Consider the following 115,343-nt stretch of genomic DNA (forward strand, 5'->3'; position numbering starts at 1 on the left):
AACTTGGCGTTGACTTTTGGCACGCTGTTGAGTTCTCAAGAAACGGACGCTACCTTCAAAAACCCTTCCAGGCTCTCTCCGGGCGTTTCCCTTTCCGCTGTCTCCGACTCTACCAGACCTTTTCCCCCGCCCGATCCCCCAACCCGGGAAACCAACAACAGGCAGAAAAACAAATCCAGCAACCACCGGAAACCGCCGCCGTAAACCCGGCGACACCCACCACCCTAAACACATCCCCCCGGCCCCACAAAACCGAGCCAACCCCCAGCACAACCGCATCCAGACACACCGAACACGGCCCCACCAGAAAGAGGGACAAGCAAGAACAGTAAACGCCGCCGAACAGCGACAAAAACGCCACCAGAACAGGCATAGCCCGTCGGCAGCTCGAAGGAGCTTACGGAGCGACCCCGTGGCTGTCAACTCGCCTAGTCAAGGTCGGTTAGACGGCCCAGGGCGTCGGGCTGGGCCGCCTCCACCCGGCGCAGGAGCCGGGTCAGCAGATCCCCGAGGGTGGCACGCTCGCCGGGGTCGAGGTCCTGGAGCAGTTCCTCCTCGAAGGTGGTGGCGAGGCGCATCACCTCCAGCCACTTGCCCCGGCCTTCCCGGGTGAGGCCGATGATCACGCGTACCCGGTTGTCGGGGTCGCGCTCACGGGTGACCAGGCCCTCGGCTTCCATGCGGTCCACGCGGTGGGTCATCGCCGCCGGGGTGAGGCCCAGGCGCTTGGCGATGGTGCTGGGCCAGAGCTGGTAGGGGTCGCCGACCATCACCAGCTCCTTGAGGACCTCCCACTCGGCGTTCCGCAGGCCGAGGGTGGCCAGCTGCCGTCCGTAGGCCACGTTCATGCGGCGATCGAGGCGGCTGAGGGCGTTGACGACCTTCTCCACCTGCGGGTCCAGGTCGTGGAACTCCCGCTGGTAGATGGCGATCTCGTCGTCGAGCGTGGGGGGCTGCTCAGACATGTGGGGAGTATCGCACGTAAAGCTGTTCGACTTGAAGACTTGCCGTATGTAGCCTTTAGCTTCGAACTTTAGCTCTGAACTCTTGGGACCAGGTGTCCCTCTCTACCGAGGAAGGTGAGTGTGACCAGCGAGATGGGCGCCGCGTTGCGCCGGATCCAAGTGGGCAACGCCCTGGGCGCGTTCGGGAGTGGGTTCACGGTCCCGTTCCTGTTCGTCTACGTGGCCAGGGTGCGGGAGTTGGGGTCGGGCACCGCCGGTGCGGTGCTGGCCGTGTTCGCGTTGTCCGCGCTCGTGGTGCTGCCGTTCATCGGCCGGGTGATCGACCGCCGCGGACCGATGCCGGTGGGCCTGGCCGGGGCGTTCGTGGCTTCGGCCGGGGCACTGGGATTCGGGCTGTCGTCCAGTGCGGGGGCGGTCATGGCCTCCTCCGCGCTGATGGGCGGGGGCATCGCGGTGATCCACCCGGCCCTGGCGACCATGATCGTGTGGTGCTCGACGCACACCAGCCGTTCGCGCGCCTTCGCCACCCAGTTCTTCCTCAACAACCTCGGCCTCGGGGTGGGGGGTCTGCTCGGCGGGCTGATGGTCGACGAACACCGGCCGGGCACCTTCACCCTGCTGTTCGTGGTCGAGGCGACCATGTTCCTGGTGCTCGCCGGCGTACTGGCCACCACCCGGCTGCCCCGGGTCTCGCGCGTGGTCCACTCCGGGGACAACCCAACGGCCTCCGCGCCGGAGCCGGCCGCCACGGGTGGTGGGGGCTGGCGGACCCTGGCGCGGGACCGCGCGATGGTCCTGCTGTGCGTGCTGGGCTTCGTGATGTTCTTCGCCTGCTACGGGCAGTTCGAGTCCGGGCTGTCGGCGTACGCGGTGGAGGTCACCCGCATCTCCACGTCCACGCTGGGGATCGCCCTGGCGGCGAACACCGCGACCATCGTGGTGGCGCAGTTCGTGGTGCTGAGGTGGGTGGAGGGGCGCCGGCGCAGCCGGGTGATCGCCCTGGTGGGGTTGGTCTGGACGGTGGCCTGGGTGGCCGCCGGGGTGTCCGGGCTGGTGGCCGGGAGCCATGTGGTCGCCACCGCCCTGCTGATCTCGACCTACGCGCTGTTCGGCCTGGGCGAGTCCATGCTCTCGCCCACCGTGGCTCCGCTGGTCGCCGACCTGGCGCCGCGACCGATGGTGGGGCGGTACAACTCGGCGTTGGCGCTGGTGAAGCAGTGCGCGCTCGCCCTCGGGCCGGCGGTGGGCGGACTGATGGCCGCAGCCGGGGTGTACGGGGCGTACATCGCGATGCTGGTGGGGTGCTCCCTCGGCATCACGGCGCTGGCCCTGTGGCTGGGCCGGAGGTTGACGCCCGTACAGGACAATCCGTTGGTCCGGCTGCCGGAACCGGCGGTCGCCGAGGGGCGGGAAGCGGAGGTCAGCCCGGTGTCGGGGGCCGAAGTGGCCGGCGCGCGCGGGGAGTTGACGTCGGTGGTCTGACCGGGGTCGGGACGGCCGGGCCCTGGACACAGGCGCGGAACACGGGAGCGGGGTCGGGGCGCGGGGCGCCTCGGCCCCGCTCCCCGTTCATGGAGGAGCGGGGAGCGGGGCACCGTACCGGTCAGCTCGGGGTGGACGGCTCCGTGTCGGGGAGGGCGAACTCGCACCACACCGACTTGCCACCGTCGGCCGTACGGCGGGCGCCCCAGGTGCTGGCGATGGTGGCGACGATGGACAGGCCACGGCCGGTCTCGTCCACGGTGCCGGCGGCGTGGCGGCGGGGCAGGTGCTCGTCCCCGTCGGTGACCTCCACGATCAGCCGGCGGTCCGTACGGCGCAGCCGCAGCCTCATCGGTGGGGTGCCGTGCTGGAGGGAGTTGGCGACCAGTTCGCTGGCGGCCAGCACTCCCAGGTCCCGTAGTTCCACCGGGAAGCGCCAGCTGGCCAGGACGCCGGAGGCGAAGGCCCGGGCCCGGGGTGCGGCCTCCACTCCGCCCAGCAGGTCGAGGGCGGCGTTGTGGAAGCGTTCGGCCTCCGGTCCGTCGCGGTCGGGGTGCTGGACCACCAGCACCGCGACGTCGTCGTCGTGTTCGGCGGTGATGCCCAGGTCGTGCAGCAGCCGGTCGCAGACCTCCTCCGGGGTGCCCTTGGCCTCGGCGAAGGCGGCGGAGACCGCGCGGACTCCCTCGTCGATGTCCTCGTCGCGGCGTTCGACCAGGCCGTCGGTGTAGAACGCGGCGGAGGCGCCGGGGCCGAGGGGGATGGTGCCGGAGGTGTGGATCCAGCCGCCGGTGCCCAGGGGCGGACCGGTGGGCTCGTACGCCCGCTCGACGGTGCCGTCGGCGTCCCGTACCAGCAGGGGGAGGTGGCCGGCGGAGGCGTAGGTGAGCTGGCCCTCGTTGGGGTCGTGGACCGCGTAGACGCAGGTGGCGATCTGGCTGGAGTCGATCTCGGCGGCGAGGCCGTCCAGCAGTTGCAGCACCTCGTGCGGGGGGAGGTCGAGGCGGGCGTAGGCGCGTACGGCGGTGCGGAGTTGGCCCATCACGGCGGCGGCACGCACGCCCCGGCCCATCACGTCCCCGATGACCAGGGCGGTACGGCCGGCGCCGAGGGTGATCACGTCGTACCAGTCGCCGCCGACCGCGGACTCCATGCCACCGGGTTGGTAGACGGCGGCCACCCGAAGGTCGTCCGGCTGCTCCAACTTCTGGGGCAGCAGGCTGCGTTGGAGGGTGACCGTGGCCTCGCGCAGCCGGGACTCGCTGGCGCGGAGGCGCTCGGCGGCCTCGGCCTGGTCGGTGACCTCGGTGGCGAACACCAGCACGCCCCGGCCGGAGGGCTCCTCGGCGGGGGACAGCTCCACGGGGGTGCAGGTGAAGGTGTAGTGCTGGTCGCGGGTGGTGCCGGGCACCCTCCGGGACTTGACGGCGCGGGACTTGCCGCTGCGGCGCACCTGGTCCAGCAGGGGCAGCACCCCGAGTTCGACCAGCTCGGGCAGGGCCTTGTCGGCCGGCTCGTCCAGGGGGTGGTCGCCGGGGAAGACGGTGGCGTACGCCGGGTTGAGGTACAGCGTCCGGTGGTCGGGGCCGTGCAGCACGGCGACCGGTCCGGGGATGCCGCCCAGCAGGGCGTCGAAGTCGGGTGAGGTGAGGGGGGTCGACCCGGTGCCGGTGCCCTCGCCGGTGCCGCCGGCCGGGCCCCGGGCGGCGGGGACGCCCGCGCGCATGGCGGCCCCGGCCCGCACCCGGGATGCGGCGCGGGCGGCCTGGGCGGCCGTGCGCCGCTGGGTGCCTGGCAGTCGGGCGCTCCAGCGCGTGAAGTTCACGTCCGGTTTCCTGTCTCGGTTGTCTGGGGTCGGCGGATGTGGGGGACCCACCCATGGTCACACGTACAGTGTGGCGCAGGGCACGGACAACCCCTCAGACGCCTTGTGGTGTAACGGAGTTCCACGCTCCGGCCAGGGTCACTCCTTGGCGGGATCCCGGACGGTGCGGGCGGCCAGCTCGAACTCGGCGCGGGGGTGTTCCAGGGAGCCGAGCGAGACGATCTCCCGTTTGAAGACGCCGGCGATGCTCCACTCGGCGAACACCCTGGCCTTGCGGTTCATGGTGGGTACCCGGCTGAGGTGGTAGGCCCGGTGCATCAGCCAGGCCGGGAGCCCCTTCACCTTGCGGCCGTAGACGTGGGCCACCCCCTTGTGCAGGCCGAGGGAGGCGACCGAACCGGCGTAGGAGTGGCGGTACTCGGTGAGGGGCCGGCCGCGCAGGTCGGCGACGAGGTTGTCGGCGAGGCGCCGGGCCTGGCGTACCGCGTGCTGGGCGTTGGGGGCGCAGGTGGGGGTGGGTGCCTCGGAGCCGTCGGTGGGGGCCGGGGTCTCGACGGTGAGGTCGGGGATCGCGGCGGCGTCGCCGGCCGCCCACACGTGGTCGACTCCGCTGACCCGCAGGGTGGGTTCGCAGTCCAGGCGTCCCCGGGAGTCGAGGGGGAGGCGGGTGGCCGCGAGGATGGGGTGGGGTTTGACGCCGGCGGTCCACACCAGGGTGCGGGTGGGGAAACGGGAGCCGTCGTCGAGGGTGGCGACCCGGTTCTCGCAGCTGAGGAGGCGGGTGCCCAGGCGTACGTCGATGTTGCGGGCGCGCAGCTCGCGTATCGCGTAGCCGCCCATCTCCTCGCCGACCTCGGGCAGGATGCGGTCGGTGGCCTCGACCAGCAGGAACCGCAGGTCGTGGGGTTCGATGTTGTGGTAGTAGCGGCAGGCGTAGCGGGCCATGTCCTCCAGTTCGGCCAGGGCCTCCACTCCGGCGTAGCCGCCTCCGACGAACACGAAGGTCAACGCGGCGTCGCGGACCTCGGGTTCGCGGCTGGAGGAGGCGATGTCGAGCTGTTCCAGTACGTGGTTGCGCAGCCCGATGGCTTCCTCCACGGTCTTGAAGCCGATGCCGTGTTCGGCCAGTCCGGGGACCGGGAGGGTGCGGGAGATGGAGCCGGGGGCGAGGACGAGTTCGTCGTAGTCCAGTCGCAGGTCGTCGGCGCCCTCCTCGACGGTGGCCAGGGTGCGTACCGAGGCGACGCGTTTCTCGTGGTCGATGTCGGTGGCCTCGCCGACGACGATCTGGCAGCGGGGCAGCACCCGGCGCAGCGGTACGACGACGTGGCGGGGTGAGATGGAGCCGGCCGCCGCCTCGGGGAGGAAGGGCTGGTAGGTCATGTACGGCTCGGGGTCGACGACGGTCACGCGTACGCCGCCCTCGCCGGCCGCCGAACGTCGCAGTTCGCCCCGCAGTCTGCGCTGTAGTCGCAGCGCGGTGTACATCCCGACGTAGCCGCCGCCGATCACGAGAATGCGCCTGGGTTCGCTCACCCGTCCATGACGCACCCGTGGGGTGCCGTTTGTCCACACGGAAGGGCGAGGAGCGTGACGGCGGCCGGGCGGACGGAAGCGTTGAGTCCGTTTGGCGGGGCTTTCCCACGGGGCGGGGTATTGGTGAGGTCAACTCGGATTTCCTGACCCCCCTCGGAATGAGGAAACCCCCTTTCACCTGCGCCTATGCAAATTCATGACAGGCGGATGGACAGTCGTCCCCCTTCTCACTTGACCTGGCCTCAACTATGTTCGTAGTCGCGTCGTGACCGACGGAGCCACCGCCGTGTCCTTCGCGCGTCAAAAAACGGGTGGGGGTCTCCCGGGGGGAGACATCAGTACCGGGGGAATGAGCTATGCAGATTCAGCGTGCCCAGGGTTCTCGCTGGTCCAGTGCCGCACGACCGGCACAGACGACCGCGCCCTCTCACGCACAGTCCACCGTCACCACGGACCGCGCCGGGCGGACCAACCCGGCTCCGGGGAGACATCTGAACGGCGCCGGCGGTGGCCGGCCCGCTCCGGGGGCGCCTGGCCGCCCCCGCGCCACCCCTCTGCGGGTGGACGCGCAACGCAACCTCGAACACGTGCTGCGGGCCGCCCGCGAGGTGTTCGGTGAACTGGGGTACGGCGCTCCCATGGAGGACGTCGCCCGACGGGCCCGGGTCGGGGTGGGCACCGTCTACCGCCGCTTCCCCAGCAAGGACGTGCTGGTGCAGCGGATCGCCCAGGAGGAGACCGCGCGGCTGACCGAACAGGCGCGCAGCGCGCTGGAGCAGGAGGGGGACGCCTGGGCGGCCCTGTCCCGGTTCCTGCGCACCTCGGTGGCCTCCGGCGCCGGACGGCTGCTGCCGCCCCGGGTGCTGCGGGTCGGCGAGGCGGAGGTCCCTGTGGAGGGGGCGGGGCGGCCTCAGCCGGTGTCCCGTACGGAGCCCTCGGCGGCCCCGGTCGCGCCGGCGGTCGGTGGGGTCGCGGTGCCGTCGGCCGTGGGCCAGCCGGACCAGGCCACCGGGGTGGTGGGGGTCGGGGAGCCGGACGGCAGCCCCGAGGAACTGCTGTCCGTGGTGGGCCAGTTGGTGGAGCGGGCCCGGGCCACCGGGGCGCTGCGCTCGGACGTCACGGTCTCCGACGTGCTGTTGGTGATCGCCACCGCCGCGCCCTCGTTGCCGGACGCCGCGCAGCAGACGGCCGTGGCCAACCGCCTGCTGGACATCCTGCTGGAGGGGCTGCGCCCGCACGGACCACAGGCCCGTTGAGCGCGGTCGCCGAAGGTGACGGGTGAACGCGGTGGCTGAACGCCCTCGCTGAACGCCAGTCGCTGAACGCGATCGCTGAACGCCGCGCTGAACGTGGCCATCGCCACACGACGCCCGTTCGGAAGGGGGCTTCCGCCCACCCCGGACGGGCGTCTCAAATGACATACGGGTGACGGGAGTTGACAGGTGTCGTGCCCTTGTGGGCATCGGGGAGCGCTTCCGGCCGTTTCCTGTGGGGGGTGGCCGGATCTGTGGCACTCTGGGTCGGTGGCTGACGAGGGTCAGCGCGCGGGAGGCCCCGCCCGCTCGGTTCGGGCCCTTCCGCCGGCGTGGCAAGGGGGCAGTCTCAGATGAGTGTGAACGGGCCGGGCTCCACGGCCGGGGGAGACTCCGGCGTTCCCCCCGAGGGGGAGGCCCCGGGTGGGGCCGCTCCGGTCGACGGTTCGTCCGAGGCCACGCCGGGTCCGGCCAAGGCCGCGACCTCGAAGGCCCAGGTGCCCGAGCAGGGGCGGCGGACCGTACCGCCGGACACCGGCCCCTCGGTTCCCCGGCAGCGGGAGGACAGCCCGGACCCGGCCGAACTCGGCCCCTCGGACACCGAGTTGGTCGAGCGGATGCGGGAGGGCGACAGCGGCGCCTACGACGAGCTGTACCGCAGGCACGCCGAGCAGGTGCGGCGGTACGCGCGTACCTGCTGTCGGGACGCGGACACCGCCGACGACCTCACCGGCGAGGTGTTCGCCAGCACCCTTCAGGCGGTGCGCGCGGGTGAGGGCCCCCGTACGTCGGTGCGGGCCTACCTGCTGACCTCGGTGCGCCATGTCGCCGCCCAGTGGACGCGTACCGCCAAGCGGGAGCAACTGGTCGAGGACTTCGCGGTGTTCGCCGCCACGGCCGCCGAGGCGCGGGCGGACGAGACCGCCGACGTGGGCGCCGACGTGCAGGCCATGCGGGAGGCGGACCGCACCCTGGCGGTGCGGGCGTTCCGCAGCCTGCCGGAGAAGTACCAGACGGTGCTGTGGCACACCACCATCGAGGAGAGCGCGCCCCGCGACGTGGCCCCGCTGTTGGGGATGACCGACAACGCCACGGCGGTGTTGGCCCACCGGGCGCGGGAGAAGCTCAAGCAGGCGTTCCTCCAGGCGCACGTCAGCCGGGCCCGTACCGAGGGCGGCGACTGCGCGCGGTACGCCGACCGGCTGGGCGCCTACGCCCGGGGCGGTCTGCGCAGCCGGGCCGAACGCGGACTGCGCCAGCACCTGGACCAGTGCGACGACTGCCGTACGGCGGCGTTGGAGGTCAAGGACCTCAACCAGCACATCAGGATTCTGGTTCCGGTGGCCTTCATCGGTTGGTTCGCGGCGGGCGGCGCCAAGTCGCTGGCCGGGATCCTGGCCGGTACGGGGGCGGCGGGTGCCGCGGGTACGGCCGCCGCCGCGACGGGGGCGACCAGTTCGGGTGGCGCCTCGGGCGGGGGTGCCGCCTCCGAGGGGTTGGGCACCCCGGCCAAGGCGGGGATCGTCGCCGGTGTGGTGCTGGCGGCGGCGCTGGCCCTGGCCATGGCGTTGACCGGCGGCGAGGCGCCTCCCAAGAAGAAGGAGGAGGCCAAGCCGAAGCCCCCGGCTTCCGCGCCGCCGAACGACTCCCAGCCCAAGCCGCCGAAGCCCGAGCCGAAGCCGCCGGTGCCGCCCGCGAAGCAGTCGCAGGCCAAGCCGCCCGCGGACAAGCCCAGCGCGTCGGCGGACAAGCCCTCGAAGCCGTCGGATCCCTCGAAGCCACCGAACAAGCCATCGCCGACGCCGCCTTCGTCCAGCCCGACGCCCACCAAGCCGCCGCCCGACACTCCCCCTCCGCCTCCACCACCGGCGGAGGACTACCAGATCAACGAGTTGCGCTGGGGTGGCCTCGGTGGTGACGAGGACGAGCCCACGCTGCGGGTGCTGGAGAGCAGTTGGGTGTGGAACCGCGACAGCCTGTCCGTCGACGACCAGCGGTTCGACCACGGGATCACCGTCAGCGGCCCGTCGACGGTACGGATCGACCTCAACCGGCAGTGCGACAGGTACCAGGCGAAGGTGGGCATCGACGACCTGGCGCTGACCCCCAACGCGGCCCGTTTCTCGGTGTACGGGGACGGCGGCCGGCTGTGGACCTCGCCGGTGATGAAGCGCGGTGACCCCGCGGTGCCGGTGAACGTCGCCCTCAACGGGAGCAAGACCGTACGGCTGGTGGTGGAGCCGGCCGGTGGCCTGCCCACCTACTACGCCAACTGGGCGTCCTCCGGCCTGAGTTGCAGCTGATCCCCGGGGACGGGGCGGCCGGGCCTCCCCCGGTGCGGCGGGCCGGCCCCTGGTGGGCGGGCCAGACCGGACCGGCCGGGGAACCCGCTGGGCGGGCCCGGCCCCTCAGGCTCCGGGGCGTTCCGGGAGGGTGCGACTGACCGGGACCACTCCGGCGGAGACGGCGCGTTGCCGTGGGGCGGAGCTGCCGGTCCAGCAGCTGCCCCGACGTGCCATCAGTCGCCGTAGCCACATCTCGGTGGCGACCAGGTCGGCCAGCCCGTCCAGGGGCAGGGGCCGGCCCTCGGCCGCGTCGGCGAGGGCGTCACGGACCACCCGGGCCTCCACCAGTCCGGCGTCGGCCAGCAGGGGGGCGTGGAAGAGGTCCAGCAGCGGGTCCAGGGCGGTGCGTAGTCCGATCCGCTGGGCCGGGTCCTGGGCGGGGAGGGGGGTGGCGCCCCAGCCGGGGGGCAGTTCGTGGATGCCGGCGAAGTCGAGTACCGAGCGCAGCACCTGCGCCCGGGCTCCGGGTCTGACCCGGAGCGCCTCGGGGAGTTGCCGGCAGGCGCGGACCACCTGGTTGTCGTAGAAGGGGGCGTGGAGGCGCTGTCCGCGCAGTTCCACGGCCTGTTCCAGTATCCGGTGGTCGGCGGCCTGGCGGGCCAGGGCGGCGCGGGCGCGGCGGTCGCCGGGGCGCTCCACGGAGGGGCGGGCGAGGGCTCCGGCCTCTAGTCGGAGGGCGACCTCGGCGAGGGCCTCGCCGGTCATCCAGCGGGCGGCCGGGCCGGGGCGGGTCCAGGTGAGGGCGGCCAGGGAGGCGTGCAGCGCGCCCTCCACGGTGTCGTCGAGGTCGTCGACGAAGGTACGGGACCGCAGTCGGGCGGCGGCCTCCTCCACTCCCTGGCGGTACGGGGTGCGGGCGAGGCGTCGGGCGGCCCGGTAGACGGTGAAGGGGACGCGTACCGGGCTGACGGCGGCCGGGCCCCGGGCGGCCTCGGCCTTGGCGAGGGCGGCGACCGGGCGCACCAGGTGGCGGCGTCTGCGGTCCAGCAGCAGGTCGGCGAGTCTCGCGGGGTGGGCGTCCAGGACCTGCCGGGCGCCGAGGCCCACCAGGTGGTCGGCGCTGCCGGCGGAGAGCCGGGCGCGGTGTCGGGCCACGGCGGTGAGGGAGGGGGCGGGTTCGTCGGTGAGGGTGACGTTCTCCAGGTCGGCGAAGGGCAGGGCCTCGGGTCCGGCGGCGACCACCACGTGGTGCAGTCGGGGGTTCTCGGCCAGCAGCCGGGCCCGTTCCAGTTCGGCCTGGCGGCCGGCCGGGTCCTCGGGTGAATCGCCGGTGCGGGTGCGGTCGTTGAAGGTGACGGCCAGGAGTCGTTGGCCGGCCGAGGTGCCGGGGGTGCCGGCCAGGGTGCCCGGGGTGCCGGGGAGTCCGGCGGCCAGCAGGGCGAGGGTGGCGGAGGCGCTGCCGCCGGACAGGTCGGCGCCGATGCCGGGTACCGGTCCGCGGCCCTGCTGGGCGGCGCGTGCCGCGCGTCGTTCGGCGGGGCCCATGCCCGGTACCGGACCGGGGTCGAGGTCGTCCAGGTCGATGCGGGGCGCGTGGCGGGGGGCGTCCAGTCGTACCCGTACCGCCTCGACCAGGGCGTCGCGTACCCCGGCGATGGCGTCGTCGGCGTTGCTGGGGGGCGCGGCGACCACCAGGGGGGTGGCCGGTTCGTAGCTGGCGATCTCCCGGGAGCCGCCCTCCCGGAGGATCAGCGCGTGTCCGGGGGCCACCCGGTGCACGTCGGAGTAGGGGGTGCTGTCGCCCAGGGCCTCCGGGGAGTCGGGGCAGGCGAGCAGGGCGGCCAGGTGGCTGATGTCGAACTGGGCCTCGATCAGGTCGGCCAGGGGCAGGGCGGCCGTGGCGTAGGCGGTGCCGCCGCGCCAGGGGGTGTGGAACACCGGCCGGACTCCGGCCAGGTCGGCGGTGATGGTGATACGGCGTCCGATGCGGGCCACGGCGGTGTAGTTGCCCGGCCAGGCGGTGAGGTGGCGCAGCGCTCCGCCCCGGGCGGCGACCAGTCCGACCTTGAGCTGCTCGTCGGTGGCCCCGCAGTTGCCGAGTACGGCCAGTCGGTTGCCGGGGTCGGCCTGGATGACCCGTACTTCGTCGGGGCGCCAGTCGCCCACCACCCACAGCGGGTCGGGGTCACCCCACAGCAGGTGGCCGCCGACGGGATGGAGGGTGCGGCGGGTGGCAGCGTTGGCGGTGGCACCGTTCCATCCGACCAGCCACCTCATCCCCGTGTCCTCCGCCCCGCACTGCTGTCGTCGACCTCGTCGACCATGCTGCCATGTGGGGCGGCTGGTGCGGAGTGGATAGGGAGGCAAGTCATGGTAAGTCGGCCGCTGGTTGGGGGAGTTGGGGTGGGCGGCGCCGACTGGGATACGGACAATTACGTACCGATGTGGACGTCAGGGGCAGGGGCATATGCCAAGGGGGTCGACCGGTGTCATTTCAGCCAAATCCCCGACCCGGCACCGCACTTCGCACCGCCCGACCCGACGACCGGAACCGGCGACCGGGAGAACCGCGGAACGTCGCGCTCCCCCTCGGAGGCACGGCACCCCGAAGCGCGCGGGGGGAGCACACCCCCGGGATGGAACGGAACCCCGCACGGACCCTCACGGCCCCACGCCGTCACGGCGGCACCACGGGTTGCGGAACCCCGGGCGCGATCAGCCCGACAGGGGACTCCCGGCGGCCTCCAGGACGGTTCGGGAGGGCGGTTACCTCCCGGAACCTCCCGAACCGTACCGCTGACCCGCGGGGAGCTGGCAGCGGAACCCCGGCCTCCAGGGCCGGGTTTGCGGGGACCGACCCTCGCGTATCCCAGCAAAGCGCCCACCCCGGGCGGAGGGGCAGAGCGCATGAGCGGCGCACCATCACACGGCGGGAGCACAGCCCGCCGGCACATGCGCCTCGAACCCGCGCCCGCCACCCCCACCGGCGCCCACCGGCGAAGATCCCCTCCGACCTCTGGCCACAGGCGCGATCCCGCCATCCCCCACCACACCCCTTAACGGTGAGCAGGCGGCGAACTACGCTGGGTTGGCGGAATGCCCCGCGTCCGACGGGGCGGCCGTCAGTGTGTGTCAGGGGTGCGCATGTCCAGGGAGCCACGCGGGCCGAACGAGAAGCTCGGAGCAGTCCTCGCCCTAGCGGGCATAAGCAACGCCGGACTGGCCCGCCGGGTCAACGACCTCGGCGCCCAACGCGGACTGACCCTCCGTTACGACAAGACCTCGGTGGCCCGCTGGGTGTCCAAGGGCATGGTCCCGCAGGGCGCCGCGCCCCATCTGATCGCCGCCGCCATCGCCGGCAAGCTCGGCCGGCCGGTGCCCCTGATGGAGATCGGGCTCGCCGACATCGACCCGGCCCCCGAGATCGGGCTGGCCTTCCCCCGCGACGTGGGCGCCGCCGTACGCTCGGCCACCGACCTGTACCGCCTGGACCTCGGCAGTCGGCGGGGCGGCGGCATCTGGCAGTCGCTGGCCGGCTCCTTCGCCGTCAGCGCCTACGCCACCCCCACCTCCCGCTGGCTGATCACCCCCGCGGACAGCTCGGTCGCCCGCGCGCCCGAGGTGGCCGCCGCCGCCCGCGCCGAGGGCACCGAGAACACCGTGGCCCGGGTCGGGCACAGCGACGTGGCGAAGCTGCGGCAGGCCGCCGAGGAGGCCCGGCGCTGGGACTCCAAGTACGGCGGCGGCGACTGGCGTTCCTCCATGGTCCCCGAGTGCCTGCGGGTGGACGCCACTCCCCTGCTGCTGGGCTCCTACACCGACGAGGTCGGCCGCTCCCTGTTCGGCGCCACCGCCGAACTCACCCGGCTCGCCGGCTGGATGGCCTTCGACACCGGCCAGCAGGAGGCCGCCCAGCGGTACTACATCCAGGCCCTCCGGCTGTCCCGGGCCGCCGCCGACGTGCCCCTGGGCGGCTACGTACTGGCCTCGATGTCCCTCCAGGCCACCTACCGGGGCTTCGCGGACGAGGGCGTGGACCTGGCCCAGGCCGCCCTGGAACGCAACCGGGGCCTGGCCACCGCCCGCACCATGAGCTTCTTCCACCTGGTCGAGGCCCGGGCCCAGGCCAAGGACGACGACGCCGCCTCCTGTGCCGCCGCCCTCACCGCCGCCGAGAACTGGCTGGAGCGGTCCCGGGACGGCGACCCGGACCCCGACTGGCTGGACTTCTACTCCTACGACCGCCTGGCCGCCGACGCCGCCGAGTGCTACCGCGACCTCAGGGCACCCCGCCAGGTGCGCCACTTCACCGAGCAGGCCCTGTCCCAGCCCACCGAGGAGTACGTGCGCTCCCACGGACTGCGGCTGGTGGTGTCCGCCGTCGCCGAGCTGGAGTCCGGCAACCTGGACGCCGCCTGCGCCGCCGGCACCCGGGCCGTGGAGGTCGCCGGCCGGATCTCCTCCGCCCGCACCAACGAGTACGTGCGGGACCTGCTGCACCGGCTGGAGCCGTACGACGACGAGCCCCGGGTACGGGAACTGCGGGAACGCGCCCGACCCCTGCTCGCCACCCCGGCCTGAGCCCGGGACGCGGCCGGGGCCGCGAGTCGGGTCGCGTGTCCGGGCGGGACTCGGGACCGGCGTCCGGGGACGGGTCCCGCCCGGCCGAGAAGACCGAAGGCCGGGCTGTCATAGCCGTGACCGATGATGGGGAGCCTCATCAACGGGTGCCCCGCGACGTCGGGCGGGGAGTCGGACCAAGGGAGTGACCGGGTGCGCTTTGACTGCGAGGTGCTGATCATCGGCGGAGGCATCATCGGGATGTCCACCGCCCACGCCCTCTCCCGCGCCGCTCCCGACACCCGTGTGCTGCTGCTGGAGAAGGAGGCCGCCCCGGCCCACCACCAGACCGGGCGGAACAGCGGGGTGATCCACAGCGGGGTGTACTACCGCCCCGGTTCCCTCAAGGCGCGGTACGCGGTGCGGGGCGCCAAGGAGATGGTGGAGTTCTGCCGCCGGCAGGAGCTGCCCCACCAGGTCACCGGCAAGCTGATCGTGGCCACCTCCCGCGAGGAGCTGCCCCGGCTGCACGCGCTGGCCCAGCGCGGCCGGGAGAACGGCATCCCGGTACGGGAGTTGGGCACCGCCGGCATCGCCGAACGGGAGCCGCACGTACGGGGGCTGGCCGCCATCGAGGTGGGCACCACCGGGGTGTGCGACTTCCGGGCGGTCACCGAGCGGCTGGCCCGGCTCGCCGAGGACGCCCGGGTGGAGACCCGGTACGGCACCGAGGTGGTCGCCGTGGACCGCCGCCCCGGCCGGGGCGTGGCGGTGCTGGTGCGGGACCGGAACGGCCGGGAGACCGTGGTCCGCTCCCGGGTGCTGGTCAACTGCGCGGGCCTGCACTGCGACCGGCTGGCCCGACTGGCCGGCGACCGGCCCCGGATGCGGATCGTGCCCTTCAGGGGTGAGTACTACTCCCTGCGCCCCGAGGCGGAGAAGCTGGTGCACGGGCTGGTCTACCCGGTGCCCGACCCGGCCTTCCCCTTCCTGGGCGTGCACCTCACCCGGGGCATCGACGGCGGCGTCCACCTGGGGCCGAACGCGGTGCCGGCCCTCGCCCGCGAGGGGTACTCCCGCCGTGACCTGCGCCTGGACGAGTTGGCCGACACCCTCCGCTTCCCCGGGAGTTGGGGCGTCGCGCGCCGCCACTGGCGGTACGGCGTGGGCGAGCTGCGGCGGTCGTTGTCCAAGGCGGCGTTCACCCGGCAGGTGCGGCGGCTGCTGCCGGAGGTCACCGAGGACGACCTGCTGCCGGCCCCGGCCGGGGTGCGGGCGCAGGCGGTGCTGAGGGACGGCACCCTGGTGGACGACTTCCTCATCAGCGAGGCCCCGCACACCGTGCACGTGCTCAACGCGCCCTCGCCGGCCGCCACCGCCTCCCTGCCCATCGGGCGCGAGGTCGCCGACCGCGCCCTGCGGGTGCTGCGGGACGGCCGGGACCGGTGGACCTGACGCCGCGCGCGCGATGACCGGCGCATAGACTCGCGGCACTGTGTCCATGAACCCTCAGCCCAGCGAATCCCGACCGGCGCCCGGTGAGGCGGACGACCGGGACCGGTCCCGGATGTTCCCCGGCGGCACCGGCCCGGCCGCCGACCCCGTCGGCTCCCACCACGAGCGCGTCATCCGCAGCTTCCAGCCCCGCCGTAGCCGGGTCACCGCCGCGCAGCGCGCCGCGCTGGAGCGGCTGTGGCCGCGCTGGGGCGTGGAGGTCGACGGACAGCGCCGGCTGGACCTGGGCGACCTGTTCGGTGACCCGGCGCTGCCGGTGGTGCTGGAGATCGGTTTCGGGATGGGCGAGGCCACCGCGCGGATGGCCGCCGACGACGCGAACACCGGCATCCTCGCCGTGGACGTGCACACCCCCGGCCAGGGCAACCTGTTGCGGCTGGCCGAGGAGTACGGGCTGGACAACGTACGGGTGGCCAACGGGGACGCCGTCATCCTGCTGCGAACCATGCTGGCCCCCGGGTCACTGGCCGGGATGCGGATCTACTTCCCCGACCCCTGGCCCAAGAAGCGGCACCACAAGCGGCGGCTCCTCCAGTCGGCGTTCCTGGACGTGGCGGCGCCGGCCCTGCGGGAGGGCGCGCTGCTGCACTGCGCCACCGACTGGGAGCCGTACGCGGAGTGGATGCTGGAGGTGCTCGAAGCGCATCCGGCGTTCGAGAACACCGTGCCGGGTGGCGGTTTCGCCCCCCGGCCCGCCTCCCGCCCCCTGACCCGCTTCGAGGGGCAGGGTCTGGACAAGGGGCACCGGGTCCGTGACCTGCTGTTCCGTCGGGTGACCGGGCCCACCGGCGAGGCCCCGTCGGCGTAACGGCCCACGGGGCGCGCGCCGTTCGGACCGTCGGGCGGCGCACCGCCCGCCCGGGACCGACCCCCCGGCCGGCCGCCCTGCCCGGGGTGGAGCCGTGACCGGTCCGGCTCCACCGCGCGGGGTCAGCCGGCCGCGTTGAGCTGGTAGATCGCCTCGGGCAGTCCGGGGGCCGCCGTACCCGCGAAGTCCAGGATCACCGCCCCGTACAGGGGGTGCTCGCCCGCGTCGTACTCGCCCCGCAGCCGCTCCTCGACCATCGGGTTGAGTTCCTCGGCGTACCGGCTCGGCAGGGGGATGGGTTCCCCGGTGGTGGTGCTCACGTAGTTCAGCCACAGCCGGGAGGCGCCCTCACCCTCCTCGGCCGCCCCGTCCAGGTGTTCCTGCACCCGGGCCCACTTCTCGGCGACCGGGAGCTGGTAGTCGTCCTGTACGGAGAGCAGTCCCGTGTCGCCCCAGTCCAGGCCGCCGATGTCCGGCTGCCTGGCGATCAGCACCACCTTGCCGCGTACGTCTCCCAGCGTGGGGATTCCGTCGGACTCCCGGTACACCAGGTCATCGAACCCCTCCTGGTCCATGTACAGGTCGTTGAAGATGCTCGCGAACTCCTCGTCGGAGGCGTCCGAGTGCTCCTTCTTCACCGACATCAGCACCGTCTCCCCGGGGTTGGCGGTGAGGAAGGTACGGCAGTCGGAGAGCACGTCGTGGAAGTTCTTCTTCTGGTAGACGGCGCCGTGGTGGATGGTGAAGGCCCCGTCGATGGGGCGGCACCGGATGTCCAGGTACCGCACGCCGAGGTCCAGCAGCTCCGGCAGGGACAGTTCCTGGCACTTGGCGGTGTCGAAGGGGCCGCCGACCGTGGCGCAGCTGTTGTGCGTGCCCGGGATCACCAGGTCGTCGATGCCCCGGGAGTCGGGCAGCGCGGCCATCCAGTCCTTGGGGCCCAGAGCCAGGGCCGGCTTCCGGGGTGCCGCGACGGCGCCGGAGGTGAGGGCGCCTCCGGCGAGGGTGAGGCCGAGCGCCGCGCCCACGGCCCCGCGCAGTACACCGCGTCTGGTCGTCCTCCGCTGGCCGAGGGGCACCGAGTCGTCTCGCACGGGGGTCTCCGTTCTTCGTGGGGGGTTCCTCCCGGGGCTCTCCGCCCAGGGGGTGGCGCCGCGACCGCCAACTGTCCGGCCCCGGCGCGCACTTCGCGCAGAAGGTACTCCACGGACGGGTGCGGTGGTATGGGTACATGCCCCGCGATGACGGTCCGGTCAGCGTTCGGGCGTGCTCGGTGCCCGGACGGTCACTGAGGATGCCGGGACGGTGGCCGCACGGCTACCGTCGAAGGGTGCGTTCCGAGGCGACGGGGGGCGGCCCCCACGGCGACCCCGCCCAGGCGGCGGCCCCGGACCCGTACGCCCCGAGCCCGTACGCCCCGGACCCCGACGGGCGGGCGCCGGGGTTGCCCGGCGAGCCCGGATACCCGCCGCCCCCGGGGCACTGGGGCCACCCCTCCCCGACACCCACCTGGTGGCACCGTCGGCGCGGGCCGGTACGGCTGGCCGCCCTGGTGGGGGTGCTGGCCCTGTGCGGGGTGGTGATCCTGGGGCAGGTACGGGAACAGACCGGCACCGAGGGCCTGGTGGTCGGGCTGCTGCTGTCCCTGCTGCCGGTGCCCCTGCTGGTCGCCGGCTTCCGCTGGGTCAGCGCCCTGGACCCGGTGCCCTGGCGGCAGCACGGTTTCGCCTTCGCCTGGGGGGCGTGTGGCGCGACCCTGGTGGCGATGGTCGCCAACACCTCGGCCAGCCTGTGGCTGGGGGAGCGCTACTCCCCCGCCGAGGTGGACTCCCTCGGCTCCACCCTGGTGGCCCCGGTGGTGGAGGAGCTGGTCAAGGCGGTACCGGTGGCGCTGCTGTACCTGGTGCGCCCACGGCAGTTCACCGGACCACTGGCCGGTCTGGCGGCGGCCGGCATCTGCGCCACCGGCTTCGCCTTCACCGAGAACATCCTCTACCTGGGCATGGCCTACGACGGCGACCAGACGATGGGCGGCGGCCAGGCGACGGCGGTCACCTTCTTCGTACGGATCTGCCTGTCCCCCTTCGCCCACCCGCTGTTCGCGGCGGCCACCGGCATCGGCCTCGGGCTGCTGGCCGCCGCCCCCGCCGACCGCCGGCAGGCCCGTACGGCCGCGCCCGTACTGGGGCTGCTCGTCGCCATGGCGCTGCACTCGCTGTGGAACGGCACCGCCAGCGGGCTGGGGTTCCTCGCGGTGTACGGGACCGTGATGACGCCCCTGCTGGCCCTGCTGGTCTGGTGGGCGCTGTGGACCCGGCGCCGGCAACTGCGCACCGTACGGGCGGTGTTGCCGCTCTACGCGGCGGCCGGCTGGCTGGGGCCGCTGGAGCCCTGGGGCCTGTCCGTGGCGGGCGCCCGCTCGCTGGCCCGGAGTCACGCCCGACAGACGCTGGGCCCGGCGGGGGCGCGGGAGGTCGCCGCGTACCAGCGGTACGCCACCGCGCTCGCCCTGCTACGGGACCGGATGGCCCGAGGGGTGCCGGAACCGGACTTCCCCGCGCGGGAGGGGGAGTTGCTCCACGACATGTGGCGCCGGCACGGGGTGGGCGGTCCGGCCACCGCTCACGCGGCCCGCCTGTTCCCCCCGCCGGGGATCGCCCTGGCTCCCTGGGGCCAGGCCACCCCCTACGCCCTCTCCCCCGCCACCCATCCCCCGCCGTACGGGGGCGGCTGGGCCGCCCCCGGTCCTCCGGCCACCCCGTACGCGGCACCCCCGTGGCCCCCCTCGGGCACCTGGGCGCTTCCGGGGGCGCTCCCCGGAGTGGGGGCGCCCACGGGTCCGGCGCCCGGTGGATGGCGCCCGACCTCCGGGTGGGTATGGCCGTCGGGGCCCGGTCACCGGCCAGGCCCCCACGGCCGGCGACCAGGGTGGCCACCGATGCCCGACCGTCCGCCACCGGGGTCCCCCGCCGGTCCGAACGGCTCCGCCCCGGGCGCCGACCGCCCGGAGCGGGAGGTCTGACCGTTCCCTCGAACCCCCGTTGCATTCCCTAGAGCAAACGCATACAGTGGCTCGCGCATTCGGAAGCAAAGCGTTCATCGAATGCGAACCAGTACGCCAATTCCCTTGATTCTGCGGCTGGTTGAGGTTTGCTCAGACAATTCACCGACCCCGGGGGTGCTGACGGAATGCCGCTTGTGCAACGTGTCATGGAAACAAACGACAGCTGGCTCGTCCCCGACCAGCTGCTCGTCGAGGACGCCTTCCACGGACGGAACGTGTGGGCCTCCCGGCTCGGCGGCGCGGTGCTGGTCCACGGCGAGGTGGAGGGCCTGCCGCCCCAGGAGGCGGACGCGGTACGCCAACGGCTGCGCGCGGCCTACCCCGGCCAACGGGTCACCGACGAGGGCGACCTGTGGGCGGTGTGGCCGCCCAGCCACTGACCCCGGACGGCGCCCCGACCGCTCCCCGGGCTCGTCGGCCCACCCGTGGCGTCGGCCACCCGCCGCTCGCCCCGCCCTGCCGTCCCTCACGGCCGGCCACCCCCGCCGGTACCCCGTAGGTGCGGTACCGCCTCCACACCCGGCCCCCGACCAGGTGGACGGGGCAGGCACCCCGCCCAGGCCTTGCCCAGGCCCCGCTCCGCCTCGCACGACGAGGGGCCGACGGCCTCTTCGGCCGTGCTCCCCACGGCACCTTCTCCGATCCGCGGCCGGTCAGGTCAGGATGAGTCGCCGAGAGCCTGCCGTGCTCTGGTCCACCACCGCTCGAACTCCTCCTCGGAGATCTCCGATGTACGGGGCAGGTCCCACCAGCCGTCCGTGGGGCCTTCGGCGAGAACGCCGTACCGCCGTTCATAGCGCCCCATCGCCGCGAGATCGGCATGGTCACGCAGGTCCACGACCTCCGCCAGGGAAGCCGCTGTCACCGGCCGTGAGTCCCGCTCCCTGACCTCGACCTGACGCGCCGCCCAGCCCTCGTCATCGGTCTCGAAGTACAGCCACAGACCCTCGTCCTGGTAGTAGGCGCGGAACCAGGTCCTCATGCCGCCGTCCTGACCCACCACCTTGACCACACGCATGGGGGCACCCCCAGCTCCCACCCGGCGTGCCCCAGGTCTACGGCGCCGTCCCCGGGGAAGGCCCGGCTCGGTGGGCACCCGTCCGGCATCCGACCCGCACACCCCGGGGGCCGTCCGGGAAAAGGACGGTGGCCCAGACGTCGGGGGGTACGTCTGGGCCACCGGGTTTCGCGGGGCCGCGCGGAAGCGGGCCCGGGTGGGCGCCCGGCCAGGGGGCGCCGTCGCACCTCGTACCCTCCTCGGCGTACCGGCACACCGGGTGCCGGTACGGTCGACCGACCCGAGGTGGGGCCGGTCAGGGCCGAGCGGGGTGGTGGTGCGGGGTCAGACCTGCTGGCCCTTGCCGCGCAGCCAGGCCAGCGGGTCGATGGCGTCGCCCCCGCCGGGCCGGACCTCGACGTGCAGGTGCGGGCCGGAGGAGTTCCCGGTGGAGCCCACCCGGCCGATCACGTCGCCGGTGGTGACCTTGCCGCTGGTGCGGCTCATCGAGGACAGGTGGCAGAACCAGATCTCGGTGCCGTCGTCCAGCTCCAGCACGATGCGGTAGCCGTAACTCCCGGCCCAGCCGGCCTCCTTGATGGTGCCGCTGTGCACCGCCTTCACCGGGGTGCCGGTGGGGGCGGCGAAGTCCTGGCCGGTGTGGTTGCTCTGCCACATGCCGCCGGAGTCGCCGAAACCGGAGGTGAGCTGGTACGAGGAGAGCGGCACGGTGTACTGCTTGGCCAGCTCGGCCCGACGCTTCTCCTCCGCCTTCCGCTTCTTCTCCTCGGCCGCCTTGCGCTTCTTCTCGGCCTCGGCCTTCCGCTCCTTCTCCGCGTCCTCGGCGGCCTTGGCGGCGGCCTGGCGGGCGGCCTCGCTGGCCGCCTCGTCGGCGGCGGCCTGTTCGGCCTGGCCGCGCTGCTGCTCGGCCTGGGCGAGGATGCGGTGCCGCAGCGCCTCACCCGCGTTGGTCTGTCCGTTGCGGGAGTCGTCCTGGGTGAGCCCGGCCTGGGTCAGCGGGGCGGCGTTGACCGTACGGTCGGCCCCGTCGTCGGCCAACAGCTCGCCCACACCGGGGAGTTCCTTGGCCGCCGGCAGTTCGGCGGACACCTTGTCGACCGTGGAGCCCAGGTCGGGCATGGTGACGGCGGTGGGTGACTTGTCCTGGGCGGTCGCCATGCCTCCGGCGCCCACGGCCGCGATCATGCCGACGCCGAGCACCGCGCCGCTGCGGGCCATGCCGCCGCGCTGCCGCACCACCCGGTGCCGGCCGCGTACCGGCCGCACCGACTCGGCGGTGGGGTTCCACTCGGGTTCGTCGGTCTCGATGCGGGGGCCGTACGCCTGGTAGGGCGCGGGGTCCGGGGAACCGTGGGGGTCGCTCTCCTCCATGCCGTACGGGTCGTACGGGAGGTGGGCGGAGGGGCCAGCGGGGCCGTAACCGGCCTCGGGGGCATACCTGTTGGACGCCACGAGTGGCGTTCTCCTTTCCTTCCCTCACGCCTACCGGGTTAGCTGACGGGTTCGGAGCAGGAAGGTCTCCTACGGGCCTCTCCTGGGCGGGAGTTGCCCGATTCACCCCAAGGTGATGTGGTTCCCCGGTTCCCCCATGGTGAGGTGACGCTGGTGGCGACGCCCCGAGGGGATTCGGCGTTGGCGCGCGGCGCCGTCTGGTGACGGCGGTGACGACCGCACTGCGTTATCGAACGTTAATAGACCCGCGGCTCAGATTCCAAGCGGGGTAGGGGAATTGGGCCCCGGGCCCCGGACGCTTATCGGTCAGCCGAGGGCAAAGCCGGGCAGGTTTCGGTGTTCTCAGAACCCCGTGGCACCGAGAGTGACTCCCACCCCGACCACCCCGGCAGCTCCCACTACCACAACCCTCACGGCCGCCCCGACCGTCACACCGGTCACGGCTCGGCCCCGTCCACCCGCGCGGAGTCCTCCGCGATCGCGGGGCTCTCCCGCGCGGTGACCTCCTCGGGAACCGTGGAGTCCTCCCGGGCGACCGCCAGCAGCGCGGCGTCGTCCGCCGCCTTGCCCCCGGTGTGCTCGGCCACCGCGCGGACCACCTCGTCCAGCAGCTCGTCCGGGTACCGGTAGTGGTGGCCCCGCAGCCGTACCGCGGGCTCGAAGAAGACCCCGTTGGCGTCCCGCGCCTCGGAGATGCCGTCGGTGTACAGCAGCAGGGTCGCGCCCTCGGGGAAGTCGAAGGTGTCGCACTGGTCGGGCCACTGCCCCAACTCGTCCATGCCCAGCGGCAGCGCGGCCTGGGAGGGACGGAGGAACCGGGTCTCGCCCTGGTACAGCATCAGCGGAGGCGGGTGACCCCGGTTCAGCAGCCGCAGCGTGAACGGCTGGGAGGGGCGCACCTCGGCGAGTACGGCGGTGGTGAACGTCTCCCCGTCGTCCCCCGGCCCACGTCGCGCGGCCTCCCTCCGCATGGCCCGCTCCAGCCGGGAGGCCACCTCCTCCAGGCTGTCCTCCTGCTCGGCCGCCTCCCGGAAGGCGCCCAGCACGATGGTCACCGACTCGACCGCGTCCAGCCCCTTGCCCCGTACGTCCCCCACGATCATCCGCACCCCGTGCGGGGTGTCCTGCACCGCGTACAGGTCACCGCCGATGGACGCCCCGGACTGGGCCCCCTGGTAGCGGGCGGCCACCCGCAGCCCCGCGACCCGGTCGGCGGGCACCGGCAGTACGGCCAGCTGGGCGGCCTCCGCGATGTCCCGGGCCGAGGCCAGCTCCTCGCCGCTGCGCCTCAGCAGCACGTTGAACACCACCGCGAGTCCGGCGACGGTGGCCACGGTGGCGGTCTGCATCGGTCCCTGGGCGGGGGCGTTGTTCTCGTCCAGGCCCAGCACCAGGGCGCCCTCGGCGATCACCGCCGCCAGTCCGGTCAGGGCGGTGGCCCGTACCGACAGTACGGAGGCGGCGACCATGGAGGCCGCCGCGAACAGGGGGGAGATGGTGAGCCCGGCCGGGGTGGCCAGTCCGATCAGCACCCCGAACACCAGGAAGATCGCCGGGCAGGCACGCAGCCAGGACCGCTCCCGGCCCTCACCGCCGTCCGAACGTCTCGGTGTCCCATCCGCCACGGTCCCACCTTGACCCGGTTGGCGCCGTGCGGCTAGTTGTCCGGGGCCACCGGGGCGAATTCCCCGAGCGTGAGGCGAAGGCTCAGCGGTAGGCGAGCGCCCAGCCCTGGGCCTGGAGGTAGGTGGGCGGGGCGACGGGGGCGGGCCGTCCGGCCACGGTCCGCGCGGTACGGACCGCCTCGTGCACGGCCAACCGGAACAGCCGGGAACCGGTACTCACCCGGGCCACCCCCAGTGCGGCCAGCAGCGGCAGCTCGGGGCCACCGGGGGCGTACAGGATGTTGAGCGGCAGCGGGTGGCGGGCGGCCAGCCGCTCGATGGTGTGCGGGTCCCGCAGTCCCGGGACGAACAGCCCGTCGGCGCCCGCCTGTTGGTAGGCGGCCAGCCGCCGGTCCGTCCCGGCGCGATGGCCGGGCAGCCAGTGGGTGTCGGTACGGGCGTTGAGGAACAGGCCCGGGGCCGCCTCCCTACAGGCCACGATCAGCCGGCACTGCTGGTCGACCGGGCGCAGCGAACCGTCGGGGCGGCCGTCCTCCAGGTTGACGCCGGCCACCCCGTAGCCGGCCAGTTCCCGTACCAGGTCGGCGACCTCGGCGGGGTCGCTGGCGTCGCCGGGGTCGCTGGGGTCGGTTCCGAACCCTCCCTCGACGTCCACCGTCACCGGCACCGGCAGGGCGGCCAGTCTCCGGGCCAGCCGCAGCGTCTCGGTACGGGTGTCGGCCTGCCCGTCCGGCTTCCCGGCGGCCGAGGCCACGCCCAGGCTGGTGGTGCCCACCGCCGGGAACCCGGCCTCGACCAGGGCGGCGGCGGAGGCGTGGTCCCAGGCGTTGGGCAGCACCAGGGGCCGCCCGGGCCGGTGGAGCGCCGCGAAGGCCGACGCCGTCTCGGGAGCGGGGCGCGGTGGGTGGTCGCCGGTCATGGCACTCCTCAGGGCAGGTGGTCGGCGGGAAGGTCGAGCAGGGTGGCGAGGGTGTCCCGGCCGTACGGGGTGAGCCGTACCGCCCGCTGACTGCCGATGCGTTCACACCAGCCCCGCTCCAGGGCGTGCCGGCACAGGGTCGCCCCGGCCACCCCGGCCAGGTGGGGGCGCCGCTCGGTCCAGTCCAGGCAGAGCCGGACCAGGGGGCGGCGGCCCCTGGCCCGGGTCGGCAACGCGGCGCCGAGGTCGGTGAACCAGCTCACCCCCCGGTCGGTCAGCGCGCAGCCCCGCCCCTGGTCGAGCAGGCCCCGGGTGGTGAGGGCCTCGGTGAGGGTGACGCCCAGTCGGCCGGCCAGGTGGTCGTAACAGGTACGGCCCCGGGCCATGGCCTCGCTGGCACCCCGGGCACGCAGCCCGCGCGGGGGCGAGGTGTCCGGTGCCGCCTGGGCGGCGAGGTCCTCCACCAGGTGGGCCACCCCGGAGTCGGCCAGCCGGAGGTAGCGGTGCCGCCCCTGCCGGTGTTCGGCCAGCAGTTCACCGTCCACCAGCCGGCTGAGGTGCTCGGTGGCGGTGGAGGGGGCGACACCGCAGTGGCGGGCCAGTTCGCCGGCCGTCCACGCCCGCCCGTCGAGGAGGGCCAGGCAGATGGCCGCCCGCGTCTGGTCGGCCAGCAACCCGGCGAGGGCGGCCAGCCGGGGCCCGGAGGGGCCCGGGGGTGGGGTGGGCGTCATGCCTCCCAGGATGCGCCCACGTCGTTTCGGCGGTGACCGAACTGTCGGGGGCGGCGGCGCTGTCCTGGTGGGTGGGCTTCGGGGGCGCTGCGCCAGTGGCCAAGGCCAAGACCCAGGGGGCTGCGCCCAGCATCCAGGGTCCTGGGTATTGATCGACGGGTGACCGGACCGGGGTGGTTGACCCAACATCCAGGGCCCTGGGCGCTGACCCTGGCGACCAGAATCCGGGGCACTGACCCGACAGGCAACCGGACCACGGGAGCAACACCGAACATCCAAGAACCCGGGCACTGCCCCAGCAACCGGGGCCGCAACTGGGGCCGGGACCAGGGGACGACCCGAACCCAACGACAGCGCCCGGCACTGCCCGGGCAACGGAGACCCCGGCTTCCCTCCCCCCCCCAACGACCAGAAGCGGGCCCCGGAGACCGGAACCAGGACCAGGACTGAACGAGGCAGCCACCCAAGCAAACCCACCCCGACACCGGGGGCAACTCCCCCCACCCCTAAGCGGCACCGACCGACCCCACGTCGCACCAACCCCGGCCGGGACCAGATCGTGGCCGCTGCCCCAGTGGCCAAGACCCAGGGCATTGGCCCCACCCCAGCATCCAGGGTCCTGGGCACTGACCCGACAGGCAACCGGACCACGGGGGCAACACCGAACATCCAGAACCCCGGACAGTGACCCCAGCGCCCAGAACCCAGCAACCAGTAACCAGTAACCAGAACACTGCCCCAACAAGCGACCGAACCAGGAGGCCAACGCCTCAACATCCAAGAACCCGGACACTGCCCCAACACCCGCAACCGGCACCGCAACCACCCCACAACCAGAACCGCAACCAGAACCGCAACCGATCAAGGAAACCACCCAAACAAGCTCACCCCACCACCGGAGGCAACTCCCCCGCCCCTCCGGCCCCCCGCCCCCAAGAAACTCCCCACTAAACGACACCGCCCACTCCCCCCCACTCCGCCCAACCCCATACCGCACCGGCCAACGCCACATATCGCACCACCCTCCCCACATGGCGCCGCCCGACCTCAGGTGGCGCTGGTCGGGCCGTGCTGGCGGCGGTAGTGCCGTGCCACCCGGGCGCGGTTGCCGCAGGAGGGCTTGCACCAGGCCTGGCGTCCGTGGCTCTGCACGAAGTAGCGGACGCAGCGGGGTGCGGTACAGGCGCGGAGGCGAGCGCGTTCGGGGCCGGTGAGGAAGGCGACGGCGGCGCGGGCGAGGGGTGCGGTGACCGGTTCCGGTGCCAGGGAGGCGAGCCGGGTGGTGGGGATGTCGTCGGGGGGCCAGAGCAGCTGGGGGGCCACCGGGTGGCGGGCGGCGGCGTTGAGGTGGTCGGTGGCCTGGTCGAGCGGCATCAGTCGGCCGCTGTCGGCGGGGCTCGCGGGTCCGGGGCGTACCGCGTGGGCGAACAAGGCCCGCACCGCGCGACGGAGTTCGAGGATCCGCTCGCGCTCCTCCTCGGCCAGGGTCGAGGCGGCCAACCGGGCGGGCTCGTCGAGGAGTTCGGCGACCGAGGCCAGCCACTGACGGGTGCCGGCGAGGGTGTCGAGGTCGTCGGTGACGCCACCGTCCCCGTCGTGCCGGATGGTGCTCGCCAACTCCAGGGCCAACCAGCGCCCCATGGGCCACTCCTCTCGCCGTACTCTCCCGCCCAGGCTAGAGCTAACGCTTAATTTCTATTATTCCATTAGGTACAGTGGGCGCGCCCGCTCGCACCCACCGGGAGAACCCAGCTCGACACCCCACTCGACACCCCGCGACACCCCACCGGGAGAAGAGGCCCCATGACCCTGCTGTTGGCACAGATCAGCGACCTGCATCTGGACGGCACCGCCCGCACCCGGCACCGGGTACGACGGGTGGTCGACCACCTGGCCTCGCTGCCCCGCGCGGTGGACGCCCTGCTGGTGACCGGGGACATCGCCGACCACGGCGCGGAGGAGGAGTACCGGGAGGCCGCCCGTCTGCTGCGGCTGCCCTTCCCGGTGCTCACCTGCCCCGGCAACCACGACGACCGCGCCACCTACCGCCGCGTCCTGCTGGGCGAGGCCCCCGACACCGGGCCGGCCCACCGGCTGCACCGGCTCGACGGGGCCGCCGTCCTCGCGCTGGACGCCACCCTCCCCGGCCGTAACGAGGGCGAGCTGACCGAACGAACCCTCGCCTGGGCGGACCGGGAGCTGGCCCAACTCCCTCCCGGCACACTGGTGTTGCTCGCCTTCCACCAGCCCCCGGTACGCCTCCACCACCCGTTGCCGGACGGCTCCTCGCTGCTCCACCCCGAACGGCTGGCCTCCTGGATGGCGGGCCACCCCGAGGTGGCCGGGGTACTCACCGGGCACGCGCACACCTCCGCCGCCACCGTCTTCGCCAGCCGCCCCCTGGTGGCCTGCCCGGCCACCACCTGGACACTGCGGCTGCCCTGGGAGGGCGACGAGCCGGCCGACCTGGACCAGCCGCCCGCCCTCGCCTACCACCTGCTGGAACCGGACGGCCGGTTGGCCACCCACTTCCGCACCGTGGTCTGAGCGGTGCCCTCCCTCCACGTCCTGGGTGGCTTCCTGCTGGCCGTCCTCCCGCTGGTCGCCACTCCGGGGGCGAGCCTGGCCCTGCTGACCGGGAACGTCGCCGTTCGGGGCCCGGGCGCCGCGCCCCCGGTGATCGGGGGCACCGTCACCGGCCTGTACGTCCACGCCCTGCTGGCCGCGACCGGGCTGTCCGCCCTGGTGACCGGTTCCGAGGGGGCGTTCACCGTGGTGCGGCTGGTGGGCGCCGGCTACCTGGTGGCGCTGGGGCTGTGGACCTGGCTGACCCTGGGCACCCACCGAGGGACCGGGTCACCCGACGACGGCCCGACCGCCGCCCCGGTCGGAGCGGTCACGGCCCGGCCCCTCTACGTCCAGGCCCTGTGGGGGAGCCTCCTCAACCCGAAGGCCGCCGCCATCCACCTCACCCTGGCGCCCCAGTTCGTACGCCCCGACCAGCCGCTGACCGGTCAACTGGTCGCCCTGGCCACGGTGCAGGCCCTGCTGGTCACCGGCTGGCTCGGCCTGTGGGCCCTGCTGCTGGGCCGTACCGGCCATCTGCTGGCCGGCCCCCGCGCGCGGCTGCTCCTCGGTCGGATCACCGCGCTCACCCTCGTCGCCCTCGGGGTGGGTTCGGCGGTCGGCTGAACCGGCCCCTCACACCGTGGGGCCGTCGAACCGTCGAACCGTCGGGCCCAGGAAAGAGGCTCCCCCGCCAAGGAAAGGCCCCCCGACCACCGGCCACCGGCAGGTGTCGGCTCCCCCGGCGGGTGTCGGCCTCAGGCCGTCGGGCCCAGGTCCGGTTCCGCCCGCAGCTCCCCCACCGGCCGCTCGGGCGCCCGCTCCAGTTCCAGTACCACCCACTCGTTCTCGCCCGGGCGCAGCACGGGCGCCGGCACGTAGAGGGTGCGCTGGGGGCCTCGGTTCCAGTAGCGGCCCAGCGGGAAGCCGTTCACCCACACACAGCCCTTGCCCCATCCCGGCAGGGCCAGGTAGGTGTCGGCGGGCCGTTCGACGGTCAGGGTGCCCCGGTGGAAGGCCGGCCCCTCGACGTCGCCGCCCCCTTCGCCGGCCCGCTCCCAGGGGAGCGCGGTGAGGTCGGACAGCGGCAGGGCGTGCTGTTCCCAGCCGAACAGGTACTGCCTTCCGTGGAGCACCCCGTCCACGATGCCCTTGCGCTCCCCCAGTGGGGGCCCGTAGTTGATCCGGCCCATCGCCTCCACCAGCAGGGTCAGTTCGGCCCCGGCCTCGGGTACGCGCAGCGGCACCGAGGTGCGGCCGTCCCGTTCCAGTACGGCCAGGTGCCGGCCGTCCACCGTGACCCGGGCCCAGTCCCGCAGTCCCTTCACCCGCAGTTCGGTGTCCTCCTCGCGGGGGCCGGGCACCCGGGTGCGGTAGAGGACCAGCCCGGTGGACTCGCCCAGTTCCTCCAGGGTGCGCGGGGTCGCGGACCGTACGGCGCCGGTGGTGAGCGCGTCCAGGCAGTCGTCCAGGGGCAGCCGTTCGGGCAGTGCGACCGGACCGGGTGGCAGGGGGTCGGGGTGGTGGTCCGACGGTGCCGGAGGCAGCGTGGTGTGGCGGGCCAACACCTCCCGGTACGCCCGGTACTTGGGGGTCAGTCGGCCGTCCTCGGCGATGGGGGCGTCGTAGTCGTAGGAGGTGACGGTCGGTTGGTAGGCGCCGTCGGCGCCGTCACCGTCGGCGTTGGCCCCGGCGGTGAACCCGAAGTTGGTGCCGCCGCAGGCCATGTAGAGGTTGACCGAGGCCCCGTGCCGGAGGATCTCCTCCAGTCCGGCCGCCGCGTCCTGGGGGTCGCGGGTGGTGTGCCGTTCTCCGTGGTGGTCGAACCAGCCGTTCCAGTACTCCATGCAGAACGGCGGGTCCTCGGGCCGGTGCCGGGCCAGTACGGCGAACTGTTCGGCCGCCCGGGAGCCGAAGTTGACGGTGGCCCACACCCCGGGCAGGGTGCCGCCGGTCAGCATCCAGTCGGTCGCCCCGTCCGAGGTGAACAGCGGCACCTCGACGCCCCGTCGCCGTAGTCCGTCCGTCAGGTGGCGCAGGTAGTCGCGGTCGTCACCGTAGGAGCCGTACTCGTTCTCCACCTGCACCATGATCACGTTGCCGCCCCGGGTGACCTGGTGGCGGGCGAGGCGGGGCACCAGTGCGTCGAAGTAGCGGTCGACCGGCTCCAGGAAGGCCGGGTCGTGGCAGCGCAGTGGCCCCGGGAGCCAGGACGGCAGCCCTCCGTTGTCCCACTCCGCGCAGATGTAGGGCCCCGGCCGTACGATCGCCCGCAGTCCGGCGGTGGCCGCCGCCCGCAGGAACCCCTCCAGGTCCGCGAGCCCCTCGAACCGGAAGGCGCCGGGCCGTGGTTCGTGGAGGTTCCACGGCACGTAGGTCTCCACGGTGTCCAGCCCCATGGCCCGCAGCTTGGCGAGCCGGTCCGGCCACTGGTCGGGGTGGACCCGGAAGTAGTGCATCCCTCCGCTGAGCACACGGCCTACGCCGGGAACCTCGGACACCCGCCCCTCCTAGCCGCCTCGTCCGCCACCGCGACCGTACGCCGGCGGTCGCCGGCCGGCCGCCCGCGCCTACGTAGCGCCCCCGGTACCCTCCCCCGACCGGCCGTCAGCTACCCGGCGGCCGGGGCACGGACGGGGCCGACGGCGCGTCAGTCGGGGCACTGCCCGGAGGAGATCCGCAGCGTACGGTCCCTGCGGTGCAGGTTCACCGTCTCGGTCCCCCGGGTGCCGCTGGCCGTGACCCGGGTCTGCCACTCGCCCGGCGAGCAGCGGGCGCCCACCCGGACCGCGCGGTCGACGCTGGCCGGCACTCCGGCCACCTTGGAGGCCGTCTGACCGCCGTCCCGGTACAGGGCGACGGTGACGTTCATGGTGCGGGGTCTGGAGCCGCACTCCACCCACGCCCCGGTGCGCACCGTCCCCCCGGACAGCCGGGGGCCGTCGTCGGAGAAGACCACCCGGCAGCCGTGGGCGGCCGACTCGGTGTCCCGCGCGCCGCCCGAGCCGTCCTGTCCCCACGCGTACAACAGCAGCAGCACCATCGCCACGGCGATGGTCCCGCCCGCACCCTGTGAATCGGCCATGTCGCACTCCCGTCGAACGGCGGCCGGCTCCCGGCGGCGACGGGCCCCGCGCGACCCCACGGGCCGGGAGGTGCCGTCGTCGGCGCTGTCGCGTCGGAGGGCGGTGGACCGCCCGCCTCTCGCGTACGGGGAGGACCGCTGCCGTGAAGATACCCACCCAAAACCGGGCCATCTCCCCCATGGGGTCCAACGAAACGGTAACCACCGGGGGTCGGGCCACGACACCCCCGCGCACCGACCACTCGGGGAGCTGACCCCACGTCAATCGGCCCCGTGGGGTCCCTCGTACCGGCACCGGTGTCCCAACTTCCCTGCGGGGCACGGGAGTTGAGGCGTCGACGGAAACCGGAAGCACCCGTCACGGTGATCGTCGCGGTGCCAGGATGGGCCGCATGACGACGACTGGTGGTATCGACATCGACGGCGAGGTGGTGGCCGGGTTCGCACCGGTGCGGGAGGCGTTCGAGGCGAACTTCACCCGGCACGGCGACCTCGGCGCGGCCGTGTGCGTCTACCTTCACGGCCGGCCGGTGGTGGACCTCTGGGGCGGTGTGGCCGACCCCGAGACCGGGCGCCCCTGGCAGCGGGACACCCTGCAACTCGTCTACTCGGCCACCAAGGGGGCCACGTCCACCGCGGTGCACCTGCTCGTCCAGCGCGGCCTGTTGGACCTGGACGCCCCGGTGAGCTGGTACTGGCCCGAGTTCGGCGCGAACGGCAAGGAGGACATCCCCCTGCGCTGGCTGCTGTCGCACCAGGCGGGCCTGGCCGCCCTGGACCGACCGCTGCCGCTGCGCGAGGCGTTGGACTGGTACCCGATGGTGGACGCGTTGGCCGCCCAACGCCCGCTGTGGACCCCGGGTACCGCCCACGGATACCACGGCCGGACCTGGGGCTGGCTCGTCGGCGAGGTCATCCGACGCGTCTCCGGCCGGACCCCGGGCCGCTACTTCGCCGACGAGGTCGCCGCGCCCCTCGGGCTGGACTTCCACATCGGGCTGCCGGAGGCCGCGCGCGACCGGGTCAGCCGGATGACGTACCGCCGGTCGGACATCGACCTCGCCACCGTGGACCCCGCGACGCTGCCCGAGGAGGTCCGCGAGGTGGTCGCCGCCTGGGCCGACCCCGACTCCCTCAGCAACCGCGCCTTCGCGCTCACCGACCCGGTGGAGATCGACTTCAACTCCCCCGAGGTCCAGCGCGCCGAGATCCCCTCCTCCAACGGCATCGGGACCGCCCGGTCCCTGGCCCGGATGTACGCCGCCCTGGTCGGCGAGGTCGACGGCGTACGGCTGCTCACCCCGGAGACGGTGGAGGCGGCCACCCGGGAGCAGGCCGGCGGCAGGGACCGGGTACTGGTGCTCCCCAGCCGGTTCGGCGCCGGCTACCTGCTGCCCACCCAGGTCACCCCCCTGACCGGGCCGAGCGCCTTCGGGCACACCGGACGCGGTGGCTCCCTCGCCTTCGCCGACCCCGAACGGGGCATCGCCTTCGGCTATGTGATGAACCATGTGCGGGAGGGCGTCGACGACCCCCGGGCGGCCTCACTGGTGGACGCGGTGCTCAGGTCGTTGGGGTAGCGGATCCGGGAGGAGGTACCGGCCAGGGGCGTCGCCCGGCCGGCCCTCGGCCTCTGACGTACACCGAGGACGCAGGTGTACGGTTCCGCTCCAGGACGGGGGAACGGGGGCGCGGCCCGCCTCCGGGAACCCGGGCCTGGTCCTGTCCCGCATCCCGTCGCAACCGGAGCCGCCCCATGCGTAGCAGATCCCTGTTGGCCGCCCTGAGTCTGGCCGCCGTCGCCGTGGTCACCGCCGCTCACCCCTCGGTGGGGCAGTCGACGGAACAGTCCCCCGCCGGGGGGAAGTCGGACCAGCGGCACTGTCCGCAGCTGTCCAAGAAGCTCAAGTGGTACGGCGACAACCGGGACAAGCTCCAGAAGGTGATCGACGAGCGCGGGCTGTGCGGGAAGAACGCGGGGAACCGCACCCACCCCCGTCCGGTCGCCGCCTTCGACTGGGACAACACCGTCACCAAGAACGACATCACCGACAGCACCATCGCCTGGGCCCTGGAGCACGACAAGATCCTGCGTCCCAAGAGCTGGAAGTCCACCAGCAAGTGGATGACCCGGGCCGCGCACCGGGCGCTGACCGAGGCCTGCGGCACCGACGTACCGGTGGGCAAGCCCCTGCCGACGTCGAAGAACGTGGAGTGCACGGACGAGATCCTGGAGATCCGGCACGACGCCCAGACCATGGACGGGGAGCCGGCGTTCGAGGGCAAGTGGGACTACCGCCGCACCAAGCCCAACTACGCCTGGGTGCCGCAGCTGTTCGCGGGCCACACCCCGGCCGAGGTGACCGCGTACGCGGCGAAGGCGCGCAAGGAGGTGCTGGCCGCGCCGGTGGGCGAGGAGAAGACGGTGGGCACCCACACCATCCACGGCTACGTGCGCTACTACAAGCAGGTCAAGGACCTGATCGCCACCCTCCAGAAGGCCGGCTTCGAGGTGTACGTGGTCTCCGCCGGGTCGGAGCCGGTGACCGAGGCGTGGACCCCGGGGGTCGGGGTGGACGCCGACCACACCATCGCGATCCGCAGCGTGCTGAAGAACGGCCGGATCACCACCCGCACCGAGGGCTGCGGTGACATGCCGGACAGCAAGGGCGAGGCCATCCCCTACATCGACGGCAAGCGCTGCTGGATCAACAAGGACGTCTACGGCATCAAGGGTGCCGACGCCTGGGAGCGGCAGGACTGGAAGCACACCATCGCCCTCGGCGGGGGTGACGCGGACACCGACGTGACCTTCGTCAACGACGCCACCGGCGCCCACCTGGTCCTCAACCGGAACCAGAACGAGATCATGTGCCGGGGCTACGACAACGCCGACGGCCGCTGGGTGGTGAACCCGATGTTCATCGAGCCCCTGGAGCGCAAGGAGACCTTCTACCCCTGCTCCTCGGCCGCCTACATCAACCCCAACGGCGCGCTGAGCCCCGTCCAGCGCCCGGACGGCAGCGTGGTCCCCGACCAGGCGGACCGCATCCACGGCTGAGCGACCCCCCGTACGACCCGACCCGGTACCCACTCGTACGGGTACCGGGCACCGAACACCCCAGGCCCCTGGGCCCGTTGGAGACAACGGGCCCAGGGGCCTGGTCGCTGTGTGGCCGGGGTGTGCCGGGTGGCCGGTGGCCGTGAGGCCCCCGTGGGCCGGCCGCACGGCCGGGAGCTGGCGCCCGGTCAGTCGCCGCTGGTCACCCGTACGTAGTCCACCACCAGCTCGGACGGGAACTGGGTGTCACCGTCCGGGTCGCCCGGCCAGTCGCCGCCCACCGCGAGGTTGAGGATCATGAAGAACGGGTGGTTGAACGCCCAGTCACCGCTGACGTCGGCGGGGGTGCGGGTCTGGTAGACGTTGCCGTCCACCGACCAGGAGATGGAGTCCGGCGCCCAGTCGATGGCGAAGGTGTGGAAGTCGTCGGCGAACGCCTCACCGTTCGGGAGGGTGTAGCCGGCCCCGACGCCGTCGCCCCCGGAGTAGCCCGGGCCGTGCAGGGTGCCGTGCACGGTGTCGGGTTCGAACCCGACGTTCTCCATGATGTCGATCTCGCCGGAGTCCGGCCAGCCGATGTCACCGAAGTTGTCGCCCAGCATCCAGAACGCCGGCCACATGCCCTGTCCCCGGGGCACCTTGAGGCGGGTCTCGATGTGGCCGTACTCCTGGGTGAACTTGCCGGCGGTGTTCAACCGTGCCGAGGTGTACTCGCAACTGCCGTACCAGCACTGGTAGTCGCCGGGGTTCTCCTTCTTGGCCGTGATCACCAGGTTGCCGTTGCCGTCCAGGGCGGCGTTGTCGGTGCCGTTGGTGTACCACTGCCGTTCGTGGTTGTTGACGTTGTCACCGGTCTCCAGCTGCCACTTGCTGTCGTCCACGGCCGATCCGGCGGGACCGTCGAAGTTGTCCTCGAAGACCACGGCCGCCTGTCCCGCCCGGTCACCGTCCCGGGTCTCGGCGGCGGAGCTGGTGGCCATGGTGGACCAGCTCAGGGTGGCCGCGAGGCCGAGTGCGAGGGCGGCGGTGGTACGGGGTCGCTTTCCCAGTTGCCTTAGAAGAATGGAACTCACCTCATCTGCGCGGGGGGAACGCTGTTCTGGGTGAAGAGGGGGAATCCGCCGGTCAGGGGGGTGGGAACACAGGGGGAACGTAGTTCGACCGACGGGGGACGTACTTGGTCCGTACTTTTCTTGCTTCATGAGTTAACTGTCTTGACGTATCCCCGTCAAGAGTCACGTCATCAGGTGAAGCCTCGAAGCCGCCGGCCCGCCCCCGAACCCCGTCGCCGTCCACCCCGACGCCCCACCGGCCGGGCCCACTTCGACACCATCACCCGATGCGCGACAACCGCACCCTCCACCGCCGTGCCGACGGGGTCCTGGTCCCCGGCACCTGGCGCCCCGTCTTCCTCCACAACGCCGGCACCCACTACCTCACCGACCTGCGGATCTACGCCGACGGCATCATCGACTGCGGAGAACTGGCCACCCTCGACCGGTTCGAGGAGCTGCTACGCCAGGGCCGCGTGGCCACCCGGCTCCCCGAGGGCGCCTGGGCCTCCGGCACCGGCCTGGCCGCCTGGAGGTTCCACCAGCCACACTCGCACCTCACCCCCGAGCTGCTGGTGGCCGAAGTCCGGGACACCGTCGACGAGTTGAACGGCCGACCGGACTCCACCGGCCGCTGCCTGGCGGCCGTGGACACCTTCCTCGCCGACCGTACGGAGGAGAACCGGGCCGCCGCCCGTACCGCCTACCTGGCCATCCCCGAAACCCGACGCCGTTACGCGCTGGGCGACATGGACCGGCAGGACGAGCCGCTGCGGGTGCTGGTCGCCGGCCCCGGCGGGCAGGTCGAGGACACCTCGGACGAACCGGTGACCGAGGGGGAGTACCAGGAGGCACTGGAGTACTTCGCGGAACGCGCCCGGTGGATCGCCGAAGCCCCGTCCCGGACAGCGGCGGACGGACCGGCGACCCCGTACGCTCCGGCGGTCCACCTCCACCAGTCCCACCCGCTCCGACGACAGGCGAACCCCGACATCCGGGCCCTGCGCAACGACTACCCCGCCCCGGTCACGGTCGACGGGATCACCCACCCCACGGTGACCCACGCCTACTGGGCCGCCTCGGTCACCGACCCCACGGTCCGTCAGGCGATCCGGGAGGCCAACAACGCCTTCCACGCCCACTCCCTCACCGTCGGGACACCCCCACGCGAAGGCTGGGACCAAGCCCGCACCGCCGTGATGGCCCGGCTGATGCGAGCCAAGTACGACCAGCACCCGGACCTGGCGGAGATCCTGCTGTCCACCGGGGACGCGACCCTGGTCTACGACGACGGGCAGTCCGGCTTCTGGGGTGACGAGGCGGGGCGGGGCCGCAACTGGGTCGGGCGGCTGCTGGAACTGGTGCGCTCCGAGCTGGCCGCCCACCGGGCCGGTATCGCCTGAGCCCCGGGGGCGCGCTCCTCCCCGCGACGGAAGGAGTCGGCGGGAGAGGGGAGGACCGCGCCATGAACGCGCGGTGCGGTTCCGGCTCGCCGCCCGACGGTGCGGAATCGCCGGGAGACGAGGACCAGGAAGGTCACCGCCGAGACCAGCGGCTGAGCGGAAGGTAGGCCGCGTGGGACTCGAACCCACAACCTACAGATTAAAAGTCTGCTGCTCTGCCAATTGAGCTAGCGGCCCGCGAAGCCAGCATAGCCGCACCGGGGAAGCGAACTCACGCGCCTTTCCCCGGCGGGGCGTGCCCCCGCCCGCGCGGCTCCCGGGAGGTACCGCTCCCCGGGGTGACGGGCGCCGCCCCGACCTGGGCCGGTGGCCGCCGTGCCGGTACGGGCCGGGGTGCGCGGAGGCGCTCCGGGAGCCGTCCTCGGTACCCACGGACGCTCGGGGTGCTCGGGGGGCGCTCGGAAGTACCGAACGCCCGGCCCGGTGGTTGCCCGTCGTACGGCGCCCAGCGACCGGGCGGCGGCTCGCCCCGATGACGCCGGTGCCCCCGGAAACGGCGACGGGCCCGGTCGGCGGTCGACGTACAACCACCCACCGGGCCCGGTCGGTTCACCTGGTGTGTCCCGGGTCAGCTGTTGCCCTTCCAGCGCGGCTTCTCGGTCCGACGGTCGAAGGAACGGCCGGCGGGGTTGCCGCCCCGACGCTCCTCACGACGGCCCTGGGGACGCCGGTCGTCACGGCGGTCGAAGGAACGCTCCCGACGGAAGTTGCCCCGCTCGCCCCGGGTGCCCTCGCGGCGGAAGCCGCCCGGACGCTCCCGGTCGAAGGAACGGTCACGGTCAAAGGAACGGTCACGGTCGAAGGAGCGCTCGCGACCGTGCGAACGGCCCTCCCCACGGTCCCGGTCCTGGTGGTACGGACGACGGTCGCCCCGGCCGCCCTCCCGGCGGAAGCCTCCACGGTCGCCCCCACGATCGCCGTCGCGGCGGTCGCCGTCCCGACGGCCCTGCGGACGGCCACCGTCCCGGCGCGGCCGGTGCTCGTCACGCTGGACCCGCTCCCGCTGACGCTGCTCCTCGCGGCGGGCGGCCTCGCGGGCGCGCTCCTCCTCGGCGGCGATCTCACGGGCGGTCACCTCGGCCTGGTTCGCGGCCGACTCGGCGAGCGCGGTCTGCGGGTCGTCGCCCCGCTCGCGGGCGGCACGCACCGTCAACCGGTCGGCCTCCTCGCGGAGTTCGTTGGCCCGGCTCTGCAACTGCTCCAGCTTGCGGCCCAGTTCACGGGCCTCCCGCTCGGCCTGCAACGCGGACTGGGAGGCGGACACGGCCTGCACCTCGGTCAGCGACCGGGCGCCCACGATCGTGGACACGTCCTCGTCGAAGGCCTCGCCCCGGCCGATGATGTGCCGGGAGGCGTCCACACCGGCGTCCTCCATCAGCCGGAAGATGGTGCGCCGCTGGTGGGGCAGAGCCAGGGACACCACGGTGCCGGACCGGCCGGCGCGGGCGGTGCGGCCACTGCGGTGCAGGTAGTCCTTGTGGTCGCCGGCCGGGTCGACGTTGAGCACCATGTCGACGTTGTCCACGTGGATGCCCCGGGCGGCCACGTCGGTGGCGACCAGGACGTTGACCTGGCCCTCCTTGAAGTCGGCCAGGGTCCGGGTGCGGGCGCCCTGGGTCATCCCGCCGTGCAGGGCGTCGGCGCGTACGCCGGCCTCCCGCAGCTGTTCGGCGACCCGGTCGGCGCCCATCTGGGTCCGTACGAACACGATGGTGCGGCGGCCGTCGCCACCGGCGATGGCGGCGGTCAGCGGGGCCTTGTCACGCGGCTTCACGATCAGCACGTGGTGGCTCATGGTGGTCACCGCGCCCTGGGCGGCGTCCACCTCGTGGCTCACCGGCTCGACGAGGTACCGCTTGACCAGGGTGTCGATCTCGTTCTCCAGCGTCGCGGAGAACAACATCCGCTGCCCGCCCTCGGGCAGCATGTCGAGCAGCTCGGTGACCTCGGGCAGGAAGCCCAGGTCGGCCATCTGGTCGGCCTCGTCCAGGACCGCGATCTGCACGTCCTGGAGGGAGCAGGCGCCCCGGTTGATCAGGTCACGCAGCCGGCCGGGGGTGGCGACCAGGATGTCGACGCCGCGCTCCAGGGCGTAGATCTGGTTGCCCATGGAGGTGCCGCCGCAGACCACCTTGAACTTCAGGTCCAGGGTGTCGCCGTACGGCTGGAGGGCGTCGGACACCTGCATGGCCAGCTCGCGGGTGGGGGTGAGGATCACGCCACGGGGGCGCTTGCGCTCGGTGTGCCCCCCGGCCAGCCGGGCCAGGGTGGGCAGGCCGAAGGACAGGGTCTTGCCGGAACCGGTACGGCCCCGGCCGAGGATGTCCCGCCCGTTGAGGGCGTCCGGGATGGTGGCGGCCTGGATGGGGAACGGGGTGGTCACCCCGTTGCGGTCGAGCTTGCGCACGATCGGCTCGGGCAGCCCGAGGTCGGCGAAGGTGACGGTGGGTTCCTCGGTGGCGGGGGTCTCCCCGTCGAGGTCCAGCTCGGTCGGACCGGTCAACTCCTGGCTCCCGGTGACGAGTTCGTCCACGGTTTCCACGGTGTCGAGGGCGTCCACGGTGTCAGGGGTGAGGGCGGCGGTGCTGGATGGGGACATGCGAAAAAGGAACCTTCCGGAGTCAAAGTCGGCACGCGCCCAGAACTCCGTGTTTCGCGATGTCGCTAAGACCGCCTCGATGCGGTCAGCCACGGCTCAGCAGAGAACGCGCCACGCGGCGCGCTTCGGTTTGGGGCGCCGGGCAAATGGGATCAAACGATCGACCAGCATACGCATCCGCCGTGCGGCCTGGCAAACCGGCTCCACCGGCGTTCCCGCCCGTGGTCACCGGCGACACCAACCCCTCCGGCGCGCCTGGTCTTCGACCACCGTACGCCATTCCGGTACGGCCCGGAGGCCGGGGTCAGCCGTAGCCCAGGGCGTGCAGCCGCTCGTCGTCGATGCCGAAGTGGTGGGCCACCTCGTGCACCACCGTGACCTCCACCTCCTCCACCACCAGGTCCCGACCGCCCTGCCGGTCGGCCACCATGCGCAGCGTCGGACCCTGGTAGACGGTGATCCGGTCCGGGAGCACCCCGGCGTACCACTCCCCCCGTTCGGTCAGCGGGGTCCCCTCGTACAGGCCCAGCAGCTCGGGGTCCTCGGGAGGCGGCTCCCCCTCGACGAAGATCGCCACGTTGTCCATCAACCGTGTCAGTTCGGGAGGAATGCGATCCAGCGCCTGGGCCACCAGTTCCTCGAACTCCTCGCGCGTCATCTCCAGCACTCGCCCATTGTCGGCCAGATGTCCGCGCCCGTCCTTCGCTCGGGTACCGCTGGTTTCCCAGACCGACCCCTTGGGGCATATCGGGCGCATGGCCGGTAACGCCAGCAGTCCCCACGAGTCCCGTCGACCCCCGCGTACCGCCCCGCTCCGGGCGCCCGCCGCCCTCCTCCGCCGGGTACGCCGACGGCTTGGGCGCTCCCGGCCGCACCGCCACGACCCGGAACTGTCCCTCCACCCCCGCCCCCACCCGTACGCCCGCGCCGCCGGACTGGTCGCGGTGACCGTGCTCGGCGCCTGGCTGGGACTGCTGGCGGTGGGCAGCGTCCGCACCCCGGTGGGCCCCATGGACACCCACATGACCCTGCGGCCGTCCTTCAGCGGCGGCACCAAGATCAACGTTCCCCCACTCGGGGCGCTGACCCTGGACAGCCACCACGGCCCGCTGCGCCTGGACGTCGACGTGGACAAGCTCGACCCGGTGCGCTCCCGCGCCCTGGTGGACCGGCCCGAACGGCTGGGCGCCCTGGAGTCGACGATCAGCGAGGACGTCGGCCAGGGCACCCTGGACCTGGCGGTACGTTCCTGTGTGGCCGTGGTGTGTGGCGCCACCGCCCTGGGGCTGGCGGTGTACCGGCGCCCGCGCAGGGCGCTGCTCTCCGGCGGGCTGGCGCTGACCCTGCTGCTGGCGTCCTCCGCCACCGCCTACGCCACCTGGAACCCCCGCTCGGTGCTGGAACCCCGCTTCTCCGGGCTGCTGTCGGGCGCCCCCTCGGTGGTCGGCGACGCGCGCAGCATCGTCACCGACTTCAACATCTACCAACAGGAGCTGGCCCGGCTGGTCACCAACATGACCAAGCTGTACGACGCCACCACCACCCTGCCCACCTACCAGCCCGACCCCACCACCCTGCGGCTGCTGCACGTCTCGGACATCCACCTCAACCCGGCCGCCTGGAGCATCATCCGCTCGCTGGTGAAGCAGTACGACATCGACCTGATCGTGGACAGCGGCGACACCATGGACCACGGCACCACCGCCGAGAACGGGTTCCTCACCCCGGTCGCCGACCTGGGGGCGCCGTACGTCTGGGTGCGCGGCAACCACGACTCCGAGGACACCCAGAAGGCCATGGAGAGCAAGAAGAACGTGACCGTCCTGGACGACGGCACCCCCCACACGGTGGCCGGGGTACGGCTGGCCGGCATCGGGGACCCCCAGTTCACCCCGGACCGCTCCGTGGACTCCGGGGGCGACCCCCAGGAGCGGAGGGAGGGGCGCGCCCTCGCCCGCTCGCTGCGGGAGGCCCGGGCCGAGGGCGACCCGGTGGACATCGCGGTCACCCACAACCCGGTCGCCGCCGAACAGGTCGCCGGCACCGTGCCGTTGGTGCTGGCCGGTCACACCCACAACCGGAGCCAGCGCGCCCTCCCCGACGGCACCCGGATGATGATCGAGGGCACCACCGGCGGGGGCGGGCTGCGCGCGGTGGAGGACGAGACCCCGCAGAAGGTGCAGGCCTCGGTGCTCTACCTGGACCGGGAGAGCAAACAGCTCCAGGCCTGGGACGAGATCACCCTCGGCGGCCTGGGCCTGACCACCGCGGAGGTCAGCCGCCGACTGCCGGGAGAGGCCAGGCCCGGGTCCTCCCCCTCCCCCACCGTCCCGTCCACCCCGGCGCCGTCCACCGAGGGGTCACCGTCCGACTGATCACGCCGGACCGGACGGGTCCCCGGCCGGTCCGGGAGGGCCCCGAAGGCCCGGGCAAAGGTTTTGGCGAACCGTAGACCCATCCCATATGCTGCCCGAGTCCCAGTGGTCCCTCGGGCCCGGTTGGCCAGAAGCCCTCATCGTCTAGTGGCCCAGGACGCCGCCCTTTCAAGGCGGTAGCACGGGTTCGAATCCCGTTGGGGGCACCCTTCTTCTCACTCGGCCCGCTCCTCGTCAGCAGGAGCGGGCCTTGTCGTACGCGCCGCCCGTACGGCCACCCCGGTCCACGCCCAGCCCCGTGCCGGCCGCGTACGGCCCCTGCTCCCCTCCTCGTCCCGGTGACCCACCGCCCACGGGCCCCCGGGCCACTCCCCGGTACGCCCCGGCACCCGCGACAGGCGCCGGGGCACGGGCTGTTCAGCCGCCGAGCGGGCGGACAGCCCGCACCGATCAGACCGCCGCCAGACCCTCGAAACGGTGCCCCTGACCCACCTCGCTGGGCACATAGGTGCCCCGGGCCACCCGGCGCAGCCGCCCGTCCCTCGCCAGGGTGGACAGCACGTTGCTGACCACCTTGGACGGGTCGCGCGCCACCTCGCTGAGCCCCACCGGGGCGTGCTCCAGCTGCCGTATCACGTCGGCGATGGTGAACGGCACGGTGTGGGCGAGGGCGAAGTTCTCCACCGCCCGACGGATGCTGAGCCGACCGCCCCGCCCCCACAGGTGGGGGCGCGCGCCACCGGCCGGGTCCCGGCCCAACTCGGCGAGGGTGGAGCGCAGCCGCTCCAACACCCCGACCAGGTCGGTGAGTTCCGGCCGGTCCGACACCGAGGCCAGCATCCTGGACGCCGTCACCATCCCCTCCACCTCGGGGTTGGCTCGGGCGATCAGCGAGGGCAACAGGGACCCACGGAGCGCGCCCACCGGGTCGACGGCGGCCAGCCGGGGCACCTGGCTGGTGACCGCCGCCTCCGGCTCCCCCGCGCCGGCCCCCTCGGGCACGGCGGCCAGCAGCCGGTCCCGGCAGTCGGCGATCCGCTCGGCGGCCTCCCGGGTCACCCCGCTGTCGGGGACGGCGGCCAGCATCACCACGAGCTGCTCGATCCCGGTCAGGACGGGAACCACCCGGTGCACCAGGGGCCACAGCACCGCCTCGTAGACGGCGGTGGCCGGATCACGAGGGGAGAAGGTCACCGTGGTGCGGCCCTCGCCGTCCCGGTCACCCGCCTCCGACTCCCGCACCACGCGCACCGGTTGTTCGCGCTGCTCCGGGCTCCGCCGTTGGCGGGGGATACGGGAGACCGGCCGGGGCCGGCCGTTGCCTACCCCCGCGGGCTGACCCCACTCGACCGATCTTTTCTGTTGCAATGCGTCGAAGGCGTCCAGCAACCTGGCGTCGTCAGGGGCGCCCACCGACTCGTCGCGGCGCTCACGCTCCCTGGCCCGGGCCAGTCGGCGGGCCACCGTGCTGCGGCTGCACCCCAGCCGGGTGGCCAACTGGCTGTTGCTCGCCTGGGGGTTGCGGCGCTTCTCCGCGAGGGCCTCCTGGCTCACGTCCAGCGCCCCGGCCGGCAGGGGCTCGTCCAGCTCCAGCCGTTCCCGCAGCCAGGCCCGGTCCGCCCCGGTGGTGCCGGCCACGAAGCCCATGGGCTCCGGGGAGGTCACCGCCTCCCGCAGGCAGTCGGTCCACAGCGGGCAGGCGGCGCACAGGTCCCTCGCCTGGCGGGCCAGCCGCAGGTGTTCCTCCCACTCCCGCAACCGGGACGCCGACTGTGGCGGCGGCTCCTCCAGCAGCGGGTGCAGATACAGGTCTTTCCGCTGTGCACAGGACAGCCCCGGACCTTCACCGGGTTCCCTACTCGTCATCAACACGCAGCGCCCCTCCCCCGTAACTCCGTGCAGCGATCACGAGACGGAGAGCCTAGGGAATTTGCAAGCGCATGGCAAAGGGTTTGGTGGAATTCGGAACGAACCCAGACCCTTGACAGGCTGGTGGAGTCGGGGCCAACCGGCGCGAGGGGCAAGCGATTTGGGGGTTTCGTACGCAAACATCAGGCGGTCGCCGAACGCTGTCGTCCAGAAGCTGTGAGTAGCGCCACAAATTCCACCGGTGTATTTCGATGTGCTTCCAGGCCAACGGTCACCCGGCACCGTCGAGCACCCCTCGGTACCAGGCACCACACCGCCGGGAGGCTCACCGAGACCGTCCGCCGAGGACCCGCACCGTGGACGCCCCGGCGGGGGCGGCGAAGCCCTCCCCTTGCCCGCGCGGCCTCCACACCGGCTCTGATACTGTGAGCGCGCGACGTCAGCCCATGGACGAGCACCCCCAGGATCACCGGTTACGACCGGAGTTCGGGGTGTGCGCACCAGGGTCGGCGGAGGCCGAGGAGCTCCGGGACAATCCGGTTCGGAGCACCTCACATCCTGTGCGAGACTAGTCCCGCACCGCGAGCGAGGTCCTGTGGAGCAGTTTGGAGTGCTCGCCACCCTGTCAAGGTGGAGGCCGCGGGTTCAAATCCCGTCAGGACCGCTCCGGCTGGGTAGCTCAGTTGGTACGAGCGTCCGCCTGAAAAGCGGAAGGTCGCCGGTTCGACCCCGGCCCCAGCCACCAGTTTCACCAGGGAACCCCCTGTCGGACATCCGACGGGGGGTTCTTCCGTGGGGTGCCCCACTCGGGAACACGGCCCGCCGGCGGGCCCTGTACGGCACCAGAGCCGTGGCAGCACCTGACTGATGCCACCACCCCCTTCGTACGGTCGCCGCCCCCTCGTACGGTTCGACCGACCGAACCGACCGGGGCGCCCAACCCGGCCCCGCCCCACGGGAGTTCGCCCCCGGGCCGTACCGCGCACCGCCGTACGGGCCCCGGCGCTCCCGGCCGGGAATCCGTTCGAGAGGCGTACCCCCGGCTGGTTACCGGAAGCGGCCGGCCGGGCCCTTTCGGTCAAAGGCTGGCCGGTCCGCCGCCACCTCCTCCGTACGGTCGCCGAAGCCCCACCCGAGCCCCTACAAGAGGGCTGGCGGAGTGGAGAGGAGGAGATCCGGGTGGTGCTGAACATCAACCTCGCGTTCTTTCTGACGGTCATCGTCGTACTGCGCCTCAGACGGCGGACCGAGGCACGCAGCCGTGCCGACGAGAGGATGACCGTGGCCATCGTCCTGCTGTTGGGCGTGCTGATCGCGCCCACCGAGTTCGGGCAGGGGCTGGTCCGCGCGACCGGGCAGCTGCTGGAACAGGTCGCCCGCGTACGACTGTGACCGTCACCACCGCGTACGGCCGCCACGGGTGAGGCGCTGCCCGGTCGGGCCGTGCTGGCGGCGGCGTGACCCGGGGCCGGCCCACGGGTCCCGGGAAACAGGTTGGCGACCCGATTCGGACAGATGAGATCCTGGGGCCGGTATGTCTACTTCCCCCGACTCCCCACCAGCCCGCCGCCGCGCCGTGCGGCGCCCCGCTCGTCAGCGCTCCCCCGAGGGGTCCGGCCCCGCCGGGGCGCGGGCGGACACCCCGGCAGCCGACCCGTCGGCGGACCGTACGGCGCGCCGCGAGCCCCGCTCGACGGGCCGCCGTACAGACGCCGGCCCGCGCCCCGAGGTGTCCGTGGACGAACTGCGCCGGCGCCTCGGCACGGTGAGCCTGCTGGACGAACGACGGCTGGGCCGCAGGCTGGAGGGCGTACGCAAGGTCCGCAAGCCCTCCGCACGGCAGGCGGTGCTGGACGAGATCGCCACCGAACTGGAGCGGGCCGAGGAGCGGGTGGCGCGCCGGGCGGGTGCCGTACCGGCTGTCACGTATCCCGAGCAGCTGCCGGTGAGCCAGCGCAAGGGCGCCATCCTGGAGGCGGTACGGGACCACCAGGTGGTGATCGTCGCCGGCGAGACGGGTTCGGGCAAGACCACCCAGATCCCCAAGATCTGCCTGGAGTTGGGGCGGGGGGTGCGCGGTCTGATCGGGCACACCCAGCCCAGGAGGATCGCCGCCCGTACGGTGGCCGAGCGGGTGGCCGAGGAGCTGCGGACCCCGCTGGGCGAGGCCGTGGGGTGGAAGGTCCGGTTCACCGACCAGGTCGGTGAGAACACCCTGGTGAAGCTGATGACGGACGGCATCCTGCTGGCCGAGATCCAGCAGGACCGGGAGCTGCGCCAGTACGACACGATCATCATCGACGAGGCGCACGAACGCAGCCTGAACATCGACTTCCTGCTGGGGTACCTGGCGCAGTTGCTGCCCAGACGGCCGGACCTGAAGGTGATCATCACCTCGGCCACCATCGACCCGGAACGCTTCGCCCGGCACTTCGGCCGCTTCGCCTCGGTGCCGGCCGAGGAGGCCGGGAAGGCCCCGGAGGCCGGCCGGACCACCGAGCCTCCACAGGCGCCGATCATCGAGGTGTCGGGGCGGACCTACCCGGTCGAGGTGCGGTACCGGCCGCTGGCCGAGGGCGAGGAGGACGAGGAGGACCGCGACCAGGTCACCGCGATCTGCGACGCGGTACGGGAACTCCAGGCGGAGGGGCCGGGCGACATCCTGGTGTTCCTGTCCGGGGAGCGGGAGATCCGGGACACGGCGGACGCCCTGGAGAAGCTGCGGCTGGCCTCCACCGAGGTGCTGCCGCTGTACGCGCGGCTGTCGCACGCGGAACAGCACCGGGTGTTCCAACCGCACCCGGGCCGACGGATCGTGCTGGCCACCAACGTGGCCGAGACCTCGCTGACGGTTCCCGGCATCCGTTACGTGGTCGATCCGGGCACCGCCCGCATCTCCCGCTACAGCCACCGCACCAAGGTGCAGCGGCTCCCGATCGAGGCGATCTCGCAGGCCAGCGCCAACCAGCGCAAGGGGCGCTGCGGCCGGACCAGCGACGGGGTGTGCGTCCGGCTGTACTCCGAGGAGGACTTCCTCTCCCGTCCCGAGTTCACCGACGCGGAGATCCTGCGCACCAACCTGGCCTCGGTGATCCTCCAGATGACGGCGGCCGGGCTGGGGGAGATCGAACGGTTCCCCTTCATCGACCCGCCGGACCGGCGCAACATCAAGGACGGCGTACAACTGCTGGAGGAACTCCACGCGTTGGAGGCCTCGGGCACCGGAAGTGCGCGGCGGCTGACGGACACCGGACGCCGGCTGTCCCAGCTGCCGGTCGACCCCCGGCTGGGGCGGATGGTCCTGGAGGCCCAGCGCAACGGCTGCGTGCACGAGGTGATGGTGATCGCCGCCGCGCTGTCGGTCCAGGACCCCCGGGAACGGCCGGTGGACAAGCAGCAGCAGGCCGACCAGCAGCACGCCCGGTTCCGGGACGAGACCAGCGACTTCCTGACGTACCTGAACCTGTGGCGCTACGTCCGCGAGCAGCAGCGGGCGCTGTCCTCCTCGGCGTTCCGCCGGATGTGCCGGTCGGAGTTCCTCAACTACCTGCGGATACGCGAGTGGCAGGACATCTACACCCAGCTGCGGCAGGTCGCCAAGAGCATGGAGGTGCGGCCCGTCGAGTCCTCCGAGGCCTCCGATGACGCCGTGCACCAGTCGCTGCTGGCGGGGTTGCTGTCCCACCTGGGGTTGAAGGATCCCGACAAACACGAGTACCTGGGGGCCCGGGGGGCCAAGTTCGCGATCTTCCCGGGTTCGGCCCTGTTCAAGAAGGCCCCCCGGTGGCTGATGTCGGCGGAGCTGGTGGAGACCTCGAAGCTGTGGGCCCGGGTGAACGCCCGGATCGAGCCGGAGTGGATCGAGCCGCTGGCCGAGCACCTGGTGAAGCGGCAGTACAGCGAGCCGCACTGGGAGCAGAAGCAGGCCGCGGTGATGGCTTTCGAACGGGTGACCCTCTACGGGGTGCCGATCGTCGCTCAGCGTAAGGTCAACTACGGGCGGATCGACCCGGAGACCAGCCGGGAGCTGTTCATCCGGCACGCGCTGGTGGAGGGCGACTGGCGGACCCACCACCAGTTCTTCCGTGACAATCGCAAACTCCTGGACGAGGTCGAGGAGTTGGAGCACCGGGCCCGTCGCCGGGACATCCTGGTGGACGACGAGACGCTGTTCGACTTCTACGACCAGCGGGTGCCCGACCACGTGGTGTCCGGGGCGCACTTCGACTCCTGGTGGAAGCGGCGCCGCCGCGAGGAACCGGACCTGCTGAACTTCGAGAAGTCCATGCTCATCAACGAGCGGGCCGGCCAGATCACCAAGGAGGACTACCCGGACCACTGGCGGCAGGGCCGGCTCAGGTTCGGGGTGACCTACCAGTTCGAGCCCGGCGAGGACCAGGACGGGGTGACCGTCCACGTGCCGCTCCAGGTGCTCAACCAGGTCGACTCGGCCGGCTTCGACTGGCAGATCCCCGGGCTCCGCCGGGACCTGGTGACCGAGCTGATCCGTTCGCTGCCCAAGCCGGTACGCCGCAACTGCGTGCCGGCGCCCAACTTCGCCGAACGCTTCCTGGCCGTACGACCGGGGCCGGACGAGGCCGCGCCGGAACCGTTGACCTCGGCGCTGGCCCGCGAGTTGGGGCGGATGACCGGGGCGCGGATCAGCGCGGAGGACTTCGACTGGTCCAAGGTGCCCGACCACCTGCGGATCACCTTCCGAGTGGTGGACGAGCGCGGCCGGCCGGTGACCTCCGGCGAGGGCGGCCAGGCCGGCAAGGGCGGCCGGGGCGGCCAGGCTGGTCGGGAAAGCGCCGAGGACGGCGACCTGGAGGTCCTGCGGCACCGGATGCGGTCCCGTACCCGGCAGGCGCTGTCCCAGGCCTTCGAGTCCTCCTCCCGACGGCAGGCCGAACGGGGCGAGGGCACCCCGGTGCCGGCCGACCGGAAGGGGTTGACCTCCTGGACGCTGGGCGAGCTGCCGCGCACCTTCGAGAGCCGTCGGGGTGGTCAACCGGTCCGGGCGTACCCGGCGTTGGTGGACGAGGGCTCCTCGGTGGCCGTGGAGCTGTTCGACAGCGAGGCCGAGCAGCGGGAGGCGATGGTCGCCGGCACCCGTCGGCTGATCCTGCTCAACCTGCCCAACAACCCGGCGAAGTTCGCCCAGGACCGGATGTCCAACCGGGACAAGCTGGCCCTGTCCCGCAACCCCCACGGCGGGGTGCAGGCCCTGTTCGACGACTGTGTGGCCGCCTCGGTGGACCAGCTGGTGGCCGCCCACGGCGGCCCGGCCTGGGACGAGAAGGCCTTCGGCGCCCTGTTCGATGCGGTGCGCGCGGAGGTGGTGGACCGCACCCTGACCACCGTCGCCCGGGTACGGGAGGTGCTGGCCGCCTGGCACTCCTGCGAGGAGCGGCTGCGGTCCCTGAACAGCCCGGCGCTGCTGTCCTCGCTGACCGACGTACGCGAGCAGTTGGCCCGGCTGGTGCCGGCGGGCTTCGTGACCCTGCACGGGGCGGGGCGGTTGCCGGACCTGTTGCGGTACCTGGTCGCCGCCGACCGCCGGTTGCAGCAGATGCCCACCCACGGGGAGCGGGACCGTTCCCGGATGGCCAAGGTGCACCAGATGTGGGACGAGTACCTGTGGCTGCTGGAGCAGTTCCCGCCCGGGCGTCCGGTACCCGAACAGGCCCGGGAGGTGCGGTGGATGATCGAGGAGCTGCGGGTGAGCTACTTCGCCCACGCCCTGGGCACCGCCTACCCGGTGTCCGACAAGCGCATCGAGCGGGCGGTGGACGCAGCGGCCCCGGCGGGGGCGACCTGAGGAGCCGAGGTGGGGCGCTGGCCCCGGGCGCCGTGGGGGCCGACGACGGGGCGGGGTACGGGCCCTCGGACGGTCCCGAACGGCTCGCCCCGACCCGGCTCGGGTGGTCCCGCGCCGGGTGTGACCCCGGTGATCGCCCGGCCCTCCACCAGGGCTTCGGGACGTGTACGGCCCCTCGCACAGGGTGAGTTCGCCAGGGGGCGCGCGGCTGCTGTACAGTCTCGTCTCGCGTCGACCGGGGCTGACCCGGGGGACGCGACCACCAGGTCCTGTGGAGCAGTTTGGAGTGCTCGCCACCCTGTCAAGGTGGAGGCCGCGGGTTCAAATCCCGTCAGGACCGCACATAAGGCCCGGAGCTCAGGCTCCGGGCCTTATTTGTTTTTGCCGAAAGCCCCCTACGTATTGACTCCCGCCATCGCCGCCCAGTAGGTCTGAACCTCGGAGGTGGTGTCCATGAACTCTCCACATCTGTCAGGGGTTTGTGGTGAACCCGGGAGCACCTCCTTCGTCACGCCCGTCACACGGGACCTCACACACCCCACAGGCACCCACTCCACCCCGGCCAGCTCGTCACCTGCCGCACGGCAGGCCCCTGAGGCCCCCTCAGAACGCCCACGAGGAAGCCCGGCGCCCCCGGGGCGTCGTACGGACCCCCAGGGGGCCGTATCCGCGTCCACCGCCGCACGGAGCCCCAACCGGGGCCAGGGGGGCGGGAGTTGATCACATGGGCCGGCCCCTACCGCGCCGAAGCGCACGAGGACAAGAGGGCATCCATGTGAGGGTAGTCACTCCGTTTCCGGGAACAGAGCCGGACCTCACGGAGACCTCACAGCGGGTCAATTTAATATGTGCAATTGCACTACATGGGAGAGGAGCCCCAAGGCCACCGAAATCCCCCTCCCCCGTGCCCGAAGAGGGGCACCGGATGACCGCCCACGGGCAACCGATCAACGCCTCACGGGGACCGATCCGCCGGCTCCACGGCGACCGTCCCGAAACGCGACGATCGCGCTGGACCCGGCGGAGTCCAGCGCGATCCCTGTTCAGGCCCTGTTGGTCAAACAGTCCTGAGGTGGTGCTAGTTGGGCGTCCGAGGAGGTGGGGGCCTCATCCGACGCCCGGCGTATTCTGTTGTTCCACGCCTCTGATCAGGCTTCGGCACGCTGCTGCGGAATGCCCGCGAGCAGAGCGCGCACCTCCGCCTCGCGGTAACGCCGGTGCCCTCCGAGCGTGCGGATCGACGTCAGCTTGCCTGCCTTTGCCCAGCGTGTGACCGTTTTCGGGTCCACGCGGAACATCGACGCAACCTCAGCCGGTGTAAGCAGTGGCTCGGCATCAGGGGTGCGAGCGGTCATGAGCGGCCTCCTCGGGAGAACCGAACCATCACGGTTCTTTCCTCTAAATTCTGCACCTTGCCCCGCGCTGCCCGAAATGGCGCACGCGAGACGAGTCGGTTATAGGACGAACGGCTTGTCCTCGGCACTACAACTACACCATCTGTCCAGCCACGTCGGCCAAACCGATGGAATTGCATCCTCAGGTGTTCAACCTCGGCGGAAGCCGATGGAACATGCCATAACGGACAGTCGCCCATCCGTAACGATCAGTCACAGCCGGATCAGGGTGACCCCCGATCCGCCAAGGAGTGCAATACCGATCTATCCGCCCGCAGTTGGACGTAAGGAGACCTAGCGGACTCCTTGTCCTATTTTGACACGAGGGGTAGCTCTGAGAGCAAGGCGCCGTTACGTGCAATCCATCACGCTTGGGGCAAAAGCCCGTTCGCTATGCGGACGTTGGCGCCCCGCGCACGGGGCCCACCCTCAACTGGCGAACTGCAACTCCCGGACCGCCCTCCAGCGGTCCGTCAGCCGTTCGTACGCCTCGCCGGCCTGTTCACCGTTGCCCTCCCGGAGCGCCTCAAGCCCTTCCGCCACATCAGCGGCGGAACGGTCCTCAGCCAACTGCCGTTCGGGGATCACGGTGACGAGACCGCCGTAGTCCAGCTCGACGAGTGACCGAGGATGAAACTCCTCCAGCCATCGCCCCAGGTCAACCAGTGCGTCCACCAGCGGCTGTCCCAGACGTTCGGCCGCCGACTCCTCGACGCCCTCGGTCTCCAACTCCTCTCGCAGCACCTTCAGCCCCCTGGCGAGCCTCCGCCGCGCCTGGACCATCGGTGTGCGATAGCGGAGGACGAACTGTTCCCCCCGTTTGACCGGAGAGATCCCTGGTTGGTCCTTCTTCTGACCCGAACTCTCGTGCGCAAACTCTTTTTCTTCATCACTGAAGAGGACGAACCACCGAATGGGCACATGCCACAGCGCGCTGCGGATCCACGGCCTCGAATCGGGGTTCCGCTCCCGCCACCGGTCGTAGTCCGCGTCCGCCTGCCGGCGCACCACCGGGGGCAGCGCCGCGTCCAGCACCGACGGGGGCAGGTCCAGCTCGCGGTCCCGCGCGGCCCGGCCCAGTGCCGACAGCGCCTGCCAGCCGCGCAACCTGGTCAACCAGGGGCACACGCACAGCACCCCGTCCACCTCGGCGAGGAAGGCGTCCGCGCTCTCCCGTACCGGCACCGCGACCGGAGGTGTCGGCAGCAGGTCGACCAGCGCCCGCCGCAACTCGTCCTGCGCCGTGGGGCGCCGGTCCCCCCGGGCGTAGCGGGCCCAGTAGGAGCGCTCGGGCTCGGGGAACGCGGCCAACGGCTCGTACACCCGCAGGTACGACGAGTACGGAACGATCACGCCCGGCTTGGGGCCCACGCCTCTCCTCCACATGACTCTCGGTCGTCCTCGGCGGCCCTCCGGGCCTCACGCCCGGCTGCCTACCCTGATCGTGACAGGACCAGCGCCATCCGGCGCCACAGGTCGTACGCTTCGCTGTACGCGGGGCCCACACCCCGCGGAACCGTCTCCAGCGCTCCCGGCCCGGGCACCACCACAAGCGGGACCCGCGCCCGGAGCCTCCCACCGCGACTACAGGAGTCACCACCGTGACTGACGTACGTCCCACCTTCGAATCCGGGGGTGTTCTGCACACCCTCTTCGACTCCGCATACGGCGGCCACGAGCAGGTCGCGCTCTGCCAGGACCGGGCCACCGGACTGAAGGCCGTCATCGCCATCCACTCCACCGCCCTCGGCCCCGCTCTGGGGGGTACCCGGTTCCATGCCTACGCACAGGAGTCGCGGCCCGAGGAAGCGGCCGTACTGGACGCGCTGAACCTCTCCCGGGGCATGTCGTACAAGAACGCCATGGCCGGGCTCGACCACGGTGGCGGCAAGGCCGTCATCCTCGGCGACCCGGACACGGTCAAGACCGAGGAGTTGCTGCTCGCCTACGGCCGGGCCGTCGCCTCCCTCGGCGGACGCTACGTCACCGCCTGCGATGTGGGTACCTACGTGCGGGACATGGACGTGGTGGCCCGCGAGTGCCGCTGGGTGACCGGACGTTCCCCGGAACAGGGTGGCTGCGGTGACTCCTCGGTCCTCACCGCGTACGGCGTCTACCAGGGGATGCGGGCCAGCGCCCAGCACCGCTGGGGCTCCCCCTCCCTGGCCGGCCGCACGGTCGGGGTCGCCGGCGTGGGCAAGGTCGGGCACCTGCTGGTGGAGCACCTGCGTGAGGAGGGCGCCGAGGTGGTGGTGACCGACGTGCGCGCCGAGTCGGTGCACCGGGTGCGCGAGGCCCACCCCGAGGTGCGGGTCGCCGCGAACGTGGACGAGCTGGTCCGCACCGAGGGCCTGGACGTCTACGCCCCCTGCGCCCTGGGCGGGGCCCTGGACGACCAGACGGTGGCCGCGCTCACCGCGGGCGTGGTCTGCGGGGCGGCCAACAACCAGCTGGCCCACCCGGGTGTGGAGAAGGACCTGTCGGACCGCGGGATCCTCTACGCCCCGGACTACGTGGTCAACGCCGGTGGCGTGATCCAGGTCGCGGACGAGCTGCACGGGCCGGACTTCGCTCGTGCCAAGGCAAAGGCGAGCAAGATCTTCGACACCACCCTGGAGATCTACGCCCGTGCCGAGAAGGACGGAGTGCCCCCGGCGGTGGCCTCCGACCGCATCGCGCAGCAGCGCATCGCCGAGGCTCGCCCTCACTCCGCGTAACCGCCACTCACGGGGTGGTGAGGAGATTTCTCTCTCACCACCCCCTGTCGGGTCGATCTCGGCCTACCGGGTAAACTCGCAGCTGACCAGCGAGGACAGGGCCCTCAACTGGTCCTGCGACCCGGCCCGGGACTTCCACGACGTACCGGAAGGGCGCAGAAGCAGGTACGGTTGAAGCCCTACAGACCGGTCTCTCCCTGGAGAGTCCGCTCTTCACTGTGAACGCGTGTCAAGACTCTGGGGCCGTCGAGCCCCGTCGTTGAGGGGGTCGAGCCATGGGGCGCGGCCGGGCCAAGGCCAAGCAGACGAAGGTCGCCCGCCAGCTGAAGTACAACAGCGGCGGAACCGATCTGACACGTCTGGCCGAGGAGCTGGGTGCATCGACGTCGAGCCAGCCGCCGAACGGCGAGCCGTTCGACGATGAGGCGGACGACAACCCGTACGCACAGTACGCGGAGCGTTACAACGAGGAGGACGACGGGGACGAGCAGTCCACGTCGGACAGGCGTCGTCAGGCTTGACGTTCCTCGTCGTCGCGGGCCCCGTACACCACCGTCGGGTGACGGATGCTGGCGAAGGACCACAAGGAGCCGGTTCGAGGTAGCTCGGACCGGCCCTTCGTGTGCCCGGGGGTCTCACCCGCGACGACCTCCACTCAACCCGCGTACTCACCACGGAGGGTGACCGGCTGGGCCTGGTCCTCGCGAGGGCCGATCCGGCCGGCGACCCAGGACCGCACACCCCGCTCGGACAGGGTGGCCAGCGCGGGGTCCACCGACTCCGGGGGCACCACGGCCACCATGCCCACCCCCATGTTGAGGGTCCGCTCCAGCTCCGACGGTTCCACCTCACCGACCTGTTGGACCAGGCGGAAGACCGGGGCCGGGGACCAGGTGGCGCGGTCCAGTTCGGCGTGCAGGTGCTCGGGGATCACCCGGGCCAGGTTGCTGGCCAGCCCGCCACCGGTGACGTGGGACAGGGCGTGCACCTCGGTGGCGCGGATCAGCTCCAGGCAGTCCAGGGAGTAGATCTTGGTGGGTTCCAACAACTCCTCGCCCAGTGAACGCTGGAACTCCGGCACCGCCCGATCCAGCGACCAGCCGGCCCGCTGGAGGAGGACGTGCCGCACCAGGGAGTAGCCGTTGGAGTGCAGGCCGGAGGAGGCCATGGCGATCACCACGTCACCCTGGCGGACCCGCTCGGCGCCCAGTACCCGGTCCGCCTCCACCACCCCGGTGCCGGCGCCGGCCAGGTCGTACTCCTCGGGGCCCAGCAGCCCGGGGTGCTCGGCGGTCTCCCCGCCCACCAGGGCGCAACCGGCCAGGACACAGCCCTCGGCGATGCCCTTGACCAGGGCCGCCACCTTCTCCGGTACGACCTTGCCGACACAGATGTAGTCGGTCATGAACAGGGGTTCGGCGCCGGTGACCACCAGGTCGTCGACCACCATGGCGACCAGGTCGTGGCCGACCGTGTCGTGGACGTCCATGGCCTGGGCGACGGCGACCTTGGTGCCCACCCCGTCGGTGGCCGAGGCCAGCAGGGGGCGCTCGTACCCCTTGAGCGCGGAGGCGTCGAAGAGGCCGGCGAAACCGCCGAGCCCTCCCAGGGACTCGGGGCGCTGTGCCTCGCGTACCCACTTCCTCATCAGGTCGACCGCCCGGTCGCCGGCCTCGATATCGACTCCGGCCGCCGCGTAGCTGGCACCGCTTGGGGACATCACGTCTCGGTTCTCTCCTGTGCGTCGGGAGGCTGGCGCGTCGGGGAGGCCGGTGGCCTCAGGGACGGCGGAGGGCGTCGGCGCCACCGGGACCGGTCAGCAGGGTGCCGACTCCGTCCAGGTCGGGCTGCCGGGTCTCCTCGGTGTCGGGCTCCAGCAGGTGCTTGCCGATGGCCTCGGGCCGGGGCAGTTCGACCGGGTACTCCCCGTCGAAGCAGGCCCGGCACAGCCGGGGCTTGTCGATGGTGGTGGCCTCGATCATCCCGTCCAGGGAGATGTACGACAGGGAGTCGGCGCCCAGGGAGGTGCCGATCTCCTCGACGCTGAGGCCGTTGGCGATCAGCTCCGCGCGGGAGGCGAAGTCGATGCCGTAGAAGCAGGGCCACTTGATGGGCGGGGAGGAGATCCGTACGTGGATCTCGGCAGCGCCGGCCTCGCGGAGCATCCGTACCAGGGCCCGCTGGGTGTTGCCCCGGACGATGGAGTCGTCCACCACCACCAGGCGCTTGCCTCGTATGACCTCCTTGAGGGGGTTCAGTTTGAGGCGGATGCCGAGTTGGCGGATGGTCTGGGAGGGCTGGATGAAGGTACGGCCCACGTAGGCGTTCTTCACCAGGCCGCTGCCGTAGGGGATGCCGCTGGCCTCGGCGTACCCGATCGCGGCGGGGGTGCCGGACTCGGGGGTGGCGATCACCAGGTCGGCGTCGGCCGGGGCCTCCCGGGCCAGTCGCCGGCCCATCTCCACCCGGGAGAGGTAGACGTTGCGGCCGGCGATGTCGGTGTCCGGCCGGGCGAGGTAGACGTACTCGAAGACACAGCCCTTGGGCTTCGCCTCCGCGAACCGGGTGGAGCGCATCCCGTTCTCGTCGACGGCCAGCATCTCGCCCGGCTCCACCTCGCGGATGAAGGAGGCGCCCACGATGTCCAGGGCGGCGCTCTCGGAGGCGACCACCCAGCCGCGTTCCAGCCGGCCCAGCACCAGCGGGCGGATGCCCTGGGGGTCGCGGGCCGCGTAGAGGGTGTGCTCGTCCATGAAGACCAGGGAGAACGCTCCCCTCACCCGGGGCAGGACCCTGGGTGCGGCCTGCTCCACGGTGAGGGGTTCGCCGTTCTCGTCCACCTGGTCGGCCAGCAGGGCGGTGATCCGCTCGGTGTCGCTGGTGGCTCCGGGACGGGTGCCCCGACCGCTGCCCCGGGGGGTCAACTCCTCGGCGAGCGAGGCGAGTTCGGCGGTGTTCACCAGGTTGCCGTTGTGACCGAGGGCGATCGATCCGTGCGCGGTGGCACGGAACGTGGGCTGGGCGTTCTCCCAGACCGAGGAGCCGGTCGTGGAGTACCGGGCGTGCCCGACGGCGATATGGCCGCGCAGGGAGCCCAGTGAGGTTTCGTCGAAGACCTGGGAGACCAGGCCCATGTCCTTGAACACCAGGATCTGGGAGCCGTTGCTCACGGCGATGCCCGCCGACTCCTGGCCACGGTGCTGCAACGCGTACAGCCCGAAATAGGTGAGTTTGGCGACCTCTTCGCCCGGAGCCCAGACCCCGAAGACACCGCAGGCGTCCTGGGGACCCTTCTCACCGGGGAGGAGGTCGTGGTTGAGTCGTCCGTCACCACGCACGACTCCGAGTCTAGGTCAGTTCTTCGGTGCCTCCGAACGAGGCACCTGTGCCCGGGGTGAGGAACGGCTCACCGCTGGTCGTCGTGCCTGTTGAACAGGCTCGAACAGGCCGCGCCACGGCTCCGGTTGCGGTGAGGATCACACGGGGCGCCGGGCGTGCCGCACCGTTGCCGCACCGCCCTCGGGCACCTCCGACCGCACCCCGACCGGTGGCGTCGGCCGGCCCCCGTGCCCTCCCCCGTGGGGGCGCGGGAGTCCCGTCGCCGCACCGGCCCGGTGGCCGGGGCGCGGTGGCGGGAGCGGCCGTCGCCCGTCCGGTGGGCGCTCGGGCCCTGGTGCCGGCGAGGGGTGCCCGCCGGCCCGGGCGGCCGGACGGTCAGGGCCGGATCAGCAGAACCAGCCGTTCTGCACCCAGCCCCGACGGTTGATGTCGCCGTAGGCGAAGCCGTAGACCCAGTTGCCGCCGGCCTCCTCGACCAGGAAGGTCTGGCCCTTCCTCAGGTCGCCCATCCAGGCGCCGTGGGGCGCGGTGACGCGGACGGCCAGGTCCTCGGCGCAGACGGTCTCCCGCTTGCCCTGGTGGCCGTCGGCGGCGTTGGCGGAGGCGGTGGCCAGGGTCGCGCTCAGGGCCAGGGCGAGGCCGAGCACACCGGTGACGCGAAGTGCGGTACGTGCCATGTGAGGACTCCTCGGGTGGGGGGTGGTGGGGGACTACCAGGAGCCGAAGCCGCCGAGGCACTCGGCGCGGACGTATCCCCAGTCGTTGGGGCCGAAGTCGAAGGTGGCGGCCCAGCCGTTGTAGACCGGGTGGGCGCCCCGGGTGTGGCCGACCTTGTTGCCCTTGGTGAGGGTGCGCTTGAGGTCCACGGGACCGTTGGCGCTGTCGTAGTTGGCGTACATGCTGGCCGTCTCACAGGTGATGACGGCGTGGTCCGGGGTGGTGGGGTCCGCGTGGGCGCCGGGCGCGGTCGCCAGCAGGGTGCCGGTGGCGAGGACGCCGGCGGCCCACAGCGAGGTCTTTGTCATGGCCATGCACGGACTGTAAGGGGCCGTCACCCCGGAGACAACGGCGTGGACGGGGTCTTCGGACCTACCGCAGGAGGGGCAGCTGCTCCCCCAGGTCGGCCCGCGCCCCACTGGCCGACAGGGCGTGCGAGTCCCTGGCGTCAGCCCAGGTCACGCGGCCCGTGGCGAGCCGGATCCAGGTCAGCGGGTCGGTCTCCACCACGTTCGGCGGGGTGCCCCGGGTGTGCCGGGGGCCGGGCAGGCACTGCACCACCGCGAAGGGCGGCACCCGCACCTCCACCGTGCCCCCCGGGTACCGGGTGGCCAGGGTGTCCGCGAACAGCCGCACCACCAGCGCCAACGCCTGCCGGTCCATCGGCACCCGGCGGCGCAGCGCCCGGGACAGGTCGTCGGTGTGTACCACCAGCTCCACGAGTCGGGTGACCGTGAAGTCCAGGGCCCGCATCGAGCCGAAGCGGTGCGGCAACAGGATGTCCGGGCGTACGGCCGCCTCGATGACCGGCTCCAGCTCCCGTACCGCCTCGTCGATCTCCGCCACCGCGTCCTCGGCGCCCTCGGCCCGCTGGCGGGTCCGCCCGTCCAGGTACTCGGCGATGCCCTCGGTGGAGGCCGCCCACCTCGCCAGGTCCACCTCGGGGCGCTCCCCGGGGGGCGGCGGTTCGGCGAACAGCCGGGGCAGGGCCTCGATCTGGTCGGCGATGTGGGCGAGCAGGTGGTGTACGTCCCAGCCGGGGAGCACGGTGGGCAACCCCCGCTCCTCCGGGGCGAGTTGGTGGGCTTCGGCGCTGAGCGTCTCGACCTGGGCGATCAGGGCCTTCCGCACCCTCGCCGGATCGATCGTGCGGGCCTTCTTGCTGGCGGGCGGCATGGCATGAGCTTAGAGCGTGCCCCCACGCCGCGCTCCGCCCGTGTCGCCGTGCCGGGCGCGGCCTGACGTACCGCCAGCCGGCCGGCTACCCGGCCGCCGGGACACCCCCGTGGCGGTCTTTTGCCCGCCGGGCCCCGCGCCGCATCGTGGAGGGCGACGGCTTCGGCCCAGGACACCCGGCAACACCAGGCAGCGTCAGGCAGCACGACACCGCGCCACCGCACGCACAGGCCCCCTCCTTGTCCACACCCTGTGGACAAGGAAGAGGGTGCCGCCCACCGGAAAGGCAGCCCCATGCCGCACTCCCCCACGCCGGCCCACCTCGTACTGGACCCCGCCTTCACCGTGGGCCAGGTCGACCCACGGCTGCTGGGCAGCTTCGTGGAGCACATGGGCCGGTGCGTCTACACCGGCATCTACGAGCCCGACCACCCCGACGCCGACACCGACGGCTTCCGCACCGACGTGGCCGCCCTGGTACGGGAGTTGGGCACCACCCTGGTCCGCTACCCCGGCGGCAACTTCGTGTCCGGCTACCACTGGGAGGACGGCGTCGGCCCCCGCCACCAGCGCCCCCGACGGCTCGACCTCGCCTGGCGCAGCGTGGAGACCAACCAGGTCGGCACCAACGAGTTCCTCACCTGGGCCGCGCGCCTCGGCCTCGAACCGATGATGGCCGTCAACCTCGGCACCCGGGGCATCGACGCCGCCCGCGCCCTGGTCGAGTACTGCAACATCCCCGGCGGCACCGCCTGGTCCGACCTGCGCGTCTCCCACGGGGTACGCCAGCCCCACGGGGTCCGGCTGTGGTGCCTCGGCAACGAGGTGGACGGCCCCTGGCAGACCGGCCACAAGTCCGCCGCCGAGTACGGCCGGCTGGCCGCCGAGGCCGGCAAGGCCATGCACCAGGTCGACCCCTCCGTGGAACTGGTCGTCTGCGGCAGTTCCCACGACCGCATGGACACCTTCGGCACCTGGGAACGGGAGGTACTGCGCCACACCTACGACGAGGTCGACTACGTCTCCCTGCACTGCTACTACGAGGAACTCGACGGCGACCGGGCCAGCTTCCTCGCCAGCGGCGTACGGATGGACGCCCACATCGCCGACGTGGTCTCCACCGTCGACCACGTACGGGCCACCCTCGGCTCCCGCAAACGGCTGCGGCTGTCCTTCGACGAGTGGAACGTCTGGTACGCGGCCCGCTTCCCCGGCGAACGCGCCCTGGAACTGGCCGAGGCACCCCGGCTCATCGAGGACCGCTACTCGGTCACCGACGCGGTGGTCGTCGGCTCCCTGCTGATGAGCCTGCTGCGGCACGCCGACCGGGTCGCCGTCGGATGCCTGGCCCAACTGGTCAACGTCATCGCCCCCATCCGCAGCGAACCCCGGGGCCCCAGCTGGCGGCAGACCACCTTCCACCCCTTCGCCCTGACCGCCCGCCACGCGCGCGGCACCGTACTGCGGGTGGCGGCCGACAGCCCGACGGTGGACACCCCCGCCTTCGGCCCGGTACCCGCCCTGGACGCGGTCGCCACCCGGGAGGAGGAGACCGGGCGGCTGACCCTGCTGGCCGTCAACCGCGGCCAGGAACACCCCCTGCCCCTGCGGGCCACCCCGCGCGGCGGACCGTACCGACTGGTGGAGCACCTGGCCCTGTACGACGAGGACCCGGACGCCACCAACGACGCCGAGGCACCGGACCGGGTACGGCCCAGGCGGGTGCCCGACTCGGGGATGGACGCCGAAGGCCAACTGGAGGCCCTCCTCCCGCCGTTGTCCTGGAATCTGTTCCGGCTCGAACCGGTCACGGACTGAACCGATGTGCCAGGATGCCGAACATGGCTCACGCGGAACGACACCTCGCCGACGACGAGGAACTGCTGTACCAGACACGGCAGCACTGGACCGAGATGGTCAGCGAGTTCCTGGTGCTGGTGGTGATCTGGGTGGTCGCCGGGATCCTGCTGTTCGTCCTGCCCACCGACGAGGACTGGGGCCGGATCGCCACCTACGTGGTGATCGGGCTCGGCGTGCTCGCCTCCCTGCGGTACTGGCTGGTGCCGCTGCTGAAGTGGCGCAGCAAGGTCTACGTACTGACCACCAAGCGCATCTACAAGCGCAGCGGCTTCCTCACCAAGACCAGCCGCAGCATCCCCCTGGTCCGGGTGAACGACGTGGCCTTCAAGGCCACCCTGTGGGAACGGATCATGCGCTACGGCACCCTCTCCATCCAGTCCGCCTCCGAACAGGGCATGATGACCCTGCGTCACGTACCGGACCCCGAGGGTTTCAAGAACCTCATCTACCAGGCGGTCGACGACCAGCAACAACAGCCCTGACCGCCCGAAGGGGCCGAGGAGCACACATCCGTACCCCTCGGCCCCACGTCACGAGGACCTCACCCCGGCCCTCACCCACGGCGACCGTCCCGGGGCGCACCCCGGGACACGTCCGACCGTACGGCCACCACCGCTCAGCCGAACAGCTCCGGCAGCGTCCGACGGTGCGCCTCGCCCAGCTCGGACAGCGGCACCTCGAACTGGCCCTGCACCTCCAGCGCGTCACCGTCCACCACCCCCACCCGGGCGGCCGGCAGCCCCCGGGCGGCGCACATCTCGGTGAACCGCACCTCCTCGCTACGCGGCACCGCCACCACGGCCCGGCCCTGGGACTCGGAGAACAGGAACACGAACGGGTCCTGCCCCTCCGGCACCACCAGCCGCGCCCCGTTGCCGCCCCGCAGACAGGACTCCACCAGCGCCTGCGCCAGCCCGCCGTCCGACAGGTCGTGCGCCGCGTCGATCATCCCGTCCCGGGAGGCCGCGACCAGGATGCCCGCCAGCAGCCGCTCCCGCTCCAGGTCCGCCCTCGGCGGCACCCCGCCCAGGTGCCCGTGCACCACCTGCGACCAAGCACTTCCGCCCAGCTCCTCCCGGGTCTCCCCCAGCAGGTACAGCAGCTGCCCTGGAGTGGAGAAACCCATCGGGGTACGACGGGTCACGTCGTCCAGCACGCCCAGCACCCCCACCACCGGTGTGGGATGAATGGCCACCTCGCCGGTCTGGTTGTACAGCGACACGTTCCCGCCGGTCACCGGGGTGCCCAACTCCCGGCAGCCGTCCGCCAGTCCACGGCAGGCCTCGGCGAACTGCCACATGGCCGCCGGGTCCTCCGGGGAACCGAAGTTCAGGCAGTCGGTGACCGCCAGCGGCTCCGCCCCGGTGGCGGCCACGTTGCGGTACGCCTCCGCCAGCGCCAACCGCGCCCCCTCGTACGGGTCCAGCTTGGCGTAGCGGCCGTTGCCGTCCGTCGCCAGGGCCACCCCGAGGTTGGTCTCCTCGTCCAGCCGGATCACCCCGCCGTCCTCCGGCTGGGCCAGCACCGTGTTGCCCAGGACGTAGCGGTCGTACTGGTCGGTGATCCACGACTTGTCCGCCTGGTTCGGCGAGGACACCAACCGCAGCAGCTGCGCCCGCAGTTCGTCCCCGTCCACCGGTCGGGGCAGCCGCGCCGCGTCGTCCGCCCGCAGGGCGTCCAACCAGTCCGGTCGGGCGTACGGCCGCTCGTACACCGGCCCCTCGTGGGCCACGGTGCGCGGCGGTACGTCCACGATCCGCTCACCGTGCCAGAAGATCTCCAGCCGCTCCCCGTCCGTCACCTCGCCGATGACGGTGGCGATCACGTCCCACTTCTCGCAGACGGCCAGGAAGCGGTCCACCTTGTCCGGCGCGACCACCGCGCACATCCGCTCCTGGGACTCGCTCATCAGGATCTCCTCCGGGGACAGCGAGGAGTCCCGCAGCGGCACCGCGTCCAGCTCCACCCGCATCCCACCGGAGCCGTTGGACGCCAACTCGCTGGTGGCGCAGGACAGTCCGGCCGCCCCCAGGTCCTGGATGCCCTCCACCAGATCGGCCCGGAACGCCTCCAGGGTGCACTCGATGAGCAGCTTCTCCTGGAACGGGTCGCCCACCTGTACCGCGGGCCGCTTGCTGGGCCCGCCCTCGTCGTCGAAGGTCTCCGAGGCCAGCAGGGAGGCGCCGCCGATGCCGTCGCCCCCGGTACGGGCCCCGTAGAGGACCACCTTGTTGCCGGGCCCGGTGGCCTTGGCCAGGTGGATGTCCTCGTGCCGCATCACGCCCACGCACAGGGCGTTGACCAGCGGGTTGCCCTGGTAACAGGGGTCGAACACCACCTCGCCGCCGATGTTGGGCAGGCCCAGGCAGTTGCCGTAGCCCCCGATGCCGGCCACCACCCCGGGCAGCACCCGGCGGGTGTCCGGGTGCTCGGGGTCGCCGAACCGCAGCGGGTCCATCACCGCGACCGGGCGGGCGCCCATCGCGATGATGTCCCGCACGATGCCCCCGATGCCGGTGGCCGCGCCCTGGTACGGCTCCACGTACGAGGGGTGGTTGTGCGACTCGACCTTGAAGGTCACCGCGTACCCCTGGCCGACGTCCACCACCCCGGCCTGCTCGCCGATGCCCACCAGCAGCGCCTCGGACTCGGGCGCCTTCTCCCCGAACTGCCGCAGGTGCACCTTGCTGGACTTGTACGAGCAGTGCTCGGACCACATGACCGAGTACATCGCCAGTTCGGCACCGGTCGGCCGGCGACCGAGGATTTCCCGGATGCGCTGGTATTCGTTCTCCTTCAGCCCGAGTTCGGCCCACGGCTGGGGGCTGTCGGGGTTCTGCTCGGCCTGCTTGACGCTGTCCAGACTGGTCACGCTCGTTCGCTCCCTGGCGCGTGGTGGTGCGGTGCTCGTCGCTTCGCGCCCCGGGGGCGCGGGAAACGGGGGGTGGGGCGGACGGTCACGAGTGGACCAGTTTCCTGATCACCGAGGTGAAGAATCCCAGCCCCTGGGTGCCCGGCCCGGTCAGCTCCTCGACCGCGTGCTCGGGGTGCGGCATCAGGCCGACGACATTCCCGGCCGCGTTGGTGACGGAGGCGATATCGCGACGGGAACCGTTGGGGTTGAAGTCCAGATAGCGGGCGACCACCCGCCCCTCCGCCTCCAGTTCGTCCAACGTCCGCTCGTCCGCCACATAGCAGCCGTCGATATTCTTCAACGGAACGGTGATCTCCTCCATCCGCTGGTACGAACCGGTCCAGGAGGTTTCCGTGTTTTCGATACGGAGCCGCTGGTCCCTGCAGATGAAGTGCAGATGGTTGTTCCGGGTCAGCGCCCCGGGCAGCAGGTGCGTCTCACACAGCACCTGGAACCCGTTGCAGATCCCCAGCACCGGCAGTCCGGCCCGCGCCTGCTCGACCACCGGGCCCATCACCGGGGAGAACCGGGAGATGGCGCCGGGCCGCAGGTAGTCGCCGTAGGAGAAACCCCCGGGCAACACCACCGCGTCCACTCCGCGCAGGTCCGCCTCGCGGTGCCACAGTTCCACCGGCTCGGCGCCGGCCAGCCGTACCGCCCGCCGCGCGTCCCGGTCGTCCAGCGAACCGGGAAAGGTGACGACTCCCACACGAGTGGTCACGCCGCCCCCCGGGCGCTCTCGACGGGGTGCACCCGGAAGTCCTCGATGACCGTGTTGGCGAGGAACGTCTCCGCGATTTCCCGAATACGGGCAAGGGCCGCCTCGTCGAGGGGGCCCTCCACTTCCAGCTCGAAGCGCTTGCCCTGACGGACCTCGGCGATGCCCTCGAATCCCAGCCGGGGAAGCGCGCGCTGCGCCGCCTGCCCCTGTGGATCGAGGATCTCCGGCTTCAACATGACGTCGACCACGACGCGAGCCACGAGTACTCCAGATGGTGTGGCGGCACTTGACCGCTGCTTGCTGCTGCGCGGCCAGCGTACCCGCCAAGGAAATCTACGCGCGTTGATATATCGGGGCGCACACGCACCGTCAGAATTCCCCTCGACGCAAGCCGTAACTCAGCCGGCCGGCAAGTCAGCCGACGACAACATCCCAGCCAGATAACGACGCCGGTACGGGGCTCATATTTCTTCCGCCGTAATGCGATACTCAACGACCAGGATCCACAATAGAAAAATCACCGACCCCGACAATCGGGCCCGCCCACATCAACGACACGTCCGGTCATGACTCCCGCCCGGCGGGAGCCCATCGTGACCGAACGGGCGGGCCATTACGGAAGGACCGATATCCGTGGCGCAGCGCGTAGTTGTCACCCTCTCCGACGACATCGAAGGCGGGGAAGCCTCGGAGACGATCTCCTTCGGTCTCGATGGAAAGTCCTACGAGATTGACCTCAACGAGGGAAACGCGAACCAGCTCCGCAAGGCCCTTGAGCCCTATGTCTCCGCCGGCCGCAAGCGGGCCAAGTCGGGCAAGACCTACCACCGCACCTCCGTCGCCCCCGACCCCCGGGCGGTACGCGCCTGGGCCGAGTCCAACGGCTACAAGGTGCCGCCCCGGGGCCGCATCCCCAAGGACATCGTCCAGGCGTTCGCCGAGGCCAGCTGACCCGCCAGCCGCGGGCCGGACACCGGGTACGGGTCCCTCACCGCGCCCGCCCGGTGTACGAGGCGGCACGGCGAAGGTCGGCGCGCTCGCCCGACCCTGAGGCGGTTCACCACCGGGCGGGAGCCCTCCAAGACCGGTCGCCGGGACTCAACCGACGGCCGGCCCGGGGGAGTTCGCCCGCCCGGCCGGAGTACGTGACGGACCCACGGTCGCCCTGACGCGGTGCCATCGGGCGGGGTCACGGCCAACGTCCCCGCCCGGTGGCGTACCCACCCGGGCACCCGGGTGGGCGCGCGATATGTCCGGGGGCGGCACGCCCCGGACGTTCTCAGCGACGGGGTGCCGAGGCTCCCGGCCGGCGAGGGGGTTCGGGCGGCTCGGGCGGCCAACTCCCCGCCGCCTCCAGGGTGGTGGCCGCGCTTCAGGAACGCCCCCTCTTCGGTACGCCGGCGGTTCAGGGGCGGAACCAGCCACCAGCACCCCGACCGCGCCTGGCGGAGAACGTCCGCCGAGGCCCACCGACGTTGCCGGGTCGGGAGGGGCACCCCGCACCACGTACCGCCTGTTGACGGCGCCGCGACGCACCCGGCCCGGGCCGGGTCGGGGCGACCCACGCGGGCCGAGACCACGAAGCCGCTCCCTTCTCCGAGCCGAGCCGGTCCATGGCCGGCGCCCCCCATGTGCCCCCGCCCGTACGGCCGTTGGCCCCGCCGGGCCCGCCCTCCGAGCCCCGCCACCACCGTTCCGTTCAAGCCCCGGGAGGGGCGATCCCGAGCGGGGAGCGTGACCGTTTCGGCCCGGGGGCGGCCCGCCCACGGACACCCCGCGAGGGCGGCCCGCCGCGGCGGCCCGACCGTGTCAGCGCGCCGACCAGGGGATGACGGCTCCCTCCCGGGTACGCCAGAGCCACGGCGCCCACCGGCCGACCCCGAGTCGCCGGACGTACTCCGCTCCCCCACCGGGGCGGGCCCTGGCGTGTTTTGGCTCCCTCCACGGGGGTCGGGGGGAAGCGACTTGCCAGCGCCCCCAGTTGATCCGCTAGAGTCGGGGCACGCCGCGAGGCCAGCGGCCCGAAAGGGCCCGACCTGGCACAGCGTGCGGGTGTAGCTCAGTAGTAGAGCGCCCTCTTTCCAAGGGGGAGGCGCAGTGTGCGATCCCTGCCACCCGCTCCACACCACTCCCCGTTATTCACCTTTCGTGGGACATGGTGTTCTCGCACGTCGTCCGGTGAATACCGGAGGCGGTACGCGGACGTGGCTCAGCTGGTAGAGCATCACCTTGCCAAGGTGAGGGTCGCGAGTTCGAATCTCGTCGTCCGCTCCATGGAAGCGGTGATGTCCGGTCGACAGATCGGACATCACCGCTTTTCGCGTTCCGCCGAAGACCGAGCGAAATCGGCGACACACCGGGGGCTTTTGTCGAACGGTTTACCGGCGATCTTTTCACCCCGGTTCAGAAGGCCCGATCCCCCGGTTACGGCTCCCCTTCGTACCCTCCCCCACCTGTACCGACTCCCCCGTACGACCTCGGAGTTGTCGGGGCCCTCGCGAGGCAGCGGCAGGGTGCCGGACTCCTGAGGTCAGGGCACCCGGCGCCTCCGGGGCCCTGGACGGAGGCGGTCACCCTCGGGCCGCGCCCCCGTCGGTGCGCGACAGTGACCGGGCGGGTACGGGCACCGAAAGGCTCAGACCCAGCCCCGGTCACGGGCCAGAAGCGCCGCGTGGGCCCTGCTTCCCGCCCCCAACAGCCGCATCACCGAGGCCACATAGCGTCGGTACGTACGCAGGGAGACGCCCACCCGTCGGGCCGACACCTCGTCCTTGTCACCCGAGCACATGGCCCGCAGCACCCGCAGCTTGACCGGAGGCAGGGGGCACTCCCCGTTGCCCTCCCCCGACGACGAGCCGAACATCTCCCGCGCCTGCGTCCACACCCGCTCGAACAGCGCCAGGCTCTGGCTCACCAGACCGCTCTCCTGGGAGAGCAGCACCCCCTGGCGAGGACGGGCCGAGTCACGGGACAACATGATCGTGCGGCTGTCGAAGACCAACAGCCGTTCCCGCACGTCGTGCGCCACCCGGACCCGGGCCCCCTGGTCCACCAGTTCCCGCAGGTACTCCACCGAAGCCGGGTCCTCCCACACCCGCGCCCCCACCACACACCGCACCCTGACCCCCCGGCGCAGGGCACGCGGTTCCAGCGGACGGGCCTGGTCGAGCTGGGCGGGCTGGAGGTCCGCGTGCGGGTCCAGCGCCACGATCTCGTCCTGGGAGAAGTGCGCGAGGTCCGCGATCCTGGCGCAGATCCGGGGGATGTCGGTGAGGCACTCCAGGGAGGGTTCCGAGGAGTCGTCCTCGGAACCCGGCGCCGAAGGGCAACCGGTACGCAGGGTGCGGGTCAACCGGTAGGCGCTGGTGACCTGTTCCAGTTCCGCGAACAGCTGCCGTAGCCGGTGTTCGGTGAGCCGCCCGACCGCCGTCTCCGGGTCCGCCGCCACCGGCGGTTCCTCACCCCACAGCAGGCCCAGGTCGCGAAGACGGTCCACCCCCCGCCGTACCTGCTGCGGGTTCAGCCGCAACGGCGCGTGAAGTTCCTCCAGCCTGGCGTCTGGATGCCGGAGGAGATGCCGGTAGATCAGCTCCTCGGTCTCGTCGACCCCCAACGCCGACATGTCGTTGCCGTCCAAGCCGGCCCCCTCAAGCCTGGTGTGGGGGTGCGCTGGCCGGCGTGACCACCGGCCGCCGTACCCCCGTCGTTCTCGACTCTCCCACCCCGTGGGTCCGAACGGTCGATTCGGTCCGCACTAGCCGGAGCAGGCCGCAACCCGGGCACCGGCCCGGACTGACACCGAGGACACTAGTGGCACACAGGGCTCGGAGCGCTCGTACGAAGCGCTCAGGCTAAGCGCGGCCGGTCGGCACCTTCCCGGAACATGGGAAAAACGTTTCCATGACGTAACCCGCCCCTCGGAGCCACAGGGCTCCCCGAAGCGGTTCGCCAGAGCGGTGCGGTGGAGGCGCGGGGGTTCGGTGGGGGCTCACCGCCCGGCTCCGAGGGCGGGGTGAACGGTGGGCCGGGGCCTGGTCCGGTACCGGAGTCGGTCCCGATGTCACCAGCACCCGCCAGGTGTGGTTATAGTGGACCTCGTTCCGCGCGAGAGTGCGGCACCTGCGGACGTAGCTCAGTTGGTAGAGCGCAACCTTGCCAAGGTTGAGGTCGCCGGTTCGAGCCCGGTCGTCCGCTCAGATGGAGGAGGGCCCAGGCCACAGCGCCTGGGCCCTCCTCTTTTGTGTGCCGTGCCTCTTCTTGTGTGCTGTGGGGCACGTTCACGGCTGGGGTAGGCCGTAACGGTTGTCCGGCGTACGGACGGGTCTCGGGGCGTGCTGGTCCGGCTGGCACCCTGGGCGGCATGGCTTCTCGTATCCGCGTGCGGGCCCCCGAGCTGGTCGGACGGGGTGGCTGGCTCAACACCGGCGGTACCCCGCTGAACCTGGGCGACCTCCGGGGCAAGGTCACCGTGCTGGACTTCTGGACCTTCTGCTGCGTCAACTGCCTCCATGTGCTCGACGAGCTGCGGGAGTTGGAGGAGCGGCACCGCGACACCACGGTGGTCGTGGGGGTGCACTCGCCCAAGTTCGTCCACGAGGCGGAGCACCGGTCGGTGGTGGATGCCGTGGAGCGGTACGGGGTACGCCACCCGGTGCTGGACGACCCCGACCTGGAGACCTGGAAGCAGTACACGGTCCGGGCCTGGCCCACCCTGGTGGTGATCGACCCCGAGGGGTACGTGGTCGCCCAGTACGCCGGCGAGGGCCACGCGCACGCCCTGGAGACCCTGGTCACCGAACTGGAGAAGGAGCACGAGGCCAGGGGCACCCTGGTGCGGGGCGACGGGCCCTACGTACCGCCCGAACCCACCCCCACCACCCTGCGCTTCCCCGGCAAGGCCCTGCGGCTGCCCCACGGCAACGTGCTGGTGTCCGACTCCACCCGGCACTCCCTGGTGGAGCTGTCCCCGGACGCGGAGGGGACCGGTGGTGAGGGTGAGGTGGTACGGCGGATCGGTACCGGGGAACGGGGACTGGTCGACGGGCCCTGGCACCGGGCCACGTTCAGCGAACCCCAGGGCCTCGCCCCGCTCCCCGACGGCCGGGTGGCCGTGGCCGACACCGTCAACCACGTACTGCGCGCGGTGGACTGGGACTCGGGCACGGTGACCACCCTGGCCGGTACCGGGGAACAGTGGTGGCAGGGTTCCCCCACCTACGGGCCGGCCCGGGAGGTACCGTTGTCCTCCCCCTGGGACCTCGCCTGGTTCGAGGACCGGCTGTGGATCGCCATGGCCGGGGTACACCAGCTGTGGACCTACGACCCCGGCACCGGGCGGGTCGCGGTGGCCGCCGGTACCACCAACGAGGGGCTGGTGGACGGTCCGGCCGACCAGGCGTGGTTCGCCCAGCCCTCCGGGCTGACCGTCGCCGGAGGACGCCTGTGGGTGGCCGACTCCGAGACCAGTGCCCTGCGCTGGGTGGAACGGGGCGAGGACGGCGCCTTCCACGTCCACACCGCGGTGGGCACCGGACTCTTCGACTTCGGCCACCGGGACGGTGAGGCGGACCAGGCCCTGCTGCAACATCCCCTGGGCGTCGCCGCGTTGCCCGACGGTTCGGTGGCCGTCTGCGACACCTACAACCACGCCCTGCGCCGCTACGACCCGGCCGGCGACCGGGTCAGCACCCTCGCCACCGACCTGCGGGAACCCTCGGACGCGGTGGTCGACGAGGAGGCGGGCGAGGTGCTGGTGGTGGAGTCGGCCCGGCACCGGCTGACCCGGCTGCGGCTGCCCGAGGAGGCGGTGAGCGTGCAGCCGGCGGCCTTCCAGACGCGGCGCGCGGCCACCGAAGTGGCCCCGGGGCGGCTGGAGTTGGAGGTGCTGTTCGAGGCGCCCACCGGGCAGAAGCTGGACACCCGCTACGGTCCGGCGACCCGACTGGTCGTCAGCTCGACCCCCGAGGGGCTGCTGTCGGAGGGCCAGGGCGCCGGCACGGACCTGAGCCGAGGGGTACGGCTGGCCGAGGACGTACCCGAGGGCGTCCTGCACGTGTCCGCCATGGCGGCCTCCTGCGACGACGCCCCCGAGGTGGAGTACCCGGCCTGCCACGTCCACCAGCAGGACTGGGGCGTACCGGTCCGGGTGGTCCCCGGGGGCGCGACCCGGCTCCCCCTCAACCTCGCCGGGAGGGACGGGAGTTAGGTCGCGCGGTTCGGATCACGGCGAGGCGCGCGTGCGGTGTCATCTCGCGCGCCGCACCTCGCCGCGTTGTCACCGTGGGGTCGCTGAGGGGTCGTCGTGGGGTCGCTGAGGGCGGCTGTCGCCGCGCCGCGTCGACCGCTCCTCCGCCTCGCGCTGTCCACGGAGTACGCGAAAGTACGCGGGGCATACGGCACGCGCTCACCGGCCCCCACCAAGCGCCGTTCGGGTCACCGGGGGCGCGACCCCCCGTCACCGTGCACGCACCGCGCCCCGTGTCACGCCGCGCCGGACACCCCCTCCTCCCGCCCCGGCACACGGCACGCGCTCACCGCTGGTCCTCCGGGAGCCCAACGGCCCCCACCGGGCGCGCCGTTCACGGGGGTGGCCCGGGTCCGTACCGGTCGTCCTGGCGGGTGACCGGGTTCGCCCTGGGGGCTCGGGGTGGCGGGAAGGAGTGACGGGGTCGGGCGGGGGCCGGCCGCCAGCTCGGTTCAGGTCGCATCGGGACAGCCCCCGTACCGGGTCAGCTGAGGAAGGAGGCCAGGGCGGTGGCCAGCAGGTGCGGGTCCTCGGCGCCGCACAGTTCGCGGGCGGAGTGCATCGAGAGGATGGCCACCCCGATGTCCACCGTGGTGATGCCGTGCCGTGCCGCCGTGATGGGGCCGATGGTGGTGCCGCAGGGCATGGCGTTGTTGGAGACGAACACCTGCCACGGCACCCCCGCCCGCTCGCAGGCGGCGGCCAGGATCGAACGGCCGGCGCCGTCGGTGGCGTACCGCTGGTTGACGTTGACCTTGAGGATGGGCCCGCCGTTGGGTACCGGCAGGTGACCGGGGTCGTGCCGCTCGGAGTAGTTGGGGTGCACGGCGTGACCGGTGTCCGAGGACAGGCAGACGGTGCCGGCCAGGGCGCGGGCGCGGTCCTCGTAGTCGCCGCCCCGGGCGAAGACCGAACGTTCCAGGACGTTGCCCAGCAGGGGGCCGTCGGCCCCGGTGTCGGACTGGCTGCCGTTCTCCTCGTGGTCGAAGGCGGCCAGCACCGGTACGTGGTCCAGGTCCCGGTCGGTGACCGCGCAGAGGGCGGCCGTACCGGCGTGTACGGACAGCAGGTTGTCCATCCGGGGGCCGGCGACCAGTTCGCGGTCCACGCCCAGGTAGGCGGGGGGCTCCACGCTGTGCACCATCAGGTCCCAGCCGGTGACCTCGGACGGTGCGAGGCCGGCCTCGCCGGCGAGGAACTCGACCAGGTCGCCCTCGCGGGGGGTGCCGAGCCCCCAGACGGGGGTCATGTGGCGCTGGCGGTCCAGCTTCAGCCCCTCGTTGGCCTGGCGGTCCAGGTGGATGGCCAGTTGCGGCACCCTCAGCAGGGGGCGGTCCACGTTCACCAGCCGGGTGGTGCCGTCCCGCAGGCTGAGGCGTCCGGCCAGCCCGAGGTCGCGGTCCAGCCAGGTGTTCAGCAGGGTGCCGCCGTAGACCTCGACGGCCACCTGCCGCCAGCCGTTGGCCCCGGTGTCGGGCACCGGCTTCACCCTGAGGTTGGGGGAGTCGGTGTGGGCACCGACGATGCGGAAGGGGGTGGCCGGAGTGGCGCCGGCGGGCACGTACCAGGCGATGATCGCGCCGCCCCGCAGTACGTAGCGCCCGCCCTCGGTCCCGTCCCAGGCGTCGGTCTCCAGGACCTGGCGGAAGCCGGCCTTGTCGAGCTGACGGGCGGCGCTCGCCACGGCGTGGTACGGGGTCGGCGACCCGGTCAGGAAGTCGAGCAGGTCGTCGGTGTGTCCGCGATCGAAGGTCACGGGGAGGCGCTCACTCATGTTTCACAGCATATGTTTCCGGCGTCCACACCCCGGTACGGCCGGAAGGGGGGTTGCCACGGGCTTCCCCGGGCCGGCACCCGGGGGGGGGGACGCCACCGGGCCCCGCCCCGGTGAGAGGGCGGGGCCCGGTGGAGGTGTGCGGGCGGTGGGGCCGGTCGCCCCCTCGGGGGCGCCGACTCCTCAGAAGGTGGCCCTCCTCAGAAGGCCTCCTCGTCCAGCTCCATCACGGACAGGTCGGTGGTCTCCGCCAGCCGGCGCTGTACGGCGATGCCGGGCAGCACGTTGGCGGCGAAGAACTTGGCGGCGGCCACCTTGCCCTCGTAGAAGGACTTGTCCTTGCCGGTCGCCCCGGGCAGCTTCTCGGCCGCGACGGCGGCGCCCCGCAGCAGCAGGTAGGCGATGATCACGTCGCCGGAGGCCATCAGCAGCCGAGTGGTGTTCAGGCCGACCTTGTAGATGGAGTTGACGTCCTTCTCGGTGGCGGCGAGGTCGGTCAGCATGGCGCCGACGATCGCCTCCAGGTCCACCGCGCCCTGGGAGAGCAGGTCGCGGGCCTCGGCCAGCTCCTCCCCGCCGACGGCTTCGGCGAGGAACTTCTTGATCTCCTCGGACAGGGCGGTGAGCGCCTGCCCCTGGTCGCGGACGATCTTGCGGAAGAAGTAGTCCTGGCCCTGGATCGCGGTGGTGCCCTCGTAGAGGGTGTCGATCTTGGCGTCCCGGATGTACTGCTCGATCGGGTACTCCTGGAGGTACCCGGAGCCACCGAGGGTCTGGAGCGACTGCGCCAGCTGCTCGTAGGACTTCTCCGAGCCGTAGCCCTTGACGATCGGCAGCAGCAGGTCGTTCAGGCGGTGCTCGGCGGAGGCGTCCTCGCCGGCGGCCTCCTTGACGAGGATCTCGTCCTGTACGGAGGCGGTGTAGAGCACCAGGGCCCGCATCCCCTCGGCGTACGCCTTCTGCGTCAGCAGGGACCGGCGGACGTCGGGGTGGTGGGTGATGGTCACCCGGGGGGCCGTCTTGTCGGTGAACTTGGCCAGGTCGGCGCCCTGCACCCGCTCCTTGGCGTACTCCAGGGCGTTGAGGTAGCCGGTGGAGAGGGTGGCGATGGCCTTGGTGCCGACCATCATCCGGGCGAACTCGATGATCTTGAACATCTGGCGGATGCCGTCGTGCTTCTCGCCCAACAGCCAGCCCTTGGCAGGGGTGTTGGCGCCGAAGGTCATCTCGCAGGTGTTGGAGACCCGCAGGCCCATCTTGTGCTCGACGTTGGTGGCGTAGACGCCGTTGCGCTCGCCCAGCTCACCGGTCTCCCAGTCGAAGTGGTACTTGGGGACGATGAACAGCGACAGCCCCTTGGTGCCGGGCCCGTGCCCCTCGGGGCGGGCCAGCACGAAGTGGACGATGTTCTCCGACATGTCGTGCTCGCCGGAGGTGATGAAGCGCTTGACGCCGGAGATGTGCCAGGAGCCGTCGTCCTGCTGTACGGCCTTGGTGCGGCCGGCGCCCACGTCCGAGCCGGCGTCCGGCTCGGTCAGCACCATGGTGGAGCCCCACTGGTTCTCCACCATGCGCTGGGCGATCCTGTGCTGGTCCTCGGTGGCCTCCTCGTAGAGGACGCCGGCGAAGGCCGGGCCGGAGGCGTACATCCACACGGCGGGGTTGGATCCGAGGATGGACTCGGCGAAGCCCCACAGCAGGGAGCGGGGGGCGGTGGTGCCGCCCAGTTCCTCGGGGATGCCCACCCGCCACCACTCGGCGTCCATGTACGCCTGGTAGCTCTTCCTGAAGGAGGCGGGAACCGGGGCGGTGTGGGTCTCCGGGTCGAAGACCGGCGGGTTGCGGTCGCCGTCCTCGTAGGAGGCGGCCAGCTCGTTCTCGGCGAGGCGCGCCATCTCCGACAGCACGCTCTTGGCGGTCTCGACGTCCATCTCCGCGAACGGTCCGGTGCCGTACACCGTTTCCCGACCGAGCACCTCGAAGAGGTTGAACTCGATGTCGCGGAGATTCGACTTGTAGTGCCCCATGGCGACGACTCCGTTGGGTTAGGGAGGTGGTTCGTTCTCAGGTCGCGTTAACCAGTCAGTAGCAGCCATCATCCTACCGGCCGGTAATAACAATCAACCCCTCACACCGTTTGTGGGACTCGTTACTCTCTAGCTCATGTACGGCTACGACCAGACCGCGACCGCGGGGCATCCGGGACAGAGCCAGATGGGCCACGGGCACCACCAGGGCCCTCACCACGGCGGTCACCCCCAGGGCCACCAGGCCTACGGGGCGCAGCCGCCACCCCCGTACGGCCAGCAGCCGCTCTACCCCGAGCCGTCCCCGCCCTCGCTGGCCGACGCCGTACAGGCCTTCACCACCGGGTCCATGACCTCGGAGGACTTCCAGGAGGTCTTCTCCACCTCGCGGATCTACTGTCCGCGCGGTGACACCCCGGGCTTCCTCGCCCTGCACAACACCCAGCAGCCGGTGATCCCGATGTTCACCACGCTCAAGGAACTGCGCAGATACGCCGGCAAGGAGTCCAAGTACTTCGTCATCACCGGCGCCGAGGTCCTGGACCTGCTCCCCTCCGGGTACGGCTTCGTACTCGACATGGAGGGCGAGCACCGGATCGTCTTCGACGCCCAGGCCGTTGAGGAGATGGTCGACTTCGCGATGAGACGGATGTACGGCTGACGTACGGCCGACGCCGTACGGACACGCACCCACCCCGCGACCGGACAGGGCCCGCCCCCCACGGGCCCGGCACCCCACCCGGTCCCCCGAACCGGTCACTCCACCGGACAGCACGGAGTGACCGCCCCCACGGCGGGCCCCGTCCCGCCACCACCGACTCCACACGAGCCGACCGGTCGAACCGTCCACGGCGGTACCTCTCCGGCACCCCTCGGCACCCCCACGGCACTCCCCGCGCAGCCCGGGCCCCCCGCCCGGACGGGGAACCGGACTCTGACGGGCCGGGTCAGCGGAGTCACGGAACAAGGAGACCCCCCATGCCCGCTGTCACCGTGGACAACCCGCTCCACCTCCCCCGGGTCCCCCGCCCCCCGGCGGAGCGCCACACCCTCCGCCCCGCGCTGACCGTGGTCACCGCGCCGGCCGGCTTCGAGGGCGAGGGCTTCCCGGTACGACGTGCCTTCACCGGCATCGACTACCGCCACCTCGACCCCTTCATCCTCATGGACCAGATGGGCGAGGTCGACTACGCGCCCGGGGAGCCCAAGGGGACCCCCTGGCACCCGCACCGTGGCTTCGAGACGGTGACCTACCTGATCGACGGCACCTTCGTGCACCGGGACTCCGAGGGCGGCGGAGGCACCATCCGGGACGGCGACACCCAGTGGATGACCGCCGGCTCCGGCCTGCTCCACATCGAGGCGCCCCCCGAGTCCCTGGTGATGTCCGGCGGCCTGTTCCACGGCGTACAGCTGTGGGTCAACCTGCCGGCCGCCGACAAGATGACCGCACCCCGCTACCAAGACATCGCCGGCTCCCAGGTCAGGCTGCTGACCACCGAGGACGGCGGGGCGCTGCTACGGCTGATCGCCGGCGACCTCGGCGGACACCGGGGCCCGGGAGTCACCCACACCCCGATCACCCTGGTCCACGCCACGGTCAGCGCCGGCGCCGAGATCGCGGTGCCCTGGCGGGAGGACTTCAACGCCCTCGCCTACGTACTCGCCGGCCGGGGAACGGTCGGCCCCGACCGCCGCCCGGTCCACACCGGCCAGACCACGGTCTTCGGCCCCGGTGACGCGCTGACCCTCCGCGCGGACGACCGCCCCGACTCCCGCTCGGCCTCCCTGGAGGTGGTCCTGCTGGGCGGGCTCCCCCTGAGGGAACCCATGACCCACTACGGTCCCTTCGTGATGAACACCCACGCCGAACTGGCCCAGGCCTTCGACGACTTCCAGGCCGGCCGCCTCGGCCGCATCCCGCCGACCCGCCCCTGAGCCGGCACCGGCCGCCCGGCGGGTGAACCGACTGGCCCGGCGACGCTCACCGCCCGCCCGGCACGGCGGCCGTCTCCGGGGCGACCGGTGAGTTTCCGCGCCTCACGACGTCTGCTCTGGTGGGGAGGGCGCTCCTCCCCACCCGTTGTCCCCTCCCACCGAGGAAAGTGGTGCGCGATGAGGTTGGTACTGCAGGAGTTCCTGTCCCTGGACGGCGTCTCCCAGGGGCCCGGCTCCCCGGACGAGGACCCCAGCGACGGATTCACCCGGGGCGGCTGGTTCGTGCCCCACCTGGACGAGTCCTTCGACCGGGTGGCCACCGCCTGGCTCGGCCGGGCCGACGCGTTCCTGTTCGGCCGCCGTACCTACGAGAACTTCGCCCGGGACTGGCCGACGATGACCGACCACCCCAACGCCCGGGTACTGAACGGCTCCCCCAAGTACGTCGCCTCACAGAGCCTCACCACGGCCCGGTGGGAACCGACCACCATCCTGTCCGGCGACATCCCCGCCCGGGTCGCCGAACTGAAGGAGCGCCCCGGCCGCGAGCTACAGATCCACGGGAGCGCCCGGCTCGGCCAGTCCCTGCTGGCCGCCGGCCTGGTCGACGAGTTGCGGCTCGCCGTCGCCCCGGTGGTGGTGGGCAGCGGGCGGCGCCTGTTCCCCGACGGCGGCGCCCCGGCCGGCCTGCGTCTGCTCAGCCACGAGACGACGCCCAGCGGCATCGCGGTGCACGTCTACGAGTCGACGGGCCGCCCGGAGTACGGGACCTACGGGGCCTGACGCCCACCTCTCAGGGGCCTCGGGGACTCCGCGTCCCGTACCGGCAGCGCGATCTGGACCCGGTGGCGGACGTCCGGCTTGGCGCAGAGGCAGCTGGCGTGCGCCGTGACCGTGGCGACGCTGATGCCCGGGCGCCGGGCGATGTCCGGGTTGTCCAGGCCGTCCGCTCACCCTCCCCGGTGGCCGGCACCACCGAACCCGACCGGCTGGCCCCGGCCCGACACCGGCCCCGCGACCCCGCGACCCCCGGGGGCCCGCCGAACCGGTGGGCGGGGAAGCCGGTACGGGGGAGGGTGCCCCGCTCAGTCCCAGCCGGGCGGGGAGGAGCCCTCCGTCAGCTGGAACCAGATGCACTTGCCCTCGCCCCGGGGGTCCACCCCCCAGCGGTCGGCGAGGGACTCCAGCAGCACCAGCCCCCGGCCAGAGGAGGCCAGCTCGCCTGGTTGCCGTCGGTGCGGCAGCTCGTCGCTGCGGTCGGCGACCTCGACCCTGAGCCGCCGGTTGCCCCGCTCCCCGCCCAGTTCGGCCACCATCAGCGCGTCCCCGTCGGTGTGCACCAGCACGTTGGTGAGCATCTCCGACAGCATCAGCACCGCCCCGTCCACCTGGTCCGGGTCGGTCCAGTCGTGGAGCAGGCCCCGCAGCTGGTGGCGGGCGTCGGCGATGCGCGCCGGCTCGGACTGGGCGACCGTGAGCACCGTACGGCGGGAGGAGGCGTACACCGGGCCGGCGGCCTGGTGATTGCGGGAGAGCAGCATCAGGGCGATGTCGTCCTCCCGGCGGTCGGTGAGCGGGCCGGTCAGCCGGTGGGCGGTGGGTCCGTGCACGGCCTGGAGCAGGGCGTCCGCCAGCTGCTCCATCGAGTCCTCCAGGTGGGTCTCCAGCACCTTGCCGATGCGGGCCCAGCCGGTCTCGAAGTTGTGCCCCCCGGTCTCGATCAGCCCGTCGGTACACAGCAGCATCGTCTCGCCCGGCTCCAGCACCAGCCGGGTCGTGGGGTAGTCGCCGTCCGGTTCCACGCCCAGGGGCAGCCCGCCGGAGGTGGGGCGCACGAACATGGTGCCGTCGGTCATGCGGATCGCCGGGTCGGGGTGGCCGGCCCGGGCGAGGTCGAGGCTGCCGCTGTCGGGGTCGGCCTCGATGTACAGGCAGGTGGCGTACCGCTCGTCGTCGTCCGGTTCCACGGCGTTGAGGCCGTGCAGGAAGCGGGAGGCCCGGGAGAGCACCGCGTCCGGGTGGTGGCCCTCGGAGGCGTAGGCGCGCAGGGCGATCCGCAGTTGCCCCATCAGTCCGGCGGCCCGTACGTCGTGGCCCTGTACGTCCCCGATCACCAGGGCCCGCCGCCCCGAGGGCAGGGGGATCACGTCGAACCAGTCGCCGCCGACCTGGAGCCCGCCCCCGGCCGGTACGTAGCGGGCGGCGACCTCCATGCCGGGGATGTCGGGGCTCTGGGCGGGGCGCATGGCCTTGCGCAGGACCGAGGCGAGTTCCCGTTCCGACTCCTGGACGCTGGCCCGGCTGAGGTACTGGCCCACCATCCGGGCCACCGAGATCAGCAGGCCGCGCTGGTCGGGTACGAAGGCGACCGGCTCCTCGAAGGAGAGGGCCCACACGCCCAGGGTGCGCCCGGAGGCGGACAGGGGGATGAAGGCCCAGGAACACTGGTCCTGCTCGGCGATGGGCCAGGTCTCGGGGAACTCGCGCTGGTAGCTGTCGGGGTCGGTGAGGTAGACCGCGCGGCCGGCGCGTACCGCCTCGGTGGCGGGATACGGGGCCCACAGGGGGATCTCCAGGTCGGGGGGCTCGCCCTGCCCGGACTGGTCCCGGCCGGTGGAGGTGATCAGCCGGTCCCCGTCGACGTGGAACAGCTCCTGGCTGCTGGTGGGGATGCCGGGCATCTCCAGTTCCTTGAGCAGCCCCAGCATCTCCCGGGGGGTGCGGGCCTCGGCGAGGACGCGCCCCGCCTCCACCAGGAACGCGTCCTGGGTGCTCCGGTGGTCCTGGCGGCCCGCCCCCTCCTGGCGGTCGCCGGCGACCCGCTCCCGTCGGGGGGCGACCTCGTTGACGGAGCCGACCATCACGAACGGGGAGTTGGCGCCCTCCAGCGAGTGGAAGTCGGGGCCGACGTCGGGGTCCGTCTCGGGGCGGAACCTCAGCCGTACGTGGCGCACCACCTCGTCGTGCTCGTTGACGACCCGCACCGTGGACTCGACCGTGCTGTGCTGGGCCAGCGCCAGGTGGATCTCGCTGACCAGCTTGATGATGTCGGTGGCGTTCAGCCGTGCCCTCAGGTGGGCCTCGTCGATGGTGGTGGTGCGGCAGGTCCCCTGTGCGGGGGTGGAGGCGCCCGGCAGGCCGAGCAGCTCCGCCGCGATGGAGTCCACGGTGACCGTGCCAGCCCGGTTGTCCCAGCGCCACAGTCCGGTGGCTACCGCCGCCAACACGTCCTCTGTGCGCATTGCCCCACTTTATTGGGTTATTCGAATCTGGGGCGAGTGAGCGTAGCCCAGGACGGTAGTCTGAGGGCCGCGCTGTGCGCGCGGTGGCTGTAGAACGAGCGGCGTCCGACCGCTCACAGCACCGGGGCAGACAGCGGATCGCGGCCTGAAGACCACAGCCCTGACGACTTGGATGAATGATGCATCGGTACCGGTCCCACCACTGCGGCGAGCTACGGTCCTCGGACGTCGGCCTTGACGTCCGGTTGAGTGGCTGGTTGCACAATCGTCGGAACCTGGGCGGCATCCTCTTCCTCGATCTGCGCGACCACCACGGCGTGGTCCAGCTGATCGTCCGTCCCGAGCGCACCGAGGTCAACGACCTGCTCAGCTCCCTCAGCAAGGAGAGCGTGATCAGGATCGACGGCACGGTCGTCAACCGGGGCACCGAGAACGTCAACCCCGAGCTGCCCACCGGGGAGATCGAGGTCGAGGTGAACGAGGTGGAGGTGCTCGGCGAGTCCGAGCAGATCCCCTTCACCATCAACGCCGAGGACGGGGTCAACGAGGAGCGGCGGCTGGAGTACCGCTTCCTGGACCTCCGCCGCGAGCGGATGCACCGCAACATCATGCTGCGCTCGGCGGTCATCTCCGCGCTGCGCCGGAAGATGACCGAACAGGGCTTCAACGAGATGGCCACCCCGATCCTGTCGGCCACCTCCCCCGAGGGCGCCCGGGACTTCCTGGTGCCCTCCCGTCTGCACGCCGGCCGGTTCTACGCCCTGCCGCAGGCGCCGCAGCAGTTCAAGCAGCTGCTGATGATCGCCGGCTTCGACCGCTACTTCCAGATCGCCCCCTGCTTCCGCGACGAGGACGCCCGCGCCGACCGCTCGCCCGGCGAGTTCTACCAGCTCGACGTGGAGATGAGCTTCGTCGAGCAGGAGGACGTCTTCCAGGTCATCGAGAAGGTGATGACCGAGGTCTTCCAGGAGCTGGGCGACGGCCGCGAGTGCACCTCGCCCTTCCCCCGCATCCCGTTCCGGGAGGCGATGCTGCGGTACGGCTCCGACAAGCCGGACCTGCGGGCGAAGCTGGAGCTGGTGGACGTCACCGAGGTGTTCGCCGGCTCCGACTTCAAGGCCTTCGCCGGCAAGCACGTACGGGCCCTGGCGGTGCCGGACACCGCCGACCAGCCGCGCAAGTTCTTCGACCAGATGGGCGAGTTCGCGGTCGAGCAGGGCGCCAAGGGCCTGGCCTGGGTGCGGGTGGGCGACGACTCCACACTGACCGGGCCGATCGCCAAGTTCCTCACCGAGGAGAACGTCTCCGCGCTGCTGACCTCGCTGAACGCCAAGCCGGGCACCGCGGTCTTCTTCGGCGCCGGCGAGTTCGACGAGGTCTCCAAGATCATGGGCGCGGTGCGGGTGGAGGCGGCCAAGCGCGCCGGCCACTTCGAGGAGGGCGTCTTCCGGTTCTGCTGGATCGTGGACTTCCCGATGTACGAGCGGGACGAGGACACCGGGAAGATCGAGTTCTCGCACAACCCCTTCTCCATGCCGCAGGGCGGTTTGGACGCGTTGGAGAACCAGGACCCGTTGGACATCCTGGCCTGGCAGTACGACATCGTCTGCAACGGCGTGGAGCTGTCCTCGGGCGCGATCCGTAACCACGAACCGGACGTGATGTTCAAGGCGTTCGAGATCGCCGGGTACTCCAAGGACGAGGTGGAGCAGGAGTTCGGCGGGATGCTGCGGGCCTTCCGCTTCGGCGCCCCGCCGCACGGCGGCATCGCCCCCGGCGTGGACCGGATCGTGATGCTGCTGGCGGACGAGCCCAACATCCGCGAGACCATCGCCTTCCCCCTCAACGGCAACGCCCAGGACCTGTTGATGGGCGCCCCCACCGAGGTGGACGAGGCGCGGCTGAAGGAGCTGCACCTGTCGGTGCGCAAGCCCCCGCAGCCGAAGTAGTCGTACCGTCGAGGGCCTCCACCCCCACCCCGGGTGGAGGCCCTCAGCGCTACCCCCCAACTGCGCCGGCCCACCCGGCGATTGGCGCACCCCGGGGCACCGGACGGTGGCGGCGGGCACCCGGACCGGTTTCGGTACCGACGAACGGGTGGCCCCGAACGGGGCGGACGCCCCGTACCCTCCTCGGACCGGCCACCCCCATCAGCCGGGCACGGAATGGCTGTTGGGGTCCGTACGTCGGAACTGGGCCGGTCCACGTGGCGATTCGGGACCCGGCGAACCGTGGCGCCCGCCCTCCTGGGGGTGTGGCCCGGCTAGCCTGATCCCGTTTCGTGGTAAATCGCCCGTTCTGGCCTATTGACCGTTGGGAGGCCGGGGCAGGGCAGTCAAGGACAAGGACTGTCGTCGCGCTGAAGGGTTCCAGATGGCTGAGAAAGATTCCCGAACCTCGCAGGAACTGCTGCCGGAAGTACGCCAGTGGTGCGGCGAGTTGGAACGGGTGAAGTCCACGCACAAACTGTCGCTGGCGGCCCTCGCCGAGGGCACCGGCTACTCCCGCACCTCCTGGTCACGCTCCCTGAAGGGGCTCACCCTGCCCCCTCGGGAAGCGGTCGAGGCGCTGGGCGCCAAGCTCGACCCCCGGGAGCCCGCCCTGTTGGAGGCCTGGGAGGCCGCCCAGCGCACCCGGGCGGACAAGGCCCCCAAGGCCCGGAGCGGAAAGGCCGCCACGGCGGAGAAGGTTCCGACGCCCGCCCCTGCCGAGGTGAGCGGCGAGCCCCACGAGGCCGTCGAGGCCGACCAGAAGGGCAACACCACCGCCTCCACCGAAGCGGCCGACCGGGCCGAGGCGACCGGTGAGGTCACCGCGCCCGCGACCTCCTCGGAGTCGGCGGAGGACGGCTCCCGGGAGGAGGCCCCGGCGTCCGAGGCCCTGCCCCGGGTGCCGGCGGCCCGCAGGCTGGACGACGGCCCCTCGGCCGGGACCGGGTCCGACGATGCCTCCCCGGAGGCGTCCGACCGGCGGCCGGAGGAGGACGGCGCCCGGGCCGAGGCGTCTCCCACCGGGGCCGAGCCCGAGGAGACGGAGGGCGGGGGCGACGCCCCGATCGACGTCAACGCCCTGTTCGGCGGGCCCCGTACGCCCCGTACCCCGGAGGGCACGGCCACCGGGGAGGGCACCAGGTCGGTGACCGCGACGGTGAGTTCGCCGGCCGCCACCCCCTCGGTGCCCAAGCCCAAGAAGGAGACGCCGGCCGGGTCCACGACCGAGGCGAACCGGGCCCGGACCGAGTCCGGGGCCAAGGCGGAGCCGGGGTCCGAGGCGGAGCCGGGGTTCAAGGCCGTGAGCGAGACGGCACCCGAGGCAGCCCCCGAGGCGAAGCCGGAGACGGCGCCGGCGAAGGAAGCGGCGAGCGAGGCGGCGGCCGACGGCACGGCGGAGAAGGCGAAGGACACCGAGCCGACCGCCACCGCCGCGCGGCGACCGGACCGGGCCGCCGGGGCCCGTGACCCCCGGCTGTGGGTGCTGGTGGGCGCCGCCGTGGTGGTGCTGGTGGTCTGCTTCGCCTACCTGTGACGGCCACCCGCGTGGCCCGGGTCAGGGGCCGGGCACCGAACGACTCGGTGCCCGGCCCCTCACACGTGTGACCCCGCCCGCCGGCGGGGCCCGGTGGAGGGCGCTCAGCGGGCGAACTCCCGTAGCGCGTCGCACACCTCGCGCAGGGTGCGGACACTGCCCAGGTGCCCCGTGTCCGAGGCGATCGACAGCCGCGCGGAGGGCCAGCGTCGGGACAGTTCCCAGGCGGTGTGGGGCGGGCTCCCCATGTCCTGCCGGCCGTGCACCAGCACCCCGGGGATGTCGGCCAGCCGGGGCGCGTCCCGGATCAGCGCGCCCTCCTCCAGCCAGGCGCCGTGCGAGAAGTAGTGGGCGCAGATCCGCACCAGGGCCGTCCTGGCGTCGTCCGGCCGGGAACCGTACGGACTGGAGGCTCCGGCCTCGGTGGAGAGCACCGTGTCCTCCCAGGCGCACCAGTCGAGCACGGCCCGTTGGCGTACGGCCGGGTCCGGGTCCTCCGTCAGCCGGGCGTACGCGCCGACCACGTCCCCGTCCGTCTCCACGCCCGCCCCGGCGCGGAACCGTTCCCAGGCCTCGGGGAAGAACTTCCCCACCCCTCGGTAGAGCCAGTCGATCTCGCTGCGGCGGGTGGTGGTGACCGCCGAGATGACGGCCTCCGAGACCCGTTCGGGATGCGTCTCGGCGTAGGCCAGCAGCAGGGTGGAGCCCCAGGAGACGCCGAACAGCAGCCACTGTTCGACGCCCAGGTGGGCCCGCAGCCGCTCCATGTCGGCCACCAGGTGCCAGGTGGTGTTGTGCCGCAGGTCGGTGGCCGGGTCGCTGGCGTGCGGGGTACTGCGCCCACATCCGCGCTGGTCGAACAGCACCACCCGGTACCGCTGGGGGTCGAACAGCTGACGGTAGCTCGGCCGGCACCCCGAACCCGGGCCCCCGTGCACCACCAGCGCGGGCTTCCCCCTCGGGTTGCCGGACACCTCCCAGTACACCCGGTTACCGTCCCCGACCTCCAACATCCCGCTGTTGTACGGCTCCACCGCCGGGTACCTCAGCGGATCCTCGGACTCGGACATGGCGGGCCTCCCGGTGGTGGCGGTCGTCAGCGGTGATCGTCAGCGGCCCATCCTGCCGGGCGGCCGAGAGCCGCGCACCCGCATTGCCGAGGGTGGCCCGGACGCACCGAGGCCCCAACTCCCGGGGGGTGGTCGGGGGTTGGGGCCTGGCTGACCCGGTGGGTTGAGGGAGGCCCTGGGCGGCGGGGTCTGTCCCTCCGCCGCCCAAGGCCTCGTGTGGGGGGTGGCGCCTATTTGGTGCCGACCAGCGCGACCCAGGTCTGCGGACCGACGAGCCCGTCGACGGTCAGCTTGTGGTCACGCTGGAAACTGGAGACGGCCTCGTGGGTCTGGGCGCCGAAGGAGCCGTCGACCGCGACCTTGTGGCCGTACACGTTCAACTGGGTCTGGATGGCGCGTACCGCGTCACCCTTGGCGCCCTTGCTGGCCGTGACGATCAGCTGGGGCCAGGTCTTGGGGCCGATCACCCCGTCGGCGACCAGCTTCTTGGAACTCTGGAACGCCTTGGCCTGGGCGGCGGTCTGCGGGCCGAACTCGCCGTCGGCGGCGGTGCTGTGGCCCTGGGCGCGCAGCAGGTACTGGGCGGTGGTGACGTCGGCGCCGGTGGAACCCTGCTTCAGCGAGGGGTACTCGACGCTGGGCGGCGGGGTCGGGTCACCGCCACCGTCGTCGGTGAGGTTGGTCGGGCGGTACGGCTTGTACTCGCTGCCCGCGTCCAGGCCGTACTTCAGCACCCGGTGGTCGGTGCCGTGGCCACCGCGCTGCTCGAAGGCGCTGTAGGCGGAACGGGAACTGTCGGTCCAGCCCTCGAAGATCACCACGTGACGGGTGGTGTTGGAGCCGTCGGCGTCGATCAGCAGGTCACCGGGCTTGAGGTCGCCCAGGTTGATGGGCGTGGTCAGGTCGCGGTTGTTGGCCAGTTCGACGGTGTTGGGGCCGGACTTCCACAGGCCCAGGGTCATGGAGACGTAGCCCGAGCAGTCCTGGCGGTACCCGTCCGACCAGGTCTTCGTCTGGCTGTACGGCACCTGGGAACCGTTGTTGGCGGTGAGCCAGGTCGCGGCACGGCGCAGCATCTCGGTCCGGCTGATCTTGTCAGCCTGGGCGGAGACCTTGGTGGTGGACGGGGACTGGGTGGTGTGGGCCGTCGCCACGGACGGGACGACCGCGCCGACCACCACGAGTCCACCGGCCACACCGGTGGCAAGTGAGACGCGAGCCCGGCGACTCAGCTTGGACAACAGGGACATGGAGTGCCCTTCCAGAAGGGGTGGGGGGACGAGGGGGCGCTGGTGTGGGGGTCCGTGCCGGCCGCGTTCGCCGGACGTCCAGCGCCCCTCCACGAGTTGGTCACGATTGCGGTCTACCCACTGGTATAACGCCGTCCGGGCACCGAAGTGGAGACCCAGGGGGAACGGAGTTTCCGATGGGCCGGCCCACTGGAAGTTCCGAAGGATGGGCCGCGAAGCCCACGCCGGCGCCCCCACACCGGGCAACTCCCGCCCGGGAAAGCTCGACTGACGGACGTACGGCCACCACCCCTCACCCCGACCACGCGAGGTCCTCTGACCGGACCCGACACCGGCCACGGCTCACCCCGACCGGGCACCCCCGAGGGACCTCAGCCGGCCACCCGACGAGAGGGAGCACCCGTACGGGAACACCACCCCTCACCCGCCCCGACTCCCCCGGGGCGCCGACCCCTCAGCCCCCGCACCGGGCAACTCCCGCCCGGCCAAGGGCCACTGACGGACGTACGGCCACCACGGCTTGCCCCGACCGCGCGAGGTACCGGGGCCGAACCCGACCAGCCGGCCAGTGGGGGCCGCCACCCGCAGGGGCTCAGGTCCGGGTGGCCCACCACGGCCCCTGGTGGCCGGGGCTTCTCAGGCGGGGCGGTGGTCCAGCAGGCCGGCGCGCTCCAGGTGGCGGCGGGCGCTCTCGATGGCCTCGGGGGTGGTCTCGTACTCCCGGTCCTCGCGGCTGACCTGGTCCAGGGCGCCCACGGACTCCAGGGCGCGGCGCTGTCCGGGGCGGACGCCGGAGACCATGACGACGATGCCGCGACGGGTGAGCTTCTCGACGGCGTCCCGCAGCACCAGGGCACCGGTGGCGTCCACGGTGGTGATCCGGGACATCCGCAGGATCACCACCCGCACGTCCGCGACCTCGGACAGCTCCAGGAGGAAGCGGTGGGCGGCGGCGAAGAACAGGGGGCCGTCGATCCGGTAGGCGACGATGTGCTCCGCCAGCAGCCGGTGTTCCTCGTCGCTGTGTTCGCCCGGGAGGTCGGGGCGGAAGTCGACCTGGTCGAGGCGGGCCTGGAGGGCGACCGCGCGCAGGGCGAGGAAGCCGGCGACGAGCAGGCCGAGGATGACCGCGTACACCAGGTCCAGGGCCAGGGTGGCGAGGGCGGTGAGGACGAGGACCACGGCGTCGGACCGGGTGGCGGTGACCATGGCGCGTAGCGAGCTGACCTCGACCATGCGGACGGCGGTGGCGATCAGCACCCCGGCCAGGGCGGCCAGGGGGATGCGGGACACCAGGGGGGCGGCGGCGTACACCACGGCCGCGAGGACGGCGGCGTGGAACAGCGCGGCCAGTCGGGAGCTGGCGCCGGTGCGGACGTTGACGGCGGTACGGGCGATGGCCCCGGTCGCCGGTACGCCGCCGAACAGCGGTGAGGCGATGTTGGCGAGCCCCTGGCCGAACAGTTCGCGGTCCGGGTCGTGCCGTTGGCCGACGGTCATCCCGTCCGCGACCTGGGCCGACAGCAGCGACTCCAGTGCGGCCAGGGCGGCCACCGCGACGGCGGGGGCCAGCAGCGCGCCCAGGTGCGAGGGCTCCACGAAGCCGAGGGAGGGTGCGGGGAGGCCGGCGGGCAACTCCCCGATGACGGCGGCGTTGTCCAGGTGGAGGAGCTGGGCGACCAGGGTCGCTCCGGCGACCGCCATGATCGAGAACGGTACGGTGGGCCGCCACCGCGCGCCCGCCAGCATGACCACGGCCACCGAGGCGGCGAGGGCGAGAGCGGTCCAGTTCGGCGCCGCGAGGAAGTCCCGCAGGGCGTTCCAGGTGACCACCAGGACGCGTTCGCCCTCCGGTTTCTCCACGCCCAGCGCGTTCGGCACCTGCTGGAGGCCGATCACCAGGGCGATGCCCAGGGTGAAGCCCTCCACCACGGAGGCGGGGATGTACGACATGTAGCGGCCGGCGCGCAGGGCGGCGAGCCCGAGCAGCATCAGCCCGGCCAGGAGTCCGACGGTGAGCACGCCGCCGGGGCCGTGCTGGGCGACGATCGGTACCAGCACCACGGTCATGGCCCCGGTGGGGCCGGACACCTGGAGGTTGGACCCGCCGAACACCGCCGCCAGGGCGCCGGCCACCACGGCGGTGGCGAGGCCGGCCTCGGCGCCCAGCCCCGAGGAGACGCCGAAGCCGAGGGCCAGGGGGAGGGCGACGATCGCCACGGTCAGCCCCGCCAGCAGGTCGCGCCGGGGGTCGCGGCCCATCACGGCGAGGTCCGCTCGGGTGGGCAGCAGGCTCCGTACCCGGGCGGCCAGGGCGGCCACCGGGCCGCTCACGGTGCGGGGACCTCGGCGTCCCGGAGTTCGGCCAGCAGCGCGTTCTGGTCGGCGAGCATCTCGGTGAGGATGCGCCGGGCGGCCCGCATCAGTTCCGCCACGTCGCCTCCGGCCAGCTGGTAGACGACGGTGGAGCCCTCCCGGGTGGAGGTCACGATGCCGGAGCGGCGGAGGACGGCGAGCTGTTGGGAGAGGGCGGCGGGTTCGATCTCGATGACGGCGAGGAGGTCGCGTACCGGTTGGGGGCCGTCCTGGAGAAGCTCCAGGACCCGGATGCGTACGGGGTGGCCCAGCATCCGAAAGAACTCGGCCTTGGCCTGGTACAGCGGAACCGGCATGGTCGGGCATCTCCTCGTCGGCGGCCCCGGGGCCCGGGGCGGGTGGCCGGACTCATCATGTATGCGATTGCAGAACTTTGCAATTCGGCAATCCAGCACGACACCCCGACCTGGCGGAACGCCGGCCCTCGGATCGGTCAACTCCCCGGTAGGTCCCGGGAGTCGGCGCGGCTCTCGGTCACCGGCGGCGCACGGTCACCCGCCCCGGACAGCCGTCAGGGCCACGGTTTCCGCCGAAGACGGTCACCGTGGCCCTGGACGCGCGGGGTCGGGGTCAGCTCTTGGGCTCCTCCAGCCGGGGGAAGAGCACGGCGCCCTTGGTCACCGTGGCTCCGGCGGGGAGCTGGCCCCAGCGGCCGGCGGCGGCCAGCGGCTGGTCGGCCAGCGGGCCGAGGTGGGCCTCGGCGCCGAGGGAGTCCCACAGCTTCTGGCTCGACTCCGGCATCACCGGGTTGAGCAGCACGGCGCAGGCGCGCAGCGACTCGGCGGCGGTGTAGAGGATGGTCGCCAACCGGCTCTGGGCGTCCTCCGAGGAGTCCTTGGCGACCTTCCAGGGCTCCTGTTCGGTGAGGTACAGGTTGACCTTCTTGACGAAGTCGAAGATCGCCAGAATGCCGCCGGAGAAGTCGAGCTGTTCGCCGACCAGTTCGTCGGCCCGCTCCACGGTGGTGTGCAGCGCGTCCACCAGGGGCTGCTCGTCCGGGCCGTGGTGGCGGGACTCGGGGAGCTGGCCGCCGAAGTACTTGCCGACCATGGCCGCCACCCGGGAGGCCAGGTTGCCGTAGTCGTTGGCGAGTTCGCTGGTGTAGCGGGCGGTGAAGTCCTCCCAGGAGAAGGAGCCGTCCTGACCGAAGGCGATGGCCCGCAGGAAGTACCAGCGGTACGCGTCCACCCCGAAGTGCTCGGTGAGCTGCTGTGGGGAGATGCCGGTGAGGTTGGACTTGCTCATCTTCTCGCCGCCGACCATCAGCCAGCCGTTGGCGGCGATCTTGCCGGGCAGCGGGAGGCCGTTGGCCATCAGCATGGCCGGCCAGATGACCGCGTGGAAGCGGAGGATGTCCTTGCCGACCAGGTGGACGTCGGCGGGGAAGGTCTGGTCGAACCGCTCCTGGTCGCTGCCGTAGCCCACGGCGGTGGCGTAGTTGAGGAGGGCGTCGATCCACACGTAGATGACGTGCTTCTCGTCCCAGGGGACCTTCACGCCCCAGTCGAAGGTGGAGCGGGAGATCGACAGGTCCTCCAGCCCCTGCCGTACGAACTGCACGACCTCGTTGCGGGCCGACTCCGGCTGGATGAACTCGGGGTGGGCCTCGTAGTGCTCCAGCAGCCTGGGGCCGTACTCGGAGAGGCGGAAGAAGTAGTTGTCCTCCTTCAGCATCTCCACCGGCTTCTTGTGGATGGGGCAGAGCTTCTGTCCGTCGAACTCCCCCTCGCCGTCGAGGAGTTCGCCGTAGCTCTTGTACTCCTCGCAGCCCACGCAGTACGGGCCCTCGTATCCGCCGGCGTAGATCTCGCCCTTGTCGTAGAGGTCCTGCACGAACTCCCGCACGCGGGCGGTGTGCCGGTCCTCGGTGGTGCGGATGAAGTCGTCGTTGGCGATGTCGAGGTGTTCCCAGAGCGGTTTCCAGGCCTCCTCGACGAGCTTGTCGCACCACTCCTGCGGGGAGACCCCGTTGGCGTCGGCGGTGCGCATGATCTTCTGACCGTGCTCATCCGTGCCGGTGAGGTACCACACCTTCTCGCCCCGCTGGCGGTGCCAGCGGGTGAGCACGTCGCCCGCGACGGTCGTGTAGGCGTGGCCCAGATGGGGAGCGTCGTTGACGTAGTAGATGGGGGTGGAGACGTAGTACGCCTTGCGCCCCTGCGCTTCGTTTCCTGTGGCCGCCATGGGCGAAATCCTATCGGTCCGGCCGGACCCCCGGCCTCCCGATAACCGGGTGCGGGCCGGGAGCGGAGGGCGGACCGCCGTACGGAGGCGGGGCCTTGACCCCGGTCGGCGGCGGGCGCAGCATCGGATGATCGATCATTCAGGGCGGGTGTACGGAGGTACGGGTGTCCGAGACGGCTGGTGACCGGGCGGCACGGATGGTGGAGCACCAGGCCGAGGCCTGCCACACCCTGGGCTCGCCCCTCTACGGCACCCTGCTGGAACGGGTCGCCCGGGACGTACGCCGAGGCGGCCCCTGCGCCCGGGTGCTGGCCGGACACGAGGGAGCACCCGGCCCGGACGCGATCGCCCTCCGGCTGCTGGGCGGGGCGCACGCCCTGGCACTGACCGGGCGGGCGCCCGAGCTGGCCGCCCACTACCCCAGCGCCGGGGGCCACTTCGACCCCGCGCGCCCCGACGCGGCCTGGCCGGCGTTCCGGGCGGTGGCCGAGGAGCACCCCGAGTGGCTGCGCGACTGGCTGCGGCTGCCGCCCCAGACCAACGAGGTGGCCCGGGCCACCATGCTGGTCACCGGGCTGCTGTGGACGCTGGACCAGCACCCGCCACCTGCCCAGGCGCCGTACCGGGTACGGCTGTTCGAGCTGGGCTCCAGCGCCGGGCTGAACCTGCGCGCCGACCACTTCCGGCTGCTGGCCGGGCGGGACCCGGCCGACGACGGGGGCTTCGCCCACGGGCCGGCCGACTCCCCGGTACGGCTGGCGCCGGCCTGGGCCGAACCCCCGCCGCGATGGCTGCGGGAAGCGGCCGAGCTGCGGTGGGAGGTGGTGGAGCGGCACGGCTGCGACCCCGCGCCCCTCGACCCCCGCACCCCGGAGGGCGCCCTGCGGCTGCGGTCCTACCTGTGGCCGGACCAGTCGGAACGGTTCGCACGGCTGGAGGGCGCCCTCCAGCTGGCCGGGCGGGTGCCCGCGCGGGTCGACGCCCTGGGCGCGGCCGACTTCCTGTCCGGGGTGGAGCTGGCGCCCGGCACGCTCACCGTGGTGTGGCACTCGGTGATGCGGCAGTACGTGCCGGCGGCCGAATGGGCCCGCGTGGAGGGGGAGTTGACGCGGCTGGGCCGGGCCTCCGGGCCCGACCGGGGCTTCGTCCACCTGGCGTTCGAGCCGCGCAGGGTGGGGGACGCGCACCGCTTCCAGCTCGCCGCGCGGTGGGGCACCGACGAGGTCCGCCACCTGGTCGAGGGGTCGCCGCACGGGCTGCTGGCCCGACGTCCGGTGCTGTCGTAGGGGCGGTCCGGGCCCCGCCGCCGGCCGTGACCGGGGGCCGGGGCCCGGACCGTACTCACCCGCGCTGACGGAAGGCGGCGGCTGCCTTCAGGAAGATGTCGTTGGCCTCCGGCTCCCCGACGGTCACCCGCACGCCCTCGCCGGCGAAGGGGCGGACCACCGCGCCGGCCTTCTCGCACAGCTCGGCGAACTCGGTCGTACGGTCGCCCAGCCGCAGCCACACGAAGTTGGCGTGCGACTCGGGAACCGTCCAGCCCTGGGCCACCAACTCCCGGGACACCCGGGCCCGTTCGGCCACCAGCCCCTCCACCCGCTCCAGCAGGGCGTCCTCGGCGCGCAACGAGGCCACCGCCGCCTCCTGGGCGAGCTGGCTGACCCCGAAGGGCACCGCCGTCTTGCGCAGCGCCCCGGCCACCCGGGGGTGGGCGACGGCGAAGCCCACCCGCAGTCCGGCCAGCCCGTAGGCCTTGGAGAAGGTGCGCAGCACACAGACGTTGGGGCGGTCGCGGTACAGCTCGACGCCGTCGACGACCTCCTCGTCGCGTACGAACTCGCGGTACGCCTCGTCCAGCACCACCAGCACGTCACGGGGCACCCGGTCCAGGAAGCGCTCCAGCTCCGGGCGACGGATGGCCACCCCGGTGGGGTTGTTGGGGTTGCAGACGAAGATCAGCCGGGTGCGGTCGGTGACCGCGTCGGCCATGGCGTCCAGGTCGTGTTCCTCGTTCTCGGTCAGCGGGACCTGGATCGAGGTGGCGCCGGAGATCTGGGTGATGATCGGGTACGCCTCGAAGGAGCGCCAGGCGTAGATCACCTCGTCGCCGGGGCCGGTGGTGGACTGGAGCAGCTGCTGGGCCACACCCACCGAACCGGTGCCGGTCGCCAGGTGCTCCACGGGCACCTGGAAGCGGCGGGACAGCTCCGCCATCAGCTCGGTGCAGGCCATGTCGGGGTAGCGGTTGAAGGATCCGGCGGCCCGGGTGACGGACTCCAGCACCCCGGGCAGCGGGGGGTGGGGGTTCTCGTTGGACGAGAGCTTGTAGGCGACCGGACCGCCGGACGCGGCCGGCTTCCCGGGCTTGTAGGTGGGGATCCCGTCCAGCACCGCCCGCAGTTTGGGGGTGTTCTCACTCACCGCGTCCTCCTCGACCCGTGCGTCAACGTGCCCTTCTCGTTCACTCTATGAGCATGGCTCCCCGGGGCGTACCCCCGAGGTGCCGGGGCCTCGATCAGCGCCCGAGAGCCGGAGCGCGGCGGACTGGCAGCGGACTGTGGGGGTGGCGATGGGTGGCGAGACACCCCGCGAGGGTGAGGAACGGCGGGCCTGGGGCCCGGAGGACGGGGGCGATCCGGCCTGCTGGCTGTCCCGGGTCTGCCCGGAGTGCGGGCTGCTGGCCGAGGTGGACCCACCGGTGCGCTGCGCCCGCTGTGGGGCGCTGGTCGGGGAGGACTGAACGGGGCCGGCGGGATGCCCGGGCCGGTGCCGCATCGGGTGTCGGGCCGGGCACCGGGTCGGGCCGACAGGACACCGGGGAGGCGCTGAGCTGCGGCGGGACTGACACCGTGGCGCGTCCGGGTGGGACCGGACGTCCGGTACGCCCCCGGGGCGGGAGCGTCCGGGGTGGTTCCGGGAGCGAGGGGTTCCCGGGGCGGGGTGGGCTCGGCCCGCGGCGACGTACGGCTACGTACGACGAGGGCGGCGGGGCGCGGTGTGGGGGTGCGCGCCCCTTCGCACGCGGTGGCGCGCTCCCTACATCGAATGAGCCGGAAGGGCCCGAGCGCGGCCCGCTCACCTGGCGTTCGTCCTCTGACAGACTTCTCGTCACCGGGGTGAGCGGTGCCTCCAACTCCCGGTCGGGCAAAGGCCGTTGGCATTTGATGGCACTTGGCCGGTTGACCACCTACGGTTCGGGGGCATTCTCACGCCGACACCCCTTCTCGTGCCACGATCGATGGGCCATGACAGCAGCAGAGAAGCATCAGGTGGGCCGATCACGCGGCCCACGCAGACGACGCCGCCCCGACGGCCGCGCCGGTATCCGTGATGTGGCGGCAGCCGCCGGGGTCTCCATCACCACCGTCTCCGATGCGCTCAACGGCAAGGGCCGACTGCCCGAAGCCACCCGCACCCACGTCCGCGAGGTCGCCGAACGCCTGGGCTACCGCCCGTCGGCGGCGGCCCGCACCCTGCGTACGGGCAAGTCCGGGCTGATCGGCCTGACCGTCACCACCTACGGCGAAGAACCGTTCACCTTCACCGAGTTCGCCTACTTCGCGGAGATGGCCCGGGCCGCCTCCTCCACCGCCCTGTCCCGGGGGTACGGGCTGGTGCTGTTGCCGGCCACCTCCCGCAACAGCGCCGTGGACGTGTGGTCCAACGTCGCCCTGGACGGCACGGTGGTGATCGACCCCTCCGACCAGGACCCGGTGGTCACCGAGCTGTCCCGGTCCGGGATGCCGGTGGTCTCCGACGGCCAGCCCGGCCCCTCGCTGCCGGTGACCGCCTGGGTGGACCACGACCACGAGGCCGCCGTCACCGGGCTGTTGGACCACCTGGCCTCCTCCGGGGCCCGCCGCATCGGGCTGCTGACCGGCACCAGCACCGACAACTACACCCAGCTGTCCACCCGCGCCTACCTCGACTGGTGCGCGCGTTTCGGCCAACGGCCGGTGTACGAGGCGTACCCGGCGCACGACCCGGCCGCCGCCGCCGAGGCAGCCGAACGGCTGCTGGCAAGGCCGGACCGGCCGGACGCGGTCTACGGGCTGTTCGACCCCAACGGCACCGACCTGCTGGCCGCCGCCCGCCGGCACGGGCTGCGGGTGCCGGACGACCTGATGCTGGTGTGTTGCAGCGAGTCCACGGTCTACACCGCCACCGACCCCCCGGTCACCACCCTGTCCCTCCAGCCGGACCGGGTGGGCAACACCGTGGTGCAGTTGCTGATCGACGCCATCGAGGGGGTGGAGTCCCGGCAGCCGGTGGGCAGGATCATGCCCACCCACCTGATCGTCCGCGCCTCCTCCCAGCGCCGTACGCGAACGACCGTGCAGCCTCCCCGGCCCCCCACTCTCGGGTGAATTCCGGCCGCCGGATCGCCTCCGGGCGACGGCGTCCGACACCGCGCCAGGAGCGTCCCGAACGAGGGCGGGCGTCGTTCACGCGAAGGGGAAGGGGCGGGAAACACCACGTTGCGCGGGGGGCTCGCCAACGAGCGCGCCGTCCTGATCCCGCCCCCAGACCGAACATTTCAGGATGAATTCATGGCCTGTTCGCCCCGGGCGTCAATTGGCACCCCCCTGGTGCGTCACAACCGCCGCTCCGCGTTCCTATGATGGGCGCACAACACCGGGACCAGCCTCCCGACCAGGAGGCCCCTCGGCCCGTCGACCAAGGCCAACGGCCGCCCCGATCCACCATGATCCGGGGCACCGGCCTCGGAGGGTCACCACCACGGTCTCCCCGGCCCACCGGGGGGCGGGGGTAGTCCACAACGGTGCACAGCGCACGTACTTGGTGGAGGGGTCGATGACTCAGGGGGCCGGTCAGGGACCCATGGTCTTCAACGAGGGGTCCCACGGGGCCGAAGCCGGGCGGGAGCCGCACGAACACGGCGCCCCGGCTCCCTCCCACGCCCTCCCCCACCCCACCGTGGCCCACCCGACCACTCCCGGTCCGCACCCGCCCGTCGAACCGGTGCCGGGCGCGCCCGCCCCGGCGGTGTCCCCGGCGCCCCCAGCGCCCCCGGTGCCGCCCGTTCCCCCCACCCCTCCGGTGGCTCCTCCACGGGCACAGCCCCCGGCCAGCCCCGCACCCCAACCGGGCGCGACACCTCCGGCGACGCCAGCGGCGACACCGGCCCCGGCACCCCAGCCGGCCGCCGTGCCCCCGCCCCCGGCGGAGGAGCCCGACCCCGACTACACGCCCACCGAACGGGACCTGCCGGTCATCAGCCGCGAGGACCCCGAGCGTGAGCCCACCCTGCTGGACACCCCGACCCTCGCCCCGCAGAGCGAGGAGGGCGACGGCCCGGTGTACGTGGTGGGCGACGTCCACGGGTACCTCGACGAACTGCGGCGGGTGCTGCTGGAGGTCGGGCTGATCGACGAGGCGGACCACTGGGCGGGGGACAACGCCCGGCTGTGGTTCCTGGGCGACTTCACCGACCGAGGCCCGGACGGGATCGGGGTGATCGAGCTGGTGATGCAGCTGTCCGCCGAGGCGGCAGCCGCCGGCGGCTACTGCAAGGCCCTGATGGGCAACCACGAACTGCTGCTGATCGGCGCCAAGAGGTTCGGGGACACCCCCGTGCAGTCCGGCGCCGGAACGGCCTCCTTCCAGGCCGCCTGGCTGCTCAACGGCGGCCAGCGCACCGACATGGAGCGGTTGGAGGAGCGGCACATCCAGTGGATGACCAGGCTGGACGCCATGGCCCTGGTCGAGGACCACCTGCTGCTGCACTCCGACGCCTCCTGCTACCTGGACTACGGCAACAACATCGAGGCGGTCAACGACGCGGTCACGGTCGCCCTCCAGCAGCTGGACGCGGACACCACCTGGGACCTGTTCCGCAAGTTCACCAAGCGGTTCGCCTTCCGTGACGAGGAGGAAGGGGTCGCCACCGCCAGGGAGTTGCTCTCCACCTTCGGCGGGCACCGGATCGTGCACGGCCACAGCCCGATCCCGTACCTCACCGGCGAGGTGCCCGAGGAGGGCGACGACACCCCGCCGACCGTGCGCGGCCCCCACGTGTACGCCGACGGGCTGGCCGTGGCGATGGACGGCGGGGTCACCATGTCCGGCAAGCTGCTGGTCACCCGGCTGCCCCTGGAGGACGAGGAGTCCCCGGCCGAGGCGTAGGGCCCGCCCCTGGCCGTACCCGTGTGCCGCGTCCGACTCCCGCTCCGCCCCGTTCTCGGGGCACCAGGCTCAGGGGGCACAGGGGGCACACCGCATCGGAACGGCCTCACCGGTCGCACCGTGGGGGGCCGTCAGGCCACCGGCTCGGTACGGCACGACGACGTTCCGTGAGCGCCCGGGGCCCCGCGTCCGCGCGCACAACGGGGCAACGAGCCGTCAACTCCGCGCATTCCGGGCCGAATCACGGTAGGTACACCGCCAATTTACGTAAACACCCTGTCACCAGGGGCAGTTTGCGGCCTACCATCGATCGTGCCGTAGCGAGCTTCCCTCTCCTTCCGCCCGCCCCGCGGCCCCGACCCCTGAGAAGAGGGGACTTCGCCCCGACAACCGGCGCCGGCAGCCGGCCGGCACCACCGCCCCACGGAGCATCGGGGGATGCAGATGAACAGTGCGCGGCACCTGTTGCCCGAGGACCGACCCGAGTTCGAGCGGGTCCTCGACCTCACCCTGCGCGAAGCGCCCCAGCACCCTGAGCTGGCCGCACTCGGCCAGCGGCTCAACGCGGAACAGCTGCGCACCATGGCGCTCGGCGCCTCCGCCGCCATCGCGGCCTGCGCGGCCAGCGAGTACGGGCGCTTCGTGGCGCTGCGCGAGGAACTCCGACAACCCCGCAACGCTCCCTCGTCTTCCGGGAGTTCCTCCCAGGAGGAGGGCCGAGGCCCCGGCGGTACGGTCGCCTCCGCCGTACAGGAGGGGCTGGTCGAGGCCACGGGCGCCGGACTGACGGCCGTGATCTCGGTGTTGGCGCCCCTGCTGACCGGTGCCGCCGCGGTGATCTTCCTGGTCGTCGGTTACGCGCTGAGCGTGCTCAGCCCGGAGCCGACCCTCGCCCAGTCGATGCGGGACGCCGGCTGGGTGTTCCTGCTGCTCACCGCGCTGGGACTGCTCATCGCGGCCGGCGGCCTGCTGTTGACCGCGCTGCGCAACGGGTCCAGTTCCATCCGAGCGGGTAGGGGAGCCCCCGGAGCCGGTGGCCTGACCGAACAGGTCGCCGAGGCCCGGGAGGAGTGGAGCAGGGCGCTACGGGACCGTGGCATCCTGCCCTTCCTCGGCGAGGCGCTCAACGACGGCAGGGGCTTGGCCCCGGACAGGAGCGGCACCATGAGTGACTCCGAACTGCCCGACCCTCTGGAGGAGTTGGAGGAGCCGGGCAGCGGCGACCCGGAGGGCGAGGAGCGCCACATCCCTCGCCTGGGGTACTCGCACCCCGACTTCACCAGTCCGGCCGAGGAACCGGCCGTCTCGGAGTCGAAGGCCACGACCGCCGGCCGCCCCGAGTTCGCCAGCCCGGACTACAGCGGACCCGAGTTCACCAGCCCGGACTTCACCAGCCCCGGCGAGAGCCGCGAGTAGCGGGCACCCCGAGAGCGCTACGGGGGGCACGGTGGGGTCGTCTCCACCGTGCCCCCCTCGTACCCCTCGGCACCCCGGTCGCCCCAACCGGGTGGTGCCCCGACCCGACGGCCGCCCCCTCCGTACGACCTCAACCACCCGCCCCCGCACGGCGGTTGACCCACCGGGCCGGGGAACAGCGGGCCCGCCAGGTCCACCACCATCGGTCACCGACCCGGGGAACCGTGCACCCCGACCAGCACCACCCCACCGAGAACCCGTACCCTCCCGGACGGACGACCGGCCAGCACCGGCCACCACGAGCCAGAGCGCACCCACTTCCTCGCCCGCGCACGGTGGTTGACCCACCGGGCCGGGGGACAGCGGTCCCCCGGGCGGCCCCTCAGTCGGACTCGCCGGCACACCGCCCGGTACGCCGCAGGACCACCACCAGGTCCACCACCCGGGCCCGTTCCCCGGAGGGGCCGACGGCCTCCCGGCTCGGGGTGTCCAGCCGCTCCACCCGGTGGGGTTCGGCATCCAGTTCCAGTTCCTCGTACACCTCCCGCACGGTGGGGAAGCGGTGTTCGCCGTGCCAGCTCCAGGGCGGGGCGGAGCCGTGGTCGACGAGCAGCAGCAGGCCCCCGGGCGCCAGGGCCCGGAAGGCGGCGCGGACGATCCGGGGCCGGGGGAACTCCAGCGGGCTCTGGAGGAACTGGGCGTTCACCAGGTCGTACTCCCCCTCGGGGAGGCTGGCGGCCAGGTCGTGGTGCTGGACGTCGACACGGTCGGCGACCCCGGCGGAGTGGGCCAGCTCCCGGGTGCGGTCCAGGGCGGTCGGGGCGACGTCGACGGCGGTGACCCGCCAGCCGAGGGTGGCCAGGTGTACCGCGTCACCACCCTCTCCGCACCCCAGGTCGAGGGCGCGGCCGGGGGTCAGGTCGGCCACGGTCTCGGCCAGCGGGGCGTTGGGGGCGCCGCTCCACACCCGGGGCCGGCCGCTGTACTGGCTCTCCCAGAAGTGTTCGGTGTCCTGGATCTCGGTCACGGTGTCCTCCGTCGTGGTTCGGGCGGCCCGGGGTGGGCCGGGGATCGGTGGACCTGCCTGCTGGCAGGCGGTGGGGAGGGGCGCCGGGCGGCGCCGGTGTTGCAAGGAAGCGTGCCGTTTCGGCAACCTGGGGGTCATGGTGGAGCGAAGCGGTGAACAGGGTGGGGTACTCAACGCGGTCGGACCCCGACTGCGGGCCCTGCGTCGCGCCCGGGAGATGACGCTGGCGGAACTGGCCGACCGGACCGGTGTCAGCGAGAGCACCCTCTCCCGGCTGGAGAGCGGTGGCCGCCGGCCCACCCTGGAGCTGCTGCTCCCCCTGGCCGAGGTGTACGGCGTACCCCTGGACGAGCTGGTCGGGGCGCCGGCCACCGGCGACCCCCGGGTCCATCTGCGACCGGTGCGGCGGCACGGGATGACCTTCGTACCGCTCAGCCGCCGTGCCGGGGGCCCGCAGGCCCACAAGCTGCTCATCCCGCCACGCCCCTCCGACGCGGCACCGGAGTTGAAGACCCACGAGGGCTACGAGTGGCTCTACGTCCTGGCCGGACGGCTGTTGCTGCTGCTCGGGGAACAGCGGCTGGTGCTGAAGCCCGGCGAGGTGGCCGAGTTCGACACCCACGTACCGCACTGGATGGGGGCGGACGGTGACCAGCCGGTGGAGCTGCTGGTGCTGTTCGGCCCCCAGGGGGAGCGGGCGCACCTGCGGGCCCGTACCGCCTGAGCGGGTCCGGGCGTTCACACGGTCAGACCGTGCCGACGCTCGTCACCGCGCCGCCGGTGTAGTTCGGCCTCCTCGGCGGCGGAGAAGGGAGGCGGTGCCGTCGGGCCGTCGGCCCCCACCTCCTCGGTGATCAGGTCCATCAGCATCGCCCCGCCCGCCCGGGAACCGGCCGCGATGGCCATGGACACGTTGGCCGTCAGGTCGGTGACGTTGCCGGCCGCCCACACGCCCCAGGCCCCGGTGAACCCCTGGGGATCGGTGACCAGGTGGGAGCCCATGGGGTGGGCGGCCGGGGTCAGCCCGAGGTCGTCCAGCAGCGGGGCGCGGGCCACGAAGAGGGGGACGACGACCAGGGTGCGCAGCGGCACCGTACGGCCGGAGGCCAGCCGTACCCCGGCCAGTCGGTCCTCCCCGTCCACCTCCAGACCGGTCACCTCGCCGTCGACCAGGTCGACCCCCAGCCGGTCCAGGCGGTCACGCCGCTCCTCGGGCAGCTCCTCGCCGGTGTGCCGCAGGAAGGTCAGCCGCGAGGTCAGCCCCCGGAACATCAGGGCCTGGTGGTAGGCGTGGGGGCTGGTGTGGAGCACCCCGACGGCGGTGTCCCGGGCCTCCCAGCCGTGGCAGTGGACGCAGTGCACCACGTCCCGGCCCCACCGTTCGGCCAGCCCGGGGACCTCGGGCAGCCGGTCCACCAGGCCGGTGGTGACCAGCAGCCGCCGGGCGGTGGTGTGCTCGCCGCCCTCGACGCGTACCCGGAACCCGCCCCGGTGGCGGCGTACCTCCTCCACCCGGGCGGTGGCGATCCGCGCCCCGTAGGAGGTGACCTCCTCGCGGCCCCGCCGCAGCAGTTCCAGCGGGGGTACCCCGTCCCGGCCCAGCAGGCCGTGGGCCGCGCTCGCCGGGGCGTTACGGGGAGAGCCGGCGTCGATCACCAGGACCGACCGCCGTACCCGGGCCAGGGTCAGCGCGGCCGACAGCCCGGCCGGTCCTCCACCGACCACCACCACGTCCCAGCCGCCCTCGGGGGCCGGCGGCAGGAGGTGGCCCGCCCGGTGGTCGGGGTTCTGGGTCCTGTGGTGCGCGGGGTCGCGCGTCTCGTACGTCATACGGTCACCGTGCGGCACCCCCCGATGGGGCGGCAACGTTTCATGCCGTTCCGGCAAGTGGAGCCCGTGGGCGCGAACCCTCACGTTCCGGCCGCCCGCTCCGTAGCATGGGAGGCGGGCGGTCCGCCGTGGCGCGGTCCTCCCCAGGAGCCGTAGGACAACAGCCGTGGGACGCCTCCACCCGGATCGTGACGGTCCCGGGAGGGACGCCCCGGTACGCCGTAGCGAGCCATCCCGCGAGGTCGACGACGACCCCGCGCCCCAGGGACGAGGGTGGGCAGGTCATGGCAGCAACACCCCGAGCGACGAGCGAAGCGCCGAGCGAACTGAGCCGGCGCAGGCACCAGTTGGAGCACGAGTGGTCCCGGCTGGTGCCGGTGCTGAGCGCCGCGCAGCCGGTACCCCGACGCGGGGACGCCCTGCGGCCGGAGGTCACCGACTCCTGGGCCCGCTCGCTGCCCACCGTCGACCCCGGCCGGGACAGCGCCCCGGTGTCCGGCGAGGTCAGCCCCCGGTGGGCACGCTCCCCGCTGCGCGAACCGGTGGACGCCCTCAGCGACGAGCTGCACAGCATCGCCGACGACGCCGGCTATGTGGCGGCCGTGACCGACGAGTCCGGCACCATCCTGTGGACCCGAGGGGGCCGGGTGATGCGGCGCCGGGCGGAACGCGTCAACTTCTGCCCGGGCGGCCGGTGGGACGAGCCGGCCATGGGCACCAACGCCCTGTCGCTGGCCCTGCGTACCGGCCGGCCCCACTTCGTGTTCTCCGCCGAGCACCTGGTCGCCGCCCTGCACGGCTGGGTCTGCTACTGCGCCCCGATCCACGCCCCGGACGGCCGGGTGCTGGGCGTACTCGACCTGTCCACCACCTGGGACCGCTCCCACCCGCTGGCGATGTCCACCGTGCGCAGCCTGGTGACCACCATCGAGGCCGGGCTGCGGGCCACGCCCTCCGGGCCGGACCGGCTCTCCTCCCCGGCCCCGCCCCGTTCGCTGCGCCTCCTCGCCCTGGGCGAGGGCGAGTTGCTGTGCGACGGGGTGCTCACCCGGCTGCGACCGCGCCAGTTGGAGATCCTCACGCTGCTGGCCCTGGAGCCCGAGGGGCTCGGCGCCGAGCGGCTACGGGAGGAGGTGTACGGCCACCGGCGGGTGTCGGCCTCCACCTTCAAGGCGGAGGTGTCCCATCTACGGCAGGCCCTGGGTGGCGGGGTCACCCACCGCACGTACCGGCTGACGGTCCCGGTCACCTGTGACGCGGTGGAGGTGCTGCGTGCCCTGGAGCGGGGCGACCTGGACGCCGCGCTGCGCCACTACCGCGGCCCGCTGCTGCCCCGGTCCGAGGCGCCGGGGGTGCTGCGTTGGCGGGAGCAGCTGGAGGTGGCGGTGCGGGACGCGGTGCTCTCCAGCGGTGACCCCGAGCACGCGCTGCGCTACGGGGCGCGGGCGCCGTGGGACCTGGAGGTGCACCAGTACGCCTTGCGGTCCCTGGGTCCGGCCGACCCCCGGCGTGCCCTGGTACGGGGGCGGCTGAGCGCCGCCGCGCGGGACTGAACGGGGGCGGGGGGCCGTCGGGCCCGCCCGGTGTGGCGCCAACCTTTCGCCAACCCCGGCGGGGGAGAGTGGGGCATCTCACACGGCCGCGTCCGTGGTCCGTGACGCCCCGCACGTCCCGCAAGGAGCGCAACGATGGTGTACGCGCAGCCAGGAACCGAAGGCAGCATCGTCAACTACTCCTCCCGCTATGACAACTTCATCGGTGGCGAGTGGGTCGCCCCGGTGGGTGAGGAGTACTTCGAGAACCCGTCGCCGATCACCGGCCGTACCTTCTGTGAGGTGCCCCGCTCCACCGGCGACGACGTGAACATGGCCCTGGAAGCGGCGCACGCCGCGGCCGAGAAGTGGAACCGTACGACGACCACCGAGCGGGCCATCCTGCTGAACAGGATCGCCGACCGTATCGAGGAGAACCTGGAGAAGCTCGCGGTCGCCGAGACCTGGGAGAACGGCAAGCCGGTACGGGAGACCCTGGCCGCCGACCTTCCGCTGGCGGTCGACCACTTCCGCTACTTCGCCGGGGTGGTGCGCGCCCAGGAGGGCAGCATCTCGGAGATCGACCCCGACACCATCGCGTACCACTTCCAGGAGCCGCTGGGCGTGGTGGGGCAGATCATCCCCTGGAACTTCCCCCTGCTGATGGCCACCTGGAAGCTGGCCCCCGCGCTGGCGGCCGGCAACTGCGTGGTGATCAAGCCGGCGGAGCAGACCCCGGCCAGCCTCCTGCTGCTGATGGAGCTGCTGGCGGACGTGCTGCCGCCGGGAGTGGTGAACGTGGTCAACGGCTACGGCGCCGAGGCGGGCCGGGCGCTGGCCTCCAGCCCCCGGGTGGCCAAGGTGGCGTTCACCGGTGAGACCACCACCGGCCGGCTGATCATGCAGTACGCGAGCGAGAACATCATCCCGGTCACCCTGGAGCTGGGGGGCAAGAGCCCCAACATCTTCATGCCGGACGTGACCGCGTCCGACGACGACTACCTGGACAAGGCCGTCGAGGGCTTCGTGATGTTCGCCCTGAACCAGGGCGAGGTGTGCACCTGTCCCTCCCGGGCGCTGATCCACTCCTCGATCTACGACCAGTTCATGGGCCGCTGTCTGGAGCGCACCAAGGCGATCACGGTCGGCGACCCGCTGGACCCGGCCACCATGATCGGGGCGCAGGCCAGCAACGACCAGTTCGAGAAGATCATGTCGTACATCGACATCGGCCGGCAGGAGGGCGCCGAGCTGCTGATCGGCGGCAGCGCCCGCACCGTGCCCGGTTACGAGGGCGGGTACTACGTGGAGCCCACCATCTTCCGGGGCTCCAACGACATGCGGATCTTCCAGGAGGAGATCTTCGGCCCGGTGGTCTCGGTGACCACCTTCGACTCCGAGGACGAGGCGCTGAAGATCGCCAACGACACCCTGTACGGCCTGGGCGCCGGGGTGTGGACCAGGGACGGCAACGCGGCCTACCGGATGGGCCGGGCCATCAAGGCGGGCCGGGTGTGGACCAACTGCTACCACGCCTACCCGGCGCACGCCGCCTTCGGCGGCTACAAGAAGTCCGGCATCGGCCGGGAGAACCACCGGATGATGCTGGACCACTACCAGCAGACCAAGAACCTGCTGGTCAGCTACAGCGCCAAGAAGCTCGGGTTCTTCTGATGGCACAGCACTCCGGTGACCGTACTCCCAGGGTCGAACTGACGCCGGCCGCACAGGAGATGGTGGAGCGGCTGGAGAAGCGGCACGGACCGGTGATGTTCCACCAGTCCGGCGGCTGCTGCGACGGCTCCTCCCCGATGTGCTACCCGCTGGGGGAGTTCCGGGTGGGCGGCTCGGACGTGCTGCTGGGCCGGGTGGCCGAGAACGTGCCGTTCTGGATGAGCTCGGACCAGTACGCGTACTGGTCCCACACCCACCTGACCGTGGACGTGGTCAACGGTCGGGGTGGCGGGTTCTCCCTGGAGGCGCCCGAGGGCGTGCGGTTCCTGATCCGTTCCCGGCTGCTGACCGAGGACGAGATGGAACGCATCGCCACCGAGCCCCCGCTGCCGACCGGAACGGAGGTGAACTGACGGTTGGATCCAGCAGGTTGACGCGGTTGTTGACGTGACCGTTGCCGTGGTTGACGCGGTCGTGGTGCCCGGGGAGTGCGGCCTCTCCCCGGGCACCGCTCTGTCCGGGGCCCCGTCCGCTCCATAGCGAGCATCGCCACCTAGGTTGTATTCCTACCTAGCCTGTGGTGTCATCTAGGTATGGCAAGAGACCGCCGCGCGAGCTGGCTCAAGGGAGTGCTGGACCTGCTGGTCCTGTCCTGCCTGGTGGAAGGCGAGAGCTACGGATACGAGATCGCCAGACACCTGGAAGAGGCCGGACTCGGAAAGATCCGGGGCGGCACCCTCTATCCGGTGCTGAACCGCATGGAGGAGGCCGGACTGGTCCGCGCCGAGTACCGGGCCGCCGAACGCGGTCCCGGCCGGCGCTACTACCAGCTCACTCCCGAGGGCGAGCGGGCTCTGAGCGAACAGCGGGAGGCGTGGCTCGGTTTCCACCGTGCCGTCGCCGACACCCTGACCGGAGCGACCAGACAAGGAGCCGACTCATGACCGGTACCGGCTACTTCCCCCAACTGGCCGAGCGGATGCGGCGGTTGGAGGTGCCCGAGGAGCGGATCGACCAGCTGATCCTGGACCTGCGGACCTTCTGCGACGAGGCCCAGGCCGACCCGTCCGAGGAGTTCGGTCCGGTGGAGGAGTTCGCCGAGCGGCTGGCCACCGAGGACGCCCCGGACGCCCCCGAGGAGGACGCCCAGGAGTGGCGCTGGTCCGCCGACATCTACGTCGACCGCACCCTGCTCAACCGCTTCGGCGACCAGGGATGGGAGATCCAGCGCGTGGACCGGCTGGGCCGCTTCGTCAGCCACCGGGACCCCGACAGCGCCCAACGCTGGGAGTACCGCCGCGAGTTCGTGACCCGCCGGCAGCGGGACGCGCGGGCCGCCGAACTGGCACCGGAGGGCTGGGAGCCCTGCGGCACCTGGAGCCAGATGATGTACTTCAAGCGCCCCCTGGCCGCCACCACCGGACCCGCCGCCGAGCTGGACGAACTGCCGGCCACCCCCCGCCGCCGCACCTACCTGACCGGGAAGACCACCGCGCTGCTCACGGCCGGGATCGTCGGCTGGATCGTGGTGGTCGTCAACCTCCTGATGGGCGACACCTCGCTGCCCTCCCTGGTGGGCATGGGCGTGGGCGGCTTCTTCGGCGGGGTCCTCGGCTTCCTCGGCGTACGCCGGGAGATCCGTGAGGGTCGCAGCGCCCCCATCTGAGCGGCCCCGACCAGGGCCGGAGCGCGCCGGGCCGGGCCGGGTCGGGCCGGGGAGCCAACTCCCCACGCCGCGCCGGGAGATGAGTACCCCCACCCAGGTACGTCCTGAGTACCCGTACGGATGTCGGCCGGGCCCGGATGGCGGACCCTCAGCCCATGACCCCGCGCCCCGCACACCCCGCCGACGACCTGGCGACCGCCCTCGCCGCGCGGCTGTTCCACCTCACCCTGGTCATGGCCCAGCGCACCCACGCCGTGAGCTCCCGCCTCACCCGGCGCCCCCGGGTGCCGGTGCCCCTGCGCACGGGCCAACTGGCCAGCCCCGGCCAGGCCGTCTACCGCGTCCTGGACCTCGGCCCCGACCTGGCGCCGCAGCGGCGGCAGCCCCCGGGGCAGGGCCGGCTCCACAACTACCTGCACCTCCAGGGCGACCCCGACGGGGTTCCCGGCTCCTACCGGCTGGTCCACTTCTGGTCGGTGCCGCTGCCCCACGACCCGGAGGCGACGGCGGCCTTCGACCGCGCCGAGCGGGAGTTGGGGGGCTGGGGCTGGCGCACCCGCCGGGTGGACCAGCCGCGCGGTGACCTGCACCTGCGGGCCAACTACCGCCGTTTCCAGCTCATCGTGACCTGGGACGCCCGGGAGCGGGTGCTCGCCGGCCACACCCTCGGCCCCCCGGCCCGCTTCGCCGACCCCGAGGACGCCCGGGCCCACGCGCCCGCGCCCGGCCACGGCAACCGGGTACTGCTGCACCTCACCCCGAGCCTGCACCCCCGGTGAGCCGGGTCCCGCCGACCACCCGACGACGCGGCGGGAGACGGGACCCGGACCGGTCACGGCGCGGGCGTGGGACTCAGTAGTGCACCCGGGCCCCGTTGGCACGGTGGTCGGAGTAGTCCAGGTCCTCGTTGTCGCTGCCGGTCAGCGTCAGGTCGGCCTGGTCGCCCTCGTCGAAGGTCGGCACCACGTGGTGTGTGGTGGTCGCCGGTTCGCTGTCCCCGTTCCGGGCCAGCAGGAAGTCGATCCGGCGCGCGCCGTCGAAGGTCCACTTCTCCCCCAGGCACGCGGCGTCGCCCTCGCACCCGGCGTAGGCGGCGTCCCGGAACCCGTGGGCTCCGCCCAGGTCGCCGTTGCTGTTCTTGTACCAGGTGGTCCAGTCGCTGCCCCCGTTGGTGCTGGAGGCCGCCCGGTTGGTGTCACCCCCGGCCACGTACAGGTCGGCGACCCCGTAGCCGTCCTCGGTCAGCTCGTTGCTCAGTTCGCCGGCGTTGGAGGTGGCGCACGGGCCGGTGCCGCCACCGGACTTCTGCGTCGGCCAGTGGAAGGAGGCCGCCGTGACGTCCTTGTTCCCCACCCTGTCGTGGAGCAGCGCCTTGACCCCCTTGGTGCGGGAGCTGGTGCCGTTCACACAGTGGTCCGGCCGGTCCGGGTCCGGCGCGTGCTGGGCCTGCCAGCGGTTCTCCGGTGACTGGGAGAGCTTCAGGTCCAGTCGGTCGGCGCGCCAGATGACCGCGTTGGTCTGGTACGTCTTGTCCGAGCCGCACACCCCGCCGCCCGGCTTGGGGTTCGCCTCGGCCACCACGCCCTCGTACTTCTCCCCGAAGTGTTCTTCCATGCGGGTCAGCAGCAGGTCCAACTGCTTCTGTCCGCTGAGCTGTTGGACCAGGTAGATGTCCGGGCGGTACTGCTGGAGCCGCATGTAGTACATCAGGTCGTGCCAGTCACCCGGACAGTTCTCCGAACTGGTCGGGAGGTTCTCCACGTTGGCCTCGTACACCTGGAGGAAGCCCGGGTCCTGGTTGGGCACCGCCTCCTCGACCGCCCGCGACCTCTCGTTCCCCGTCGCGTACGGGGCGGTCAGCACCGACCCCACCAGTACGCCGGCCACCAACACCCCGTAGGTGCGCTTTCGCATTCCTCAACCCCGCTTCGACGTCGCTTGTCGCTGAGTCGCCCGGCTCCCCTCACCACCCGGGGGTGGTGACCGGTTCTGCGGCGGTACGCGGGAACTTAGCGGAAAGCGACCGGCGAGGAAACCACGCCTTCGCGGAACCGCCCGATCGTGCGACGCGGAGGCACGCCCCGGGCGACGGCGCGCACACCGGGGGCGTACCGGGGACACAACCGCCGGCGCCCACCCCGGGTCACCGGGACCTACCGCGCCCGGTAGGCGGTGGCCAGCACCGACACCGTGACCCGCTCGGGCAGTCGCTCCCCCTCGGGTCGCAGGTCCTCGGCGCTCAGGTGGCGGGCGCTCGGGGTCATCAGCACCAGGTCGACGGCCTCCTCGGCGGTCAGGGACACCGGGTACTCCACCCGTCGGGTGCCCTCGGCCGCGAAGTACGGGTCCAGCGCCCGGTGGAGGCGGCGCTCCTTGTCCGGGTCGACCGCCACCATCCCGGGGAGGCGTCGCCGCAGCTCGGCCAGGTGCCCCTCGGAGGGACGCACCACCAGCAGCCGTCCCCCGGGCCGCGCCACCCGGTGGAACTCCCCGGGGTTGCGCGGAGCGAACACGTCCAGCACCAGGTCCACCCGCCCGTCGACCAGCGGGAACGGTCGGAAGACGTCCCAGGAGGCGGCGGCTGCCCGGGGGTGGGCGCGGGCGGCGGCGCGCAGGGCGTGGCCGGAGGTGTCCAGGCCCAGGCCCCGGGCCCCGGGGAGGGCGTCCAGCACACCGGCCAGGTGGTACCCGGTGCCGCAGCCGACGTCCAGCACGGTGGCCCCGGCCGGCGTCCCCTCGGCGGCCAGTTCGGCCACCGCCTCACGGATCGGGGCGTACCCCCCTGCGGCCAGGAACTCGCGCCGGGCCCGGACCATCGCGGGGTCGTCCCCGCTGGTCGCCCGGGTCCCGGTCAGCAGGCTGACGTAGCCCTGGCGCGCCAGGTCGAAGGTGTGGCGCCCAGGGCAGCGGAGGGAACCGGTGGCGGGGGCCAGTTCGGCGCCGCAGGAAGGGCAGCGCAGCAGGGGGAGGACCGCCTCAAGGGCGGGGGAGGTGGGCACGGACGGCTACTCCTGGACGACGGGGCGCGGGGCGTTGGGGCCCGGGGTCTTCCCGTACCGGGCTGGTACGGGAAGACCCCGGGTGGGCGGTCAGGACCTCACGGGCAGGTACCCCTCGATGATCTCCACCGCTCTGGTGGTGCCGCCGGCCCGCCGCAGTTCCTCGCGGTGCTGTCGGCACCGGGCGGCGACCTCGGTGTCGTCGACCACCGCCCGTACCGCCTCGCGCAGGGCCCGGGGGTCGGCCTTCTCCTTGGGCAGGTGGCGGCCGATCCCGAGGCGTTCGATGGCGGCGGCGTTGTCGAACTGGTCGACGGCCTGGGGTACGGCGACCATCGGTACCCCGCAGGACATGGCCTCCATGGTGCCGCCCATCCCGGCGTGGGTGACGAACGCGTCCGCCTGGCGCAGCATGGCCAACTGCGGGATCCAGGAGTGGAGGGCGAAGTTGTCCGGGATCTCGCCCAGTTCGGCGTGGTCGACGGCCCCGGTGTTGAGGACCACGTGCCACCCCTCCCAGGCGCCGAAGGCCTCCAGGCACCGGCGATAGAAGGCGGGTTCGTTGTTGTAGCCGGAGCCCAGGGAGATCACCAGCAGGTGTTCGGCCTCCGGGGGCCGGCTCCAACCGCCCTGGTGGGGGCGGACGTCGAGGCAGGGGCCGACGTGGGTGTAGACCTCGGTGTCGACCTTCTCCACGAAGGGTTGGAGCGCGGGGGCGATGGTGGCCACCGAGCGCCGGGGGCGGCCCGTGAAGTCGTCCGGGTCCTCCTCGACGCCGTACTGCGCGAGCCAGGCGCGGAACCGCTGGTAGTAGCGGATGCCCGCGGGTTCCGTACGGCGGCGTTCCAGGATTCCGGCCAGGTGTTCCTCGATGCCGTCCCAGGCCACGTAGGTGGGCGAGATCTGTACGGCGGGCAGCTCCCACCAGCGGGACAGGGCGAGCCCCACGTAGCCGCCGATGTCGTAGAGCACCAGGTCGGGGCGGTCGTGCTGGTAGTGGGCGGTCAGTTGGGGCGCCACGTGGATCGCCTCGTCGAGGAACAGGGTGACGGCCTCGATGTCGTCGGTCGGGTACTCCCGGTCCTCCCCGCGTCGGGGGAAGGTGGTCTCGTAGCGGACCGGTTCGGCGCCGACGGACCGTACGGCGTCCACGAAGTCGTCGGTGACGGTGTAGCTGACCCGGTGTCCCCGGGCCACCAGCTCCCGGATGATCTCCAGGCTGGGGTGGATGTGCCCGGCGGCCGGGACGGTGAACATGGCGATGTGGGCAGCACTGGCTGGTTCGCGCACCATGGGGCGCCTTCCTCTGAGTCAGGACGGGAACCGACGGTGTCCTCACGTCGGTGAACTGCTCCGTGGTCCGGGGTCACCCGTTGGGCCCTGGGCCGTGGCCCGGGGCGGCGGTCGGTGAACGCCCGGTGGACGGGGGTACGACGGCGGGCCCGCCGGGCGCCCTGGAGGCGCGCATGGCGGGGAGCCGGACCCGGGTCCGCTCAGAGGTACAGCTGTGCCTGTTCCATGGGCTCAGCCTAGGTCCGGGTGCGGGCACGGGGCCAGGGGGTTTTTCTGGGGTGGGACCCAGCGGGGTTTCCGTGGGGCGCTGGTCGCACCGGGCGCACCTGTTGGCGAGGCACTGGGAGGTGGCGGGATGAGCGCGCTGGCGGACAGGGCGGCCGTGGTCACCGGCGGTTCGCGGGGGATCGGCCGGGCCATCGTGGAGCGGCTGGCGAGGGACGGCGCCCACGTGGTCTTCAACTACGCCCGCCACCAGCGGGCCGCCGAGGAGGTGGTCGCCGCCGTACGGGGCCGGGGCGGCACCGCCGAGTGCCTGCGCCTGGACCTGGCCGAGACCGGGGCGGCGGAACGACTGATGGAACGGGCCCAGGAGTCGCTGGGCCGGCTGGACATCCTGGTCAACAACGCGGCCCTGTCCTTCGGGGTGGCGCCACTGGCGGAGATCTCCGAGGAGGACTTCGACCGGGCGCTCACCGTGAACACCCGCTCCACCTTCGTCACCATGCGGTACGCCGCCCGCCACATGCCGGACGGCGGCCGGATCATCAACATCTCGACCCTCAACACCGTACGGCCGGCTCCGGGCAACGCCCCGTACGCGGCCAGCAAGGGGGCCGTGGAGCAGTTGAGCCTGGTGGCCGCGCAGGAGCTGGGCCCCCGGGGGATCACGGTGAACGTGGTGTCGCCGGGGGCCACGGACACCGAGTTGCTGAGGTCCACCAACTCCCCGGAGAACCTCGACATGGCGGTGGCGGCCACCCCCCTGCGGCGGCTGGGCCAGCCCTCCGACGTGGCGGACGTGGTGGGCTTCCTGGCCAGCGACGACGGCCGCTGGCTCACCGGACAGAACCTGCACGCCACCGGGGGCATCGCCTGAGGTGACCGCGAGGGCGCCGGATTCCGGGCGTCTCGGGACCTTCGGGGTCGTGACCCGGGGGCGGGTGAGGCGGCAGACTCGGGGACATGGTGAGCCTGCGGGTGATATCGGGAGATTCCTGGCCGCTGTGGCGGGATCTTCGACTGGCCGCGCTCACCGACTCCCCCGAGTCCTTCGTCGCACGGTTGGCGGACTGGGACGAGGGCGGCGAGGAACAGTGGCGGGAGCGCCTGGAGACCCCCGGCACCTACAACGTGGCCGCCCTCCAGGGGGACCGCGCGGTGGGCATGGTCCGGGGCGTACGGGGCACCGAGGCCGGGGTGGGCGAGCTGCGGTCGCTGTGGGTGAGCCCCGAGGTGCGGGGCCTGGGCGTCGCCGACCAGCTGGTGGAGGCGGTACGGGAGTGGGCCGAGCGCTCCGGGCTGGAGCTGCTCCGCCTCGCGGTGCTGCCGGACAACTCGGCGGCGGTGGCCCTCTATCGACGGCACGGCTTCGTACCGGCCGGGGAGTGGGAGCGGCCCTCGCCGGAGGGCGAGGGCCCGGAGCGGCTGATGGTCCGGCGGCTGGGGCGGGCCGCGCCCACCTGAGGGCCCGGGCGGTGGCACGGTCCACGTCAGCCCGGGCGGCAGGAGCCGGCCGGGCCGCCGAGGTCACGGGCCCGGTGGCCGGGTTTCACGTGAAACGGCACCGGGGCGGTGGCTCCCCGCCGTGCGGCCGGGTCACCGTAGGCGGTCGTAGATGCGCACCAGTACGTCGTTGCCGAAGGTCCGGGTGGAGCGGAGCGTGAACGGGGTGCGCGCGAAGGGGGCGGCGAACATCGGCATCCCGGACCCCAGCACCTCGGGATAGGTCTTGATCACCAACTGGTCGACCTCGTCCAGGAGTTCGCCGGCCAGCCGGGAACCGCCACAGAGGTAGATGTCCCGCCCCGGCTCCGCCTTCCACTCCCGTACCCGCTCCACCAGGTCCCCGGAGACGATCTCCACGGCGGGGTCGGGGGAGGTGAGGGTGCGGGAGGCGACGTACTGACGCAGGTGGGCGTAGGGGCTGGGCACCCCCTCCTCCAGGGCCAGGTCGTAGCTGGCCCGGCCCTGGATCACGGTGTCGAACCGCCGGTTCTCCAGGTGGTCCAGCTCCAGGGCGCGCCTGCCCTGGCTGGGCAGGGTCTCCGGGTACTCCTCGACCAGGAAGTCCAGGAACTCCTGGTCGACGTACTCGGTGAAGAAGGCCGCCCGCCCCTCGGGGTCACCGATGAAACCGTCGATGGAAACGGCGATGAAGTAGGTGAGCTTGCGCAAGGGGCCTCCACGGGAAGTGCGGGTGAGGTGGCGCCGGGAAGGAAACCACTTCGCCTATAGTGCTTCAGGTGTAGTGGTTGGGCAACGCGATTTCCGCGCGGTGTTCTCCGTAGTGGTTTCCCCGGGGCGGCTTCTCCGTGGCGGGCCCGGCAGGCAGCACCCTGTCCACCCCGACTCCCCCGCCACACCCGGCGGTTGAGGTACGACGAGGAGGCACGAGCCAGATGGTGAGCAACCCCGCCCGGAGGACCGCGCTGGTCGACGCGGCCATCGAGGTACTGGCCCGCGAGGGGGCGCGAGGGCTGACCTTCCGCGCCGTGGACCGGCAGGCGGGGGTGCCCACCGGCACCACCTCCAACTACTTCGCCAACCGGGACCAGTTGTTCACCCAGGCCGGGGGCCGTATCCAGGTGCGGATGACCCCCAGCCCGGAGCAGGTCGACCACCACCTGGCCCCCGCCCCCACCCGCGCGCTGGTCGCCGACCTGATGCGCTGGCTGGTACGGCGGATGACCGAGGAACGCACCGGCTACCTGGCCATGCTGGAACTACGGCTGGAGGCCACCCGCCGGCCCGCCCTGCGCGCCGAACTCAACCGGGCCGTCCACCAGGTGCTGGAGGAGAACATCCGCTTCCACCTGGACCATCGGCTCCCCGGCGACGCCGACACCGTACGGGTGCTCTACCTCGCCATGACCGGGCTGCTGTTGGAGCACTTCACCCTCCCCGAGGTACTCGCGGACACCGACCTGGACGCCCTGGTGGACCGGGTGGTGACCACCGTGGTGCCCCGGGAGTGACCCGGGCCGGCACCACGAGCGGACCCGGACGCCGTCGGGGAACGGAGCGGGCGCCCCGGTCGGCCACCCCTCGACGCCCAGGGACCACCCACCGGTCCCCGACCAACCGCCGCCCGGGCACGGGGTCACCGGCACCCCGCTCCCGGGACCGGCCGGACCCCGGCCCCGTACGGCGACCCACGGCGACCCACGACGACCCACGGCACCCCGGGCTGCCCGTGTCCCGCTCCACGGAGCGGAGGTCGGGCGGGGTGGGCGCATAGGGTCGACCCATGCGTCTGAGCACAGTGATCCTCCCCGTACGCCGCTGGGCCGAGGGTGGACGGCAACAGTGGACCCACGCCGAGGAGTTGGGCTTCCACGCCGCGTACACCTACGACCACCTGTCCTGGCGGGAACCGTTCCGCGACCGCACCTGGTTCGGTGCCCTGCCCACCCTCACCGCCGCCGCCTGCGCCACCGAGCGCATCCGCCTGGGCACCATGGTGACCTCGCCCAACTTCCGGCACCCGGTGACCCTGGCCAAGGAACTCATCAGCCTGGACGACGTCTCCGGTGGGCGGATCACCCTGGGCGTCGGGGCGGGCGGTACCGGCTTCGACGCCACCACCCTGCTACGCGAGGGCGAGGAGCCCTGGTCCGCCAGGGAACGGGCGGACCGCCTCGGGGAGTTCGTGCCCCTGCTGGACCGGCTGTTGACCGAGGACGCGGTGACCGAGGAGGGGCGCTACTACGTGGCGAACGGCGCCCGCAACATCCCCGGCTGTGTGCAGCGGCCCCGGTTGCCGTTCGCGGTGGCGGCCACCGGACCCCGGGGGATGCGGCTGGCCGCGCGCTACGGGCAGGCCTGGGTGACCACCGGCGACCCCAAGGTGTCCCAGGACGGCACCCCCGAGGAGTCCCTGGCGGCGCTGCGGAACCAGAGCCAGCGCCTGGAGGAGACCTGCCGTGAGCTGGGGCGCGACCCGGCCGCACTGGACCGGGTGATGCTCTGGGGGTTCACCCCCGACGGGCCGCCGACTTCGGTGGACCACTTCGTGGACTTCGCCGGCCGCCACCGCGACCTGGGCTTCACCGAACTGGTGCTGCACGCCCCCATCCCCGACAGCCGCTTCGCCATGGACCAGGAACTGTTCGACCGGATCGCCGTGGAGGCGCCGGCCCAGCTGGGCTGAGCGGTCAGGAGCCGGACCGGTCCCCCGCCGCGCCCCCAGCGGTCGGCGCGGGACCCGGTTCGAGCGGCTCCAGGGCCTCCGGCGGCACCGAGTCGGTCAACCACACCCCGTTGGCGCTGCGTTGGAACCGGTGCCCGGCCCGGTGCAGCACCCCGGCCCGTACGGTCAGCACCACCGGCTCGCCCCGACGGGCACCGACCCGGGTGGCGGTCTCGGGGTCGGCGGACAGGTGGACCGCGTGCCGCTTCATGGGGCGCAGCCCCTCGGTCCGTATCGCGGGCAGGAAGCGGTCAACGGTGCCGTGGTAGAGCCTCTCGGGCGGGGCGAGGAACTCCAGGCCCAGGTCCACCGGCACGGTGTGCCCCTGGTTGGCCCGGATGCGGTCGCCGTCCAGGGTGAAGCGGCGCTTGTCGCTGTCGGCGACCACCCGCGCCAACTCCTCGCGGGTGAACGGGAATCCGTGGGCGGCGGCCTGCGCGATCAGGGTCTCGACCGAGGTCCAGCCCTGGGCGTCCAGGGTGATGCCGATCTGGTCGGGGGCGTGACGCAGGTGGAGTGAGAGGTACTTGGAGAGTCGGGTCGCCTGTCGCGGTCGCATACCGCTCATGATGTCCGCCCGCCCCGGGCTACGCCCCCGGTTTTCCGCCGACCTCCCGGGCGGTCCGGGCGGTCCGGGCCCACGCGGGGGTCAACCACACCGGTGGGCACGGAGCCACCGGACTCGGGGGTGCGGACCCCGTACGGGGGTCACCGCTCACGGCGCCGGCCCGCCTTGGCCAGCTGGTCCATGGTGCGGGCGGCCAGCTCGCGGGTGGTGGCCGCGACCACGAAGTCCACCAGGTGCTCCTCGCCCACCAACTCCTCCACCTTCCGCACCAGTTGGTCCGGCAGCGGCACCCCCTGCCGCCCCTCGGGTACGGCTTCCGGGAACCGCTCCGGCTCCCGGGCGGGGGCGCCCTCGCCGGGTCGCTCCCCGATTGCCTCCACGCCTCGGGGGCTCATCCGGGACAGCAGCTGTTCCCTGGTGCGGCTCTGGCCGGCCAGGTGGTCGCTGGCCAACAACCGCATCGCGCGGGCCAGTTCGGCGTCGACGGTCTGCTGGGCCAGTGGGCGCAGCCGGCGTACCAGGGAGGCGGCCTCGGCTATCTCCGACTCCGAGGGCGAGCCCACCTGGCGGACGGCGGCGTGTTCGGTGCTGAAGTCCAGGAAGCGGGCGGCGATGTGCTCCACCTGGCTGCGCAGTTCCCTGAGGTGGCCGGTGAGGGCGAGCAACGGGACCCCCACCCGGTGGAGTTCGGCCGCGACCACCAGTTCCTGGGGGCTGGGGACCAGGAACTGGTCCGGCTCGTCCGGCACCGGAACGAGCACGCCCAGCTCGATCGCCTCCAGTGCCGCCTCGTCACTGCGTTCCCCGCCGAACAGTTCGCGGAGGTCGTCCCGGTGCACCCGGTCGTCCTCCAGGTGGCGGGTGCCCCCGGCCCCCACCAGGCCCAGCACTCCGGCCAGGCCCTTGCCGGAGTCCCAGGCGTCCAACAGCTCCCTGATGCTGGCGAGGGTGTACCCCCGGTCCAGGAGGTCGGCTATCTGCCGCAGTCGGGACAGGTGGGTGTCGTCGTAGACGTTGGACCGTCCCCTGCGCTCGGGGGTGGGGAGCAGTCCCCGGTCCTGGTACGCCCTTATGGTGCGGACCGTGGTGCCGCTGTGCTGGGCCAGGTCCTCGATCCGGTACTCGTGGGCTGGCATCGGTCTCCCTTGTGCTCGGGGGAGCTGGGCCGCCTGGGGGTCTCCCGTACGGCGTGTACTCGGTGGGTGGGGGCGCTGGGGGAGGACGTGGGTGGAAACGGGATCCTCCCCGCTGGTGTCGGGGGCTCTGTTGGGGTGCTGACGGGGGCTGGGGTTCGGGGTCCGGGCGAGGCGGTCGGGGTCCGGGCGGGGTGGGCGGGGTCAGGGGCTGATCCGTGCCAGGGCCCGCAGGGCGCCGGGGGAGAGGC

The 115,343-nt window shown here is 72.4% G+C and carries 89 protein-coding genes, 8 tRNA genes, 1 pseudogene and 1 riboswitch (1 of these 99 running past the window's edge); of the genes and pseudogenes, 50 read left to right on the forward strand and 48 right to left on the reverse strand.

Annotated elements, in window-relative coordinates; all coding sequences use genetic code 11:
* Positions 1–428 precede the first annotated feature (428 nt).
* Positions 429–965 carry a MarR family transcriptional regulator gene (locus tag ABZT14_RS10325; protein WP_356299372.1) on the reverse strand — a complete coding sequence of 179 codons (537 nt, stop codon included), beginning with the start codon at positions 963–965 and terminating at the stop codon, positions 429–431.
* Positions 966–1,097: 132 nt separating this feature from the next.
* On the opposite strand from ABZT14_RS10325, the gene ABZT14_RS10330 reads away from it, so the two are divergent.
* Positions 1,098–2,447, forward strand: a complete 1,350-nt coding sequence (locus tag ABZT14_RS10330; protein WP_356300119.1) for an MFS transporter — start codon at positions 1,098–1,100, stop codon at positions 2,445–2,447.
* A gap of 121 nt (positions 2,448–2,568) precedes the next feature.
* Here ABZT14_RS10330 and ABZT14_RS10335 read toward each other — a convergent pair whose 3' ends face one another.
* Both ABZT14_RS10335 and ABZT14_RS10340 read right to left on the reverse strand, forming a co-directional pair.
* Positions 2,569–4,272: an ATP-binding SpoIIE family protein phosphatase gene (locus ABZT14_RS10335; protein WP_356299374.1), complete on the reverse strand. Its 1,704-nt coding sequence runs from the start codon at positions 4,270–4,272 to the stop codon at positions 2,569–2,571.
* A 138-nt stretch (positions 4,273–4,410) separates the two neighbouring features.
* On the reverse strand, positions 4,411–5,808 hold the full coding sequence (locus ABZT14_RS10340; protein WP_356299376.1) for an NAD(P)/FAD-dependent oxidoreductase: 1,398 nt from the start codon (positions 5,806–5,808) through the stop codon (positions 4,411–4,413).
* 491 nt (positions 5,809–6,299) lie between these two features.
* On the opposite strand from ABZT14_RS10340, the gene ABZT14_RS10345 reads away from it, so the two are divergent.
* Complete coding sequence (locus ABZT14_RS10345; RefSeq protein ID WP_356300122.1) at positions 6,300–7,064, forward strand: helix-turn-helix domain-containing protein; 765 nt, start codon at positions 6,300–6,302, stop codon at positions 7,062–7,064.
* A 350-nt stretch (positions 7,065–7,414) separates the two neighbouring features.
* Positions 7,415–9,364 carry a sigma-70 family RNA polymerase sigma factor gene (locus ABZT14_RS10350; RefSeq protein ID WP_356299378.1) on the forward strand — a complete coding sequence of 650 codons (1,950 nt, stop codon included), beginning with the start codon at positions 7,415–7,417 and terminating at the stop codon, positions 9,362–9,364.
* Positions 9,365–9,469: 105 nt separating this feature from the next.
* Here ABZT14_RS10350 and ABZT14_RS10355 read toward each other — a convergent pair whose 3' ends face one another.
* Entirely contained in the window at positions 9,470–11,623 is a 2,154-nt protein-coding gene (locus tag ABZT14_RS10355) for an asparagine synthase-related protein (RefSeq protein ID WP_356299380.1), read from the reverse strand.
* 867 nt (positions 11,624–12,490) lie between these two features.
* Between ABZT14_RS10355 and ABZT14_RS10360 the strand changes: the two genes are divergently transcribed.
* The 3 genes from ABZT14_RS10360 (at position 12,491) to trmB (ending at position 16,229) form a co-directional block, all read left to right on the forward strand.
* Positions 12,491–13,927: an MFS transporter gene (locus ABZT14_RS10360; protein ID WP_356299382.1), complete on the forward strand. Its 1,437-nt coding sequence runs from the start codon at positions 12,491–12,493 to the stop codon at positions 13,925–13,927.
* A gap of 192 nt (positions 13,928–14,119) precedes the next feature.
* The gene (gene lhgO / locus ABZT14_RS10365) at positions 14,120–15,361 is read left to right on the forward strand and encodes an L-2-hydroxyglutarate oxidase (RefSeq protein WP_356299384.1); all 1,242 of its coding nucleotides are present in this window, start codon (positions 14,120–14,122) and stop codon (positions 15,359–15,361) included.
* 112 nt (positions 15,362–15,473) lie between these two features.
* Positions 15,474–16,229, forward strand: coding sequence for a tRNA (guanosine(46)-N7)-methyltransferase TrmB (trmB, locus tag ABZT14_RS10370; protein WP_356300126.1), 756 nt, complete (start codon positions 15,474–15,476; stop codon positions 16,227–16,229).
* 122 nt (positions 16,230–16,351) lie between these two features.
* Here trmB and ABZT14_RS10375 read toward each other — a convergent pair whose 3' ends face one another.
* The gene (locus tag ABZT14_RS10375) at positions 16,352–17,323 is read right to left on the reverse strand and encodes a phosphatidylinositol-specific phospholipase C (RefSeq protein WP_356299386.1); all 972 of its coding nucleotides are present in this window, start codon (positions 17,321–17,323) and stop codon (positions 16,352–16,354) included.
* 236 nt (positions 17,324–17,559) lie between these two features.
* On the opposite strand from ABZT14_RS10375, the gene ABZT14_RS10380 reads away from it, so the two are divergent.
* Complete coding sequence (locus ABZT14_RS10380) at positions 17,560–19,251, forward strand: PrsW family intramembrane metalloprotease (RefSeq protein WP_356299388.1); 1,692 nt, start codon at positions 17,560–17,562, stop codon at positions 19,249–19,251.
* A gap of 188 nt (positions 19,252–19,439) precedes the next feature.
* Entirely contained in the window at positions 19,440–19,673 is a 234-nt protein-coding gene (locus ABZT14_RS10385) for a hypothetical protein (protein ID WP_356299390.1), read from the forward strand.
* A gap of 278 nt (positions 19,674–19,951) precedes the next feature.
* On the opposite strand, the gene ABZT14_RS10390 is transcribed toward ABZT14_RS10385, so the two are convergent.
* The 6 genes from ABZT14_RS10390 to ABZT14_RS10415 form a co-directional block, all read right to left on the reverse strand.
* Positions 19,952–20,311 carry a hypothetical protein gene (locus ABZT14_RS10390; RefSeq protein WP_356299392.1) on the reverse strand — a complete coding sequence of 120 codons (360 nt, stop codon included), beginning with the start codon at positions 20,309–20,311 and terminating at the stop codon, positions 19,952–19,954.
* 324 nt (positions 20,312–20,635) lie between these two features.
* Positions 20,636–21,763 carry a M23 family metallopeptidase gene (locus tag ABZT14_RS10395; protein ID WP_356299394.1) on the reverse strand — a complete coding sequence of 376 codons (1,128 nt, stop codon included), beginning with the start codon at positions 21,761–21,763 and terminating at the stop codon, positions 20,636–20,638.
* 12 nt (positions 21,764–21,775) lie between these two features.
* Positions 21,776–21,953, reverse strand: a riboswitch (cyclic di-AMP (ydaO/yuaA leader).
* Positions 21,954–22,200: 247 nt separating this feature from the next.
* A complete protein-coding gene (locus ABZT14_RS10400) occupies positions 22,201–23,388 on the reverse strand; it encodes a PP2C family protein-serine/threonine phosphatase (RefSeq protein ID WP_356299395.1) in 1,188 nt (395 codons plus the stop codon).
* 82 nt (positions 23,389–23,470) lie between these two features.
* Complete coding sequence (locus ABZT14_RS10405) at positions 23,471–24,307, reverse strand: isocitrate lyase/phosphoenolpyruvate mutase family protein (RefSeq protein ID WP_356299397.1); 837 nt, start codon at positions 24,305–24,307, stop codon at positions 23,471–23,473.
* An 8-nt stretch (positions 24,308–24,315) separates the two neighbouring features.
* Positions 24,316–25,038, reverse strand: coding sequence for a winged helix-turn-helix domain-containing protein (locus ABZT14_RS10410; RefSeq protein ID WP_356299399.1), 723 nt, complete (start codon positions 25,036–25,038; stop codon positions 24,316–24,318).
* A 1,047-nt stretch (positions 25,039–26,085) separates the two neighbouring features.
* Positions 26,086–26,679 (reverse strand): ABATE domain-containing protein, encoded by a 594-nt coding sequence (locus ABZT14_RS10415; protein WP_356299401.1) that lies wholly within the window; start codon positions 26,677–26,679, stop codon positions 26,086–26,088.
* Positions 26,680–26,841: 162 nt separating this feature from the next.
* Here ABZT14_RS10415 and ABZT14_RS10420 point away from each other — a divergent pair, with 162 nt between their 5' ends.
* Positions 26,842–27,585: a metallophosphoesterase gene (locus ABZT14_RS10420; protein WP_356299403.1), complete on the forward strand. Its 744-nt coding sequence runs from the start codon at positions 26,842–26,844 to the stop codon at positions 27,583–27,585.
* A 3-nt stretch (positions 27,586–27,588) separates the two neighbouring features.
* Entirely contained in the window at positions 27,589–28,230 is a 642-nt protein-coding gene (locus ABZT14_RS10425; RefSeq protein ID WP_356299405.1) for a LysE family translocator, read from the forward strand.
* A gap of 131 nt (positions 28,231–28,361) precedes the next feature.
* Here ABZT14_RS10425 and ABZT14_RS10430 read toward each other — a convergent pair whose 3' ends face one another.
* Complete coding sequence (locus ABZT14_RS10430) at positions 28,362–30,104, reverse strand: beta-galactosidase family protein (protein WP_356299407.1); 1,743 nt, start codon at positions 30,102–30,104, stop codon at positions 28,362–28,364.
* 149 nt (positions 30,105–30,253) lie between these two features.
* Entirely contained in the window at positions 30,254–30,688 is a 435-nt protein-coding gene (locus tag ABZT14_RS10435; RefSeq protein ID WP_356299408.1) for a hypothetical protein, read from the reverse strand.
* 392 nt (positions 30,689–31,080) lie between these two features.
* Between ABZT14_RS10435 and ABZT14_RS10440 the strand changes: the two genes are divergently transcribed.
* Positions 31,081–32,268, forward strand: coding sequence for a serine hydrolase domain-containing protein (locus ABZT14_RS10440; protein ID WP_356299410.1), 1,188 nt, complete (start codon positions 31,081–31,083; stop codon positions 32,266–32,268).
* A 176-nt stretch (positions 32,269–32,444) separates the two neighbouring features.
* Entirely contained in the window at positions 32,445–33,749 is a 1,305-nt protein-coding gene (locus tag ABZT14_RS10445; protein ID WP_356299412.1) for a haloacid dehalogenase-like hydrolase, read from the forward strand.
* Between the two features lie 188 nt (positions 33,750–33,937).
* Here the strand turns inward: ABZT14_RS10445 and ABZT14_RS10450 are convergent, their stop codons facing one another.
* Entirely contained in the window at positions 33,938–34,744 is an 807-nt protein-coding gene (locus ABZT14_RS10450; protein WP_356300129.1) for a glycoside hydrolase family 16 protein, read from the reverse strand.
* A 344-nt stretch (positions 34,745–35,088) separates the two neighbouring features.
* Here ABZT14_RS10450 and ABZT14_RS10455 point away from each other — a divergent pair, with 344 nt between their 5' ends.
* Entirely contained in the window at positions 35,089–36,204 is a 1,116-nt protein-coding gene (locus ABZT14_RS10455; protein ID WP_356299414.1) for an NADAR family protein, read from the forward strand.
* Positions 36,205–36,368: 164 nt separating this feature from the next.
* On the opposite strand, the gene ABZT14_RS10460 is transcribed toward ABZT14_RS10455, so the two are convergent.
* From ABZT14_RS10460 to ABZT14_RS10470, 3 genes are all read right to left on the reverse strand, one after another.
* Positions 36,369–36,441: transfer RNA gene (locus ABZT14_RS10460), tRNA-Lys, on the reverse strand.
* A 391-nt stretch (positions 36,442–36,832) separates the two neighbouring features.
* On the reverse strand, positions 36,833–38,863 hold the full coding sequence (locus ABZT14_RS10465) for a DEAD/DEAH box helicase (RefSeq protein ID WP_356299416.1): 2,031 nt from the start codon (positions 38,861–38,863) through the stop codon (positions 36,833–36,835).
* A gap of 304 nt (positions 38,864–39,167) precedes the next feature.
* Positions 39,168–39,521 (reverse strand): metallopeptidase family protein, encoded by a 354-nt coding sequence (locus ABZT14_RS10470; protein WP_356300132.1) that lies wholly within the window; start codon positions 39,519–39,521, stop codon positions 39,168–39,170.
* 97 nt (positions 39,522–39,618) lie between these two features.
* On the opposite strand from ABZT14_RS10470, the gene ABZT14_RS10475 reads away from it, so the two are divergent.
* The gene (locus ABZT14_RS10475) at positions 39,619–41,238 is read left to right on the forward strand and encodes a metallophosphoesterase (RefSeq protein ID WP_356299418.1); all 1,620 of its coding nucleotides are present in this window, start codon (positions 39,619–39,621) and stop codon (positions 41,236–41,238) included.
* A gap of 133 nt (positions 41,239–41,371) precedes the next feature.
* Positions 41,372–41,444 (forward strand) — tRNA-Glu (locus tag ABZT14_RS10480).
* Positions 41,445–41,688: 244 nt separating this feature from the next.
* Here the strand turns inward: ABZT14_RS10480 and ABZT14_RS10485 are convergent.
* Entirely contained in the window at positions 41,689–43,104 is a 1,416-nt protein-coding gene (locus ABZT14_RS10485) for a WhiB family transcriptional regulator (protein WP_356299420.1), read from the reverse strand.
* A 592-nt stretch (positions 43,105–43,696) separates the two neighbouring features.
* Between ABZT14_RS10485 and ABZT14_RS10490 the strand changes: the two genes are divergently transcribed.
* The 5 genes from ABZT14_RS10490 (at position 43,697) to ABZT14_RS10510 (ending at position 49,268) form a co-directional block, all read left to right on the forward strand.
* Positions 43,697–43,771 (forward strand) — tRNA-Asp (locus tag ABZT14_RS10490).
* 4 nt (positions 43,772–43,775) lie between these two features.
* Positions 43,776–43,852, forward strand: a tRNA-Phe gene (locus ABZT14_RS10495).
* Positions 43,853–44,289: 437 nt separating this feature from the next.
* Positions 44,290–44,499, forward strand: a complete 210-nt coding sequence (locus tag ABZT14_RS10500; protein WP_356300135.1) for a hypothetical protein — start codon at positions 44,290–44,292, stop codon at positions 44,497–44,499.
* Positions 44,500–44,836: 337 nt separating this feature from the next.
* Positions 44,837–48,928, forward strand: a complete 4,092-nt coding sequence (gene hrpA, locus ABZT14_RS10505; RefSeq protein WP_356300138.1) for an ATP-dependent RNA helicase HrpA — start codon at positions 44,837–44,839, stop codon at positions 48,926–48,928.
* Positions 48,929–49,193: 265 nt separating this feature from the next.
* A tRNA-Asp gene (locus tag ABZT14_RS10510) sits at positions 49,194–49,268 on the forward strand.
* Positions 49,269–50,076: 808 nt separating this feature from the next.
* Here the strand turns inward: ABZT14_RS10510 and bldC are convergent.
* Both bldC and ABZT14_RS10520 read right to left on the reverse strand, forming a co-directional pair.
* The gene (bldC, locus tag ABZT14_RS10515; protein ID WP_356299422.1) at positions 50,077–50,283 is read right to left on the reverse strand and encodes a developmental transcriptional regulator BldC; all 207 of its coding nucleotides are present in this window, start codon (positions 50,281–50,283) and stop codon (positions 50,077–50,079) included.
* Between the two features lie 468 nt (positions 50,284–50,751).
* On the reverse strand, positions 50,752–51,693 hold the full coding sequence (locus ABZT14_RS10520; RefSeq protein ID WP_356299424.1) for a hypothetical protein: 942 nt from the start codon (positions 51,691–51,693) through the stop codon (positions 50,752–50,754).
* Between the two features lie 230 nt (positions 51,694–51,923).
* Between ABZT14_RS10520 and ABZT14_RS10525 the strand changes: the two genes are divergently transcribed.
* The gene (locus ABZT14_RS10525; protein WP_356299426.1) at positions 51,924–53,039 is read left to right on the forward strand and encodes a Glu/Leu/Phe/Val dehydrogenase dimerization domain-containing protein; all 1,116 of its coding nucleotides are present in this window, start codon (positions 51,924–51,926) and stop codon (positions 53,037–53,039) included.
* 275 nt (positions 53,040–53,314) lie between these two features.
* Positions 53,315–53,560 carry a DUF3073 domain-containing protein gene (locus ABZT14_RS10530; protein WP_356299428.1) on the forward strand — a complete coding sequence of 82 codons (246 nt, stop codon included), beginning with the start codon at positions 53,315–53,317 and terminating at the stop codon, positions 53,558–53,560.
* A gap of 134 nt (positions 53,561–53,694) precedes the next feature.
* Here the strand turns inward: ABZT14_RS10530 and purM are convergent, their stop codons facing one another.
* From purM to ABZT14_RS10555, 5 genes are all read right to left on the reverse strand, one after another.
* Positions 53,695–54,759, reverse strand: a complete 1,065-nt coding sequence (gene purM / locus ABZT14_RS10535) for a phosphoribosylformylglycinamidine cyclo-ligase (RefSeq protein ID WP_356299430.1) — start codon at positions 54,757–54,759, stop codon at positions 53,695–53,697.
* Between the two features lie 58 nt (positions 54,760–54,817).
* The gene (gene purF / locus ABZT14_RS10540) at positions 54,818–56,377 is read right to left on the reverse strand and encodes an amidophosphoribosyltransferase (RefSeq protein ID WP_356299431.1); all 1,560 of its coding nucleotides are present in this window, start codon (positions 56,375–56,377) and stop codon (positions 54,818–54,820) included.
* A gap of 387 nt (positions 56,378–56,764) precedes the next feature.
* Entirely contained in the window at positions 56,765–57,055 is a 291-nt protein-coding gene (locus ABZT14_RS10545) for a hypothetical protein (RefSeq protein WP_356299432.1), read from the reverse strand.
* Between the two features lie 33 nt (positions 57,056–57,088).
* Positions 57,089–57,409, reverse strand: coding sequence for a hypothetical protein (locus ABZT14_RS10550; protein ID WP_356299434.1), 321 nt, complete (start codon positions 57,407–57,409; stop codon positions 57,089–57,091).
* Between the two features lie 58 nt (positions 57,410–57,467).
* Positions 57,468–58,271, reverse strand: a complete 804-nt coding sequence (locus ABZT14_RS10555; protein ID WP_356299436.1) for a sterol carrier family protein — start codon at positions 58,269–58,271, stop codon at positions 57,468–57,470.
* A gap of 294 nt (positions 58,272–58,565) precedes the next feature.
* Here ABZT14_RS10555 and ABZT14_RS10560 point away from each other — a divergent pair, with 294 nt between their 5' ends.
* Together ABZT14_RS10560 and ABZT14_RS10565 are read left to right on the forward strand one after the other, a co-directional pair.
* Complete coding sequence (locus tag ABZT14_RS10560; protein ID WP_356299438.1) at positions 58,566–60,089, forward strand: alpha-N-arabinofuranosidase; 1,524 nt, start codon at positions 58,566–58,568, stop codon at positions 60,087–60,089.
* A 23-nt stretch (positions 60,090–60,112) separates the two neighbouring features.
* On the forward strand, positions 60,113–60,613 hold the full coding sequence (locus ABZT14_RS10565) for a PH domain-containing protein (RefSeq protein ID WP_356299440.1): 501 nt from the start codon (positions 60,113–60,115) through the stop codon (positions 60,611–60,613).
* A gap of 134 nt (positions 60,614–60,747) precedes the next feature.
* On the opposite strand, the gene purL is transcribed toward ABZT14_RS10565, so the two are convergent.
* The 3 genes from purL to purS form a co-directional block, all read right to left on the reverse strand.
* Positions 60,748–63,003 carry a phosphoribosylformylglycinamidine synthase subunit PurL gene (purL, locus tag ABZT14_RS10570; RefSeq protein ID WP_356299441.1) on the reverse strand — a complete coding sequence of 752 codons (2,256 nt, stop codon included), beginning with the start codon at positions 63,001–63,003 and terminating at the stop codon, positions 60,748–60,750.
* Between the two features lie 85 nt (positions 63,004–63,088).
* Positions 63,089–63,766 carry a phosphoribosylformylglycinamidine synthase subunit PurQ gene (gene purQ / locus ABZT14_RS10575; protein WP_356299443.1) on the reverse strand — a complete coding sequence of 226 codons (678 nt, stop codon included), beginning with the start codon at positions 63,764–63,766 and terminating at the stop codon, positions 63,089–63,091.
* Positions 63,763–64,026, reverse strand: a complete 264-nt coding sequence (gene purS / locus ABZT14_RS10580) for a phosphoribosylformylglycinamidine synthase subunit PurS (RefSeq protein WP_356299445.1) — start codon at positions 64,024–64,026, stop codon at positions 63,763–63,765. The genes purQ and purS overlap by 4 nt, the downstream gene beginning before the upstream one ends.
* A gap of 373 nt (positions 64,027–64,399) precedes the next feature.
* Between purS and ABZT14_RS10585 the strand changes: the two genes are divergently transcribed.
* From ABZT14_RS10585 to ABZT14_RS10595, 3 genes are all read left to right on the forward strand, one after another.
* Entirely contained in the window at positions 64,400–64,717 is a 318-nt protein-coding gene (locus ABZT14_RS10585; protein ID WP_356299447.1) for an Lsr2 family protein, read from the forward strand.
* A gap of 1,097 nt (positions 64,718–65,814) precedes the next feature.
* Positions 65,815–65,889, forward strand: a tRNA-Gly gene (locus tag ABZT14_RS10590).
* Positions 65,890–65,964: 75 nt separating this feature from the next.
* Positions 65,965–66,040 (forward strand) — tRNA-Gly (locus ABZT14_RS10595).
* Between the two features lie 361 nt (positions 66,041–66,401).
* Here ABZT14_RS10595 and ABZT14_RS10600 read toward each other — a convergent pair.
* Positions 66,402–67,403 carry a helix-turn-helix transcriptional regulator gene (locus tag ABZT14_RS10600; protein ID WP_356299449.1) on the reverse strand — a complete coding sequence of 334 codons (1,002 nt, stop codon included), beginning with the start codon at positions 67,401–67,403 and terminating at the stop codon, positions 66,402–66,404.
* 484 nt (positions 67,404–67,887) lie between these two features.
* On the opposite strand from ABZT14_RS10600, the gene ABZT14_RS10605 reads away from it, so the two are divergent.
* Together ABZT14_RS10605 and ABZT14_RS10610 are read left to right on the forward strand one after the other, a co-directional pair.
* Positions 67,888–67,960 (forward strand) — tRNA-Gly (locus tag ABZT14_RS10605).
* Positions 67,961–68,126: 166 nt separating this feature from the next.
* Positions 68,127–69,971, forward strand: a complete 1,845-nt coding sequence (locus ABZT14_RS10610; RefSeq protein WP_356299450.1) for an NHL domain-containing thioredoxin family protein — start codon at positions 68,127–68,129, stop codon at positions 69,969–69,971.
* A gap of 523 nt (positions 69,972–70,494) precedes the next feature.
* Here ABZT14_RS10610 and ABZT14_RS10615 read toward each other — a convergent pair.
* The gene (locus tag ABZT14_RS10615) at positions 70,495–71,784 is read right to left on the reverse strand and encodes a M18 family aminopeptidase (protein WP_356299452.1); all 1,290 of its coding nucleotides are present in this window, start codon (positions 71,782–71,784) and stop codon (positions 70,495–70,497) included.
* Between the two features lie 200 nt (positions 71,785–71,984).
* On the reverse strand, positions 71,985–73,811 hold the full coding sequence (locus tag ABZT14_RS10620) for an acyl-CoA dehydrogenase (protein WP_356299454.1): 1,827 nt from the start codon (positions 73,809–73,811) through the stop codon (positions 71,985–71,987).
* 136 nt (positions 73,812–73,947) lie between these two features.
* On the opposite strand from ABZT14_RS10620, the gene ABZT14_RS10625 reads away from it, so the two are divergent.
* The 3 genes from ABZT14_RS10625 (at position 73,948) to ABZT14_RS10635 (ending at position 76,532) form a co-directional block, all read left to right on the forward strand.
* Positions 73,948–74,472 carry an SseB family protein gene (locus ABZT14_RS10625; protein WP_356299456.1) on the forward strand — a complete coding sequence of 175 codons (525 nt, stop codon included), beginning with the start codon at positions 73,948–73,950 and terminating at the stop codon, positions 74,470–74,472.
* A gap of 317 nt (positions 74,473–74,789) precedes the next feature.
* Positions 74,790–75,749 (forward strand): pirin family protein, encoded by a 960-nt coding sequence (locus tag ABZT14_RS10630; protein ID WP_356299458.1) that lies wholly within the window; start codon positions 74,790–74,792, stop codon positions 75,747–75,749.
* A gap of 177 nt (positions 75,750–75,926) precedes the next feature.
* Positions 75,927–76,532 (forward strand): dihydrofolate reductase family protein, encoded by a 606-nt coding sequence (locus ABZT14_RS10635; RefSeq protein ID WP_356299460.1) that lies wholly within the window; start codon positions 75,927–75,929, stop codon positions 76,530–76,532.
* On the opposite strand, the pseudogene ABZT14_RS10640 reads toward ABZT14_RS10635, so the two are convergent.
* Positions 76,520–76,699 (reverse strand): annotated as a pseudogene (locus ABZT14_RS10640) (LuxR C-terminal-related transcriptional regulator); the annotation flags it as partial. The gene ABZT14_RS10635 and the pseudogene ABZT14_RS10640 sit on opposite strands and share 13 nt — an antisense overlap.
* Positions 76,700–76,834: 135 nt before the next feature.
* Entirely contained in the window at positions 76,835–78,991 is a 2,157-nt protein-coding gene (locus tag ABZT14_RS10645) for a SpoIIE family protein phosphatase (protein WP_356299462.1), read from the reverse strand.
* A gap of 179 nt (positions 78,992–79,170) precedes the next feature.
* Here ABZT14_RS10645 and aspS point away from each other — a divergent pair, with 179 nt between their 5' ends.
* Complete coding sequence (aspS, locus tag ABZT14_RS10650; RefSeq protein ID WP_356299464.1) at positions 79,171–80,940, forward strand: aspartate--tRNA ligase; 1,770 nt, start codon at positions 79,171–79,173, stop codon at positions 80,938–80,940.
* Positions 80,941–81,364: 424 nt separating this feature from the next.
* Complete coding sequence (locus tag ABZT14_RS10655; protein ID WP_356299465.1) at positions 81,365–82,516, forward strand: helix-turn-helix domain-containing protein; 1,152 nt, start codon at positions 81,365–81,367, stop codon at positions 82,514–82,516.
* A gap of 104 nt (positions 82,517–82,620) precedes the next feature.
* Here ABZT14_RS10655 and pip read toward each other — a convergent pair whose 3' ends face one another.
* The 5 genes from pip to metG form a co-directional block, all read right to left on the reverse strand.
* Positions 82,621–83,586 (reverse strand): prolyl aminopeptidase, encoded by a 966-nt coding sequence (gene pip, locus ABZT14_RS10660; protein WP_356299467.1) that lies wholly within the window; start codon positions 83,584–83,586, stop codon positions 82,621–82,623.
* 230 nt (positions 83,587–83,816) lie between these two features.
* Positions 83,817–84,836: a peptidoglycan-binding protein gene (locus ABZT14_RS10665; protein ID WP_356299468.1), complete on the reverse strand. Its 1,020-nt coding sequence runs from the start codon at positions 84,834–84,836 to the stop codon at positions 83,817–83,819.
* A 636-nt stretch (positions 84,837–85,472) separates the two neighbouring features.
* Entirely contained in the window at positions 85,473–87,098 is a 1,626-nt protein-coding gene (locus tag ABZT14_RS10670) for a SulP family inorganic anion transporter (protein ID WP_356300141.1), read from the reverse strand.
* Between the two features lie 68 nt (positions 87,099–87,166).
* Positions 87,167–87,508, reverse strand: a complete 342-nt coding sequence (locus ABZT14_RS10675; RefSeq protein WP_356299470.1) for a metalloregulator ArsR/SmtB family transcription factor — start codon at positions 87,506–87,508, stop codon at positions 87,167–87,169.
* 274 nt (positions 87,509–87,782) lie between these two features.
* Positions 87,783–89,396, reverse strand: a complete 1,614-nt coding sequence (gene metG / locus ABZT14_RS10680; protein ID WP_356299472.1) for a methionine--tRNA ligase — start codon at positions 89,394–89,396, stop codon at positions 87,783–87,785.
* A 164-nt stretch (positions 89,397–89,560) separates the two neighbouring features.
* On the opposite strand from metG, the gene ABZT14_RS10685 reads away from it, so the two are divergent.
* Positions 89,561–90,682, forward strand: a complete 1,122-nt coding sequence (locus tag ABZT14_RS10685) for a DUF2332 domain-containing protein (protein WP_356299474.1) — start codon at positions 89,561–89,563, stop codon at positions 90,680–90,682.
* Between the two features lie 55 nt (positions 90,683–90,737).
* Here ABZT14_RS10685 and hisC read toward each other — a convergent pair whose 3' ends face one another.
* Complete coding sequence (gene hisC / locus ABZT14_RS10690; RefSeq protein WP_356299475.1) at positions 90,738–91,817, reverse strand: histidinol-phosphate transaminase; 1,080 nt, start codon at positions 91,815–91,817, stop codon at positions 90,738–90,740.
* Between the two features lie 148 nt (positions 91,818–91,965).
* On the opposite strand from hisC, the gene ABZT14_RS10695 reads away from it, so the two are divergent.
* The 4 genes from ABZT14_RS10695 (at position 91,966) to ABZT14_RS10710 (ending at position 96,959) form a co-directional block, all read left to right on the forward strand.
* The gene (locus ABZT14_RS10695; RefSeq protein WP_356299477.1) at positions 91,966–92,136 is read left to right on the forward strand and encodes a hypothetical protein; all 171 of its coding nucleotides are present in this window, start codon (positions 91,966–91,968) and stop codon (positions 92,134–92,136) included.
* A 505-nt stretch (positions 92,137–92,641) separates the two neighbouring features.
* On the forward strand, positions 92,642–93,763 hold the full coding sequence (locus ABZT14_RS10700; protein ID WP_356299478.1) for a LacI family DNA-binding transcriptional regulator: 1,122 nt from the start codon (positions 92,642–92,644) through the stop codon (positions 93,761–93,763).
* A 433-nt stretch (positions 93,764–94,196) separates the two neighbouring features.
* Positions 94,197–95,543 carry a metallophosphoesterase gene (locus ABZT14_RS10705; protein WP_356299480.1) on the forward strand — a complete coding sequence of 449 codons (1,347 nt, stop codon included), beginning with the start codon at positions 94,197–94,199 and terminating at the stop codon, positions 95,541–95,543.
* 438 nt (positions 95,544–95,981) lie between these two features.
* The gene (locus ABZT14_RS10710) at positions 95,982–96,959 is read left to right on the forward strand and encodes a hypothetical protein (RefSeq protein WP_356299481.1); all 978 of its coding nucleotides are present in this window, start codon (positions 95,982–95,984) and stop codon (positions 96,957–96,959) included.
* A gap of 382 nt (positions 96,960–97,341) precedes the next feature.
* Here the strand turns inward: ABZT14_RS10710 and ABZT14_RS10715 are convergent, their stop codons facing one another.
* Positions 97,342–97,986 (reverse strand): class I SAM-dependent methyltransferase, encoded by a 645-nt coding sequence (locus tag ABZT14_RS10715; protein ID WP_356299483.1) that lies wholly within the window; start codon positions 97,984–97,986, stop codon positions 97,342–97,344.
* Between the two features lie 136 nt (positions 97,987–98,122).
* Here ABZT14_RS10715 and ABZT14_RS10720 point away from each other — a divergent pair, with 136 nt between their 5' ends.
* On the forward strand, positions 98,123–98,710 hold the full coding sequence (locus ABZT14_RS10720) for a helix-turn-helix domain-containing protein (RefSeq protein WP_356299484.1): 588 nt from the start codon (positions 98,123–98,125) through the stop codon (positions 98,708–98,710).
* Positions 98,711–98,724: 14 nt separating this feature from the next.
* Here the strand turns inward: ABZT14_RS10720 and ABZT14_RS10725 are convergent, their stop codons facing one another.
* Entirely contained in the window at positions 98,725–99,816 is a 1,092-nt protein-coding gene (locus tag ABZT14_RS10725) for an NAD(P)/FAD-dependent oxidoreductase (protein ID WP_356299486.1), read from the reverse strand.
* Positions 99,817–100,100: 284 nt separating this feature from the next.
* Here ABZT14_RS10725 and ABZT14_RS10730 point away from each other — a divergent pair, with 284 nt between their 5' ends.
* From ABZT14_RS10730 to ABZT14_RS10755, 6 genes are all read left to right on the forward strand, one after another.
* On the forward strand, positions 100,101–101,369 hold the full coding sequence (locus tag ABZT14_RS10730) for a GAF domain-containing protein (protein ID WP_356299487.1): 1,269 nt from the start codon (positions 100,101–100,103) through the stop codon (positions 101,367–101,369).
* A 135-nt stretch (positions 101,370–101,504) separates the two neighbouring features.
* Positions 101,505–103,022, forward strand: a complete 1,518-nt coding sequence (locus ABZT14_RS10735) for an aldehyde dehydrogenase family protein (protein ID WP_356299489.1) — start codon at positions 101,505–101,507, stop codon at positions 103,020–103,022.
* Positions 103,022–103,435, forward strand: coding sequence for a DUF779 domain-containing protein (locus tag ABZT14_RS10740; protein WP_356299490.1), 414 nt, complete (start codon positions 103,022–103,024; stop codon positions 103,433–103,435). The genes ABZT14_RS10735 and ABZT14_RS10740 overlap by 1 nt, the downstream gene beginning before the upstream one ends.
* Positions 103,436–103,615: 180 nt before the next feature.
* Entirely contained in the window at positions 103,616–103,966 is a 351-nt protein-coding gene (locus ABZT14_RS10745) for a PadR family transcriptional regulator (protein WP_356299492.1), read from the forward strand.
* Complete coding sequence (locus ABZT14_RS10750; RefSeq protein WP_356299494.1) at positions 103,963–104,688, forward strand: hypothetical protein; 726 nt, start codon at positions 103,963–103,965, stop codon at positions 104,686–104,688. The genes ABZT14_RS10745 and ABZT14_RS10750 overlap by 4 nt, the downstream gene beginning before the upstream one ends.
* A gap of 155 nt (positions 104,689–104,843) precedes the next feature.
* Positions 104,844–105,467 (forward strand): hypothetical protein, encoded by a 624-nt coding sequence (locus ABZT14_RS10755; protein ID WP_356299496.1) that lies wholly within the window; start codon positions 104,844–104,846, stop codon positions 105,465–105,467.
* 73 nt (positions 105,468–105,540) lie between these two features.
* Here ABZT14_RS10755 and ABZT14_RS10760 read toward each other — a convergent pair whose 3' ends face one another.
* The 3 genes from ABZT14_RS10760 to ABZT14_RS10770 form a co-directional block, all read right to left on the reverse strand.
* On the reverse strand, positions 105,541–106,602 hold the full coding sequence (locus ABZT14_RS10760; protein WP_356299498.1) for a hypothetical protein: 1,062 nt from the start codon (positions 106,600–106,602) through the stop codon (positions 105,541–105,543).
* Between the two features lie 239 nt (positions 106,603–106,841).
* Positions 106,842–107,687 (reverse strand): putative RNA methyltransferase, encoded by an 846-nt coding sequence (locus ABZT14_RS10765; protein WP_356299499.1) that lies wholly within the window; start codon positions 107,685–107,687, stop codon positions 106,842–106,844.
* A 90-nt stretch (positions 107,688–107,777) separates the two neighbouring features.
* A complete protein-coding gene (locus ABZT14_RS10770; protein WP_356299500.1) occupies positions 107,778–108,980 on the reverse strand; it encodes a macrolide family glycosyltransferase in 1,203 nt (400 codons plus the stop codon).
* Positions 108,981–109,335: 355 nt separating this feature from the next.
* Here ABZT14_RS10770 and ABZT14_RS10775 point away from each other — a divergent pair, with 355 nt between their 5' ends.
* Together ABZT14_RS10775 and ABZT14_RS10780 are read left to right on the forward strand one after the other, a co-directional pair.
* Positions 109,336–110,079: a glucose 1-dehydrogenase gene (locus ABZT14_RS10775; RefSeq protein WP_356299502.1), complete on the forward strand. Its 744-nt coding sequence runs from the start codon at positions 109,336–109,338 to the stop codon at positions 110,077–110,079.
* An 86-nt stretch (positions 110,080–110,165) separates the two neighbouring features.
* Positions 110,166–110,666, forward strand: a complete 501-nt coding sequence (locus tag ABZT14_RS10780; RefSeq protein ID WP_356299503.1) for a GNAT family N-acetyltransferase — start codon at positions 110,166–110,168, stop codon at positions 110,664–110,666.
* 132 nt (positions 110,667–110,798) lie between these two features.
* Here the strand turns inward: ABZT14_RS10780 and ABZT14_RS10785 are convergent, their stop codons facing one another.
* Positions 110,799–111,377, reverse strand: a complete 579-nt coding sequence (locus ABZT14_RS10785; protein ID WP_356299504.1) for a dihydrofolate reductase family protein — start codon at positions 111,375–111,377, stop codon at positions 110,799–110,801.
* A 224-nt stretch (positions 111,378–111,601) separates the two neighbouring features.
* Here ABZT14_RS10785 and ABZT14_RS10790 point away from each other — a divergent pair, with 224 nt between their 5' ends.
* Together ABZT14_RS10790 and ABZT14_RS10795 are read left to right on the forward strand one after the other, a co-directional pair.
* The gene (locus tag ABZT14_RS10790; protein WP_356299505.1) at positions 111,602–112,177 is read left to right on the forward strand and encodes a TetR family transcriptional regulator; all 576 of its coding nucleotides are present in this window, start codon (positions 111,602–111,604) and stop codon (positions 112,175–112,177) included.
* A 272-nt stretch (positions 112,178–112,449) separates the two neighbouring features.
* The gene (locus tag ABZT14_RS10795) at positions 112,450–113,352 is read left to right on the forward strand and encodes an LLM class flavin-dependent oxidoreductase (RefSeq protein ID WP_356299506.1); all 903 of its coding nucleotides are present in this window, start codon (positions 112,450–112,452) and stop codon (positions 113,350–113,352) included.
* 4 nt (positions 113,353–113,356) lie between these two features.
* On the opposite strand, the gene ABZT14_RS10800 is transcribed toward ABZT14_RS10795, so the two are convergent.
* The 3 genes from ABZT14_RS10800 to ABZT14_RS10810 all read right to left on the reverse strand — a co-directional run.
* Positions 113,357–113,950 carry an RNA 2'-phosphotransferase gene (locus ABZT14_RS10800; RefSeq protein ID WP_356299508.1) on the reverse strand — a complete coding sequence of 198 codons (594 nt, stop codon included), beginning with the start codon at positions 113,948–113,950 and terminating at the stop codon, positions 113,357–113,359.
* Between the two features lie 149 nt (positions 113,951–114,099).
* A complete protein-coding gene (locus tag ABZT14_RS10805; protein ID WP_356299510.1) occupies positions 114,100–115,095 on the reverse strand; it encodes a MerR family transcriptional regulator in 996 nt (331 codons plus the stop codon).
* Between the two features lie 201 nt (positions 115,096–115,296).
* Positions 115,297–115,343: the 3' end of an SDR family oxidoreductase gene (locus tag ABZT14_RS10810; protein ID WP_356299511.1), read on the reverse strand. 1,804 nt of this gene lie beyond the right edge of the window; only the last 47 of its 1,851 coding nucleotides appear in the window; its start codon lies beyond the right edge, outside the window; its stop codon occupies positions 115,297–115,299.

The organism is Streptomyces sp. NPDC005438 (assembly GCF_040606315.1).
Lineage (GTDB): Bacteria > Actinomycetota > Actinomycetes > Streptomycetales > Streptomycetaceae > Streptomyces.

Excerpts from the sequence above, each read along its gene's own strand:
- ABZT14_RS10330 (WP_356300119.1), top strand. The coding sequence starts at position 1,098 with ATGGGCGCCGCGTTGCGCCGGATCCAAGTGGGCAACGCCCTGGGCGCG.
- ABZT14_RS10420 (WP_356299403.1), top strand. The coding sequence starts at position 26,842 with ATGACCCTGCTGTTGGCACAGATCAGCGACCTGCATCTGGACGGCACC.
- ABZT14_RS10805 (WP_356299510.1), bottom strand. The coding sequence starts at position 115,095 with ATGCCAGCCCACGAGTACCGGATCGAGGACCTGGCCCAGCACAGCGGC.
- ABZT14_RS10665 (WP_356299468.1), bottom strand. The coding sequence starts at position 84,836 with ATGTCCCTGTTGTCCAAGCTGAGTCGCCGGGCTCGCGTCTCACTTGCC.
- ABZT14_RS10440 (WP_356299410.1), top strand. The coding sequence starts at position 31,081 with ATGACGACGACTGGTGGTATCGACATCGACGGCGAGGTGGTGGCCGGG.
- trmB (WP_356300126.1), top strand. The coding sequence starts at position 15,474 with ATGTTCCCCGGCGGCACCGGCCCGGCCGCCGACCCCGTCGGCTCCCAC.
- ABZT14_RS10555 (WP_356299436.1), bottom strand. The coding sequence starts at position 58,271 with ATGCCGCCCGCCAGCAAGAAGGCCCGCACGATCGATCCGGCGAGGGTG.
- ABZT14_RS10360 (WP_356299382.1), top strand. The coding sequence starts at position 12,491 with ATGTCCAGGGAGCCACGCGGGCCGAACGAGAAGCTCGGAGCAGTCCTC.
- ABZT14_RS10775 (WP_356299502.1), top strand. The coding sequence starts at position 109,336 with ATGAGCGCGCTGGCGGACAGGGCGGCCGTGGTCACCGGCGGTTCGCGG.
- ABZT14_RS10735 (WP_356299489.1), top strand. The coding sequence starts at position 101,505 with ATGGTGTACGCGCAGCCAGGAACCGAAGGCAGCATCGTCAACTACTCC.
- ABZT14_RS10470 (WP_356300132.1), bottom strand. The coding sequence starts at position 39,521 with ATGACGCGCGAGGAGTTCGAGGAACTGGTGGCCCAGGCGCTGGATCGC.
- ABZT14_RS10350 (WP_356299378.1), top strand. The coding sequence starts at position 7,415 with ATGAGTGTGAACGGGCCGGGCTCCACGGCCGGGGGAGACTCCGGCGTT.
- ABZT14_RS10415 (WP_356299401.1), bottom strand. The coding sequence starts at position 26,679 with ATGGGGCGCTGGTTGGCCCTGGAGTTGGCGAGCACCATCCGGCACGAC.
- pip (WP_356299467.1), bottom strand. The coding sequence starts at position 83,586 with ATGTCCGAGTCCGAGGATCCGCTGAGGTACCCGGCGGTGGAGCCGTAC.
- ABZT14_RS10755 (WP_356299496.1), top strand. The coding sequence starts at position 104,844 with ATGACCCCGCGCCCCGCACACCCCGCCGACGACCTGGCGACCGCCCTC.
- ABZT14_RS10455 (WP_356299414.1), top strand. The coding sequence starts at position 35,089 with ATGCGCGACAACCGCACCCTCCACCGCCGTGCCGACGGGGTCCTGGTC.
- ABZT14_RS10390 (WP_356299392.1), bottom strand. The coding sequence starts at position 20,311 with ATGCGTGTGGTCAAGGTGGTGGGTCAGGACGGCGGCATGAGGACCTGG.
- ABZT14_RS10405 (WP_356299397.1), bottom strand. The coding sequence starts at position 24,307 with ATGACCGGCGACCACCCACCGCGCCCCGCTCCCGAGACGGCGTCGGCC.
- ABZT14_RS10385 (WP_356299390.1), top strand. The coding sequence starts at position 19,440 with ATGGAAACAAACGACAGCTGGCTCGTCCCCGACCAGCTGCTCGTCGAG.
- ABZT14_RS10730 (WP_356299487.1), top strand. The coding sequence starts at position 100,101 with ATGGCAGCAACACCCCGAGCGACGAGCGAAGCGCCGAGCGAACTGAGC.
- ABZT14_RS10795 (WP_356299506.1), top strand. The coding sequence starts at position 112,450 with ATGCGTCTGAGCACAGTGATCCTCCCCGTACGCCGCTGGGCCGAGGGT.
- ABZT14_RS10710 (WP_356299481.1), top strand. The coding sequence starts at position 95,982 with ATGCAGATGAACAGTGCGCGGCACCTGTTGCCCGAGGACCGACCCGAG.
- metG (WP_356299472.1), bottom strand. The coding sequence starts at position 89,396 with ATGGCGGCCACAGGAAACGAAGCGCAGGGGCGCAAGGCGTACTACGTC.
- ABZT14_RS10485 (WP_356299420.1), bottom strand. The coding sequence starts at position 43,104 with ATGACGAGTAGGGAACCCGGTGAAGGTCCGGGGCTGTCCTGTGCACAG.
- ABZT14_RS10445 (WP_356299412.1), top strand. The coding sequence starts at position 32,445 with ATGCGTAGCAGATCCCTGTTGGCCGCCCTGAGTCTGGCCGCCGTCGCC.
- ABZT14_RS10530 (WP_356299428.1), top strand. The coding sequence starts at position 53,315 with ATGGGGCGCGGCCGGGCCAAGGCCAAGCAGACGAAGGTCGCCCGCCAG.
- purM (WP_356299430.1), bottom strand. The coding sequence starts at position 54,759 with ATGTCCCCAAGCGGTGCCAGCTACGCGGCGGCCGGAGTCGATATCGAG.
- ABZT14_RS10615 (WP_356299452.1), bottom strand. The coding sequence starts at position 71,784 with ATGAGTGAGCGCCTCCCCGTGACCTTCGATCGCGGACACACCGACGAC.
- ABZT14_RS10325 (WP_356299372.1), bottom strand. The coding sequence starts at position 965 with ATGTCTGAGCAGCCCCCCACGCTCGACGACGAGATCGCCATCTACCAG.
- ABZT14_RS10630 (WP_356299458.1), top strand. The coding sequence starts at position 74,790 with ATGCCCGCTGTCACCGTGGACAACCCGCTCCACCTCCCCCGGGTCCCC.
- ABZT14_RS10760 (WP_356299498.1), bottom strand. The coding sequence starts at position 106,602 with ATGCGAAAGCGCACCTACGGGGTGTTGGTGGCCGGCGTACTGGTGGGG.
- ABZT14_RS10635 (WP_356299460.1), top strand. The coding sequence starts at position 75,927 with ATGAGGTTGGTACTGCAGGAGTTCCTGTCCCTGGACGGCGTCTCCCAG.
- ABZT14_RS10645 (WP_356299462.1), bottom strand. The coding sequence starts at position 78,991 with ATGCGCACAGAGGACGTGTTGGCGGCGGTAGCCACCGGACTGTGGCGC.
- ABZT14_RS10725 (WP_356299486.1), bottom strand. The coding sequence starts at position 99,816 with ATGACGTACGAGACGCGCGACCCCGCGCACCACAGGACCCAGAACCCC.
- ABZT14_RS10620 (WP_356299454.1), bottom strand. The coding sequence starts at position 73,811 with ATGGGGCACTACAAGTCGAATCTCCGCGACATCGAGTTCAACCTCTTC.
- bldC (WP_356299422.1), bottom strand. The coding sequence starts at position 50,283 with ATGACCGCTCGCACCCCTGATGCCGAGCCACTGCTTACACCGGCTGAG.
- aspS (WP_356299464.1), top strand. The coding sequence starts at position 79,171 with ATGCATCGGTACCGGTCCCACCACTGCGGCGAGCTACGGTCCTCGGAC.
- ABZT14_RS10465 (WP_356299416.1), bottom strand. The coding sequence starts at position 38,863 with ATGTCCCCATCCAGCACCGCCGCCCTCACCCCTGACACCGTGGACGCC.
- ABZT14_RS10770 (WP_356299500.1), bottom strand. The coding sequence starts at position 108,980 with ATGGTGCGCGAACCAGCCAGTGCTGCCCACATCGCCATGTTCACCGTC.
- ABZT14_RS10565 (WP_356299440.1), top strand. The coding sequence starts at position 60,113 with ATGGCTCACGCGGAACGACACCTCGCCGACGACGAGGAACTGCTGTAC.
- ABZT14_RS10410 (WP_356299399.1), bottom strand. The coding sequence starts at position 25,038 with ATGACGCCCACCCCACCCCCGGGCCCCTCCGGGCCCCGGCTGGCCGCC.
- ABZT14_RS10670 (WP_356300141.1), bottom strand. The coding sequence starts at position 87,098 with ATGGGCCGCGACCCCCGGCGCGACCTGCTGGCGGGGCTGACCGTGGCG.
- ABZT14_RS10675 (WP_356299470.1), bottom strand. The coding sequence starts at position 87,508 with ATGCCGGTTCCGCTGTACCAGGCCAAGGCCGAGTTCTTTCGGATGCTG.
- ABZT14_RS10750 (WP_356299494.1), top strand. The coding sequence starts at position 103,963 with ATGACCGGTACCGGCTACTTCCCCCAACTGGCCGAGCGGATGCGGCGG.
- ABZT14_RS10475 (WP_356299418.1), top strand. The coding sequence starts at position 39,619 with ATGGCCGGTAACGCCAGCAGTCCCCACGAGTCCCGTCGACCCCCGCGT.
- ABZT14_RS10655 (WP_356299465.1), top strand. The coding sequence starts at position 81,365 with ATGGCTGAGAAAGATTCCCGAACCTCGCAGGAACTGCTGCCGGAAGTA.
- ABZT14_RS10695 (WP_356299477.1), top strand. The coding sequence starts at position 91,966 with ATGGGTGGCGAGACACCCCGCGAGGGTGAGGAACGGCGGGCCTGGGGC.
- ABZT14_RS10800 (WP_356299508.1), bottom strand. The coding sequence starts at position 113,950 with ATGCGACCGCGACAGGCGACCCGACTCTCCAAGTACCTCTCACTCCAC.
- ABZT14_RS10700 (WP_356299478.1), top strand. The coding sequence starts at position 92,642 with ATGACAGCAGCAGAGAAGCATCAGGTGGGCCGATCACGCGGCCCACGC.
- ABZT14_RS10625 (WP_356299456.1), top strand. The coding sequence starts at position 73,948 with ATGTACGGCTACGACCAGACCGCGACCGCGGGGCATCCGGGACAGAGC.
- ABZT14_RS10435 (WP_356299408.1), bottom strand. The coding sequence starts at position 30,688 with ATGGCCGATTCACAGGGTGCGGGCGGGACCATCGCCGTGGCGATGGTG.
- ABZT14_RS10545 (WP_356299432.1), bottom strand. The coding sequence starts at position 57,055 with ATGGCACGTACCGCACTTCGCGTCACCGGTGTGCTCGGCCTCGCCCTG.
- ABZT14_RS10610 (WP_356299450.1), top strand. The coding sequence starts at position 68,127 with ATGGCTTCTCGTATCCGCGTGCGGGCCCCCGAGCTGGTCGGACGGGGT.
- ABZT14_RS10745 (WP_356299492.1), top strand. The coding sequence starts at position 103,616 with ATGGCAAGAGACCGCCGCGCGAGCTGGCTCAAGGGAGTGCTGGACCTG.
- ABZT14_RS10355 (WP_356299380.1), bottom strand. The coding sequence starts at position 11,623 with ATGAGGTGGCTGGTCGGATGGAACGGTGCCACCGCCAACGCTGCCACC.
- ABZT14_RS10560 (WP_356299438.1), top strand. The coding sequence starts at position 58,566 with ATGCCGCACTCCCCCACGCCGGCCCACCTCGTACTGGACCCCGCCTTC.
- ABZT14_RS10740 (WP_356299490.1), top strand. The coding sequence starts at position 103,022 with ATGGCACAGCACTCCGGTGACCGTACTCCCAGGGTCGAACTGACGCCG.
- ABZT14_RS10790 (WP_356299505.1), top strand. The coding sequence starts at position 111,602 with ATGGTGAGCAACCCCGCCCGGAGGACCGCGCTGGTCGACGCGGCCATC.
- ABZT14_RS10780 (WP_356299503.1), top strand. The coding sequence starts at position 110,166 with ATGGTGAGCCTGCGGGTGATATCGGGAGATTCCTGGCCGCTGTGGCGG.
- ABZT14_RS10720 (WP_356299484.1), top strand. The coding sequence starts at position 98,123 with ATGGTGGAGCGAAGCGGTGAACAGGGTGGGGTACTCAACGCGGTCGGA.
- ABZT14_RS10550 (WP_356299434.1), bottom strand. The coding sequence starts at position 57,409 with ATGGCCATGACAAAGACCTCGCTGTGGGCCGCCGGCGTCCTCGCCACC.